This window comes from Luteolibacter yonseiensis (genome assembly GCF_016595465.1).
Classification (GTDB): Bacteria; Verrucomicrobiota; Verrucomicrobiia; order Verrucomicrobiales; family Akkermansiaceae; genus Luteolibacter; species Luteolibacter yonseiensis.
This window is the reverse complement of sequence record NZ_JAENIK010000011.1, coordinates 978,722-1,094,064: the sequence shown is the minus strand read 5'-3', so window position 1 is coordinate 1,094,064 and position 115,343 is coordinate 978,722. Positions and strand designations below refer to the sequence as shown.

The 115,343-nt window shown below is 59.6% G+C and carries 91 protein-coding genes and 2 tRNA genes (2 of these 93 running past the window's edge); 50 read left to right on the top strand and 43 right to left on the bottom strand.

What is annotated here, in order from left to right; all coding sequences use genetic code 11:
* Window positions 1-1,593, bottom strand: partial view of a beta strand repeat-containing protein gene (locus JIN84_RS14365; RefSeq protein WP_200351732.1) — the beginning only. Its footprint begins 2,688 nt before the window's first position; 1,593 of the gene's 4,281 nt are visible here — the first part of the coding sequence; the start codon lies at window positions 1,591-1,593; its stop codon lies off the left edge, out of view.
* Window positions 1,594-1,801: 208 nt separating this feature from the next.
* Between JIN84_RS14365 and JIN84_RS14360 the strand changes: the two genes are divergently transcribed.
* Window positions 1,802-2,299, top strand: a complete 498-nt coding sequence (locus tag JIN84_RS14360) for a hypothetical protein (RefSeq protein WP_200351731.1) — start codon at window positions 1,802-1,804, stop codon at window positions 2,297-2,299.
* Between the two features lie 12 nt (window positions 2,300-2,311).
* On the opposite strand, the gene JIN84_RS14355 is transcribed toward JIN84_RS14360, so the two are convergent.
* The gene (locus JIN84_RS14355; RefSeq protein WP_200351730.1) at window positions 2,312-4,504 is read right to left on the bottom strand and encodes a bifunctional rhamnulose-1-phosphate aldolase/short-chain dehydrogenase; all 2,193 of its coding nucleotides are present in this window, start codon (window positions 4,502-4,504) and stop codon (window positions 2,312-2,314) included.
* Window positions 4,505-4,616: 112 nt separating this feature from the next.
* On the opposite strand from JIN84_RS14355, the gene JIN84_RS14350 reads away from it, so the two are divergent.
* Window positions 4,617-5,378, top strand: a complete 762-nt coding sequence (locus JIN84_RS14350; protein ID WP_200351729.1) for a DeoR/GlpR family DNA-binding transcription regulator — start codon at window positions 4,617-4,619, stop codon at window positions 5,376-5,378.
* Between the two features lie 5 nt (window positions 5,379-5,383).
* Here JIN84_RS14350 and JIN84_RS14345 read toward each other — a convergent pair whose 3' ends face one another.
* Window positions 5,384-6,586, bottom strand: a complete 1,203-nt coding sequence (locus tag JIN84_RS14345) for a S41 family peptidase (RefSeq protein ID WP_200351728.1) — start codon at window positions 6,584-6,586, stop codon at window positions 5,384-5,386.
* 366 nt (window positions 6,587-6,952) lie between these two features.
* Between JIN84_RS14345 and JIN84_RS14340 the strand changes: the two genes are divergently transcribed.
* Together JIN84_RS14340 and JIN84_RS14335 are read left to right on the top strand one after the other, a co-directional pair.
* Window positions 6,953-7,729: an MBL fold metallo-hydrolase gene (locus tag JIN84_RS14340; protein ID WP_234043525.1), complete on the top strand. Its 777-nt coding sequence runs from the start codon at window positions 6,953-6,955 to the stop codon at window positions 7,727-7,729.
* A gap of 77 nt (window positions 7,730-7,806) precedes the next feature.
* Entirely contained in the window at window positions 7,807-8,586 is a 780-nt protein-coding gene (locus JIN84_RS14335) for a class I SAM-dependent methyltransferase (RefSeq protein WP_200351726.1), read from the top strand.
* Here JIN84_RS14335 and JIN84_RS14330 read toward each other — a convergent pair.
* Both JIN84_RS14330 and JIN84_RS14325 read right to left on the bottom strand, forming a co-directional pair.
* Window positions 8,558-9,316 (bottom strand): hypothetical protein, encoded by a 759-nt coding sequence (locus tag JIN84_RS14330; RefSeq protein ID WP_200351725.1) that lies wholly within the window; start codon window positions 9,314-9,316, stop codon window positions 8,558-8,560. The genes JIN84_RS14335 and JIN84_RS14330 overlap by 29 nt on opposite strands.
* A 14-nt stretch (window positions 9,317-9,330) precedes the next feature.
* Window positions 9,331-9,711, bottom strand: a complete 381-nt coding sequence (locus JIN84_RS14325; RefSeq protein WP_200351724.1) for a HesB/IscA family protein — start codon at window positions 9,709-9,711, stop codon at window positions 9,331-9,333.
* Window positions 9,712-9,983: 272 nt separating this feature from the next.
* Here JIN84_RS14325 and rpoD point away from each other — a divergent pair, with 272 nt between their 5' ends.
* The 12 genes from rpoD to recF all read left to right on the top strand — a co-directional run bounded on the left by rpoD (window position 9,984) and on the right by recF (window position 28,240).
* Complete coding sequence (gene rpoD, locus JIN84_RS23435; RefSeq protein WP_200351723.1) at window positions 9,984-11,957, top strand: RNA polymerase sigma factor RpoD; 1,974 nt, start codon at window positions 9,984-9,986, stop codon at window positions 11,955-11,957.
* Window positions 11,958-12,083: 126 nt separating this feature from the next.
* Window positions 12,084-12,848, top strand: coding sequence for an Hsp33 family molecular chaperone HslO (locus JIN84_RS14315; RefSeq protein ID WP_200351722.1), 765 nt, complete (start codon window positions 12,084-12,086; stop codon window positions 12,846-12,848).
* A 41-nt stretch (window positions 12,849-12,889) separates the two neighbouring features.
* Window positions 12,890-13,465, top strand: coding sequence for a Uma2 family endonuclease (locus tag JIN84_RS14310; protein WP_200351721.1), 576 nt, complete (start codon window positions 12,890-12,892; stop codon window positions 13,463-13,465).
* A gap of 5 nt (window positions 13,466-13,470) precedes the next feature.
* Entirely contained in the window at window positions 13,471-14,403 is a 933-nt protein-coding gene (locus JIN84_RS14305) for a glucosyl-3-phosphoglycerate synthase (RefSeq protein ID WP_200351720.1), read from the top strand.
* A complete protein-coding gene (locus tag JIN84_RS14300) occupies window positions 14,400-15,212 on the top strand; it encodes an ion transporter (protein ID WP_200351719.1) in 813 nt (270 codons plus the stop codon). Before JIN84_RS14305 ends, JIN84_RS14300 begins: the two co-directional genes overlap by 4 nt.
* Before the next feature lie 348 nt (window positions 15,213-15,560).
* Entirely contained in the window at window positions 15,561-17,696 is a 2,136-nt protein-coding gene (bglX, locus tag JIN84_RS14295; RefSeq protein WP_200351718.1) for a beta-glucosidase BglX, read from the top strand.
* A 94-nt stretch (window positions 17,697-17,790) separates the two neighbouring features.
* Window positions 17,791-18,543 (top strand): ABC transporter permease, encoded by a 753-nt coding sequence (locus JIN84_RS14290; protein WP_200351717.1) that lies wholly within the window; start codon window positions 17,791-17,793, stop codon window positions 18,541-18,543.
* 21 nt (window positions 18,544-18,564) lie between these two features.
* Entirely contained in the window at window positions 18,565-20,148 is a 1,584-nt protein-coding gene (locus JIN84_RS14285; protein ID WP_200351716.1) for a DUF7088 domain-containing protein, read from the top strand.
* Window positions 20,149-20,157: 9 nt separating this feature from the next.
* On the top strand, window positions 20,158-22,062 hold the full coding sequence (locus JIN84_RS14280) for a DUF4340 domain-containing protein (protein ID WP_200351715.1): 1,905 nt from the start codon (window positions 20,158-20,160) through the stop codon (window positions 22,060-22,062).
* Window positions 22,063-22,218: 156 nt separating this feature from the next.
* Entirely contained in the window at window positions 22,219-25,806 is a 3,588-nt protein-coding gene (locus tag JIN84_RS14275) for a PKD domain-containing protein (protein WP_200351714.1), read from the top strand.
* 38 nt (window positions 25,807-25,844) lie between these two features.
* Window positions 25,845-27,101, top strand: a complete 1,257-nt coding sequence (locus JIN84_RS14270; RefSeq protein ID WP_200351713.1) for a peptidylprolyl isomerase — start codon at window positions 25,845-25,847, stop codon at window positions 27,099-27,101.
* A gap of 71 nt (window positions 27,102-27,172) precedes the next feature.
* The gene (recF, locus tag JIN84_RS14265) at window positions 27,173-28,240 is read left to right on the top strand and encodes a DNA replication/repair protein RecF (RefSeq protein WP_200351712.1); all 1,068 of its coding nucleotides are present in this window, start codon (window positions 27,173-27,175) and stop codon (window positions 28,238-28,240) included.
* Between the two features lie 18 nt (window positions 28,241-28,258).
* Here recF and JIN84_RS14260 read toward each other — a convergent pair whose 3' ends face one another.
* From JIN84_RS14260 to JIN84_RS14245, 4 genes are all read right to left on the bottom strand, one after another.
* The gene (locus JIN84_RS14260; RefSeq protein WP_200351711.1) at window positions 28,259-28,759 is read right to left on the bottom strand and encodes a GNAT family N-acetyltransferase; all 501 of its coding nucleotides are present in this window, start codon (window positions 28,757-28,759) and stop codon (window positions 28,259-28,261) included.
* A gap of 168 nt (window positions 28,760-28,927) precedes the next feature.
* Window positions 28,928-28,998, bottom strand: a tRNA-Gln gene (locus JIN84_RS14255).
* 191 nt (window positions 28,999-29,189) lie between these two features.
* Window positions 29,190-29,993, bottom strand: a complete 804-nt coding sequence (locus JIN84_RS14250) for an SDR family NAD(P)-dependent oxidoreductase (RefSeq protein ID WP_200351710.1) — start codon at window positions 29,991-29,993, stop codon at window positions 29,190-29,192.
* Between the two features lie 27 nt (window positions 29,994-30,020).
* Entirely contained in the window at window positions 30,021-30,452 is a 432-nt protein-coding gene (locus JIN84_RS14245; RefSeq protein ID WP_200351709.1) for a DUF6941 family protein, read from the bottom strand.
* 709 nt (window positions 30,453-31,161) lie between these two features.
* On the opposite strand from JIN84_RS14245, the gene JIN84_RS14240 reads away from it, so the two are divergent.
* The 4 genes from JIN84_RS14240 (at window position 31,162) to JIN84_RS14225 (ending at window position 36,476) form a co-directional block, all read left to right on the top strand.
* On the top strand, window positions 31,162-33,390 hold the full coding sequence (locus tag JIN84_RS14240; RefSeq protein WP_200351708.1) for an NADP-dependent isocitrate dehydrogenase: 2,229 nt from the start codon (window positions 31,162-31,164) through the stop codon (window positions 33,388-33,390).
* A 290-nt stretch (window positions 33,391-33,680) separates the two neighbouring features.
* Window positions 33,681-34,295, top strand: a complete 615-nt coding sequence (locus JIN84_RS14235) for a DUF4082 domain-containing protein (RefSeq protein ID WP_200351707.1) — start codon at window positions 33,681-33,683, stop codon at window positions 34,293-34,295.
* Window positions 34,296-34,647: 352 nt separating this feature from the next.
* The gene (locus tag JIN84_RS14230; RefSeq protein WP_200351706.1) at window positions 34,648-35,559 is read left to right on the top strand and encodes a PfkB family carbohydrate kinase; all 912 of its coding nucleotides are present in this window, start codon (window positions 34,648-34,650) and stop codon (window positions 35,557-35,559) included.
* The gene (locus tag JIN84_RS14225) at window positions 35,556-36,476 is read left to right on the top strand and encodes a pseudouridine-5'-phosphate glycosidase (RefSeq protein ID WP_200351705.1); all 921 of its coding nucleotides are present in this window, start codon (window positions 35,556-35,558) and stop codon (window positions 36,474-36,476) included. Before JIN84_RS14230 ends, JIN84_RS14225 begins: the two co-directional genes overlap by 4 nt.
* A 15-nt stretch (window positions 36,477-36,491) precedes the next feature.
* On the opposite strand, the gene JIN84_RS14220 is transcribed toward JIN84_RS14225, so the two are convergent.
* Window positions 36,492-37,106 (bottom strand): rhomboid family intramembrane serine protease, encoded by a 615-nt coding sequence (locus tag JIN84_RS14220; RefSeq protein ID WP_234043471.1) that lies wholly within the window; start codon window positions 37,104-37,106, stop codon window positions 36,492-36,494.
* Between the two features lie 215 nt (window positions 37,107-37,321).
* Here JIN84_RS14220 and JIN84_RS14215 point away from each other — a divergent pair, with 215 nt between their 5' ends.
* Window positions 37,322-38,098 (top strand): MBL fold metallo-hydrolase, encoded by a 777-nt coding sequence (locus JIN84_RS14215; protein ID WP_200351703.1) that lies wholly within the window; start codon window positions 37,322-37,324, stop codon window positions 38,096-38,098.
* A gap of 53 nt (window positions 38,099-38,151) precedes the next feature.
* Here the strand turns inward: JIN84_RS14215 and JIN84_RS14210 are convergent, their stop codons facing one another.
* Entirely contained in the window at window positions 38,152-39,210 is a 1,059-nt protein-coding gene (locus JIN84_RS14210) for an alpha/beta hydrolase family protein (protein ID WP_200351702.1), read from the bottom strand.
* Complete coding sequence (locus JIN84_RS14205; protein WP_200351701.1) at window positions 39,207-40,610, bottom strand: nitrilase-related carbon-nitrogen hydrolase; 1,404 nt, start codon at window positions 40,608-40,610, stop codon at window positions 39,207-39,209. The genes JIN84_RS14210 and JIN84_RS14205 overlap by 4 nt, the downstream gene beginning before the upstream one ends.
* A 127-nt stretch (window positions 40,611-40,737) precedes the next feature.
* Here JIN84_RS14205 and JIN84_RS14200 point away from each other — a divergent pair, with 127 nt between their 5' ends.
* The 6 genes from JIN84_RS14200 to JIN84_RS14175 all read left to right on the top strand — a co-directional run bounded on the left by JIN84_RS14200 (window position 40,738) and on the right by JIN84_RS14175 (window position 48,190).
* Window positions 40,738-41,166, top strand: coding sequence for a DUF4826 family protein (locus tag JIN84_RS14200; protein ID WP_200351700.1), 429 nt, complete (start codon window positions 40,738-40,740; stop codon window positions 41,164-41,166).
* A 109-nt stretch (window positions 41,167-41,275) separates the two neighbouring features.
* Complete coding sequence (locus JIN84_RS14195; protein ID WP_200351699.1) at window positions 41,276-41,605, top strand: HU family DNA-binding protein; 330 nt, start codon at window positions 41,276-41,278, stop codon at window positions 41,603-41,605.
* A gap of 150 nt (window positions 41,606-41,755) precedes the next feature.
* Window positions 41,756-42,898 carry a glycoside hydrolase family 76 protein gene (locus JIN84_RS14190; protein WP_200351698.1) on the top strand — a complete coding sequence of 381 codons (1,143 nt, stop codon included), beginning with the start codon at window positions 41,756-41,758 and terminating at the stop codon, window positions 42,896-42,898.
* 68 nt (window positions 42,899-42,966) lie between these two features.
* Window positions 42,967-45,339, top strand: coding sequence for an NPCBM/NEW2 domain-containing protein (locus JIN84_RS14185; RefSeq protein ID WP_200351697.1), 2,373 nt, complete (start codon window positions 42,967-42,969; stop codon window positions 45,337-45,339).
* Window positions 45,340-45,392: 53 nt separating this feature from the next.
* Window positions 45,393-47,579: a tetratricopeptide repeat protein gene (locus JIN84_RS14180; RefSeq protein ID WP_234043470.1), complete on the top strand. Its 2,187-nt coding sequence runs from the start codon at window positions 45,393-45,395 to the stop codon at window positions 47,577-47,579.
* Window positions 47,576-48,190 (top strand): hypothetical protein, encoded by a 615-nt coding sequence (locus JIN84_RS14175; RefSeq protein ID WP_200351695.1) that lies wholly within the window; start codon window positions 47,576-47,578, stop codon window positions 48,188-48,190. Before JIN84_RS14180 ends, JIN84_RS14175 begins: the two co-directional genes overlap by 4 nt.
* A gap of 101 nt (window positions 48,191-48,291) precedes the next feature.
* Here JIN84_RS14175 and JIN84_RS14170 read toward each other — a convergent pair whose 3' ends face one another.
* Entirely contained in the window at window positions 48,292-48,969 is a 678-nt protein-coding gene (locus JIN84_RS14170) for a hypothetical protein (RefSeq protein ID WP_200351694.1), read from the bottom strand.
* 232 nt (window positions 48,970-49,201) lie between these two features.
* Between JIN84_RS14170 and ychF the strand changes: the two genes are divergently transcribed.
* From ychF to JIN84_RS14145, 5 genes are all read left to right on the top strand, one after another.
* Window positions 49,202-50,317, top strand: a complete 1,116-nt coding sequence (ychF, locus tag JIN84_RS14165) for a redox-regulated ATPase YchF (protein WP_200351693.1) — start codon at window positions 49,202-49,204, stop codon at window positions 50,315-50,317.
* A gap of 247 nt (window positions 50,318-50,564) precedes the next feature.
* Window positions 50,565-51,593, top strand: a complete 1,029-nt coding sequence (locus JIN84_RS14160) for a hypothetical protein (protein WP_200351692.1) — start codon at window positions 50,565-50,567, stop codon at window positions 51,591-51,593.
* Window positions 51,565-52,869: a hypothetical protein gene (locus tag JIN84_RS14155; RefSeq protein ID WP_200351691.1), complete on the top strand. Its 1,305-nt coding sequence runs from the start codon at window positions 51,565-51,567 to the stop codon at window positions 52,867-52,869. Before JIN84_RS14160 ends, JIN84_RS14155 begins: the two co-directional genes overlap by 29 nt.
* Before the next feature lie 139 nt (window positions 52,870-53,008).
* Window positions 53,009-54,220, top strand: a complete 1,212-nt coding sequence (locus JIN84_RS14150) for a hypothetical protein (protein ID WP_200351690.1) — start codon at window positions 53,009-53,011, stop codon at window positions 54,218-54,220.
* Window positions 54,210-55,487: a hypothetical protein gene (locus JIN84_RS14145; RefSeq protein ID WP_200351689.1), complete on the top strand. Its 1,278-nt coding sequence runs from the start codon at window positions 54,210-54,212 to the stop codon at window positions 55,485-55,487. The genes JIN84_RS14150 and JIN84_RS14145 overlap by 11 nt, the downstream gene beginning before the upstream one ends.
* Window positions 55,488-55,612: 125 nt before the next feature.
* On the opposite strand, the gene JIN84_RS14140 is transcribed toward JIN84_RS14145, so the two are convergent.
* On the bottom strand, window positions 55,613-56,779 hold the full coding sequence (locus tag JIN84_RS14140) for a pyridoxal phosphate-dependent aminotransferase (RefSeq protein WP_200351688.1): 1,167 nt from the start codon (window positions 56,777-56,779) through the stop codon (window positions 55,613-55,615).
* 183 nt (window positions 56,780-56,962) lie between these two features.
* Between JIN84_RS14140 and JIN84_RS14135 the strand changes: the two genes are divergently transcribed.
* The gene (locus JIN84_RS14135) at window positions 56,963-57,592 is read left to right on the top strand and encodes a DUF47 domain-containing protein (protein ID WP_200351687.1); all 630 of its coding nucleotides are present in this window, start codon (window positions 56,963-56,965) and stop codon (window positions 57,590-57,592) included.
* 13 nt (window positions 57,593-57,605) lie between these two features.
* A complete protein-coding gene (locus JIN84_RS14130; protein WP_200351686.1) occupies window positions 57,606-59,084 on the top strand; it encodes an inorganic phosphate transporter in 1,479 nt (492 codons plus the stop codon).
* Window positions 59,085-59,127: 43 nt separating this feature from the next.
* On the opposite strand, the gene JIN84_RS14125 is transcribed toward JIN84_RS14130, so the two are convergent.
* The 5 genes from JIN84_RS14125 to JIN84_RS14105 form a co-directional block, all read right to left on the bottom strand.
* Window positions 59,128-59,637, bottom strand: coding sequence for a GNAT family N-acetyltransferase (locus tag JIN84_RS14125; RefSeq protein ID WP_200351685.1), 510 nt, complete (start codon window positions 59,635-59,637; stop codon window positions 59,128-59,130).
* A 25-nt stretch (window positions 59,638-59,662) separates the two neighbouring features.
* Window positions 59,663-60,121 carry a VOC family protein gene (locus tag JIN84_RS14120; RefSeq protein WP_200351684.1) on the bottom strand — a complete coding sequence of 153 codons (459 nt, stop codon included), beginning with the start codon at window positions 60,119-60,121 and terminating at the stop codon, window positions 59,663-59,665.
* 87 nt (window positions 60,122-60,208) lie between these two features.
* Window positions 60,209-60,661, bottom strand: a complete 453-nt coding sequence (locus JIN84_RS14115) for a PIN domain-containing protein (RefSeq protein ID WP_200351683.1) — start codon at window positions 60,659-60,661, stop codon at window positions 60,209-60,211.
* Window positions 60,658-60,915, bottom strand: coding sequence for a type II toxin-antitoxin system Phd/YefM family antitoxin (locus JIN84_RS14110; protein ID WP_200351682.1), 258 nt, complete (start codon window positions 60,913-60,915; stop codon window positions 60,658-60,660). The genes JIN84_RS14115 and JIN84_RS14110 overlap by 4 nt, the downstream gene beginning before the upstream one ends.
* Window positions 60,916-61,038: 123 nt before the next feature.
* Window positions 61,039-61,488, bottom strand: coding sequence for a CBS domain-containing protein (locus tag JIN84_RS14105; RefSeq protein ID WP_200351681.1), 450 nt, complete (start codon window positions 61,486-61,488; stop codon window positions 61,039-61,041).
* A 174-nt stretch (window positions 61,489-61,662) separates the two neighbouring features.
* On the opposite strand from JIN84_RS14105, the gene JIN84_RS14100 reads away from it, so the two are divergent.
* The 11 genes from JIN84_RS14100 (at window position 61,663) to JIN84_RS14050 (ending at window position 74,405) form a co-directional block, all read left to right on the top strand.
* The gene (locus JIN84_RS14100) at window positions 61,663-62,475 is read left to right on the top strand and encodes a thymidylate synthase (protein WP_200351680.1); all 813 of its coding nucleotides are present in this window, start codon (window positions 61,663-61,665) and stop codon (window positions 62,473-62,475) included.
* A 5-nt stretch (window positions 62,476-62,480) separates the two neighbouring features.
* A complete protein-coding gene (locus tag JIN84_RS14095) occupies window positions 62,481-62,843 on the top strand; it encodes a hypothetical protein (RefSeq protein WP_200351679.1) in 363 nt (120 codons plus the stop codon).
* Entirely contained in the window at window positions 62,840-63,355 is a 516-nt protein-coding gene (locus tag JIN84_RS14090; RefSeq protein WP_200351678.1) for a dihydrofolate reductase, read from the top strand. The genes JIN84_RS14095 and JIN84_RS14090 overlap by 4 nt, the downstream gene beginning before the upstream one ends.
* A 97-nt stretch (window positions 63,356-63,452) precedes the next feature.
* Window positions 63,453-64,721 (top strand): transcription termination factor NusA, encoded by a 1,269-nt coding sequence (gene nusA, locus JIN84_RS14085; RefSeq protein WP_200351677.1) that lies wholly within the window; start codon window positions 63,453-63,455, stop codon window positions 64,719-64,721.
* Window positions 64,722-64,780: 59 nt separating this feature from the next.
* Window positions 64,781-66,928 carry a translation initiation factor IF-2 gene (gene infB / locus JIN84_RS14080; protein ID WP_200351676.1) on the top strand — a complete coding sequence of 716 codons (2,148 nt, stop codon included), beginning with the start codon at window positions 64,781-64,783 and terminating at the stop codon, window positions 66,926-66,928.
* A 115-nt stretch (window positions 66,929-67,043) separates the two neighbouring features.
* A complete protein-coding gene (gene rbfA / locus JIN84_RS14075) occupies window positions 67,044-67,409 on the top strand; it encodes a 30S ribosome-binding factor RbfA (RefSeq protein WP_200351675.1) in 366 nt (121 codons plus the stop codon).
* A gap of 39 nt (window positions 67,410-67,448) precedes the next feature.
* Window positions 67,449-68,117: a YitT family protein gene (locus tag JIN84_RS14070; protein ID WP_200351674.1), complete on the top strand. Its 669-nt coding sequence runs from the start codon at window positions 67,449-67,451 to the stop codon at window positions 68,115-68,117.
* Between the two features lie 98 nt (window positions 68,118-68,215).
* Window positions 68,216-68,743, top strand: a complete 528-nt coding sequence (locus JIN84_RS14065) for a sigma-70 family RNA polymerase sigma factor (RefSeq protein WP_200351673.1) — start codon at window positions 68,216-68,218, stop codon at window positions 68,741-68,743.
* Window positions 68,740-70,053: a discoidin domain-containing protein gene (locus JIN84_RS14060; RefSeq protein ID WP_200351672.1), complete on the top strand. Its 1,314-nt coding sequence runs from the start codon at window positions 68,740-68,742 to the stop codon at window positions 70,051-70,053. The genes JIN84_RS14065 and JIN84_RS14060 overlap by 4 nt, the downstream gene beginning before the upstream one ends.
* Window positions 70,050-72,905, top strand: coding sequence for a PSD1 and planctomycete cytochrome C domain-containing protein (locus tag JIN84_RS14055; protein WP_200351671.1), 2,856 nt, complete (start codon window positions 70,050-70,052; stop codon window positions 72,903-72,905). The genes JIN84_RS14060 and JIN84_RS14055 overlap by 4 nt, the downstream gene beginning before the upstream one ends.
* A 21-nt stretch (window positions 72,906-72,926) precedes the next feature.
* Entirely contained in the window at window positions 72,927-74,405 is a 1,479-nt protein-coding gene (locus tag JIN84_RS14050) for a DUF1501 domain-containing protein (protein WP_200351670.1), read from the top strand.
* Between the two features lie 50 nt (window positions 74,406-74,455).
* Here the strand turns inward: JIN84_RS14050 and JIN84_RS14045 are convergent, their stop codons facing one another.
* The 5 genes from JIN84_RS14045 to JIN84_RS14025 all read right to left on the bottom strand — a co-directional run bounded on the left by JIN84_RS14045 (window position 74,456) and on the right by JIN84_RS14025 (window position 79,890).
* Window positions 74,456-75,355 carry a hypothetical protein gene (locus JIN84_RS14045; RefSeq protein WP_200351669.1) on the bottom strand — a complete coding sequence of 300 codons (900 nt, stop codon included), beginning with the start codon at window positions 75,353-75,355 and terminating at the stop codon, window positions 74,456-74,458.
* Window positions 75,356-75,374: 19 nt separating this feature from the next.
* Entirely contained in the window at window positions 75,375-77,453 is a 2,079-nt protein-coding gene (locus JIN84_RS14040) for a hypothetical protein (RefSeq protein WP_200351668.1), read from the bottom strand.
* 111 nt (window positions 77,454-77,564) lie between these two features.
* Window positions 77,565-78,305 (bottom strand): MgtC/SapB family protein, encoded by a 741-nt coding sequence (locus JIN84_RS14035; RefSeq protein ID WP_200351667.1) that lies wholly within the window; start codon window positions 78,303-78,305, stop codon window positions 77,565-77,567.
* Between the two features lie 2 nt (window positions 78,306-78,307).
* Window positions 78,308-78,643 (bottom strand): SLBB domain-containing protein, encoded by a 336-nt coding sequence (locus tag JIN84_RS14030; RefSeq protein WP_234043469.1) that lies wholly within the window; start codon window positions 78,641-78,643, stop codon window positions 78,308-78,310.
* Between the two features lie 119 nt (window positions 78,644-78,762).
* Window positions 78,763-79,890, bottom strand: coding sequence for an FtsW/RodA/SpoVE family cell cycle protein (locus JIN84_RS14025; protein ID WP_234043468.1), 1,128 nt, complete (start codon window positions 79,888-79,890; stop codon window positions 78,763-78,765).
* Between JIN84_RS14025 and JIN84_RS14020 the strand changes: the two genes are divergently transcribed.
* Window positions 79,889-80,029 (top strand): hypothetical protein, encoded by a 141-nt coding sequence (locus JIN84_RS14020; protein WP_200352045.1) that lies wholly within the window; start codon window positions 79,889-79,891, stop codon window positions 80,027-80,029. The genes JIN84_RS14025 and JIN84_RS14020 overlap by 2 nt on opposite strands.
* Before the next feature lie 57 nt (window positions 80,030-80,086).
* On the opposite strand, the gene JIN84_RS14015 is transcribed toward JIN84_RS14020, so the two are convergent.
* Entirely contained in the window at window positions 80,087-80,626 is a 540-nt protein-coding gene (locus JIN84_RS14015; RefSeq protein WP_200351664.1) for an ankyrin repeat domain-containing protein, read from the bottom strand.
* Window positions 80,627-80,645: 19 nt separating this feature from the next.
* Complete coding sequence (locus JIN84_RS14010; protein ID WP_200351663.1) at window positions 80,646-82,121, bottom strand: catalase; 1,476 nt, start codon at window positions 82,119-82,121, stop codon at window positions 80,646-80,648.
* 118 nt (window positions 82,122-82,239) lie between these two features.
* Here JIN84_RS14010 and JIN84_RS14005 point away from each other — a divergent pair, with 118 nt between their 5' ends.
* Both JIN84_RS14005 and JIN84_RS14000 read left to right on the top strand, forming a co-directional pair.
* The gene (locus tag JIN84_RS14005; protein ID WP_200351662.1) at window positions 82,240-83,145 is read left to right on the top strand and encodes a LysR family transcriptional regulator; all 906 of its coding nucleotides are present in this window, start codon (window positions 82,240-82,242) and stop codon (window positions 83,143-83,145) included.
* Between the two features lie 54 nt (window positions 83,146-83,199).
* Window positions 83,200-84,357, top strand: a complete 1,158-nt coding sequence (locus JIN84_RS14000; protein WP_200351661.1) for a PQQ-dependent sugar dehydrogenase — start codon at window positions 83,200-83,202, stop codon at window positions 84,355-84,357.
* 1 nt (window position 84,358) lies between these two features.
* Here JIN84_RS14000 and recG read toward each other — a convergent pair whose 3' ends face one another.
* The 14 genes from recG to hisG form a co-directional block, all read right to left on the bottom strand.
* Complete coding sequence (recG, locus tag JIN84_RS13995; RefSeq protein WP_200351660.1) at window positions 84,359-86,410, bottom strand: ATP-dependent DNA helicase RecG; 2,052 nt, start codon at window positions 86,408-86,410, stop codon at window positions 84,359-84,361.
* A 13-nt stretch (window positions 86,411-86,423) separates the two neighbouring features.
* Window positions 86,424-86,735 (bottom strand): gamma-butyrobetaine hydroxylase-like domain-containing protein, encoded by a 312-nt coding sequence (locus JIN84_RS13990; RefSeq protein WP_200351659.1) that lies wholly within the window; start codon window positions 86,733-86,735, stop codon window positions 86,424-86,426.
* A gap of 15 nt (window positions 86,736-86,750) precedes the next feature.
* Window positions 86,751-87,458, bottom strand: coding sequence for a YggS family pyridoxal phosphate-dependent enzyme (locus JIN84_RS13985; protein ID WP_200351658.1), 708 nt, complete (start codon window positions 87,456-87,458; stop codon window positions 86,751-86,753).
* Window positions 87,458-89,716 carry a carboxy terminal-processing peptidase gene (locus JIN84_RS13980; RefSeq protein ID WP_200351657.1) on the bottom strand — a complete coding sequence of 753 codons (2,259 nt, stop codon included), beginning with the start codon at window positions 89,714-89,716 and terminating at the stop codon, window positions 87,458-87,460. The genes JIN84_RS13985 and JIN84_RS13980 overlap by 1 nt, the downstream gene beginning before the upstream one ends.
* A gap of 87 nt (window positions 89,717-89,803) precedes the next feature.
* The gene (locus JIN84_RS13975; protein ID WP_200351656.1) at window positions 89,804-90,586 is read right to left on the bottom strand and encodes a PDZ domain-containing protein; all 783 of its coding nucleotides are present in this window, start codon (window positions 90,584-90,586) and stop codon (window positions 89,804-89,806) included.
* A 49-nt stretch (window positions 90,587-90,635) separates the two neighbouring features.
* Window positions 90,636-91,169, bottom strand: a complete 534-nt coding sequence (locus JIN84_RS13970; RefSeq protein ID WP_200351655.1) for a polysaccharide biosynthesis/export family protein — start codon at window positions 91,167-91,169, stop codon at window positions 90,636-90,638.
* Between the two features lie 52 nt (window positions 91,170-91,221).
* A complete protein-coding gene (locus tag JIN84_RS13965) occupies window positions 91,222-93,384 on the bottom strand; it encodes a GumC family protein (protein WP_200351654.1) in 2,163 nt (720 codons plus the stop codon).
* 129 nt (window positions 93,385-93,513) lie between these two features.
* On the bottom strand, window positions 93,514-94,740 hold the full coding sequence (locus JIN84_RS13960) for a porin family protein (protein ID WP_200351653.1): 1,227 nt from the start codon (window positions 94,738-94,740) through the stop codon (window positions 93,514-93,516).
* 52 nt (window positions 94,741-94,792) lie between these two features.
* Complete coding sequence (locus JIN84_RS13955) at window positions 94,793-95,377, bottom strand: hypothetical protein (protein ID WP_200351652.1); 585 nt, start codon at window positions 95,375-95,377, stop codon at window positions 94,793-94,795.
* Between the two features lie 28 nt (window positions 95,378-95,405).
* A tRNA-Gly gene (locus JIN84_RS13950) sits at window positions 95,406-95,479 on the bottom strand.
* Between the two features lie 274 nt (window positions 95,480-95,753).
* Window positions 95,754-96,524, bottom strand: coding sequence for a Nif3-like dinuclear metal center hexameric protein (locus JIN84_RS13945; RefSeq protein ID WP_234043467.1), 771 nt, complete (start codon window positions 96,522-96,524; stop codon window positions 95,754-95,756).
* On the bottom strand, window positions 96,517-97,314 hold the full coding sequence (locus JIN84_RS13940) for an RluA family pseudouridine synthase (RefSeq protein WP_200351651.1): 798 nt from the start codon (window positions 97,312-97,314) through the stop codon (window positions 96,517-96,519). The genes JIN84_RS13945 and JIN84_RS13940 overlap by 8 nt, the downstream gene beginning before the upstream one ends.
* Before the next feature lie 73 nt (window positions 97,315-97,387).
* Window positions 97,388-97,492, bottom strand: a complete 105-nt coding sequence (locus JIN84_RS13935; RefSeq protein WP_200267957.1) for an AURKAIP1/COX24 domain-containing protein — start codon at window positions 97,490-97,492, stop codon at window positions 97,388-97,390.
* Window positions 97,493-97,523: 31 nt separating this feature from the next.
* The gene (gene hisG / locus JIN84_RS13930; RefSeq protein ID WP_200351650.1) at window positions 97,524-98,408 is read right to left on the bottom strand and encodes an ATP phosphoribosyltransferase; all 885 of its coding nucleotides are present in this window, start codon (window positions 98,406-98,408) and stop codon (window positions 97,524-97,526) included.
* 154 nt (window positions 98,409-98,562) lie between these two features.
* Here hisG and JIN84_RS13925 point away from each other — a divergent pair, with 154 nt between their 5' ends.
* Window positions 98,563-99,408 carry a glycoside hydrolase family 16 protein gene (locus JIN84_RS13925; RefSeq protein ID WP_200351649.1) on the top strand — a complete coding sequence of 282 codons (846 nt, stop codon included), beginning with the start codon at window positions 98,563-98,565 and terminating at the stop codon, window positions 99,406-99,408.
* A 403-nt stretch (window positions 99,409-99,811) separates the two neighbouring features.
* The gene (locus tag JIN84_RS13920) at window positions 99,812-101,140 is read left to right on the top strand and encodes a basic secretory protein-like protein (protein ID WP_200351648.1); all 1,329 of its coding nucleotides are present in this window, start codon (window positions 99,812-99,814) and stop codon (window positions 101,138-101,140) included.
* A 250-nt stretch (window positions 101,141-101,390) separates the two neighbouring features.
* Here JIN84_RS13920 and JIN84_RS13915 read toward each other — a convergent pair whose 3' ends face one another.
* From JIN84_RS13915 to JIN84_RS13905, 3 genes are all read right to left on the bottom strand, one after another.
* Entirely contained in the window at window positions 101,391-106,574 is a 5,184-nt protein-coding gene (locus JIN84_RS13915) for a beta strand repeat-containing protein (RefSeq protein ID WP_200351647.1), read from the bottom strand.
* Window positions 106,575-107,013: 439 nt separating this feature from the next.
* Window positions 107,014-111,447, bottom strand: coding sequence for a beta strand repeat-containing protein (locus tag JIN84_RS13910; RefSeq protein ID WP_200351646.1), 4,434 nt, complete (start codon window positions 111,445-111,447; stop codon window positions 107,014-107,016).
* A 262-nt stretch (window positions 111,448-111,709) separates the two neighbouring features.
* Window positions 111,710-115,343: the 3' portion of a beta strand repeat-containing protein gene (locus JIN84_RS13905; protein WP_200351645.1), read on the bottom strand. Its footprint extends 1,478 nt past the window's final position; the window shows 3,634 of its 5,112 coding nt (coding positions 1,479-5,112); the start codon falls outside the window, past its right edge; it ends in the stop codon at window positions 111,710-111,712.

Genomic DNA, 115,343 nt, shown 5'->3' with positions numbered 1-115,343 from the left:
GGACTCCAGCGCAAGCGAACCCACGGTGAGGGTTCCGATCGCCGCATTGCCACCGTCGCCCGGAGCGAGATGCATGTTGTTTCCGACGGAGACGGCTCCCGAGATGCTTCCGTTGCCGGAAAGCGTTGTTCCCGCGCTCCCGCCCACGGGGGTGTTGCCGAGGCTGCCCGTAATGTTGAGCGTGCCGCTGCTGACAAGAGTCGTATCGGTATAAGAACTGACGCCCGCGAGATTCAGGACTCCGGCTCCGGTTTTTGTGAGGCCCAATGCCCCGGCAGCGCCATCCTGCAACTGCCCCGCGAAAGTGTTCGAACCCGAAATGTTGGCCGTCAGCGTGGAAATCCCTTCCCCACCATGGCCCACCGCTCCGGAACCGGTCAACGATGTCAGGGCGAGCCCCTGGGACGACGCCAGCAACCTAGCGCCGCCGGCGACATTCACGCTGCCCAGTGTTCCCAGCGATGTCGGGGCCCCGGCCTGCAAGGTGCCGGAATCCACCGACCAGGTTCCGGCGTAATTGCTGGCGAAGGCCTGGACAACCGTCCCCGGACCCGCGACGTGCACGACCGAATCCCCGGCCCCTCCGGTGAGTTCATTGTCACCATTGCCGATCGTGAAAACATCTCCGGATGCGGCGGTGGAAAGCGTAACGCTGGCCGCGGCGGTGGCGGCCACCCGGATACGGCCGTTCGTCGCGGAGGTTCCCGCACCACGGATCGCCCCGCCATTCAGGTTCAGAGAGACGCCGTTGTCGATGGTCACGCCGTTGCGGATCTCCAACACGCCGCCATTGATGGTCGCCGCCTGGGCGTTCGCGGTGGCGTTTGTCCCGAGTGCGGCATTACCGGCCGCGGCCAGCACACCATCGCTGACGATGACGCCGCCTCCGGGGGCGAAGGCATTGGTTCCGGAGAAAACCCAGGTGCCGGGATCGGCTTTCGTGAGGGTGCTGGTGATGCCTGCCGTCTGGGTGAGAACGATGTTTCCGCTGACCGTATTCTCACCCGTGTTGCTTCCCCTCAGCGTGGCAAGAGTGCCACGTCCGGAGTTCGGAGCATTCAGGATGCCTCCAGCCAGTGTCAGGGTGGCACCGCTGGTGGTCGAATTGTTTTGAATGGTGAATCCGCCGTTCGTGCTCGACGGAAGGTGGAGCGCGACCGGGGCGTTGATGGTCTGCCCGTGGATGACGGACGCGGTCACGTCGAGAATGGTGAGGTTGTTCCCGAAAGTCAGTGTGGGAGACCCGCTCGCCGCGCCGATGTGGTGGGATTCGACGCCCGCGGTATCGAACAGGATACGGCCGATCATGCGGTTCGTCTCCGTGATGATCGGATTGCCCGCGCTGCCCGCGAGGGTTGTCGCATTGATCGCGGAATTGAAGGTCGCCACATCCGTGGTGTTGGTGCTGTTGGCGGTATAGATGATCCCCGGGGCACCGGTGTTCGACACCCAGTTGGTGACGGTCGCCCAATTCGCATCGGTTTCCCCATCCCAGGTCTGGCTGGCGGCGGAAGCGTGGTTGGAGGTGACGATCGAAAAGACCGCGGTAATGACGGTGGCGGAGAAGAGGAGACGGGGATTGCGGGGCTTCATTGGGGTTTTTGGAAATAGGGAAATGACGACCGACGGAACACACGGGTATTCCCTCGTTTACGATTCCAATCTCGCCGCCATGCCGCGGGGCGTCCACTAACCCAAGGGGAGTAGAATCGAAACACGTTCGTTGCCAGACATCCGCACGCCTGTCATAAAAAGCAAAAACATGAATTCCATATCTCACGTTTCCCGCTTCCGCATATCCATGCTTTTCTTCATCACCGGCCTGGTCATCAGCGGCGTTACCGCTTTCCCGCTGCTGATGGAATTGAGATTCCTGTCAGACCTTCTCGGCGTGGGTTCCGCCACCTCGTCCGATGGACACACCGGCCTTGCTTTCTGGATCCTGACCGTGCGTCTTGGATTGGAAGCCACCTATTCGGATTATCCGTGGATCGGCTATGGAACGGATTGGCTGGCGTTCGGCCATCTCGTCATCGCCGGATTTTTCATCGGCCCGATGATTGATCCGCGCACCAGCCGTTCCGCGATCCTTACCGGCATCACGGCATGCGTGGCGGTCATCCCGCTGGCCATGATCTGCGGGCCCCATCCGCGGGATCCCGTTCTACTGGCGGCTCATCGATTGTTCGTTCGGCATCATCGGAATCATCCCGCTGCTTTACTGTCTCAGACAGCTCAAGTTGATGGAAGCAGGGAAATGAAAGGGCCGCGGCAGGAATATCCCGCCGCGGCCTGTTGATTGATCCGACGATCAGCGCAGGAACGCTTCGTGCAGGCCGCCGTCCACGGTGACGATCTGGCCCGTCGTCTTGCTGAGGCGCTGCGTCACCAGCAGGAAATATGCCTCCGCTTGGTCGGCGGGAGTGATCGGCGCCTTGGTGAGCGTGCGGTCCGCATAGAACTGGGCGAGCTTGGACACGAGGGATTCGGTCGCCTCGTCATCCGTGTAAGGGATGGCGTATTTGGCGAGCGATCCGATGACGCGGTCCCTGGGGAACATCGCGGACCCCTGGACGACCGTGGCGGGCGCCACGCCGTTCACGCGGACAAGCGGAGCGAGTTCGATGGCGAGCTCGCGGACGAGGTGGTTCGCAGCGGCCTTGGATGTGTCATAGGCGAGCGATCCCTTTTTCGCGACGGCGGCGTTGGCGGAGGTCGTGAGGACGAGGTTGCCCTTGAGTCCTTGTTCCTTCCAGGTCTTGAACGCCTCATCGGCGACGAAATAGCTGCCCGTGACATTGATTCCGAAAGTGAGCGCCCACTTGTCGTCCGGGATGTGGCCCGAGGTATCGCTCGGCACGAAAATACCGGCGGTGACGCAGATGCTGTCGAAGCCCCCGTAGGCGATGGCCACATCGTCCAGCATGCGGCGGATGGACGCGCGGTCGGTGATGTTCGCTGCGAGACCGATGGCCGGACCACAATCGGAAAGTCCGGTGCCCGCGACGCCGATGCCCACACCATACTTGTCGGTGATTTCCCTGGCTGTGCCTTTCGCGGCGTCTTCATTGAGATCCACGCACACGATGTGCGCGCCCTCCTTCACCAAACGGTGCGCGGTTTCCTTCCCGATTCCGGAACCCGCGCCGACGACGATGACCACCTGGCGGGCCAGCTCCTTTTCCGCAGGCATGCGCTTGAGCTTCGCTTCCTCCAGCAACCAGTATTCGATGTCGAAAGCCTCCTGCTGAGGCAGGGAGATATAGGTATCGATGGCTTCCGCACCACGCATCACCTCGACCGCGCAGTTATAGAATTCCGCCGTGACGCGGGACTCGGACTTGTCCTTGCCCCAGGCGATCATGCCGATGCCGGGGATGAGCACGACCGTGGGATTCGCATCGCGCATCGCGGGCGAATTGTCATGTTTGCAGAGGGAATAATACTCCGCGTAATCCTCACGATAGGCCTCCAAACCGGCGGCCAGTTTGTTCTTCAGGGTGGCGGCGTCTTCGGTCTGTGGGTTCCAGTCCACATAGAGCGGCTTGATCTTGGTGCGGAGGAAATGATCCGGGCAGCTCGTGCCAAGTCCGGCGAGGCGGACGGCGTCGTTGGAGTTCACGAAGCGCAGGATCTTCTCGTCGTCCTGCACGGTGCCGATGAAACGCTTCTGCTGGGAAACCTGGCCACGCAGCCATGGCAGGATGGCGACGAGGGTCTCGCGGCGTTGCTCCGGTGTCAGCGTTTGATATTTCGCACCACCGAACGCGGTGGCATCCCCGCCCTTCGCATCGTACTTCGCCTCGATGAACGCGGCCGCTTTTTCGATACAGTCGAGCGTGTATCCATAACAGGCCTTTTCATCGTCATCCCATGAGATGAAACCGTGCTGGCCCATCATGATGGATCTGACGTCCGGATTGTTCGCCACGATTTCCTGCATCGCGAGACCCAGTTCGAATCCGGGGCGCATCCAGGGCACATAGCCCATCTCGCCGCCGAAGATCTCCTTCGTGAGCGCTTCGCAGTTCTGCGAGGCGGCGATGGCGATGATCGCGTTCGGGTGCATGTGATCGACGAACTTCGCCGGAATGAAACTGTGCAGCGGCGTGTCGATGGAGGACGCGCGCGGGTTCAGGTTGAAGGTGGCGTGGGTGTACATGCCGACCATTTCGTCCTCGGCGGGAGACTTGAGCCCCTTGTCCTCGCGGGCGCCGTAAAGGTTCTGGAGATCGAGCAGCTTCTGCTGGTAGAGGGACGAGAAGTTTTCACGGGTGCTGGTGCGGAGGTCTCCGCCGGAGCCTTTCACCCACAGCACTTCAACCGGCTGCCCGGTGAGAGGATCGGTTTCCGTCGCCTTGGAAGAGGTGTTTCCACCACCGGTGTTGGTGATGCGCTGGTCGCTTCCCAGAAGGTTCGAGCGGTAGGCGAGGCGGTCGACCGCATTGAGGGGGGCGGCTTTCGCATCGTCCCAAAGGTAGTTCACGTATTTGTAGGATTTCATGTGATTCAGGTTTGAGCCGCTTGGCGTGAGGCGGCTTTGTTTTTATGGGAATTCATTGACAAGTCAAACCATTTCCCAATCATTCCCAAGCAAACAAAGAAATAACCGAATCATGCTTGCCATTGATCGCCAACGCCGAATCCTCGAACTCCTCCAAGCCAGCGGCTCCCTGCGCACCATTGAGACCGCGGCGGAATTGGGCGTGACGGACGAGACCGTTCGGAAAGACTTCGAGTTGCTCGAGAAACGCGGCGAACTGATGCGCACTCACGGCGGAGCCAGCCGTCCGGAAAAGAACCAGGGCGAGCTGCCGTTCACCGAACGTCAGGCCGTCCGCCGTGAGGAGAAGCGCATCATCGCGCGCCTCGCCGCAAGCCGCATCCAGGCGAATGAAACCATCTTTCTGGATGCGAGCTCCACCGTTCTGACACTCACCGAGTTCCTGCCCGATCTGCCACTCACGATCCTGACCAACGCGCTCAATGTTTTCACCGCGCTGTCGGACAGGCCGAACATCGACCTCATCTGCACCGGCGGCCTGTTCGATCCCAAGTCCCGCTCGTTCATCGGCCTGACAGCGGAAAAATCCCTGCAACGTTACAACATCCACCGCATGTTCTTCTCCGGGAACGGCATCCATCCCGAGCGTGGCATCAGCGAGAGCAACGCCCGGCAGGCGGCTTTCAAGGAACGGGTCGTGGAGAATGCGGAGGATGTCGTATTCCTGGCAGACCACTCCAAACTGGGGAAAAAGTCGGCGTTTTTCTTCGCGGACGTGGCGCACTTGGACTGCCTTGTCACCGACCCCGCCGCCGATCCCGATTTCATCCGCCAGCTCCGGGAATCCGGAGTGGAGGTCATGCAGGGCGATTGATTTTTTTACTTCAAGGCCGCTTCCATCACCGGATCCTTCCATTCCTCGATGACCTTCCGCTCGTCGGGCGCGAGCGAGTTGATCTGGCAGCGTTTCACGAAATTCGTCCGGCTGGTATCGTCGATCTTCACCACCACATCCGGCGTGATACCCTTGTGATGAGGAGTATTCCCCGACGGAGTATGATAGGTCGCGATGGTGAGGCGCAGCGCGGTGCCGCCCCCCATGGGGATGATGTTCTGCACCGACCCCTTGCCGTAACTCAGCTCTCCTACGATTCTCGCACGCTTCAGGTCCTGGAGCGCGCCTGCCGTGAGCTCGGAAGCCGAGGCGGACATCCGGTCGATGAGCACCGTCACGGGGTATTCACGCTTGCGGCGCTGCCTGTCCGGAGTCCGCATCGGCTCCGATTCCCCTTCCCGCCCCCGGGTGGTGACGACAGCGGTGTCCGGCGGCAGAAAAAGGCCGAGGATTTTCACGGTTTCGTCCAGGCTGCCTCCGCCGTTCTCCCGGAGGTCGAAGATGAGGGATTTCATGCCGTTGTCTTCCAGCTCATCAAGCGCCGCTTCCATCTCGCGGGCGCAACCGCCGCCGAAGGTGGCGAGCCGGACGTAACCGACGCCCGCCTCCTTGTTCCACATCTTCGTCTCCGCGACGGATCGCTGGTCCACCACGCGATGCACCAGTTTCACTTCAAGAGGCTGGGGCGCGGCGGGGGATTTCACAAGCAGCCTGCTGGTTTCCCCACCATGGCCATGGAGCTGGCCCAGAAGATCAGACAAATCCACCCCCTGCGTTTTCCGCCCGTTGATTTCCAAAAGTCCCGATCCCGGAAGCACTCCCGCCCCCGCCGCCGCACCCAGTGGAGCAACGGAGGAGATGTAAGGCCCGTCGTCACGCAGGCCCAGCGTGATTCCGAGTGATGGCAATTCGGGATTCAGGTCTTTGTCCGTCTCCATCTGCCGCGCCATTTCCGGATGGATGAACGAAGAATGCGGATCGAGACTGCCGAGCATCCCTTCCAAGGCGTGGTTGACGAGTCGTTCGTAGGCGAGCTTGTCCACGTCCGGGTGGCGTTTGCGAACCGCCTCCAGAACCTCCACAAAGCGCTCGATGGCAGGATAGGCGGCTTCGTCGGCATCAGGCGGGACGGAAGATCCCGCGAAGGCGAGCGAACTGATTCCGCAGAGCAGGCAGACGAATTTCATGCGGCAGCGGTAACATTTGCGTGAGGCGGAGACAGAGAAAAATCGCCCGCCAAGAGAGTGATAATCAGTTTGTGAAGCAGATTCTTTTTTTTGTTTTCGGTTGCGGTGGAGCGCATGGGGAGTAATCTCTTCCCGACTGCTGTGTGCGCCTATTTTGGTAGCTCGCCCGGACCGATATGATTGAAACGGGGTCATCTCCCGTTGGACAACGTCATGCCTTTCAGGAAGACGGAAACCCAATGGACGACCCCACTTATTGAGTTTACGGAACGTGGCTCATAGCGCCAACGACGGCACAGCGGTTTTCTTTTTTCCAAGGTCGATTTCCTTGCGCGCTGCGCCCGAGGACCACATCTTCCGCGCGTGATGCGATTTGCGGTGCTGGGAAGCGGGAGCGGAGGAAATGCGGCGGTCGTCGAGTGCGGCGGCCTGCGCCTGATGATCGACGCCGGATTGAGCGCCAAGCAGTTGTCGGCCCGGCTGCAAAGCGTCGGGATTGATCCGAAATCCCTGGATGGAATCCTGCTCACTCACGAACACGGCGATCACGTCCGTGGCCTGAAGGTCTTTCTCAAGCAAAACCCGATCCCTGTTTACACCACCCCGGCCACCGCAAGGGTTGTGCGGGAAACTGGAATCGACGGCGGAACGTGGAAATTTTTCGAAGCAGGCCAGGCCTTCACGCTGGGTGGCATCTCGGTGGAAACCTTCGCGATCCAGCACGACGCGGTGGACCCGGTGGGGTTCGTCCTTGGGGATCAATCGCGCCGCCTGGGGTTCCTGTCCGATGCGGGATTCGTCACCCGCAGCATGACCGAACGCTTGCGCGGACTGGCGGGGCTGTTTGTCGAGGCGAACTATGACGAAGGGCTGCTGGAGGCCGACACCAAGCGTCCGTGGTCCATCAAACAACGCATCAGTTCCCGCCACGGACACTTGTCCAACACCCAGGTGACCGAACTCATCCGGGAGATCTCCCACCCCGCTCTCGGGCGCGTGGTGCTCGGGCATCTCAGTTCGGATTGCAACACGCCGGACATCATCCTCAACCGGTTGCGCGCCTGCCTTGGAGAACTGGGACACGGTCATGTGGGCCTGCATTGCGCGGGCCAGCATGAACCGTCGGATTGGTTTGATTTCTGATGGTGGAAATCGCCTGACGGAGGCTGACAGGAATGGCATTGCCCATTCCGTTGAATAGTGGAACCTGATTCACCCCGATGAAAGCCCTGCCCCTCACGCTGATCGTTCTTTCTCTCCTCGCAGTCTGTGGCTGGGTGATGAGGCAACCCGCGGCGGTTTCGGAAAAATCCGGCACCCTGCCGACATCTCCTGTTCCTACCCCGCCCATTCCCGCACCTGATTATCGGTCCGGCCTCGCCACACCGGACGGGATCGGGAAATTCTTCCATGGCCGGGAAATCGCGAAGGTCATGGGTCACCCGGCCATCGGTTGGCTGGAGAGGGAGAACCGCGAGGATGAGGAGGCTCCCACAAAAGCCATCGCCGCCCTCGACCTGGCACCGGACGCCGTCATCGCGGACATTGGTGCCGGCTCCGGTTACTACTCGTTCCGGATTTCCCCCAAAGTCCCGCAAGGGAAGGTGATGGCGGTGGACATCCAGCAGGAGATGCTGGATTTCCTTGGAAAACGATCGGCGGAGCTACGGATCACCAACGTAGTCCCGCATCTGGGAACGGTGGATGACCTGAAGCTTCCGGCGGATTCGCTGGATGCGGCGTTGATGGTGGATGCCTACCACGAGTTTTCACACCCTGCGGAAATGCTCGCATCGCTCCTGAAATCCATGAAACCGGGCGGCAGGCTGTTCCTGCTGGAGTTCCGTGGGGAAGATCCCCGCGTGCCGATCAAGGAACTTCACAAGATGACCGAAGCCCAGGCACGCCTGGAGTTGGAGTCCGCAGGCTTCCGTTTCGTGTCGAACAGGCGTCACCTGCCGTGGCAGCACTTCATGGTTTTTGAACGGCCCCGTCCTTGAAGACCGGAAAACCGGCTCCCGGGCGGAGTTTTTCAGGCGGCTCGATCTGGAACGCATTCCCGTCGGGAGTCTGGTAAGCCACGTAGCCGATGGGGATCACCGTCAGTAACAACGCGGGTTCGTCATCGCGGATGATCTTGGAAATGTGGACGACCGCCGCGCAATTCGGGCTCTTTTTCACACTCAGAAGCTCGCCCGGCTTGAACGATGAAGCGGCATCCGCCTGCGGAGTCGGGAAAATATACTCGATGAACACCGGATACGGATTCGGCTTCGTAAAATCGTCCGGTTTCACCATGGCCTGGGCGCGGACGGCGATTCCGGGATTGAAGAAATCCGACGGCCCCATCTTTCTCACCGCCTCGATCTGATAGTCCCCTTCCACGTAGGTCAGGAGCAGCGGACGGTCGAAATTAGTGAGATAGTTCCGCATCAGGAGCGAGTTCGCCTTGAGACGCACATCCTCCGTGTAGCCGAAATAGCGCTGGTAGAGTTCCTTCGGGGAGAGGCCGCTGCCGTTCGGCACCTCGGTGATCGGATATTTCTTGAGGACGGGAAGCCGCCCTAATTTCCCCAGAATCTGATAGTTCCGGGGGATCTCGGGATTTTGGAAGACATGCAGGCAGACGAACCAACTGACGATGGCGAAGCAGAGTGCGAGGGCGTTTGCCAACAGCCACCAGAAATAAGCGGGCCGGCTCGGAGGCGGTTCTTCTACGTTGCGGGGCACGGAAAGATCGGAGTTCAGGGTGTGCCGCAAGCTTCACCGTCCGCCACGGCGTTCTGACCGGGTTCGTCACCAGCCGCCTCGAATGACGTGCCGCAGCCGCAGGATCGGGCGGCGCGGGGGTTGTGGATCTTGAACCCCGCATCGGTCAGATCGTCCGAAAAATCGATTTCACACCCCCGCAGATGGTCGAAACTGTCCGCGGCGACGATCACACGGGCGGCGCCGTCCTCGACGATTTCATCGCCCGGTTCGGGATCCTCCACCTTCATCTCATATTGCCAACCGGCGCAACCGCCGCGCCGCACCGCGAGACGCAGGCCGGCTTGTGGGGACTTCGCCCGGCTCGCGAGCAGGTTGCCGAGTTCTTCGACGGCTTTGGGAGTGAGTGTGATCATGTGCGCGGACGGACGTTAATTGCATTCCCGGAGATTTGAAACTGGAAATCTGAAACAGATGACCCAGTATCGTTCATTAATGAATGGTGACGTGAACGCACCCGCCCGGACGAGCGGGCCGCGCCTATCCGATTTTCCTACCAGATCAATTCAAAAGAAAGGTCTTGACGGGAAATCTCTTCGCCTCTTCATTCCGCCCGCCCGTGATTTTTCGCAGAGCCCCTAGAATAGGTGGGGTGTAGCCTAATTTTTGATTCAATCTCATTCCATCCATGTCTTCATCCAAACCTTCTCCGAAGAAAACCGCCGCAAAACCCCAGGTAAATGTTCCGAAGGCCGCTGCTCCCAAGGAGATCGCTAAAGACGCGAAAGCGAAAAAGCCGGTGGTGGTGGTGCCCGCTCCCAAGGCGGCCGCGGCCAAGCCGGCGGCGAAACCCGCTCCCGTCGTGAAGGCAGCGCCGAAGCCGGTGGTCAAGGCTCCGGCCAAGCCGATGGTGGCCGCCAAACCCAAGGTCGCCGAAAAGGCGGCTCCGGCACCAGCCGCCAAGCCAAAAAAGGATGCCAAGGAGAAGGAAAAGGAAGTCGTCGTCACCAAGGCCGAGCCCAAGGCGGCCAAGAGCGCCGAGGCCAAGCGCCGCATCGACACGCCTGAAATCCAGGAAAAGATCCGCGAGCTCATCAAGCTCGCCAAGGAACAGGACTACCTGACCTACGACGACATCAACGAGATTCTTCCCAACGACCTTGTCGATCCCGATGACGTCGAGGCCATCATGGAGCGTCTGCGCAACATGGAGTTCGACATCATCGACGCCTCCGAGGTGGACCGCTATAAGGACAAGAAGCGCGATGAGGGCGATGGCGACGAGGAGGACGTCAAGGCGGACCAGAAGCTCGATATCCTCGACGACCCGGTGCGGATGTACCTCAAGCAGATGGGCCAGGTCCCCCTGCTCACCCGTGAGCAGGAAGTTGAAATTTCCAAGCGCATCGAGGACGCGGAGATCGAGGTCGCGCGTCATCTCCACCAGTTCGGATTCGTCACGGATTCCTATCTGGAACTCGCCGACAAGCTGAACAAGGGACGGGAGCGCTTCGACCGCGTCATCCTCGACAAGAAGATCGAGAGCCGCGAGCGTTACATGAAGGGCCTGCCTAAACTCTGTGACCAGCTCAAGGCGCTGCACAACGAGAACGACGAGCTCTTCCGCCAGCTCTCCGTCAAGAACCCGCGCAGCAAGAAAAAGCTGGAGGAGGAGTTCCAGAAGAACATCCAGACCCTCAACCGCGTCTTCACCCGCTTCTATTACAAGCAGAAGGTCGTCGAGGACTTCTGCGAGCAGGTGGATGAGTACCAGCAGAAATTCTGGAAATACGGCCGCAAGCTCCAGGCGGATCCCGAGGACAAGGAATTCGTCACCAAGATGCGCGAGATCCAGCAACGCTCGTGGCACACCTCGGAGACCTACGAGGATGCGAACAAGCAGCTCCGCCACTGGCTCAAGGAAGCTCTCAAGGCGAAGACCGAGATGGTCGAGGCCAACCTCCGTCTCGTCATCTCCATCGCGAAAAAGTACACGAACCGCGGACTCTCCTTCCTCGACCTCATCCAGGAAGGCAACATGGGTCTCATGAAGGCGGTGGAAAAATTCGAATACCGCCGCGGCTACAAGTTCTCCACCTACGCCACCTGGTGGATCCGCCAGGCGATCACCCGCTCCATCGCCGACCAGGCGCGGACGATCCGGATTCCGGTCCACATGATCGAGACCATCAACAAGCTGATGCGCGTGCAGAAGCAGTTGGTCCAGGAATACGGTCGCGAACCATCACCGGAAGAAATCGCCGAGGAAATCCACCTCCCCGTCGAACGGGTCCGCGCCGTGTTGAAAATGGCCCAGCAGCCGATTTCCCTGCAGGCTCCTGTCGGAGATTCGGACGATACCTCCTTCGGTGACTTCATCGAGGACAAGGCCGCCGACAACCCGATGGAGGAAGCCGGTTTCTCGATGCTGAAGGACAAGATCAAGGACGTGCTCGACACGCTCACCGAACGCGAGCGCGAGGTTCTCGAGCAACGCTTCGGCCTTAAGGACGGATACAGCCGCACCTTGGAAGAAGTGGGCCGCCAGTTCCAGGTCACCCGCGAACGGATCCGCCAGATCGAGGCGAAGGCACTGCGGAAAATGCGCCACCCCACCCGGATCCGCAAACTGGAAGGCTTCATCGAACTCCCCGGAGCCTGATTTTCAAAAGAGTGCGGGCAAGGATTTGTCCGCACTCTTCGTTTCAAGGAGTGGCGTTCTCCGAACCGCCGTTCCCATGTTTCACCATGCACAAGGCGGCTCGGAGGCCGCCGCTCCCCGCCATCTATGGAAATCCAGGAAGAATTCACCACCATCGAGTCGATCTTCGTCCGGCACCGCAACGCATTGCTCGTCCGCGGGCAGTTCACATCCATCTACACCGACTACTACCTGCATCTCATGCAGCACAGCATCCGCCCTCCAGCCGAGCCGGACCAGATGCTGAAGGACATGCTCGCGCTGCTCACGCTGCACCTCGTCGCCCGGCCATGGGCGGAAACGATCGCCTGGACGGCGAACCTGCGCGCGCCACGGATCAATCTCTTCGTCACGGGAAGCTCGATCGAGGAGTCCGTCACCGGCCGGGTCTTCACCGAGGACGTGCGTGAGCCGGACCGGAATTTCTTCTATTCCCAGACCACCACCGTGGAATCCAACGAACCCCGGCTCTCCACCATGGAGGTGATCGGAAAGGACCCGGTCGGATGGATTTCCCAATACTACGAACAGTCCGAGCAACGCCCCGCCCGCGCGTTCCGGCTGGACGATGAAAACTTCGCGCTCATCGCCGCACAGCCGGATTGCGATCTCGAATGGCTGGAAGCCCTCGACGAAGCCGCCGTGGCGAAACTGCTGGAAACGGAGGAGACCTCCGTGCTGGAGACGCGCCGCTTCCGTTTCCACTGCGGTTGCACATTGGACAGGATCCTGCCCATTCTCGGTGGTTGGAAAGACCGCTTGGACGACCTCTTCGGTGATGCGGAAACCATCAACATCCAGTGCCCCCGCTGCGCCGGAAGATATGAAGTCACACGGGACATGCTCGTTTGACCCCGGTTGCCAATCTCCAAGCCCTCTGCTAGCATCCGGCCATGACTGCTGTGAAAAAGCCACGCTTCGTCACCATCGAGGAATATCTCGCGGGTGAGGAAACCAGCGACGTGAAGCACGAATACCTCGGCGGCACGGTGCATGCGATGGCCGGAGCGACGAACCAGCACAACAGCATCGCCGTCAATTCCCTCGGAATTCTGTATGGTCAACTCCGCGGAAAATCCTGCCGCCCCTTCAACAGCGACACCAAGATCCGCATCGAATTTTTTGATCATACCTGTTTCTACTACCCGGATGCGATGGTGGTGTGTCTTCAAAATCCGGATACCGACCATTTCCAAGATCGTCCGGTCGTCATTATCGAGGTTCTGAGCGAATCCACCCGTCGCACGGATCTCAAGGAGAAACGCGACGCTTATCTCACGATTCCGTCTTTGAAAGTCCTGCTCTTCGTCGAAACGGATTCCCCATCGGTCCTCGTTTACCGCCGCAGGTCCGGCGGAGGATTCGCCACCGAGGAATTCGAAGGACCGGACGCCATCATCCCCCTGCCAGAGATCGAAGCCGGGCTCCCGCTCGCGGAGCTGTATGACCGGGTGGAGTTCGCCGACTGAGATTCATGCAGAACTTCCACCACTCGCAGTTCGGTGATTTTCCCCAACTGGCAGGAATCAAGCATTCCTCCGGCCAACGCATCTCCGTCTGCATCCCGACGCTTGATGAGGCCGACACGATCGGGGAAATCGTTTCGACCGTTCGGAAAGTCCTGCAGGAACAACATCCGCTGGTGGATGAGATCCTCGTCATCGATTCCGGTTCCCGGGATGTCACCCGGGAAATCGCAGCCGCCGCAGGGGCAACGGTCCATCTCGCGGCGGACATCCTGCCGGAACTGGAGTGCCATACCGGCAAGGGTGAAAACCTCTGGAAAGCGCTCCACGTCTCCACCGGCGATATCATCTGTTATGTCGATGGCGACATTTCGAACTTCCACCCCGGCTTCGTCACAGGCCTCGTCGGGCCGCTTCTCACGCACCCGGAAATCGAATATGTGAAAGCCTACTACGAACGTCCCCTCGCCTATGGTGACGAATCGCACTCGACCGGAGGCGGCCGGGTTTCCGAAATCCTCATCCGCCCTCTCATCTCGCTGTTTTTCCCGGAGCTCGGCGGCATCCTCCAACCGCTCTCCGGCGAATACGCTGCCAGGCGCGCGACGCTGGAGTCCCTGGCATTTCCTGTCGGCTACGGGGTGGAGATCGCCCACCTCATCGACCTCGCGAGGGACGGAAAACTTTCCAACATCGCGCAGACGGACCTCGTCAAACGCATCCACCGCAACCGCGATGACGAGGAGCTCGGCGGAATGGCGTTCGCCCTCCTTCGTGTGATTCTCCGGCGCCTGGAACGGGACGGAAAAATCTCACTCGCCACTCCCCTGCCGGCCCTCTATCAGTCATGGGCAGTTGATGGTGACGGCATCCGCCGGTCTTCCCGAACCATTCCCGAGCCAGAACGCCCCGCGATGAATTCACTGCTGGAAACCGCATGAAAACCGCCACCCATGAAGAGATCAAGGAGAATGCCACGATCTTCCAGATCTTCATGGTCGTCCTCTCGGTGTATGTGCTCTGCACCCTTTTCGTGGAATCCATGTTCACCATCTCCGTGGAGATGGACGGGCTTCTCGACCAGATCGACTCGATCATCTGCCTGATTTTCCTCGGTGATTTCTTCCACCGGTTCTACCGCGCCCCTTCAAAAACCAGATTTCTCCGCTGGGGTTGGATCGATTTCATCTCCAGCATTCCCACCTTCCACCTCTTCCGTGGCGGCAACGCTTTCCGTATCATCAGGATCGTCCGCATCCTCAGGACCTTCAGATCAGGGAAAATCCTGCTCAACTACCTGCTGAAAAACCGCTCACGCAACACCTTCGTCACCGTTGCCGCGTTTTCCTGCATGCTGGCGATGGCGGGCTCCATGTGCATTCTCAAGCTTGAGGAAGGAAATCCGAATTCGAACATCAAGTCGCCGTCGGACGCACTCTGGTGGTCCATCGTCACGATCACCACGGTGGGTTATGGCGACCGGTATCCCGTCAGTGATGAAGGCAGGATTGTCGCGGCGGTCCTCATGATCGCCGGAGTGGGGCTTTTCGGAACATTCACGGGTTTCATCGCGAGCATGTTCGTGGAGCCGGACATCAAGCGGGAGGAGGATGAAGTCCAGGGCCTGACCCGACAGATCCAGGCCCTCCGGGAGGAAATCCGGGCCATCGACCGGAAGATCACCCGCCAGAACCGGCGCATGAACCAGCAGGGCGGGAAACAGCAGGCTGACAACAAGCCGCTCAAATGATCGCTCAAGGACCAGCGGCTGTTTTTCACGATCAGGCGGCAAGGATCGCGAAACAAAAACCGGCGCAGATCCGAGCGGAGGGAACTCAAGATCTACGCCGGTATTCCGGACTCGGGGGATGTCTGCTTGAGGGGGTAAGTTGTCGTGGTCCGCTTCCTTCGGGGGAGGTTGCTCGCAGCGACAGGAAAACAAATAGGACATGATTCACCAATCCGTCAGTCCCTGATCGCGTACACGTGATCAAGGGGGGATAAAACCCGGCAGACACCATAACCGGCACGGATCGCCTTCCACCCGCGGGATAGATAAGCCTTGAACCGACCTGTCTCCTGATCCCTCATTGTAAACATGAGCAAAGAAACCTTCCTCCGTGAACTTCTTGAGAGGATGAGCATCAGGGAAAAAGCCGGGCAGCTCAATCTGCTGACCGGCACCATGGATGCGACAGGAATGAAACACTCGGACGATCTGGCGGAGAAAATCCGCTCCGGCGATTGCGGTGCGGTGCTGAATGTCTACACGCCGGAAGCCACACGCGCGTTGCAACAACTCGCATTGTCCGGTCCGCGGCGCATCCCGCTGCTCTTCGGGTATGATGTCATCCACGGGCACCGCACGATTTTTCCCATTCCCCTCGCCATGGCGTGCTCCTGGAATATGGAACTGCTGGAACGCTGTGCCCGCGCGGCCGCAACCGAGGCCGCCGCGGATGGCCTGCACTGGGTCTTCTCCCCGATGGTGGACATTTCCCATGACCCGCGCTGGGGCAGGGTCGCAGAGGGAGCAGGCGAAGATCCCTGGCTGGGGGCGAAAATCGCAGCAGCGATGGTCCGCGGCTACCAGGGAGACGATCTGGGGCATCCCACCTCGGTTGTGGCATGCGTCAAACACTTCGCCCTCTATGGCGCACCGATGGGCGGACGGGATTACCACACCGTGGACATGAGCCGTCGTGCGATGGAGGATACCTATTTCCCGCCCTACCGCGCCGCGGTGGATGCCGGAGCACGCACGGTGATGACGTCTTTCAACGACATCGACGGCATCCCGGCGAGCGGCAACCGCTGGTTGTTGAAGGAACTGCTGCGCGACCGGTGGAAATTCCAAGGCTGGATCGTCACCGACTACACGGCGGTGACGGAAATGAAAAACCACGGCACCGCGGCCTCGGACGGGGATGCCGCCAGGCAATCGCTTGATGCCGGCGTGGACATGGACATGGTTTCCGAAGCATTCCTCAACCACCTCCCCGAACTGGTGGAATCCGGAGCGGTTTCAGAATCCCAGCTCGACGCGGCGGTGATGCGGGTGCTGGAAACCAAGTGGGACCTCGGACTCTTTTCGGATGCCTACGCACGCTGTGGCGGGGAAATCCAAATCCACCATCCGGCTCCCGAGCACCGCCGGCTGGCCCGGGAGGCGGCCCGCGAATCCATCGTGCTCCTCAAAAACGACCGCGGCGTCCTGCCTCTCGCAAAACACGGCACCCTCGCCATCATCGGGCCCTTGGCGGACAGCAGCCGCGACATGCTGGGCAGTTGGATCGCCGCCGGCAACGAAACCGATGCCGTATCTGTTTACCAAGGCATCCGGCAGGCGTTGGGTGGCCACGAGAAAGTCATTCATGCCAAAGGTTGTGAAATGGAAACCGAGGATGACGGGCTTCTGGCCGAAGCGGTCCGCGCCGCCAGCCACGCGGATCATGTGATCCTGGTGGTCGGGGAAAGCTGGCAGATGTCGGGTGAGGCCGCGAGCCGGAGCAACATCCGCCTCGCGAAATGCCAGCGCCGCCTCGCGAAACGGATTCTCAAGACCGGCAAACCCTGTGTGCTGGTGACCATGAGCGGACGTCCGCTGGAACTTTCGTCCGAAGACGCGAAATTCCATACCATCCTTCATGCCTGGCAGCTTGGCACGGAAGGCGGCAACGCCTTGGCGGACATTATTTTCGGCGACGCGGCTCCCGTGGGGAAACTCACCATGGGCTTCCCCCGCAGCGTCGGCCAACTGCCGATGACCTACCGGGAAAAACCAACGGGCCGCCCCTTCGATGCGGAGATCCAGTATTCCTCCAAGTACCTGGATGTGGGAAATGACGCGCTTTACCCCTTCGGACACGGCCTCACCTACGGAGAAATGGAAATCCGAGATCTTTCCCTCAGTTCCCCCGTGATGAAAACGGGGGAAACGCTTACAATCTCGGTGGAGGTAGGCAATTCCCAAGGGCATCCCGTCACCGAGACATTCCAGCTTTACCTGCGGGACCTGGTGGCCTCGGTCACCCGCCCGCTGAAAGAGCTGCGGGGCTACCAGCGCGTCACCTTGGCACCGGGTGAAACACGCACGATCTCATTCCCCATCCGCGATACGGAACTGGCATTCCTGGGACGGGACCTGAAACCGGTCGTCGAACCCGGAGAATTCGAGGTGATGGTGGGCACCTGTTCCACAAAGGTTTCGCGCGCGAGGTTCAATCTGATCTGACAGAGGGCTCCCGCCCCCCCTCATTCGTTCCACACTCACCGGGCTTTTACCTTTGCCATGCGCCGGGAATGCCTTAGGAAGAGCTCCCCACCGCATGAGATTGTTCCGAATTCTGACGTTTAAAGAACTGAAAGGGTATTTCCTCACTCCTTTCGGGTGGGTGATCCTGGCCTTTGTGACCATCATGCAGGGAGTTTCCCTCTCCACGGCGATGAAGGGGTTCCGTGACACTCCGGTGCGGGACAGCCTCGTTTACGTGACCTTCCACACGCCCCTGTTCTGGTTCTATTTCCTTTTCATTTTCCCGCTGATCACGATGCGCCTGTTCTCCGAGGAGGAACGGTCCGGCACGCTGGAAACACTGCTCACCGCACCGGTCCGCACCTGGCAGGTGGTGTTTTCTAAATATACGGCGGCAATGATCTTCTACACCACCCTGTGGATTCCGGGACTCATCCAGTTCAAGATGTTCCAGTGGGCGACGGACCTGCCGCCCGCGTTTTCCCCGGGTGCGCTGGGCGGGGCCTTCACCGTGGTGATGCTGATGGGCGCGGCGTTCACGGCCATCGGCTGCCTGGCTTCCGCGCTCACCTCAAGCCAGATCATCGCCGGCATTTTCACCATCGGCCTGCTGGTGATCCATTATTTCCTCGGTTATGTGACCAGGATCTGGGGTGAGTCCTTCGCGGGAGCGCCGTTTTTCCACTACATTTCCTCACAGCATCACCTGCATTATTTCACCAGCGGATTCTTCGACTCGCGGCCGGTGGTCTATTTCCTGAGCCTCGCGCTGTTCGCCCTCTTCCTGACCTACCAGGTCGTGGACTACCGCCGCTGGCGCAACTGATTTCCTTCCAGCCACGTCCTCATGTCTCAAGACACTTCCGAGCCAAAAGCCAAACCCGCGCGCCCGCTGAACCGCTGGGGCCAGGGCACGCTTTCCATTCTGCAGATCGTGTTTCTCGCGGTCGCGCTCATCGCGCTGAACTACCTCGCCGCCCATCATTTCGTGCGCTCAGACCTGAGCCGTGAGGCGGCTTACACGCTTTCCCCCACGACAAAACTGTATCTGGAGAAAGAAATCAGTCCCCGGGCCAAGCCAATGAAATGGATCATGGCCTACCGCCGCTCGGCGGAGTTCTACGAGCGGGTCCGCGTCCTGGCGGAAGAATACGCCCGCCTGTCCGATGGGAAGATCGAACTGGAGATCGTCGATCCCCTGCGCAGTTCCGACCGGACCCAGGAGCTGATGGCGACCTACGGATTCCCGCTGACCAAGGACCTCATCATCATCGACGCACGCACGGATGATAGCGCCGTTTCCACCGAGGAGGAGACCGAAACCCCGGCTCTGGACGCCAATTCGACCGAGAAAAAGACCGTCCGCATCCTCAATCCCCACGTGAAGGTCGTCATCGCCGAGGACATGACCATCTACGCGAAGGACAACAATGGCCAGCGGCGCTCCGTCGGCTTCCAAGGCGAGGATGTCATGACCGCACGCCTGGTGGAATCCGTGGAGGGACGTGCCCGGAAGATGTATTTCGTCGCGGACAAGAGCCGGATCGAAGCGGAGGGTGAAAAATCGCCTCTCAAATTCCTCCAAGACCTGCTGCAGCTCCAGAACGTGGAACTGCGCGGCCTCAACATCGCGAATGTGGACGAAATCCCGGCGGACGCCGAAGGACTGGCGCTCATCGCGCCGAAATATGACCTGACGGACAAGGAACTCGCGGTGCTGGACAAATACTGGAACCGCCCGCGGGCGGCCGTGCTGATGCTGCTGAAGCCCGGCGACACCCCGCCGAAGCTACGGACATTCCTGCGGGGTTACGGAGTCACCCCGCGTCGGGACAGGGTCATTTCCATGCAGGACAAATCCATCAACAGCGTGGCGCGGGGCGTGTTCACCTATGGGGTGGATTTCACGAAGGATTTCGCCCTCCAGGGTGTCATCTTCGAGGGGGCGACGTCGTCCTTGGAAGTCCGGGAAGGCGCGGATGACCTGATGAACCGCCAGATCAATCCCGTGGGCCTGATCCAGGCGACGGACGGATTCTGGGGGGAGACGAAATTCGGTGAGAAGAACACCACCTTCGACGAAAACGAGGACACCAAAGCCTCATCGATGTTCTACGCCGCCAGTATCACCCGGGGTGCCGCGAACAATGACAAGTTCGCCGCCGAGACCTCCCGCATGATCGTGGTTTCCAATACCGATTTCCTGGACCCCGACCGCCAGCACGAGGAAAATGTGGATTTCCTCGCCTCCTCGGTGAACTGGCTGATGGACCGGCAGTCGCTCTTCGGCATCGGCCCCCGCTCGCTCGGAACCTACAAGCTGCCGCTGCTTGAGGCGCAGGTGTCGTTCATCAACCGCGTGAACCTGTTTTTCCTGCCCGCGCTGCTCGCGATCATCGGGGCCTTCGTCTGGTCCTCGCGCCGCGCCTAACCGACAGCCATGCGTTCCTTCGGATTCACCCTCATTCTCGCACTGTTAGCCCTGCTGGTCTGCGGCGTGGCCGGTTGGCAGTGGAAGGAAGGAAATTTCAACTCCGTCTTCGGGGCTCCTCCGACCCTTCCCGGTTATCGGATTTATGCCAGTTACAACGCTCCGGAAAAGCGGTTCGTGCCCGACTTCACGGCACCCGACGTGAAACACATCCAGGTCTCACGGGACGGAGTGACCGGAACCTTCGAGTTCACTGACAAAGGCTGGCAGTGCACCCTGCCGTGGAAGGACCGCATGGATCCGAGGGCCGCCGTGGACATCATCAACTTCACTCTCAGCATGCGCGTGGAGGATTTCGCGAAGCGCGACGAGCTCGACGCCCAGAAGGCCGGGCTCAAGGACGGTGCCGTGAACATCCGTCTCGAAGGGGCGGACCACAAACTCCTGGCCCTCTACAAGCTCGGACGTCCCACCCCTTGGCTCGCCACCTTTCCGGACTTGGAAAAGAACGTCCCCACCGTTTTCATCCAACGGCGGGACTCGGATCACAAGGGCTACATCTACTCCTGCACCGGTGACATCGGCGACTGGTTCAAGGACGGGTTGAAAAACCTGCGGGACCACCAGCCGTTTTATTTCAATCCGCTCGGACTCCGGCAGATCCGCACGAGGGAGTTCACCCTGGCCTGCGACGCACCCGGCAAGGCCTGGCGCATCATCCAGCCGCAGAACCTCGTCACCGATCCCAAGGCCATGAAGGCCCTGCTCGAAGGGCTTTACCAGATGCGCGCCACCCGGATCTCGGACAGGGCCTCCGTCACGCTACCCTCCAACGGCACACAGGCGAAGACAGGCCTCATCGCCATCACCCCGTTCGGCTCGGACGTGGAAACCGTGCTGGAAATCTATCCGCCGGAATCTCCCGAAGCCCGCGAGGTGAAAGCCACCGTCAGCGACCGCCCGGACACCATTTTCGACCTCCCGCTCAAGCCGGAAGAAAAGGTCGTTTCCCTGGCGGACCTGCCCCTCACCATCAACGGGCTGCGTGACTCCGCCCTGATGAACCTCAACATCAAGGCGCTCAGCGGACTGGTCATCCAACCCGCGAACGGACCGGAAATCCTCATCACCCGCACCCCGCCCCAGCCTTGGACGGCCACCATCAATGGCGCATCCCAGGAGGCCAACCAGGAGCGGCTCTTCGGGCTCATGCAGTCGCTCAGCGAAGGGCGCGCCATCGCCTTCAAGACGGACGCCGCCACCGACTTCGCGCCGTGGGGCCTCGACAAGCCGCTGTTGAAAATACGCCTCGTCGCGGTGGACAACCACTCTTTCGAGCTCGCCTTCGGCACCGATGGCAAGGGGAACTACTACGCAAACCGTATCGGCACGCCGACCGTCATGCAGGTGGATGGCGGACTGGTGTCCTCTTTCCCGGTGAGGGATTACGAATGGCGCCACGGAAGATTGTGGTCCATCGACCGGCTGAACCTTCTCGCAATCGTCCGGCAATCAGGGACCACTCCTCCGCTGAAACTGCTCTATGATTTCAACACCGAGGAGTGGACCGCCAACAGCAATGGCGAGGACCTGACCCCGCGCCTCGTCGCCACCCGCACCAACTTCCTGCTGGGCGTGCTTGAAGGACTCAAGGTGAACCGCTGGCTGTCACCCGAAGACGAATCCGCGAACAGGGCCCTGCGCTCGCCCTCCCTCGTTTTCAAAATCCTTGAGAACACCACGGACGACATGGGTGACGTCAATGGCCGCATCACGCACGATCTGATCCTCGCCCCCGGCAGCACCAGCCCGAACCCCGCCTTTTACTACGGCCGCGTCGCCACGCACGAAAATCCGTTTCTTCTGGACCGCGACACCTATCTCAAGCTGGCGACGGAGCTGCTTGAGAAATAGGGAAATCTGGCAGTCTATTTCCTCAACGAGAGGATGGGATGGAAAACAGCTCCGGACCGCCCCCTACTGCATCAGAAGATCCCCGTTCACAGAGGACTTGTTTTTTCGCCCCACTTCGACTACCTGTAGGGCTTTCAAGTTCGTTTCCCCAAACCCATGAACTTTCGGAAACACATATCCCTGCTGTTGGGGCTCGCATTGCTAGCCATTGTTACCCTGCTCTGGCTCGGTCGAACCGGAGAGAAACCCTCCCTCCCGCTTGTGGCCCATCCCCAAGGGAAAAACGTCGTCTCTGTCACTGAGGAGGTTTTTTCCGATTTCTCCCGTTGGTTGGAAGATCAAGCACGGGCCGACACCGCCGGACAAATGTCACATGAGGCAACAGGACTTCAACTCGCCCGCGCGCGTCGTGTCGCTATGGAAACTCTCATCCGGACGGACCCTCGCCGGGCGCTTGAGCAGGCCGTCACGCTGGATGTATGGAAAAAGCTCCCGCCCGAAATCCAGGCGGAGGTCGAGGAGCCTTTCAGTACGATTGCCAACTACCGCGTATTTCCCGTATGCGTCACCGGTTCGCCCGATCCAGCGGGGACCAAAGAGATAGCTAATTTTCCGGATGCCACACGCTGGACGGAGATAGAGGGAGGACCCACGCTGGAGAGTCATGTGTTCGGTCGCAGGAGCGGGCTGGATACAAAGGAAAAATCACCCGTCCAAGGCATCCGCATAGGCAGTCTGGCCGCGCTGCGTGAGGGAATATTCCACCAACCGGCTCCTGATGAACTTTCGGTGATGGAAAAACTTTATCCGTTGGCAAACCCATTTCCAGAGCGGGACTTCGCCACAGGTCAGGACCTCGGGCCACAACCCGTGACGGTCGTTGCGGGCGGGAAAATTTTCAAATTCGCCGATATGGCGAGCTTCCAGGAATTCAATAAGGCACTCGAAGCCATGGATGAAAAACCAGGCCCCCATACCGGAGCCGGTACCATTTTCCTACCGAAAGCCTCCGACGGAGCCGGAGGTTTCAATCTTGTCGAAGCCATCGCCCTCAACAACCAGTTGGCCAGCGCGTGGACGGAGACCAAGAAAAAGGTGTTCATGATCCGCTGTGATTTTTCCGACAAAACGAACGCCTCCTTTCCAGTGGTGAACGCCGGCACTTACGGCGCGTTGTTGAATACCACGGTATCCGACAACATCAGGAACTACTCCTACGGCAAAACCTGGATCGAAGCGACAGTCTCCGCAACCATCACCCGCCTGCCACAGCCATCCAGCTACTATGACGACGACATCGGCGGCGGGACCACCCGGAACTCGGATCTCCTTTCGAATGCGAAAGCCGCGTATCAGGCGGCCAATCCGGCGTTCGTTCCCTCAAGCTATGACATCATCGGAGTCTGGTTCGTCAATATAGCAATGAAGAGCGGAGGCTTGGAATATGCGGGCCTGGCGGGCGGGGCCGATCTCTGGATCCAGGGAACATCCTCGGCGGATGTGCATGTCCATGAATTCGGCCATAACTATGGCTTGGGCCATTCCAGCTTCTGGACTCCTCCCGTCGCAAGCACCAATCCGGTCGATCCTGCCGGAACCTCCGAAGAATATGGCGACGTGTTCGACGTGATGGGAGACGGCCCCTTGCCCGAAGGGGCCTTCCACTCACAGGCGAAACAGCGGCTCAACTGGCTGGCCACCGGCGAATGGACCGACGCCACCGCCAGCGGAAGCGCCACCCACCGGCTCTACCAGATCGACGACCGTGACACCACGGGCGTCCGCGGCCTGCGGGTGACCAAGGCCACAGGAGAGTATTACTGGCTCAGCTACCGCCGCCTCTTCGCCAACAACTGGCTCAGGGCGGGAGCGAACGTCGTCTGGCAACGCCCGAGCCAGACCCGCTCATGGCTCATCGATACCACTCCCACATCGCTTGCCGGAACGGCGGATCGCACGGATGGATCGATCGCGATAGGTCGCACGTTTTCAAACGGCAACACCCACATCACCCCGCTCGCCCGTGGAGGGGATTCTCCACAGGAATATCTTGATGTCCGTGTGAACATCGGACCGTTTCCCGGCAATGTGGCTCCGACCGTCAGCCTCCGCGGACCTTCCACCCTCGCAGCGAGACAGACCAGCCTCTTCATTGCGGAAGCCGCGGATGGAAATGGCGACGAGCTCGCCTATTCATGGGATTTCGGCCAGGGCTTCACCTTCGACAACCACCCCATCGCCCCCTACGCGTGGAACAGCGGCGGCACCTATACCGTGAAGGTCACCGTTTCCGACATGAAGGGGAATACCGCGCAGGCGACGAAAACCGTCACGGTTGCGGATCCGATCACCACGTGGACCGCGCGGGCCAACAGCTCGACCGGCGACTTCAACGCGCTGGCGGCAAGCACCGACAAGGTGATTGCCGTGGGCGAGGATTATTCAAGCGGCAAAGGACCGGTCGCGACCTCCATCGACGGAGTGACCTGGAACTCCCATCAACTGGGCAACAACCAACACATGTCCGCCATGACATGGGACGGAGCCAAGTTCCTGTTGGCCGGACAAGAGTACAATTTCGACATTTCAGACTGGGTGGGCTGCATTCTCACCTCTCCCACTGGAAACTCCGGTTCATGGACACGCCGCCTCTTTACGGGCCCTCCTCTCTCAGGTATCGCCTACGGGGGAGGAGTCTATGTGGTGATCTCTGATGATGGAACCGTCCGGCGGTCGACAGACGGCATCACCTGGTCGGCGGCCAGTTCCGTCACCACTTCCTACATATCGGGTCTTTCCTATGGTGGAGGGAAATTTGTGGCTGTCGGGCGCGGAGTTTTCAGCACAAGCGGAAATGGCGTGGCCCTCACCTCCCCGGATGGGATCACCTGGACCGACACCTCCGGCGGTGCCGGCCTGCTCTCATGGCAGGATCTCCGCCATGTCCATTGGGCCGGAGATCGGTTTTTCGCCAGCGGCTTTTATTCCAAGCTGCGCCACTCCACCGATCTGGGGACCACTTTCACCAGCACCCGAACTCCACTGGGAGAGGATGCCGCGGGAGTGGCCTACGGCAATGGCGTGTGGTTCGCAGCTGCAACGGATTGGGAAAATTCCGGTGTCGATATCGATCTCGTTTCTTCCGACGGAGCCAATTGGACCAATCTCACCACCCCGGCCCTTGATGACCGGAATGCGGCCATCTTCTTCAACAACACCTTCATCACGGCCGGAAGAAATCACAGCATCCGCCAGAGCGGCATCATCGCCCCAAATGCGAACGGATACTACGCCTGGCGCGAAACCCAGTTTCCCGACCATGGTCCCCTCTCCACTCCGGATGGAGACAGCGACGCCGACTCCATCAGCAACCTGATGGAATACGCACTCGGGCGCTCGCCACTCGCAAGCTCGGGCGGCAACGGCGCGAGCGCCCTGCCGCAGGGTATCGTCGCCGGAGAACCGCTGCTCAACGACCGCATTTCCCTTCTCATTGACATGCCCCAACCTGCGGCACCGGATCTTACCTACATCATCGAAGGTTCGTCCACATTGGTGGGCAGTTGGACACCCATCGCCACGAAAGTAGGCACCGGGATCTGGACATGGAATGCGGGCGGAACCTCGCGCATCGTCACCGGATCCCCGGTGGGTGGCCGGGCCATCGTTAAAATCGGCGACGCTGTCCCTCTCGCCAACCAACCCGCACGCTTCCTCAGAATGCGGACACAGGTAAACCAATAGGCTTGCCGCTGGCGTGGATTTCTGTGGAGTTTCCGGAAATGAAATTCGCAGCGGTTTTTCTTCCCCTTTTGTCAGCCGGTCCGCTCCACGCCGAACTGCTTGCCACCTTCCAGACGACCAGAGGAAATGTCACCGTGGTGCTCCAGTATGACAAGGCTCCGCAGGCTGTGGCGAACTTCATTACGCTGGCACAGGGGACGCGCGCGTTGGTCAATCCCGCCGATGGAGCCATCCATTACAAACGATACTACACCGGAGAAAAGTTTTTCAGGGTCATCAACGAATCCGGTTTCAAAATCGCCCAGACAGGCTCCGGCACCGGCACAAACAGCGGCGGCCCGGCTTTCACCTTCCGCGATGAATTCCATGCGGGTCTCACGCACGTTCCCTACGTGCTTTCCATGGCGAACAGCGGCCCGAACTCGAACAGCAGCCAGATTTTCTTCACCGGAAATAGTTCGATTCCCAGTCTGAACAATGTCCACACCATCTTCGGACTTATTCCCGACTCCGCCAGCCGCACCACCATGGACGCCATCCTCGCCGGCGGAAATGACGCCACCACCATCACGGGTGTCACCATCTCCCGGACCGATCCGGCGGCGACCGCGTTTGATGAACACGCCCAGAACATCCCCACTGTCATCTGCCCCCGTGTCCGGCTGAACGTGATCCCCGGCGTTTCCAACACCTGCGTCTTCGACACTCCTCTCACCGCCGGGGATGTTTTCCAAGCCTTCGGCTCCACCACTCTCGCATCCGGCGGCTGGATTTCCATCGGCAGCGCCACAAGACGTATCCGCCTTGCCCCTGGTCCGACGATGCCTTCCGTGGCGGCAAGTCCCATCGACAATGCTCTTGAAGCAAAAGCATTTTACAACCTTGCCGTTACGAGACACCCAGGTTCCGTCGCCCCCGACAGTCTCGCGAACCGCACCATAACCGTTCCCTTCGGGACTGGTTCGTTCACCTACACATTCAACACGACCGGCAGGGCGGGCACCATCACTTACACCACTGCCAATGGCATTCCGTCAGGTGGGCCATTCATCACTTTCAATCCCTTCACAGGGCTTCAGCAGGCTCCTTCCTTCGATCCGAACAACGTCAGCGTCGCCATATACACAGAAAGTATCGATCCCGGTCTTCAGTGGCTCAGACTCGGATGCGACGCCGCCACAAGCCAGTTGATCAGCGGTCATCATAACTTTCAATACTACAACGACAGCTATCCCGATCCAGCTGAGCATGGTTGGGAACCACTGGCCGCAGGCGCGTTTACCATAAGCAGATAGGCATCATCGTTGATAACCCCGCATTCCGGATTCCCTAAGAATCGATCTCCAGTCACTCTCTTTTCCATCCCTTGCTCAGCACCCTCCGCCTTCTCGATTTCCGCTGTTTCCCCACGTTGGACCTCCAGGTTCCTCCGGGAGGAGCCGTCCTGACAGGGGACAACGCACAGGGGAAGACATCCATCCTCGAAGCCATCTGCCTGCTCGTCCGGCTGCATTCGCCGCGCACCCACCGCATGGCCACGCTCGCCCGTTTCGGCAGCGGCGGATTCGGCATCGCGGGCGATCCATGGCAGAGCGAACGCCAGGTCCGGCACTCGCGCGAAGGGCTTTTTCTCAAGGCGGACGACGAGGCACGCGCCAGCCAGTCCAGCTATCTGGAAGACGGCGGCCTCATCGTCTGGATGGGGAATGAGGACCTCGACCTTGTCCGCGGCCCCGGTGAGGGGCGCCGCCGCTACCTGGATTTCATCGGCTCCCAGCTCAGCACCGACTACCGCCGGTCCGCATCCCGCTATCGCCAGGCACTGCGGGCGAAGAACCTGTTGCTCAAACAAGCCCGCCCGCGCGATGCCGAATTGCTCGCTTACGAAGAAATCCTCGTCGAGCACGGCACGGTCGTGATGCGGCTCCGCGCCCAGCTCGTCGCGGACCTCTCCCCGCTCGCCGCGACCGCCCAGCGGGACATCAGCGGAAAAGACGAACCCCTCACCCTCCACTACCTCCCCGCCAGCGGGCCCGATCTCCGCGAATCCATGCTGCAGGCCCGCGAACGCGAGACACGCCTGCGCCAGGCCGTGGTGGGTCCGCACCGCGACGAGCTCGACCTGCGCGTCCACGGCATGCCCGCGTCCCAGTTCGCCAGCGAGGGCCAGCAACGCACGCTCGCCCTCTCCCTCAAGCTCGCCCAGGGCCAGCTCCTCACCCTGCGCCGGGGAGCCCCGCCCATCTACCTTTTGGACGATATTTTCGGCGAGCTCGATCCCTCCCGCCGGAACGCCCTCATGCACCACCTCCCCGCAAACGCCCAGAAGTGGATCACCACCACGCATCTCGACTGGTTGGAGGAAACGCCCGAACTGCGCGAGCTCGTGCGCTACCGGTTGGACTCGGGACACGTTAAGGACATCCCCATCTGATGTCGGACCACCCACCGATCAGCCTTCGCAAGACTCCGCACCAAGGCGCTTGAACATCACGTAGGCGTCCACCAATCCCTTTTCCGGCTCGTTGAAAGCGGATGGAAGGGTTCCGACAATGTCGAACCCGAGCTTTTTCCAAAGCCGGACGGCACCTTCGTTCGTGGAAACGACCAGATTGAACTGCATGCCGAGGAAACCACGCTCCACCGCCTGCAGTTGGGAATGCCCGCACATCCGGGAAGCCACCCCTTTGCCACGGGCTCTGCCCGACACCACATAGCCACAGTTGCAAATGTGGCTTCCCTGACCGGGCTGATTCGGCTTGATGTAGTAGCTTCCAAGTATCTCCCCCTCATCGACGAAAACAAAAGTGGCCTCGGGTGCGTCGATCCAGATCCTGCGGGCCTCATCCTCTCCAATATCGCGGGGAAAGACGTAGGTCCTGCCCGCGCGGAATACCGGCTCCAGAATCTCCCATATGCCGGCCCAGTCAGCGGGTTCATAAGTCCTGATCATTGGTAAAGAATCCATCGTGTCTGCTGTTGCCCACCCTTGAAGAAAAGACATTCAAGCTGTCGGGCGCCCGGCATCGTTCCGCCATTCGCGTCATCGATTGAAACTCGGGAAGGGGATCGTTTCCATGCGAAGAAATCACCCGGCAATTGGAAATCAACCACCTGAAAGTAGCCTCACTAGGGCTCGAACCTAGAATAACGGAATCAAAATCCGGGGTGTTACCATTACACTATGAGGCTTTTGCGACCGGCCTTGCGGCCTGCGGCGGGCGCAACCTAAACCGCCGCTTCCGGGTTTGGCAATAGGGAAAATCACACAATTTCACAAGATTTCGATCATCTTCCCGGTCAGGTGGAAATTCACCACGGGACGGACCCGGATTCCATCAAGGCACAACATCCCCGGGATGAACGCGCGCTTCGCCCGCTCTTCACCTCCTCGGCCGGAAACCCATGGCGAAACGGATCACCACCATCGGCATGGCGGAAATGAGCAGTGCTGCGGCGGCGATTTTGATCCCCGGATAGACGCGGGCCACATTGCGATCCAGTCCGGCAAGGGCTTCGGCGACGACCTGTTCCTTCGGCACGTAGGCGGATTTGCTCGAGGGCATGCCCGGACCGTCGGGCGAGCGGCGGGACACTTTGCCAAACTCGGTCCTCACCGGCCCCGGGCAGACGGCGAGCACGCGGATGTGGTGCTCGCGGAGTTCTATGCGCAGGGCTTCGGAAAAACTGGAGACATAGGCCTTCGTCGCGGCATAGACCGCGAAGTCCGGGATGGGCAGCGTGCTGGCGAGCGAGCTGACGTTGATGATGGCTCCGCCGCCGCGCCGGATCATTTCCGGAACGAGCGCATGGCTGAGGTGGGTGAGCGCCTCGATGTTCACATACAGCATGGACCGCAACCGTTCCCAGGTGGCGGTGGCAAACTCGCCGTAGTCGCCGAGGCCGGCATTGTTCACCAACAGGTCAGGCAGGAACCCGCTCGCGGTCAGATCTTTCACCAGCGTCTCACGCTCGGCGGAAATGTTCAGGTCCACGGCATGAACGGCGACGGCCACGTGAGGGAACTGCGATCTCACGCGGTCCGCGAGCTGCAGAAGAAGCGGCTCGCGACGCGCCACGAGAACGAGCTTTCGGACTCGTGGCGCGATTTGGAATGCGAACTCCTCACCCAGGCCGGCGGATGCGCCGGTGATGAGGGCACAGGAAAAGGAAGCGGTTTCTGGCATGGCGTGGCTATACACCATGCCGGAAGATTACGCCAACTGAGTTTCGCCGTTGGGGCCTTGGGAGACCTGGACAATGCGCAGTGGCAGACGGACGAGGACCTCACCGTCGCAACCGATGTCGATGGAGTAGATGCCGGCTTCCTCGAAGCGGAGGCCTTGCAGGTTCATGACGATGTTGCGGGTCAGGAAAGGAACGTTCTTCGGAAGCTGGACTTCGAACTCGGGCTCGATCGGCATGTTGTTCGGGTCGAGAGATTCGCCGTCCTCGTTGATGATGTTGATGGAGAGCTTGTGACGGCCGGCATCTTCCGGGGTGAAGCAGAAGCGCATGGCGAGCGCGCAGGCAGGGTGCACCACGGGGGTGGCACGCGCCGCGAGTGTGTCGAAGGTTCCGGAAATGACGAGCTTGCCGTTGTAGTCGGCAGCGAAGTCACAAAGAGTGGCGATTTGGATGTCCATGATTGGATGGTTTACGGTGGATTTATTGAAATGAACTCCGCGCACGAATTGGCGCGACAGAGGGGGCACTTGTCTGACCGGATCGCGCCCCAGCGTAAAGCGGAAATATCCGCCGCTTCGAGGTTCCGGGCAAATTGTCACGCCCCGATTCCAAGGGCTTCCGGCCCCCACCCCACAGTGCGGGTCATCCCCGGCGCGGCCGAATCCACCGCGCTGCCGGATTGAGGTAGGTTTTACTCTCATTTTCAAGGGACGAATCGGAGATTTCCCCAAGTTATTCACAATCGAATTCACAACCCATTTTCGAAAGTCCGGCGTTGCTCTGTTGCCACGAAATGCCCCGAATCCAGCGACTTCCCTCGATGTGAATAACTTGGTGGCAACTGCGGATAAGGTCGCAATAAGTCTGATAATCGCTGACTGTCAGATGATTAAAAAATTATTCACATCGAATATTGCTGTCAGGCTTGCGAATAACTTTCCAATTTGCCTGCAAAGAGTTCTGGAACATTCGTTTTATAAGATCGCTGGAAACCGCCGCTCGCTCCTGTAATCCGGGCCTTTTCCGAACATTTTCCCAAGTTATTCACATCGCTGTCCACATGCCTGCGAACAACCCGGGAAAATGCCGCCAAGCTTGGCGAAGCGATTGCTTTTGACCGCCAGAACTCCATGCACTAATCCACTGCGCACGATTTCTCCAAAAGCCATGTCCGCGACTCCCACCATCATCTACACCAAGACCGACGAAGCTCCCGCCCTCGCCACCTATTCCTTCCTGCCGATCGTCCAAGCGTTCACGAAGCACTCGGGCATCACGGTGGAGACGCGCGACATTTCTTTGGCGGGGCGCATCATTTCGCAATTTCCGGACTTCCTCACCGACGACCAGAAGATCGCCGACCACCTTTCCGAACTCGGCGCGCTGACCCTCACCCCCGAGGCGAACATCATCAAACTGCCGAACATCTCCGCCTCCGTCCCCCAGCTCAAGGCCGCCGTCGCCGAGCTCCAGGCGAAGGGATACAAGCTTCCGGACTTCCCTGAAAGCCCGGCCACCGATGCGGAGAAGGACATCAAGGCCCGCTATGCGAAGGTCATGGGCAGCGCGGTGAACCCCGTGCTGCGCGAGGGAAATTCCGACCGCCGCGCCCCGAAAGCCGTGAAGGATTACGCGAAAGCCCACCCCCACTCGATGGGCAGGTGGACCGCCGACTCGAAGACCACCGTCGGCAGCATGAACGGCAAGGGCGATTTCTTCTCGAACGAAAAATCCGTCACCGTGCCGGCGGCCACCGATGTGAAAATCGAATTCTTCGGAGCGGACGGCAACAGCAAGGTCCTCAAGGAGTCCACCCCTCTCAAGGCCGGTGAGATCCTGGACGCCACCTTCATGAGCAAGGCCGCTCTCGTCGCTTTCCTTGGCGAACAGATCGCCCTCGCGAAAAAAGAGGACGTCCTGCTCTCGCTCCACATGAAGGCGACGATGATGAAGGTTTCCGATCCCATCATCTTCGGCCACGCCGTGGAGGTTTTCTTCAAGGATCTCATCGCCAAGCACGCCGGCACGCTCAAGGAACTCGGCGTCGATTTCCGCAACGGCTTCGGCGATCTCGTCGCGAAAATCGCCAAGCTGCCCGCTGACAAGAAAGCGGAGATCGAGGCGGACATCCAGGCCGGCTACGAAGCGGGTCCGGCCCTTTCCATGGTGAACTCCGACAAGGGCATCACCAACCTCCACGTCCCGTCCGACGTCATCGTGGACGCTTCCATGCCAGCCATGATCCGTGCGGGCGGGAAGGTCTGGGACCCGGCGGGCAAGACCGGCGACACCCTCGCCGTCATCCCGGATTCCAGCTACGCGGGCATCTACCAGGCCGTCATCGATTTCTGCAAAAAGAACGGCGCGCTCGACCCGAAAACCATGGGCAGCGTCCCGAACGTCGGCCTCATGGCACAGGCGGCGGAAGAATACGGCTCCCACAACAAGACCTTTGAAATCCCGGCGAAAGGCACCGTCAAGGTGACCGACTCCGCCGGAAACGTCCTCCTCTCCCATGAAGTCGAAGAGGGCGACATCTGGCGCGCCTGCCAGACCAAGGACGCCCCGATCCAGGATTGGGTGAAGCTCGCCGTCAAACGCGCCAAGGCCTCCGGCGACCCCGCCGTTTTCTGGCTGGACAAGAACCGCGCCCACGACGCCCAGATCATCGCCAAGGTCGAAACCTACCTCAAGGACCACGACACCACCGGCCTCGATCTCCACATCCTGCCGCCTGCCGAAGCCTGCACCTTCTCGCTCGAGCGCATCGTCCAAGGCAAGGACACCATCTCCGTAACCGGCAACGTCCTGCGCGACTACAACACCGACCTGTTCCCGATCCTCGAAGTCGGCACCTCCGCGAAAATGCTTTCCATCGTCCCCCTCATGAACGGCGGCGGACTCTTCGAAACCGGTGCGGGCGGTTCGGCGCCGAAGCACGTGGAGCAGTTCACCGAGGAAAACTACCTGCGCTGGGATTCCCTCGGCGAGTTCTTCGCGCTCGCTCCGTCGTTCGAGCAGATCAGCGAGATCTTCAGCCTGCCGAAGGCCAAGGTCCTCGCCGACACGCTGGACGCGGCAACCGGCAAGTTCCTGGAATTCGACCGCAGTCCGGGCCGCAAGCTCGGCACCATCGACAACCGCGGCTCGCATTTCTACCTCGCCCTCTACTGGGCGCAGGCGCTCGCCGCACAAGACAACGATGCCGAACTGAAAGCCATCTTCACCCCCGTCTCGGAAGCCCTCTTCACCCACGAGGCCCGCATCGTCGAGGAACTCCTCGCCGTGCAGGGCAAGCCTGTGGACATCGGCGGCTACTTCCAGCCGGATGATGAAAAAGCCAACGCCGCGCTCCGCCCGAGCGAGACGTTCAACCACATCCTCGCGGCGATCTGAATTTGATAGGAAATGAACCATTCCAGTTCATTCACCTCACAAGCCCGCCGGACGCATGTTCGGCGGGTTTTTCGTCGTATTGAAGTTCGGAATATCTAACAAATACTTGCCACCGTGAAGAAGCGGGAGAACCATTATAACCTCCAAGTCCAGAGCTAGTCAGAAGGAGGGGATGGACATCTTCGGTTTTTCGGACGGCGCATGGCCGCTTGGAATCCGCACAAGCCGGATATGTTAGAAATATCCTTGACCCCGAACCTCACCGGCGCTTTTAAACGATGTCCATGCTAATGAAAAAATCCATCCTCATCACCACGCTTGCCTCTCTTGTGATCGCGTCCAGCGCGTCCGCGGCAGTAACGGCCTTTTCCCTTCCAACCCCGGTCTCAACCTACTCCAACGCGGGGAACGCCCAATACGTTCTGGGATACACCTTCACTGTGGGATCGAATCCTCTGACCGTCACTGATCTGGGCTTCTTTGACGCCGGTGGCAACGGATTGGGAACCGCCCATCCTGTGACGATCTGGAACAGCGGGGGAACTGTCGTGGGAACCGCGACGGTTTCCAGCGGAACGACCGGAACGCTGGAAGGCGGCTATCGATATACCACCGTTCCGGAGCCGATCACACTCAGTGCCAACACCACCTATACGATCGGAGCCACCATGTATACCAACATGGATGTTTCTCCGGCCAACCAATCCATCGCAGCGGCCACTGCCGCGGCGGGCATCACGCTGGGAAGCGCGCGAAGCAACATGACAGGTGTTTTTCCAACGGGTGATCCAAACGGATTGGGGCACTATCTAACAGCCAACTTCAAGTTCAATGCGGTCCCGGAACCGGGTGTCGCATTGCTCGCGGGTATCGCGGCCATTCCTTTTCTGCGGCGCCGCCGCTGATAAGGCGGTTCGAAGCTCCCGATATCCCGCGCGGCCGGCCCCAAGGCTGGAGCAATTCCATTTCTCCAGCTTTTGAGGTGGGGCGCGGGGATGTGTTGGCTGGGTTCAGATTTTGACTCAAGGAGGGACCCCTTGGGGATGATTTCGCGCGACTTGCGGCAAATCGCCTCGCGACCGGGTCTTGGCAGGTAGTTCGTCACGCTGGCGTTCGACATCTCCGGCATTGGTCTTTTCCGGGCCAGCCCGGAAGAAGCCGCTTCACGCGATGCCATCTTCCGGAGTTCCAGCCCCCGCCACATTTCCCACCAAAAAACTTGGCCAGCGGCGTGCTCAACCGCTTGTATTCCGCCCGATGACTCTTCCGAATCCATCCAGCCCTCCCGACATCATCTGCATCGGAGCCGTCCTCTGGGACATCATCGGGCGCGCACCCGTCGCCATGCGCCATGGTTCGGATGTCGGCGGACGCATCACGCGGCTTCCCGGGGGGGTGGCGATGAATGTGGCGATGACCATGCGCCGCTTCGGCCTCGCGCCCACCCTGCTCACCGCCATCGGCCGGGATGCGGTGGGTGACGAACTGATCGCCGCCTGCGGTGGAATGGAAATCGACACACGCTACGTGTATCGCGACTCCGGGCTGCCGACCGACCGCTACATGGCGATCGAGGACGTGAACGGTGTCATCGCGGCGATCGCCGACGCCCATTCTCTGGAAGCCTCCGGTGGGGACATTCTCACGCCTCTTGCCGATGGCCGCCTCGGCAGCGCGGAGAATCCCTGGTCCGGCCTGATCGCGCTGGATGGAAATCTAACGGAAGAGCTGCTCGCGGACATCGCCGTCTCCCCGCTCTTCGCCGCCGCCAACCTCTGCATCGCTCCGGCCAGTCCGGGGAAAGCAGAGCGACTCCGCTCGTTGATCCCCCATCCGCGTGCGACGCTCTATGTCAATCTGGAGGAAGCGGGCCTGCTCTGCCACGAGAAGTTCCCGGATTCCGAAACCGCGGCGCATGGCATGCTGGCACTCGGTGCCCGGCGTGCGATCATCACCGACGGCCCCCGTGGTTGCTCGGACGCGCTTGCTGGAGAAGGTGTCATCACGGATCATCCTCCCCAGGTGAAAGCGGGGCGCTGCACAGGTGCGGGCGACACATTCCTTGCCTCGCACATCGTCTCGGAACGCGCGGGCAGATCCCGTGCGGAAGCGCTTTCCGCCGCACTTGAAGCCGCGGCCATTTATGTCTCGGGGGAAGTCGGACTATGAAGCTGCCCCTCCAGTTTTCGGAAGAGGTCCGAGCCGCCTGTGACGCGGGGACGCCGGTCGTCGCGCTTGAATCCACCATCATCACCCACGGCATGCCCTATCCCCAGAACGTGGAAACGGCGCGTCTGGTGGAAGCGGAGGTCCGCTCGGCAGGCGCGGTTCCCGCCATCATCGCGGTCATGGACGGCAACATCCGCATCGGTCTTTCCCCGGAAGAACTCGAATCCCTGGGCCAGGCGAAAGGCGTCATGAAACTCTCGCGGGCGGATCTCGCCATCGCACTTGCCTCCAAGCGCACGGGAGCCACCACCGTCGCCGCAACCATGATCTGCGCCCGGCTCGCGGGCATCGATGTTTTCGCCACCGGCGGCATCGGTGGCGTGCATCAGGGCGCGGAACAGGATTTCGACATATCGGCCGATCTCCGCGAACTCTCGGAAACCGCCGTCTCCGTCGTGTCCGCGGGAGCGAAAGCCATTCTCGATCTCCCGAAAACCCTGGAGGTGCTCGAAACCCTCGGCGTCCCCGTCATCGCTGTCGGGCAAAATGATTTTCCCGCCTTCTGGTCGAGATCTTCCGGCTTGGCCGCGCCCCTGCGGCTTGATGACCCGGCGGAAATCGCGGCCTCCCACCTCATGCGCGCCCGCCTCGGCCTGCCCGGTGGCCAGCTTGTGGCCAATCCCATCCCGCCCGGCGACGAGATCACGCGCGATATCATGATGCCCGTGGTCGCAAGCGCTCTGGCGGAGGCGAAGTCCCGGGGAATCGCCGCCAAAGCGGTGACACCCTTTCTCCTCCAGCGAATCTACGAACTCACCGAAGGACGTTCGCTCACGGCCAACATCGCGCTCGTGCTCAACAACGCCCGCCTTGCCTCCGCCATCGCCACGGAGATCGTCCGGCAGAGGAACGCGTGAAAATCCCGGCGAAACTCAGCGTGCCGCCCACGCGCTCTTCGGCTTGGGAATGACCGTCGAGGCAAGCAGCAGGCCCATCGTGAAGCCACCCACGTGCGCCCCGTAGGCGATCCTTTCCCCATCCCCGGACATCAGGTTGAGATAATCCAAACAAACCCCGACCACGGCCAGCAACGCCAGTTGCCCGGGTGTGACCGGCCTCGACATGGGCCATATGTGCGGAGAGGGAAGTTTCCACCGCACCGCCAGGCCGAGATAGGCTCCCTCGAAGCCCATCAGCGCGCCCGACGCTCCCAGCATCGGCGCGAGATCGTCACGATGCATCCCCACATGCGTGGCCGCGGCGGCGATGGAAGTGCCCACAAACAGCACCAGCATCCAGCGCCACCCGAGCAATTCGACGAGCAACGCCCCGAAGATCCAGAAGAAAGTCATGTTGGACGTGATGTGCTCGATGTCTCCATGAAGAAACGCATAACTCAGCATGGTCCCGAATGTTTTCCAGTCCGCGACGGATGACCTCCCTTCCAGCAGATGATTCCAGCTTTCCATCACATCCGCCGGCACCGACATGAGATTCATGTACCACAGCGGCCCGAAAGCCTCCTGCGCGAAAAAAATCAGGAACATCAGGCCGATCAATATCAACAAAGGCCCCTGCTCGCGGAATAGCCTCTTCAGGCCGACGGATTGAAAACTCACAGGCCTTATGAAGCCTAGTCGGCCGGGAGTGGCAACCGGAAAGGAATCATCCGGCATCCCCCACGGTTTCCGATGATCATTGCAAGTCCGGACGACAAATCCATTTCCCAACCGATCCTTCTGCATTACCTTGCCCGCATCACATGTTGGAAGACGATTTCACCTACGTCATTCGCAAGGCCTTCAAGGGACTTGAACTCGCACCGGCCGAGGCGGCGGCGCGGGCGGGACTTGCGGAAAAGGACGTGCTCGCGTTTTCCCGAGGCGATTTTTCCGCGGACATCGCCCGGAAGCTGGCCCCGGCCTTGGGCCTCGATCCGGAGGCGCTTGCGAACCACGCTCATTATCATCCGCAACCCATTACCCTTCCGGAAATCCAACGGCTCGATCTCCCCTTCGACGGCGAACGGGTGAACGCCTGGCTGGTGAGATCCGGCGGAACGGCCCTGCTTTTCGATACCGGCAACGACCGCGACTCCTGCTTGACCGCGCTCGGCGGCATCCGTCCTGATCAAATTTTCATCACTCACGGCCATCGCGACCACATCGGAGGAAATGCTTCGTTTGAAGGTATTCCGATACATGGTCCGGAAATCCCCCGCACCACCCCCGTCGCCGCCGGAGACAGCCACACATGCGGCTCCCTCGTCATCCGCGCGGTGGATCTGTCCGGCCACCACACACCCCAGGTCGGATACCTCATCGAGGGACTTGAGCTACCGGTCCTTGTCACGGGTGACGCGCTTTTCGCAGGATCCATGGGAGGTTGTCCGACACGTGAACGATATCAACACGCCCTCGCACGGTTGGACGATGTCCTCGCACCACTGCCTGACACCACCGTGCTGCTGCCCGGTCATGGTCCGGCCACCACACTCGGGGAAGAGCGGCGGAGCAATCCGTTCTTGTCAGCCCGATAGACGGCCAACCTCCGGGCTTTGTCATCATCATCGATACCGACGAGGGAGCGAAATCAGCGCAACCTCTTCACCAACCAATCGCAGACGAAAGCCAGAGCCTCGGCATCGATCCGGACCGGAGACGGCAACTTCGCATAATTTCCCGGAAAGCCGTCCTCATCCTTCACCAGAAGATGATTGAGTCCGGGAACCACACAGGCGGTCACATCCATGTTGCCCCCCTCCAGAAATGCCGCCGCTTGCAACGGAACCTGTGCCGGCAACGCCTGCTGGTCGCGGGATCCGGTCAGGACAAGCGCGGGCGCTTTCACACGACGCATGGCTGCGGAGGGATCAAGCGTGAGAAAAAAACTGAGCCACGGATCTCCGGTCATCATCGCGTCGATTTTCGCGGGAATGGCGGCCAGCAGCTCGTCCCGCATGGCCGGTGTCAACGATGGGTCGTGCCTATATTGATTCCCGATCTGAAAGTGCAAAGCGCTGCGGGGAGGTTCCGCCACTCCGGCCAGCAGCACGAGCGCGGCCAGCCCCGATTCCTTCTGCGCCACCAGCGGCGCGATCACCGCACCTTCGCTATATCCCAGGACCGCCAGTTTGTCCGGATTGATTTCCGGGCGGCTCCGCAACCATGCCAGGCCAGCCCGGACGTCCTCCGCGAAGTCCCCGCTAGTACTGCCCCTGAAGGTGCCGCCGGACGAACCCGTCCCCCTGTCGTCCATACGCAACACGGCGATTCCCCTGCGGCCCAGTTCATCGGCGATCTGCCGGAAAGGACGGTAGTCGCCGATTCCCAGAAATCCATCCCTCTCCTGCGGCCCGGATCCGGTGATGGTGATCACCGCTGCGACAGGATGGTCCCTCCCGGCATTTTTCGGCAGGGTCAGGGTTCCCGCCAGTTGATGGCCTGCCGGTGTGGGGACGGACACCTCGCAAGCGGTGTAGGGTGCGTCCGACGGAGCTTCATATCCTGCGGATATTCCCGACCCGGCGCCAGCGGCAGTCCGTTCCGCATCCGCCAGGCAACAGTTTGCGATCAACACGATGTTCAGCAGGGTGGCTTTTCTGAACAGATGGAAAATCGAAAGGAAACACGTGACGAAAGCGGATTTCATGGATCGGTGTTTGGGGGAACGGCTGAATCACGGTCTTTGCCAATGCGCGTTTTCTTGAAAAGCAGTGCAAGCCAGCAAACAGCCGCCGCTCCCAGCACGCACCAAGGGGTCAGCCAACCGACACGGGTGTAGATCGTGAGTGCGGTTTCCCGCTTCATCATGCCGTGGACAGGACCCTGCTTGAGAGCGTCCAGCCTTGCGTGGAGATGACCGTTCGGATCGATGATTTGTGAAACACCCGAGGTCGCCACGACGAAAAGCCAGCGTCCGTTCTCACAGGCACGGATGCGGAAAAGCTCCGCATGCTGGTCGTGCTGGCGGGCAGTCCATTTCTCCGCATCCATGGTCGGCGCGACGATCAGCTCCGCTCCGGCGGCGGTCATGCCCCGGACGACTCCTTCGTAGTCGCAGTCGAAACAGATGGGCGTGCCGATTTTGCCGTGGGCGGTCGGGACCGGCAACGTGGTCTTGCCCGGTGCGCCATCATTGAAAAAATGCACGGGATGGACTTTCGTATGCTCGCCGAGGACGCCTGAAGGATCAACGGTCAGGGCGATGTTCCGCCAGTCCTTGTCCGACGCGAGGCCGACCTTGCTGCCGAAAACAAGTGTCAGCCCACGTTCATGGCAAAGCTTCCGCACCAATTCCCAATCGCGCTTGTCCGAACGGATGTCATAGGGAACGGCATACTCCGGCCACACCACCAGATCCACGCCGGCCGGCATCTCCCGCGTCCCCTTGAGATAGTCGGTCAGGGAAACGCCCTCCAGTTGCAAGCCACCCACACTGACCGCGCGCGCGTCGTCATCCGCAGGTTCCGGCACACGGGGATTCAGGAAAACGCAGGCAGCCAGCACCGACAGCGCCACCGTTCCCCCCATCCATTTCCTCGCTACGAGAAAAGCCGTAGCCAGCACGACAACCAGACCCACACCGTAAACACCGATCCATGGCAGCAACGAATTCGGCCCCACCGCAAGTCCGGCCGTCATCCAGGGAAACTTGAGAGGAAACAGCTCCGCTCGTATGAACTCCAGCGCCGACCAGTTCAACGCGGTGAAGGCGGCCCATTTCCATCCGGTGATTCCCCGGATCGCGGCACGGCTCTGGAACTCCGCGAACAGCACGCTGAATCCCGCGAGCACCGCCCACAACATCACCGCCATGGTGCCGAATATTTCCATCAGCCATGTCAGCCCGGACGCATAAACCGCCATCCCGTGCAGGAAACCGATGGTCCGCGCCCGCGTCCCTTTCTCACCATCGAGAGCGATCAACAATCCAACCAGGCCGGGCAGCACCAGCCATCTCCAGCCGATCGCCGGAAACGCCGAGGCGAACACCGCTCCGGAAATCACGGACAACGTGCAGCGGGCGGGAAACGAAGAAAGGTGTTTCATGGAAGAGTTCGGAAAATGGCCATCAACAGACCAATCAATCATTGGTGAAACAAAACCTCCGGGCAATGTCATTTTCTCCGGAAAAACACCTTTCCGCCCGAAGAACCGCCGCCTATTTTCCCGCACGATGAAGGCACCCGAAAAGACGGAAGAGGAAAAATGGATCGCGGAAGAGCGCCGGAAAGTCATCGATTACCTCGATTTTCAAGGCTGCCGGCATGGAGGCGTGGAAAATTGGCCGACCTTCCACGTGGAACCGGACGTCGCGCTCTGGGCTGTCCAGTCCGTGAAGCACAGCGGGCGCGTCGGTTGGTGGGCCATCAGCGGGGATGTCCCGACGGACTACATGTCCAGCACCCTCGGCGAGGAACCACGCGAGGCATTGCTGCATTTCAGCGCGGAATGGGCGGATGTGGCCGACCACATGCGGCGGGGCGAAGAGCACCCCACACTCAATATGGGAACCCCGGAGGAGTGGCCGGAACTCGCCGAAATGCTCCAACACCGGGCCGACGCGCTGGCCCGTTACGCCGCTGAAGAGGGGTGGGACGACTGAGGGTTGCAAACAACGGAAAGCGCCTGTCTCCGGACCCGTCTCCGGACCTGTCGTCGGACCCGTCATCAGTATTCTTGACATTCTCCCGCCGTTAAGCGAATTCCGGTGCATGGCAACCAAGCTTAAACTCACTAAGGAAAAGTATTCCAAAACCCAGATCCTCGACGAAATCGCCGCCAGCACCGAACTCAGCCGCAAGCAAGTGGCCGCTGTTCTGGATGGCCTCAGCACCATCATCGAGTCCCACGTCACCAAGAACGCTGTCGGCGAGTTCGTCCTTCCGGGCCTTCTCAAGATCAGCACCGTCCGCAAGCCGGCGACCAAGGCTCGCAAGGGCATCAATCCTTTCACCAAGGAAGAAGTCACTTTCAAGGCCAAGCCAGCGAGCACCGTCGTCAAGGTCCGTCCTTTGAAGAAGCTCAAGGACATGGCGGGCTGACCGCCTGATCCGGTCACGGAATGCCCCGCATTTCCAACGATCTAACAACCGGCCTTTCCGCATCGCGGGAAGGCCGTTTTTTGTGACGCATGATCGGAAATCCCGTGAAATATAAGGTGAAAACACACGTAGTTGCAGGTCACACACCCCATGAGCATACAACATGTCAAAGGCCTGACGACGGCACTTCTGTTAGGAATCCTGATGCTTGGCCCGCTGGAAGCCGCCCCACCGTATGCCAGTTGGGGAGAAGAGAATCTCACAACCATCAAGAAGGATCTCTGGCTTTCCGAATCCGGACTCTATGCGGAGATGGCCCCGGATGAGAACGGCGCGCCCTCGCACCCATCCTTCATGTGGGGAGTGGGCGTGCAGCTTACCGCGCTGGCCGCGGCCTCCGCTGTCGAGCCCGGGAAATACCTTCCTGAAACCAAGGCGTATGCGGATGCCATCCAGGTGTATTGGCTCAAGCACAACGGCGTCGAGGGCTTCGACGTGCAGCCCGGCCCGAAGGAATCCGACCGCTATTACGATGACAACGCCTGGCTGGTGCTGGCGCTGGCGGAGGTTTTCGAAGTCAGCAAGGAACAAAAATATTTGGACCGGGCGATCGCGACATTCGATTTCGTCATGACCGGCGAGGACGACAAGCTCGGAGGAGGACTCTACTGGCGGGAAAACATCCTGCGCTCCAAGCACACCTGTACGAACGGCCCGGCCATTGTTTCGGCGTTGCGGCTGCACCAGCTCACGAAGGACGGGAAATATCTGGAAATCGCCAGGCGCCTGTATGCATGGACAAACTCCCGCCTTCAGGACACGGACGGCCTTTACTTCGACAACATCAATCTGGAAGGGCGCGTCGGCCGCAGGAAATTCACCTACAACACCGCGCTGATGATCCGTGCGAACTGCCTCTTCCACAAGATCACCGGAGAAGCGCGTTATCTGGAGGAAGCCAGGCGGGTCTCCCTGGCGGCGGAAAAATTCTGGGTGCGGGAGAACGGAGCGGTCGCCGACAGCGGTCGTTTCGCCCACATGCTGGTGGAGTCCTACCTGGAGCTTTATCAGGAAAGCGGGGACAGGCACTGGGCGGAGGTCGTGGAAAAATCCCTGACCTATGTGCACGACAATCTCAAGGAACCCAACGGACGTTACCCCGTGACATGGGAACGCAAAATGAGCCCCCGCCGGGAGGAGAGCATGCTTCTCAACCAGGCCAGCCCCGCGCGGGCTTACTGGGTGGCGGCGGAGATCCTCACCGGCAAGGCTGCGGACGACCGGAAAAAATAAGTTTGTCATCCCCCATCATCCAAGTCCGTTGACCATCCCGCGCGTTCCATCAATCTCACCGCCAACCAATGAATCCGTTCAACCCATCCCGACTCACGCTGTCCCTGCTCGCCCTGTGCCCGCTGGCGTCCCTGTCCGCCAAGGAAATCTGGTTGGACGAATACGACACCAGCGGCTTCAGCACGGGCTTCGGAGACGCGAAGAAGAACAAGTCGATTTCCAACAAACCGCTGTCCATCGCGGGCACGACCTATCCGCGCGGAATGGGAGTCCATGCGCCGAGTGATGCGTTCGTGAACCTGCGCGGCCAGAAATCCGTCCGGTTCCAGGCAACCGTCGGCGCGGATGACGGGCCGGAGCAATCCGGATCGGTCGTCTTCCAAGTCATCGGCGACGGAAAAAAGCTCTATGACAGCGGGACTCTCCGCAAGGGCGATGCGGCGAAAAAAGTGGATGTGGATCTGGCAGGGGTGAAGCTGGTGGAACTCCGGGTGACCGATGCGGGCGACGGAAAAAACAGCGATCACGCGAATTGGGCGGACGCACGCTTCATCTACTCCGACGAGGCCCCCGCCATGGGACCGCGCTGGACGGTGAGCCTTCCACACTACGAAGGCGATGTTGCGAAACTCGCCGCCGCCAGACCACAACGTGTGATTTCCAGCCCTGACAAGAAGGTCAAGGCGGGCATCTCCGTGGCGGACGGAAGGCTGGTCATCCAGGTGCTGCGGAACGGCAGGCCGGTATTGGCCCCGTCCCCGCTGGGAGTTACGGTGGACGCAGTAGATCTCGGGAAGGATGTCGAGATCGGCGGCGCGCAACCCTACAAGACGGACGAGACCTACGCGTGGTTCGGCAACACGACCTCGATGCATGATCTCTGCAACGGGGAAAAGGTGTCCATCCGCAGCGGTGGCGAAACCTGGACGCTGGATTGGCGGGCCTACGGCGACGGCATCGCCTGGCGTTACATCATCCCCGGCGGTGGAAAAAGAAAGGTGACGGGCGAGGCGACCTCGTTCGTGATTCCGGAGGGAGCGAGCTACTGGAGCAATCACAACACCGGAAACTACGAAGCGAATTTCCTCCACTTCACCGTGAAGGACGACTCCCCCACCCGCCAGATCACCATGCCGGTGACGGTCGAGCTGAAGGATGGCGGCTATGCCAGCATCACCGAGGCGAACATGTTCGGCTACAGCGGCATGACCCTGGGCCCGCGGGGACGGACGCTGAACGGCATCTTCGAGGATGATGCGGAAGGCTGGACCATGGAGGGCGAGATCGCCACGCCATGGCGTATCGTCATCGCCGCGGAGGATCTCAACGGGCTGGTGAACCAGAGCATTGTTTACAACGTCTCGCCGCCGCCTGATGCGAAGCGGTTTCCCCAAGGCATGAAAACGGACTGGCTCAAGCCCGGCCGCTCCTACTGGACATGGGGCTTCGGGCAGTGGGACACCGCGAAATGGGAACTCATCAAGGGATTCGTGGACGACGCCGCCTCGCTGAACTGCGACTACTACGTCATCGATGATCCATGGCGCGAGCCGAAGATGGGCTGGCACCGCAATGGAAGGGACGAGTGGGCGAGCCTCAGGGAGGTGTGCGATTACGCGGCCACCAAGAAGGTGAAGATCATGGTCTGGGAGCATTGGGAGCGGCTCAAATCGCTCGAAAAGCGCGAGGAGTTTTTCAAGAACGTCGCCGCCGCCGGGGCCGTCGGCGTGAAGATCGACTTCATGGACAGCGAGAGCCAGGACCGGCTCGCGTTCTTCAAATCCTGCCTGGAAATCGGCGCGAAGGAAAAGATCCTGATCAATTTCCACGGTGCGAACAAGCCCGCCGGCGAGGAACGGACGTGGCCTCACTGGATGACCCGCGAGGCGGTCTTCGGGATGGAGCAGGGGGGAAATGTCGCCCGCTCCCACCTCGCGGCGCTGCCGTTCACCCGCCTTGTCACCGGTCCCGCCGATTTCACCCCCACCGTCTTCCGGGACGGACCGATGGGTAAAACGACGGCCGGATCGCAAATGGCCGCCGCCGTCGCCTACAATTCCCCGCTCAATCACTGGGCGGACAGCGCGAAATCCTACCTCGCGCAACCCGCCGAAGTCGTTGATTTCATCCGCACGAAGCCCGTCGTCTGGGACGAACTGCGGGTGCTGCCCGGCAGCAGGATCGGCGAGATCGCCGCACTCGCCCGCAGATCCGGCGATTCATGGTGGATCGCCGTCATCAATGGTACCGACCAGGTCAAAACGTATGATTTCGTTCTGGATTTCCTTCCTTCTGGAAATTTCCACGCGGTTTCCTTCAGCGATGTGGAGGGAGAAAAGACCCGGCTGGAAATCGGCGGTCGTGAGGTAAAATCCGGCGACAAGGCCACCGCCCGCATGTCGCCGGGAGGCGGTTTCGTCATGATCCTGAAGAAGAATTAAGCTCTGGAATCCCGCTTGCCCCGCCCGAATCCCGTGCCTACGGTGGCTGCCCGATGTTCGACCGGATCACGAAAAACCTCTGCGCGCCCATGGCGGGGCTGACCACCTCCGTGCTTTTGATAGCCACGGCCTCCGCACAGGCGCAGACACCGCCTCCGGTGTCGCCCGCGCAGTTCGATCCCTCCGATGTCTATTTCCAGGCCTATCTGGCGAAACGCGACGCCGAGCGGTTGGAAGAGAGCGGGGATTTCGTCGGCGCATCGGAAAAGCTCAGGGCGGCGAACAAGCTGATGGAGGGTGTCCGCACCTATTATCCGGCGTGGAAGCCCGAGATGGTCGGTGGCAGCATCTCGAAAAATTCCGACACCCTCGCCCGCTTGTTCACGCGGGCTGAGGAACAGAAGAAAAACCAGCGCAAGGTCACCGCCGAACTTGAAGGCGGTGAAAAAACCTCCGGCACATTGATCGATCCCGCGGAAGGGGTCATGCCGCTCAAACCGGGCGTCCTCGATGTCAACCCGATGGACGCCAAACGCCTCAGGGAAGCGGAGGCCGAGGTGGAACGTCTGAAAAATCTCACGAAGCCCGCTCCCACGACAGGTGGGGAAACGTCCCGCGACCTCTCCCGCGTGAACGACATGGCCCGCCAGCGCGACTTCGCCCAAGCGCAGCTCCGCGCGGCGGAAAACAGCCTGCAGTCGCTCCGCGCCCGGCTCGCCGCCAGTCCGGTGGAAAGCGAGATGAAGGCGATCGAACAACGCATCGCAGGCCTGGAGCAGGAACGCGACGCCATGGGCATGGCCCTCACCCAGAGCCGGGCCCGGCACACCGAGGCGCTCGCGGAGATCGCGACGCTCCAGGCGGATCGCGGAGTGATGCAGCAGAAATACTCCAATCTGGACCGCGATCTGAAGGTTCAGGAAAAAGTCTCGAACGAGGTCGTCGCCGGCCAGCGGACGCAGCTCATGGCGATGGAGAAGGAACTCGCCCAGAAAAACCTCGAGCTCGGCAAGGCGCACGAACGCATCAACAACCTCGTCAAGGAGCTCGAGGAAAGCAGGGAATCCTTCGCCCAGATCCGCACCGAGCGCGACTCTCTTCTGGAAGAGCGCGAGCAAATGAACGTCCTGCTCAATTTCAACAGAGACGGTCAGATCAATCACCTCATCCAGCAGAACCTCGGCCTCTCAAAGAGCCTGAACGAAGCGAAGGAAACCGTCGAGCGGCTGAATCTGGACAACAACAGCACCAAGGATGAGGTGATCGCGGCAAAGCAAAACCTCGCCATCGCCAAGTCGCAGATCAACCGGCTCCAGCAGGAGAAACGGGACCAGGACCAGCGTCTCGAGGACTTGGAAAAACGGCTGCGCGGCGAGGAACGCTCGCTCGCCGGAGGCAACGCCTCGTCAAATCCGGAAGAAGTCCGGATGCTGCGTGAAATCATCCGCAAGCAGCTCGCCGTGCAGGAGCGCCGCCGCCAGGCCAGCGATCTCATGGTCCAGGCCGCCAAGGACATGGGCGGAGAAAGCGAGGAGATGGACCAGGCCATCAAATTGTTGGACGGACAGGACGTCCAGCTCACTCCCGACGAGCAGCAGCTTCTCGCCGACAGACAGGTGGATGGAGTGTTCATTTCCCCTTTCGCCCAGGACCGCGACACCGTCGGCCGCAACACCGACGCGCTGAACCGCGACATTTCCGTTCTCGAGCGGACCGCCGAGAAATCCTACTCCGCAGGCCGTCTGCTGCCAACCCGCGAATTGTTTGAAATGATCATGGAGCAGCACCCCGGCCACATCCCCACGCTTTGCAAGCTGGGTGTCGTGGACCTGAAGCTGAATGATCCCACCGCCGCCGTGGACAAGTTCCGCCGCGCGGTGGAGCTGGAGGCTAACAACCCGTATGCCCACCGGATGCTGGGTTACTCGCTTTTCCTGCTCGGGGATCTCGCCGCCGCCGAACAGGAATTCAAGACCGCCATCCAGATCCTGCCGGATGACGCGAAAAGCTATTTCCTCCTCGCCAAGACCACCCTCAACCTGGGCCGTGCGGGAGAGGCCGAAGCCAATTTCAAGGCCTCCATCGCCGCTGATCCGATGCCGAACGAGGGCTACATCGCGCTCGCGGTGCTTTGCGCGCGTGACAAACGCCTCGATCAGGCCAAGGAATACTACCAGCAGGCGCTCGAACGCGGAGCGGTGCCTGACCCCAAACTCGAAGAACGCCTCGTCACCCAGTGAAAAACCTACCTCTCTCCCTCATCCTGCCGGCCGTCCTGCTCGTCTCCTGCGCCTCGGATTCGGACAAGAAAAAATCCGCGGCCGCCGCCCCGGCATCACAAGGTGCGACCGAACGCAGCGTCGCCGACTGGGTGTCGGAAAAATCCAAGGACAATGGGTTTAAAAAGAATGAGAAAGGCTCTTGGGTGCCCAAGAGCGACAAACGGAGTTCTTATGATCAAATGGGCCAGGACCCCAATTTCGCCAACAAGACGTATAAGAAAGAGGCATACAAACCCGGCGACTTTTCCAAGAAGTCCTTTTGGGGCAACAAGGAGTTCGACCGCAAGGCCTACGCCGGCAACACCGATGGCGGCAAATTCCAAAAAGCCTCCAAGCTGGGCGAAAAGGGAGCCCGGGAATCCTCCACGAACGCCAAACTTCCGGACAACTACGATACGAACGGCTACGCCACCAACTCCGCACGCGAGGCTGGAAACGCTCCCATCACCAAGGGCACGAACGACCAGATCGAAAACAAGCGGAATGACTTCGAACGTCCGGACATCATCGACTACCGCGAACAACGCCAGATGAGCAAAGCCCAGACAACGACAATCATGGGTCGCTGAGTTGGTCCTCCATTTCACGAGCATCCCGCCACGCTCCCGGCGGTTTTTGGCAGGCACAGGCATCATTGCCCGTTGACGGACGCCCCGACTTCCCTGCCCTTTCAGGCAACCGTCGCTTCCTTGCCAACCGCTTCAAGCGAATCCAGCAGCAGCTTCTTCAGCGTTTCCCACCGCCAGGGACGACCTTCGAGGAAAAACGTCTGCGCCACGGACAGGCGGATCTGCGCGTATTGTTCCGCCGGATACACCGCTGCCAGCGATGCTCCCAGCGCCCCCGGAACCACGTCACGGACATGGCGCACATCCAGGTCCTTCGCCGCCAGCCGCGTCCTCCAGGCCGCGGCGAATTTCTCCGCCAGCACGGCCCCCGGCGGCGTTTCCAACATCACCAGCCCATCCGTGGCTGGATCCGTGTGGATCATCACATGCACCAGCGACTCATGCCGCCTGAGATCCTCGGCGATGCGGTCTTTCATCTGCGTGCGATAGGGCCGTTCATGGCGGTCCACCAGTTTCGCCCGCGTGGTTTCCGGAAGTTTCAGGGAAAACCGGCTCCATCTTTCATCGCCGTCCTTGCCGAAATCGATGAGCAGCCGGGTGACATCGCCATGCAGCAGCGGCGTGCGGAATCTCATGGAAAATCCCTGGGCCAGATTCAGCGACCCGGGTTCCCAGCCTTCCGTCGATGTGACGATATCCTCGGAGCCCCGGAAAATCTCCCGATAGGCCTCGGGCACCGCACAGGTCGCATGGTCACAACTGATCAGAAAAGCCGTCATTGATTCAAAGTTTTCGCAAGGGGAGATGAGACTCACCGGGATTCGCGTCGAGCACAATCACCATCGTCAGGGAGATGCGAATGTGTGACGGATCATCGGCGGAAAAATTCACCCCAATACCCGATCTTTCTCTTCCTGAAAGCCGGGTCCCGGGACTGGCGGCCCGTTCACCCGCACTTCCCGCACTTTTTCCTCGTCCTCCCACCCGGAATTCCCCCACCCTCCCGCCGCAATGCTCAAGGCCGGAATCGTAGGACTACCCAATGTCGGTAAATCGACACTCTTCAATGCTGTGACCCGCACCCGCAAGGCGGAGGCGGCGAACTATCCATTCTGCACCATCGACCCGAATGTCGGCATCGTCAGCGTGCCGGATCCCCGGCTTGCGGTGCTCTCGAAGATTTCCGGTTCCCAGAAACTGGTGCCGACCGCCATCGAGTTCGTCGACATCGCCGGACTGGTGAAGGGCGCTTCGGAAGGCGCGGGCCTTGGCAACCAGTTCCTCGCGAACATCCGCGAGACCGACGCCATCGTGCAGGTCGTGCGTTGTTTCGAGAACGACGACATCATCCACGAGCTCGGCACCGTCGATCCCATCCGCGACATCGACATCATCAACTCGGAGCTGATCCTCGCCGACATGGCCTCGCTGGAAAAGCGCCGTCACTCCCGCGAGAAAAAAGCCAAGGGCGGCGACAAGGAAGCGAAGAAGGAGGTCGAGCTCATCGACGTCATCATGCCGCACCTCGATCAGGGGAAACCCGCGCTGACCATCGATTTCACCGACGATGACAAGGCCATCGTGAAAGAATTTTTCCTGCTTTCTTCGAAGAAAACCATCTACGCCTGCAACGTCGCGGAAGACGAACTTGCCGGAGCCATCGCCGACCCGGATTCCCACGCCCAGGTCGCCCGCGTCCGCAAGTATGCCGCCGAGCACACCGGTTCGGAAGCCGTCGTCATCTCCGCCCGCATCGAGGAAGAACTCAGCGAGATGCCGGTGGAGGAAGCGAATGAATTCCTCGCCGACATGGGCGTGACGGATTCCGGCGTCTCCGCGCTGATCCGTGGTGTCTACCACCTGCTCGGCCTCCGCACCTACCTTACCACGGGCGTGCAAGAAACCCGCGCGTGGACCATCATCGCCGGTGACAAGGCCCCCGCCGCCGCGGGAGTGATCCACACCGACTTCGAGCGTGGCTTCATCGCTGCGGAAATCGTCCACTATGACGATCTCGTGGGCGCCGGCAGCATGTCCGCCGCCAAGGTCGCCGGAAAGGTCCGCATCGAAGGCAAACAGTACGTCATGAAAGATGGCGACGTCGTTGAATTCCGGTTCAACGTGTAAATGGATTTCTCATAACCTCTTGCCACGTCCCGCATCCTCCGCTAGCGAATGGCGGATGCAGTTTCCCTCATTCCGTTGGCTGGCACCTCTGCTGGTCTCAGCCTGCGGTGTGGCTGGATATCAGCTCGGAAGAGCGGGTATTTCGGAAAGAATCAGCGGGAATGGTGAAAAAAACGTACCTCGGACAGAGCAAAAACTCTCACGTGATTTGCGACGGGAAGAAACTCCTCTTGGAGATTTCAAACGGATGCTGCTGGACCGCAAAAACGAGGCAGACGTTTGGAAAGCCGTTTCACGTCTGCCTGCCGCGTCAATCCCTGATGCATTGATCGCGCTACGGGAAGCCCGGGTGGTGACTCCCAGCGGCACGGATGCGGCGAGGCGGCTGGAAGAGATCGAGTCCGCTCTTTACTACCACTGGGCGGAGTCTGATCCGGTGGCCGCGCTGGCGAATGTCTCGGCAATGCCGGGTCCACCGGATCAACAAGCGATGCAATCAAGAAAAGCACTCTTGGAAAGCGTGCTGAGCGCGTGGATGCGGACAGATCCCAACGCCGCCTACCGCGCGGTGAAAGATCACGAGGATTTCGGCTACGTCGGGCGCAACATGCTCGTCCAAATGTGGACGGCGGACAATGTGTTTGAAAATCTGAAACAGTTTCCTGACAAGAATAGGGATTTGTTCGGCCACTATTGTTATTATGCCGCAGAAGTCGGAAATGAGGAAAAGAGGGACGACATACTCAAGATTCTCAAGGAACAACCGGACATCAAGGATCGTGATTGGGGGTATTTCCTGCTATTCCGACAATGGGCCTACGCGGATTTCCCCGCAGCGATGGCGGAGGCGAAAAAACATAACAACCCGGGATTGGAAAAACATGTCTTAGAGGATGGTCTCAACCATCAACCCGCCGCAACGATGCGTTGGGCGGCAAGCCAGAACATCCCACCGGGTGGACTGCTGTGGGAAGCGGGTTATCGGAATTGGCTGATGTTTGAACCTGCCGAAGCTGGGAAATGGTTGGATGAACAAGCGCCGATATGGACCAGAGATGGTCACATCGCCGCGGTGGCGGGATTTCGGGCGGCACAACTCGTCACCACCGACAGGCCACCCGGAGGAACTGATCGGGAGGAGTCCGGACGGAAACTGATCTCACTGATGGCGGAGTGGAAAAACAAAGACCCTGAAGCAGCCGCGAAATGGCTGGATACAGCTCCGGATGAGGCCCGCAAACTTCTCAATGGGAAAGGAACCGGGTCTCATGAATAAGTCATTGATTGGAATCCCGATCGGCTGCGTCTCGGCAGCAGTCATGGGCTATCTGCTCGCCCGGCAGTCGTCCGGCGTGGCAGGTAGCGATGCTGAAATTTCTTCCCAGCCGAAAAACCCTTCCGAGATGCAGGCAGCCGCTCACGGGACGCGGACTCCTGAGTCGTTGGTGAAAATCCGTAGTGCCGCACAGCTGGCGGCCTTGAAAGAAGACTTACGCCAGCGGCTTAAGAATAGTCCGACACCAGACCACGATTGGGGGCTGCGCGAGCGAGTGGCGGCGGTTCTGACGACGATGAGTCCGCAAGAGCTGGAGGGGTTCGCGAAAGAAACGCTGCCGGTCAATATGAACACCACCATCCGTTCATGGCCCATGATGTATGGTCTGATTTCAAAGGAGACCCTGCGGCAGTGGTGCCTCAAAGATCCGGCAGGAGCGTGTCAGTCCTTGGCAACCATTCATCTGGGAGCGATGGCCGGAGTATTCAGGCAATGGCAGCAACGTGATCCTGAAGCCGCCCAGGCATGGCTGGAGCGGGCCAATTTCCCACAAAAAGATGATGAAATAAAAGCGATGTTGAAGCGGAATTTCCTTACCCAGCAAGTGATGGATCATTTCTCCGCAGCCCGTGAATCCTTGGGACAGATGACTCCCGAGGCTCAAAAGCAAACACTTGAAGAATGGAGCAAACTGGTCGCTCACGACCCGGCCAAACGAGACGAATTACTCTCCCTGCTGGCAAACCGTGGAGATGGCGAACTGACGGAAAAATGTTACCAGAAGTTGATCGGAGAAATGGCTGACAAGTCACCCAACGAGGCTGCGAATTTCATCGAATCGACGACTCTGGACGAGGAGCTGAAAAACAAGCTCAACGATCAAGTCCTCGGTGACTGGGCAATGAAGGACCCGGTGCGGGCTTTCGCCAAATGGGCGGAACTGGAGCGCGGGGACGCCCCGCCTGCTTTGTTCCCCGCCCTTTTCCAGTGGAGCATAAACTCGCCCGGTGCGGAGCAAGCCCTCGAGTGGGCGAAAAAACTCCCTCCCGGCGCGGTAAGCGACCAATTCAAACTCCAGCTGATCCAAGGATGGGGTGGAGGCCGATTCCATCAGGCGGCGGAACTGAGCGCCTCGCTGGAAGATCCCAGACAACGCATCCGTCAGATGAAACTGGTGAGACGTAATTGGCAGACAGGCTGGCCGGATGGGGAAAAAGCATGGTTCCAAAAACTACCGCAGGCGGATAAGGAAGCGCTGGAGAAACCGCTTGAATGATTCATGCCATTCCCCCGGTCGATTCCACGCATGTGGTTCATCCATCCATGGCGTCTTCCGTGCGCTCGGAAGTCATTTTATTTAAAGCAACCGGCATCACTTGTTGCCATGGATTCTCCGCCCATCTAACAAATGGAGAATGAAATTCCTCCCGCGTCACCTCTTCCCCGTCCTGCTCGTCACGACCTGTGGCATGGCCGGATACGCGGTGGGACACCTGGGAATCTCCGCGGAAGAAAACCCGCTTGCCGAAGGCGGATCTTCCGACAGCCGTCGGGCTCATACACGGGAACGCCGATCTGGAGAAAACCCTGCTGAAAACTTCAGGCGATTGATCCTGGATCGGAAAAATGAGGAAAACCTCTGGAAAGTCGTATCCCGGCTTCCCGCAGCGGAGATTCCCGAAGCATTGCGGATTCTCCGTGAAGCGCGTGCCATCACCGCGAGCCGGACAATGGAGGAGAATCGGTTGGATGAAATCGAGTCCGCTCTTTACTACCGCTGGGCGGAGTCGGATCCGGCGGCCGCGCAGGCGGATGTCGCGGCGATGCCGGGGGCACCGGATGAACAAGCGGGTGCGAAGCGGAACAAGCTGATGAAAAGCGTGCTGAACGCGTGGATGAAGACGGATCCGGATGCGGCCTATCGGTCGGTGAAGGATCAATACTATTTCAGTCACATGGGTCGGGACATGCTCGTGAAGACGTGGACGGCGCAGAATGTGTTTGAAAATCTAAAGCGGTTTCCGGACAAGGAGAAGGATCTGTTCGCCTCCTATTGTGCGGAAGCGGCAAAGAGAGAAGATTCGCGGAACGCGATGCTCAAGGCGCTGAAGGAGCGACCGGATATCCCGGACCGCGACCGGGGCTACGGTTTGCTTTTCCGCGAATGGACCCGCACGGACCTCCCCGCTGCCATGGCGGAGGCGAAAAATGTGGATCTCCCTGGATTTGAAAAAATCGTCCTGGAAAACGGAATCCAGATGCAACCCGCCGCGGCCTTGCGTTGGGCGGCCGGCAAAAACATCCCTCCAGACGGACGGACGTGGTGGGAGGGTTATAGTAGTTGGATTTCTTCAGATACGGCGGACGCGGAGCAGTGGTTGGAGAAACAAGCGCCCGTATGGGAGGAAGCGGGCCACTTCGAAGCCGTCGCGATGCTCAGGATCCAGCAACTCTCAAAGCAGGATAAGATCGATCTCAAAACCGAACAACCGATCTGGACCGCCTTGGTTTCGAAATGGAAAAGCCAGGACTTGGAAGCTGCCGAAAAATGGCTGAATGGTGCGTGGGCTGAAGGTCAAAGCATCCCTCGAATCCTCTCAGCGAAAGGAGACCAAGGTGACCAATAAAGCGCTCATCGGGATCCCCTTCGGTTGCGTCGCGGCGGCGGTCACGGGCTACCTGCTCGCCTCCCGCCCGTCCGCCGTTGCAGGAAATGGTACTGGAATTCCGTCGCCTGAAACCCGGTCGGAAGCGTTACATGACAGGGCCTCAAGCGGAAAAACTTCCAATTCATCGGTGAAAAACCGCAGTGCCGCGCAGCGGGCTGCCTTGAAGGAGAATCTGCGCATGCTGTTTGAACACAGCACGGATGCCGCGCATGACTGGCCCATGCGCGAACAGGCTGCGGCGATCCTGGCGACAATGAGTCCGCAGGAGTTGGAGCAGTTTTCAAAGGAATGGCGGTTTGCCGGCTCCGTGACGAACATGAGATCATTCAGGGAGATCGAAGACCCGCTTTATCACGAAATACTGGAGCACTGGGGGCGGAAGGATCCTCAAGCGGCTTGCCTGTCCCTGGCGGAAACCAACATCGGAGCACTGGGCGAGGTCTTCGCCCAATGGCAGCAGCGGGATCCGGCGGCGGCCCGGGCTTGGCTGGAGCAGGCTCATTTCCCGAAAGAAAGCGATGAGATGAGAGCCATCATTCAGCGGAATTTCCTCAAACAACAAGTCACTGACGATTTCGCCGCCGCCCGGGAAGCATTGGCCACATTGAAGCCGGATGACCAAAAGCAAATGCTCGAAGAATGGAGCAGGCTGCTTGCCCATGATCCGGACAAACGCGCGGAACTGCTTTCCCACCTCGCCAGCCGTGGCGATGCCGAACTGACCGCGAAGTGCTACAAGAAATTGATCGAAGAGATGGCGGATAAGTCACCCAACGAAGCGGCCGTTTTCATCGAATTCACCAACCTGCCTGAAGAACAGAAAAACAAGCTCAACGATCAGGTCATAGGGAATTGGGCGTTGAAAGACCCGGAGCAAGCCTTCGCAAAATGGGCGGCACTCGGTCGTGAAGACGTCCCCGCGAAAATATTGGAAGCCATTTCCCAATGGGGAAGCCAACCACCGGACAGACCCCGGACGGTCGAATGGATCAAAACCCTTCCCACCGGCCCGGCGCGGGATAAATTTTCCGCACGAGTCATCGGTAGAAACAGCGATCAAGAAGACGCCGAACTGAGCGCTTCTCTCTCCGATCCCAAGCAACGGATCGAAATGCTGAAGACAATGAAACGCAGGTGGGAAGCCAGCGCACCGAATGACGCGAAAGCGTGGTTCGAGAAGCTGCCGCAGGCTGATAAGGACGCGCTGGGAAAAGCGGCGGAGTAGGTTTTCCGGCATAGGTCGTATAGCTCCTATGAATCCCACAAAAAATCCGCCACCGGCCGAAGCCGATGACGGATTTGAGAAGACTCATGCTTATGAAAGAACAGGCGGAAATGCCTGTCTCACGATCAATGCTCGCGGCAGAACTGCTCGAAGCGGGTGAGGCCCTCGTTGAGGATGTCCAGCGTGGTGCAGTAGCTGAGGCGGATGCCCTCGTCGAAGCCGAAGGCGATGCCGGGGATGGCGGCGACCTTGTAGCGGGAGAGGAGTTTGTCACAGAGGTTCATCGACTTCAGGCCGGTTTTGCCGGTGTAGACGAAGAAGTAGAACGCGCCTTGTGGCTCGACCACGCGGATGTTCGGGATGGCCTTGAGACGGGCATACATGAACTGGCGCTTCACGTCGTATTCGCCACGGAGATCCTCGATGAACGACTGGTCGCCCTCCAGCGCGGCGACGGCGCCGTACTGGGAGAACGAGTTGGCGTTCGAGGTGGTGTGGTTCTGGATCTTTTCGATGGCGTCCGCCAACGCTTTCGGAGCGGCGGTGTAGCCGAGACGCCAGCCGGTCATCGAGTAGGCCTTGGAAAAGCCGTTCACCGTGATGGTGAGGTCGTAGAGTTCCTGGCTGAGCGAGGCGATGGAGACGTGCTTGGCTTCGCCGTAAACCAGCTTTTCGTAAATCTCGTCCGAAAGGATGACGATGTCCTCGCCGAGGGCGATTTCACCGAGGGCGAGCAGCTCCTCCTTGGTGTAGATCGCACCGGTCGGGTTGCTCGGGGTGTTGATGATGACCATCTTGGTCGCCGGGGTCATGGCTTCCTCGAATTGCTCGGGGGTCATTTTCCAACCGTTGGATTCCTTGGTCTCGACGATGACGGGCACGCCACCCGCGAGAGTCACCATCTCCGGATAGGAAACCCAGAATGGCGAGGGGATGATGACTTCGTCACCTTCCTCGATCACGGCGAGGATGGCGTTGTAACAGGCCATTTTCGCACCACCGGTGACACAGATCTGGTTGGGCGCGTAGTCCAGGTTGTTGTCCTCCTTGAACTTCTTCGAAAGCGCGGCGCGGAGTTCCGGGATGCCGCCGGCCGGGGTGTACTTGGTCTTTCCGGACTGGAGCGCCTCGATGGCGGCGTCCTTGATGAACTGCGGGGTGTCCACTTCCGGCTCACCACCGGCGAGCGCATAAACTTCTTCGCCCTTGGCGATCATCGCTTTAGCCTGTGCGGTGACGGCAAGCGTGAGGGATGGGGAAACTTTGGCAATACGGGATGAGATGCTTTCCATAGGAGCGGCGGTTAAGGGGTTGGCCCGCCATCCCGGGCGGAGCAACAGAATTTTGCGCAGCCCCAGGAGTGGGCGGGGGTCTTTTGTGGGGCTTGGCCGTTAGGGTGGCAAGCGAAATGGTTCTGCTTGACGAACGCAAAAACTCAGCTTGTCGGCACGTGACGAAATCGTCACATTCTTCCCGTGATCTCACTCGCAAAGCTATTTGGAAAATCGGACCGGTTCTTTGAACTCCTTGCCAGCAGTGCAAAATCGGCGCACCAGAGCATCGAAGCGCTCGCCCGCCTCCTGCAGGAATCGAACGGGGACATCTCCCTCGCTGACCTCGCGGTGGCACGCCGCAACGAGAAAAAAACGGCGGAAATCATCAGCGAGGAACTCGTGAAGGTCTTCGTCACCGCGCTGGACCGCGAGGACATCGAGGCCCTGTCGAAGGCCCTCTACCGCATTCCTAAAACGGTGGAGAAATTCGGCGAACGCTACGAAATCATGCACCACCTGGTGAAGGCGAAGGATTTCGCTCCACAGATGGCAATCGCCCAGGAAGCCGCGCTCGTGGTCGTCCGCATGGTGGACATGCTCTCGAAAAGCCCGCGCCTGGAGGACATCAAGGCGGAAAACGACAAGATGCAGGAGCTGGAAGGCCGTGCCGACCAACTTGTCGTCGGCTACCTGAAGGAAATCTACTCCGGCTCCATGGACCCGATCGAGGCCATGGCGAAGCGGGACCTCTACGACCTGCTGGAAAAAGTCATCGACCGCTGCCGCGACGCCGGCAACGTGGTCTCCCAGATCGTCCTGAAGAACTCCTGAGCCTCCCACTAGCATGACGCTTGGCATCATTTTCCTGGTGATCTTCATCGCCCTCGCCTTCGAGTACATCAATGGCTTCCATGATACGGCGAACTCCATCGCCACCGTCGTCGGCACCAAGGTGATGACCCCCCGGCAGGCGATCCTCATGGCCGCCGCCACCAACCTCATCGGTGCGCTTGCCGGTCACGCCGTCGCGAAAACGGTGTCATCCGGGCTGGTGGATTCCCAATTCATTTCCCCGCTGGTCATCGTCTGCGCGCTCCTCGGAGGGATCGTGTGGAACCTGATCACCTGGTGGTTCGGGCTCCCGTCCAGCTCCACCCACGCCCTCGTCGGTGGAATTTGCGGCGCGGCGGTCGCCAGCGCGCACGACAACTGGCACGCGATCATCTGGTCGGTGAAAAAAGTCAAGGATGGCAAGGAAGTCATGGAGGGCGTGCTGCACAAGGTGGTGATCCCGATGATCACCTCGCCCGTCATCGGCTTTGTCGGCGGCTTCATCATCATGGGCATCCTTTATTTCCTGTTACAAAAGGCGCGGCCGCGGTTCGTGAACCGTTTCTTCGGCAAGGCCCAGATCTTCAGCGCTGGGTACATGGGATTCGCCCACGGTCTCGCCGACGCCCAGAAAACGATGGGTGTCATCACTCTCGCCCTCGTCACCGCCACCGCCACCGGCACCTTCCAGAACGCTCCGGACTGGATGAACTTCCTCCGCATGGACAAATCGATGGCCTCCGAGGAAAGCATCAAGACCATCCAGAATCCCAAATCCACCCCCGAGCAACTGCGCGCCGCCGCCAGCACCCTCGAAACGGAAAGCACCCATCTCAAGCCCGGCGAATTCCGCGAGGCGTTCCAAACCCTCTCGGCCAAGACCTTCGCCGCCATTGGAGACGCGGAAGCCGCCCAACGCCTCGCCTCTCACGCAAAAGCCACCCACAACCAGCTAGTCTCCCACGAGGATGCCCGGTTCCTGCCGAAACTCCCGATCCTCGGGAAAATGGTCGCAGCGAAAATCACCGACTGGAACGGCAGCCTGACCAAGGAAATGGCCGCCGCCGAATCCGCCGGAAAAGTCCCTCTCGTCGTGGCCGCCGGAAAAGTCCGCGATCTCTCGCCCGACGTGCCGGCATGGATCAAGATCGTCTGCTCCATCACCATGGCCGCCGGAACGATGGCGGGCGGCTGGCGCATCATCAAGACGCTCGGTCACAAGATGGTGAAACTCCAGCCCGTCCACGGCTTCGCCGCCGAGACCACCGCCGCCACCCTGCTCGCCGTGACCGGCAGTTTCGGAATGACCGTTTCCACCACCCACAGCATCACCACCTCCATCATGGGCGTCGGTTGTGCGAAACGTCTCAACTCGCTCAACTTCACCCTCATCGAGCGCATCCTCTGGGCCTGGATCCTCACCCTTCCCGCCGCGGGCGGTGTCGCCTATCTCCTGGTGAAGCTCTTCCGCATCTGCGGTTGGATTCCCTGAAGAGGAAATCCGCCGCATGAGAGGGTGCGATCATGCGACGCCATCATGCGAGCTCCCAAACATAACGCTCCTCCTCGAGGGTGACACCTCCAAGTTCGAACGGTTTTTTGGAGCCCGCCTCAGGCACAAATCCGGCCGAACGGTAGAATCGAATCGCACGTTCGTTGCCGGCAATCACCCACAAGCTGATTCTTCCCGCGCCACACTCCACCAAGATGTCACGGGAAGCCAGCCACAGCCGGTATCCGACACCTTGTGACCAGCGGGCGGGTTCCACATAAAACGCCCAGATTTCATGCTGCGATGAAGCAGCCCTGTCGTCACGGCACGGTCCCATCGCCAGAAAACCCACCACCTGACCGTCAATCTCGGCCACCAGGAGCTTCGGCATCTCCTGGAGGATCGACTTCGCCCAAATTTCCTGCCGTTCGTAAACCGACAAGCCGGCAAGATACTCCAGGGGAAGGATGCCCCGGTAAGCTTCCTGCCAAGAGATGACCTGCACCCGCGCGATCGGCCCGGCGTCGGAAGCGGTTGCCGGACGGACGATCATAGGACAGGGAAACCACTCCGTGGGATCAGGCTCCGAAATTTTTCATTCCTTCCGCCATTTCCTCCGGCGTGGGCGAGGACACTTTTTGAGCGACGGACCAGCGGTAGCCGAAGGGATCGGCGAGACTGGCGAGACGGTCTCCCCAGAATTGATCGGTCGGCGGGCTGACGACGGTCGCTCCGGCGGCGACGGCTTGCTCGAATGCGGCGTCACAATCCGGAACGTAGATCATGAACGAGCCACCTTTGGAAATTTCCGGAGCCACGGCACCATAGTCCGGGTATTCGTCCGAGATCATCATGATGGAATTCCCAATCCGGAATTCCGCATGGGCGACCCCACCGGTTTTCTCATCCGGCAGCCGGAAATGTTCCACCGCCCCGAAGGCGGCGGCGTAGAATTTCAGGGACGCGTCCGCGTTTTTCGAGGTAAGGGAAGGCGTAACGGAGTGGTAACCTTCCGGGATATGGGCGAAATCTGACATTCGGACATGCTATAGGAATCCCTCCGCCCGCCAAGGTGGAAAATGTGACAGCTGGATCAGACTTGGCGGATCCATCCCCTCCAATGGTCAAACAGGAACCAACATTCCTTCAGCCTCCGCAAGGCGCTTCTGATTCGCGTCGAAGGTGAAAAACGTTGCCACACCGAAATGCAGGGCCGTGGCCACATGCAGAATGTCCGCGAAGCGGTGGCCGTGGGCTTCAGTGTGTCTGCCGCTGAGTTCTTCGGCAATGCGATGCACATCCGCCCAGTCCGGGGAAATCATTTCCAGCACACCGTGCGCGAGGTCGGATTGCAGGTCGCGAAGCATCGCGCTGCCTTCGTTTTTTGAAAATCCCTTGCTGCGATCCTTTGAAAAAAGCCGCATTTGGAAGCGGATTGACTGGCGGAATTCGAGAAGGAGGAGGGAGGAAACCGGGAGTGGAACGACGAGATCCGCTCTAAGTTCTATCGCTCGCTGGGATGTGTGTTGCAGGCGATAAAGCGAACAAACAAACGATGTGTCCGGATAAACATTCATCCTTCCTCACCTTCCAATTCAGCTTCACGCATGGCAGCTACTTCTTCAGCGGAGAAGACCCGATCACCCCAAATTTTTTTAAGTCGGGCGGCGAAATCAGGTTTCGCCAGGTCATGAGCTCCGGATCGAGAGGTTGCGGAAAGGAAACCGATGGGTTTGCCACGCTTTTCGATACGGATTTCCTCCCCTTCCCCGAGCCATGCTTCGACCTTGGAAAAGTTGTTACGAATGTCCCGCACGGTGACTGTTCTCATGTGGACAAAATATGTCCACAAAGGTAATATGTCAATTACGCTGGATTCGAAAAGGCGGCAAGCAACCTATTTCGAAATAGGATCCGAGCCCGGCATTGCGTTGGCAATCAACCCATTGCTTCGTTATCCGGGATAGTCCCCCGCGATGTACCCCTGGAGCTGTTGGATGGTGTGCCGCTGGGACTGCATGACCCAACTCACCAGATCTCCAATGGAAACCAATCCGACCAGACGCCCCTCATCCACGACGGGCAGGTGGCGGATGCGCTTGCCCGTCATGAGCTGCATGCATTTGTCGATGCCATCCCTGCTGGCCACGGTGATGGCCGGACTGGAAACGATTTCTCCGACGGTGGTATCTCGGGAAGTGCGGCCCCGCAGCACGACTTTCCGGCTGTAGTCCCGCTCGGAAAGGACCCCGATGATCCGCTCCCCCTCCACCACGACAAGCGCGCCGATGTTTTTCTCCCCCATGAGCCGGACGGCGTCATAGACCGAGTTTTGGGGTGACGTGGTGAATACCTCTCCACTTTTATTGTGGAGAATGTCATAAACAGTTCCGTTGATTTCCATGGGTTTGTTCCTTTTTGAAGTTCTATGACATTGAAGAGGATGAACCATGACGTCAAGCATCCAGAAATCCGTCGGCTCCGGTCGTTTTCAACCGTTGCCCCCCAACCGCAAGCTCACCGCCCCTGAAACAAGATTCTGTTGGACGAACTCCCGGAGAGAGGGCTTGATCCCAGCATGAAAGCCTACCTTGACCTCATGCGCGACGTGCTGGAGCACGGCGAGGATCGCTCGGACCGCACGGGAACGGGAACAAGATCGGTATTCGGACGGCAGGCACGCTACGACCTGCGGAAGGGCTTCCCTTGCGTGACGACGAAGAAACTCCACCTGCGCTCGATCATCCATGAGCTGCTGTGGTTTCTCCGCGGGGAGACAAACACACGCTATTTAAAAGAGAACGGTGTGACGATCTGGGACGAGTGGGAGGATGCCGAGGGCGAGCTCGGCCCGGTTTACGGCAAGCAATGGCGGGCATGGCCCACCCCGGAAGGACGGACGATCGACCAGATCCGCCTGCTGGTGGACGGCCTGCTTGGAAATCCACATTCCCGCCGCCACATCGTATCCGCCTGGAACGTGGGGCAGATCCACCAGATGGCGCTGCCCCCCTGCCACCTTCTGTTCCAATTCTACGTCCATGAGGCGCCGGAGGGCGGCAGGCCGGGCCTGTCGTGCCAGCTTTACCAACGCAGCGCGGATCTGTTTCTCGGCGTGCCGTTCAACATCGCGTCCTATGCCCTGCTGACACAGATGATCGCCCATGTCTGCGACTACGAGGCGCGGGACTTCGTCCACACCTTCGGGGACCTCCATCTTTACTCGAATCATCTGGAACAGACGGAACTCCAGCTCTCCCGCGAACCGCGCGCTCTGCCAACCCTTTGGCTGAACCCCAACGTGAAGGACATCGACGGATTCACGATTGATGACATCCGTTTGGAAAATTACGATCCCCATCCACACATCAAGGCTCCGGTGGCGGTTTGATTCCGATGTTCGATTACGAAAAACGCGGCGAGGCATTGATCTCGCGGACCGGGTTCATGCGGCGCATCGCGCGCTCGTTCATGGTGATCATCCTGCTCGTGGGGGCTTCGCTGGGCGCAGGCATGGCCGGATACCGGGTTTTCGAACATCTCCCGTGGACGGACTGCTTCCTGAACGCCTCGATGCTGCTCGGCGGCATGGGTCCTGTGGATGAGATGAAAACCGAGGCAGGAAAACTCTTTTCAGGCTTCTACGCCTTATATTCCGGTCTGGCCTTCCTGGTTCTGGCCGGATTGCTCTTCGCTCCGGTAGCGCACCGGATACTCCATCGCTTCCATTATGATGATGAGGAGGAGAAACGATCATGAGTATCCAACTGACAGCGGTGGTGGCGATGACCGGGGAACGGGTGATCGGCCGGGCGGGAACCCTGCCCTGGCACCTGCCGGAAGATCTGGCGTTTTTCAAGAGGACGACCTCCGGCCACCCCATCGTCATGGGCCGGAAAACCTACGAATCCATCGGGCGTCCGCTGCCTAAGCGGCGCAACATCGTGATGACCCGGGACCAAAACTGGTCGGCGATGGGTGTGGAAGTCATCCATTCTCCGGCGGACCTGGCGGAGTTGCCCGGTCTCGACGGCCGCGTGTTCGTCATCGGCGGATCAGAAATCTACTCCGCGTTCCTCCCGGAACTGGACGACCTGCTGGTAAGCCACATTTTTGAAAATCATGCGGGCGACACCCGTCTCGCCGAGTTTGAAACCAGCTTTCCCGTATCCGAATTGGTGGAAACCCATCCCGCCTTCGAGGTGCGTCGGCATTCCCGTGGTTCTGCCACGGCGGAGATTCGGCTTGCAAGTGAAATCCCTCCGCTCTAAAAACTGCCCGCACAGCTTCTGACGAAAGAAAGGAGTGGGTCTCGCACCCACTCTTTTGCGTCTCCAGACATCAGCAGCGACCGCAGACACAGCCGCCATGACCAACGATATCGTCGCCCTCATCGATTATTACGAAAAAGAAAAAGGAATCGACCGTGACAAGGTCGTTGCCGCGCTCGAGTTCGCCTTCATTTCGGCTTACCGTAAGATGGTTCCGGGAGCGGATGCCATTGAAACACTGCGTGCTTCGGTCGATACGAAGAAGGGCGAGACCAAGATTTATGCGATCCTCACGGTGGTTGAGAACGAATCGTATTCGGACAAGTTCAACGAGGTCCCGATGACCACGGCGCTGAAAAAGAACCCTGCCGCCCAAGCCGGTGACATCCAGGAATTCAACGTCACTCCCAAGGATTTCGGCCGCATCGCCGTGCAGACCGCCAAGCAGACGATGATGCAGCGCCTCCGCCAGGCGGAGAAGGAAATGATTTACGAAGAGTTCAAGGACCGGGCCGGCGATGTCGTCTCCGGAACCGTCCGCCGCTTCGAGCGCAACGACGTGATGATCGACCTCGGCAAATTCGAAGGCATCATGCCGAACCGCGAGCGCGTGCAGGGCGAGGACTACAACATCGGCGACCGCATCCGCGCCTACGTGCTTGCCGTTGAAAATGAAGGCCGTGGACCGGAAATCATTCTTTCCCGCAGCCATCCGAACTTTGTCCGCCGCCTGTTCGAGGCCGAAGTGAATGAAATTTCCGACCGAACCGTGGAAATCCGAGGCATCGCCCGCGAAGCCGGATTCCGCACCAAGGTGGCCGTTTGGAGCAGCGATCCGAAGGTCGATCCCGTCGGCGCCTGTGTGGGCATGCGAGGCGCCCGGGTGAAAAACATCGTCCGTGAGCTGAACAACGAGAAGGTGGACATCATCCGCTGGAGCGAGGATCCGAAGGAATTCGTCCGCGAGGCCCTCAAGCCCGCCGAGCTCCGCTCCATTTCCGTGGATGAAGCCAACCGCACGGTCCACGTCACGGTGGACGAGATCGATCTGAGCAAGGCCATCGGCCGCAAGGGCCAGAACGCCCGCCTTTCCTCACGCCTCATGGGCTGGGATGTGCAGGTCCGCAAGGACGAGTCCAAGGAAGAGCAGTTCAAGGAGAAGATCGGCGGAGCGGCCCATACCCTCGCCGACCAACTCGGCATCACCGACGAGCTCGCCGGAAAACTCACCCTCGCAGGCGGCTTCAACCCCGAGATGGTGGTTGACATGCCCGCCGACTATATCGCCGCGGCGCTCGGCATCACCGAAGAGGCGGCCGAGGCCATTCTCGTCCGTGCTCAAGGCATCGTCGCCTCCAAAGCCTGAATTCCACCTTCCTTCTTATTTCCATTCCCTCCTCCTCACCAACTCTGCCGACAAGCCGGATGCCCGAAAATAGCGATAGCTCTCCAAAAAAAGCCAAGGTCCTCGACCTGCTTGATACGACGAAAAAACCTTCGCGGCGCGAACGCCAGCGCAAGGAGGCGGAGGTCGTGCCGCCAGCTCCGAGCGCTCTTGAGGCGAAAAAGGCCGCCGCGCTGGATCTCTTCGCGGAAGACAAGAAATCGAAGGTCCGCAAGACATCCCGCACGGGAAAAGCGGTCATCGGCACCATCTCCAAACTGCTGGACAAGGAGGACGAGAGTGCGAAAGCCGCCGAAGTCGCCGCCACCCCGGCCCCTGCCGCCGCGGTAGCACCGGCCCCCGCTGAGAGCCCGGCTCCCGCACAAGCGCAGGAGGCCCCTCTTGATCCGAAGCTCATCGTCATCAAGCCCCCGATCCTGGTTCCCGATCTGGCCGCCCGTCTCGGGCTGAAGCCGTTCAACATCATGGCGGACCTGATCAAGATCGGCGTGTTCCCGGCTCCGAACCAACCGTTGGAACCGGACATCGCCGCGAAGATTTGTGAGATCCATGGATTCACCTTCGAGCGCGAGAAGCGTGACAAGGACAAGGGTTTCCACAAGGAAGTCGAAGTCATCAAGGAGCCGGAGGCACCGAAACAGGAGCCGGAAGATCTTCTCAAGACCCGTCCGCCCATCGTCACCATCATGGGTCACGTCGACCACGGAAAAACTTCGATCCTCGACTATTTCCGCAAGTCCAAGGTCGTCTCCGGAGAAGCCGGCGGCATCACCCAGCACATCGGCGCGTATCAGGTCATCCACAACGACCAGGAAATCACCTTCCTCGACACCCCCGGCCACGCCATTTTCTCCGACATGCGCGCCCGCGGCGCGGACATCACGGACATCGTCATCATCGTGGTCGCCGCCAATGACGGCATCATGCCACAGACGCTGGAAGCCATCAAACACGCCAAGAAGGCGAAGAAGACCATCATCGTCGCCATCAACAAGTGCGACCTGCCGTCGTCGAACGTGGATCGCGTGAAATCCCAGCTCGCCGAAAACGGCCTGCAAACCACCGACTTCGGTGGCGATACGGAATTCGCGGAGGTTTCCGCCCTCACCGGCAAGAACATGGAGGACCTGCTCGAACTCATCGCCCTCCAGGCCGAGGTTCTCGAGCTCAAGGCGAACCCGAAGGCCACCGCCCGCGCGGCGGTCATCGAAGCCCGCGTCGTTCCGGGCCGCGGCACGACCGCGACAGTCATCGTCGAGTCCGGCACCTTGAAAGTCGGCACTCCGTTCATCTGCGGACCTTACGCCGGAAAAGTCCGTTCGCTCATCAACGACCGCGGCGCGGCCATCAAGTCCGCCCACCCCGGCATGCCGGTGGAGGTCATCGGCTTCGAGGAACTTCCGAACGTCGGCGACCATCTCACCGAGATGAAGAGCGAGCGCGAGGCGAAATCCCTCGCCTCCGAGCGTCAGGAAGCCCAGCGGCTCGTCCGCCTCAAGCCACAGCACCGCAACCGGATGGAAGATCTCTATTCCATGGTGCGCGACGGCGGCGGCAAGGCCCAGCTCAAGCTCATCCTCAAGTGCGACGTGCAAGGCTCCGTCGAGGCCATCAGGAAAGCGGTGCTCGCCATCACTTCCGAGAAGGTCGAGTGCACCTTCATCACCGCGGCGGCGGGCCCGATCACCGAGTCCGACATTTCCTACGCGGCTTCGACCGATGCCATCGTGCTCGGCTTCAACGTGAAGGTGGAGGCCAAGGCCGTGAAGTCCGCCAAGTCGGCTTCGGTGGAGGTCAAGCTCTACTCCATCGTTTACGAACTCATCGACCAGGTCCGTGAGGCGATGCTCGGTCTGCTCGAACCGCTCACCCGCGAGACCGTCATCGGCCACGCGGAGGTCCGCCAGATCTTCAAGCTCAACCGCGGCCGGGTCGCCGGATCCTTCGTCATGGACGGACGCATCCACCGCAAGGCCCACGCCCGCGTCATCCGTGGAGGCATCCCCGTTTTCGACGGCCGCATGTCCACGCTCCGCCGCTTCAAGGACGAGGTCGAGGAAGTCCGCACCAACTTCGAGTGCGGCATCCGCCTCGGTGAATTCAACGAATACGAGGAAGGCGACGTCATCGAGTGCTACAAGCTCGAAAAATACGCGCAGACGCTCTGAAGTAGTTTGAGAGTTTGATGTCGAGGGTTGAGAGTTTGGAAAGGGTGTCCGCGCCACTTCCAGATCTCCCCCTCTTCACGGCTCCCGACTCCCAACCCCAAACTCTCAACTTGCCATGTCCCGCCGCCTCGACCGAGTCAACGAACTCCTCCGCCGTGAAATCGGCCAGATCATCCAGAAGGATTATGAATGGCACAACCGTCTCGTGACCGTCAGCGATGTCGAAGTCACCCAGGACCTCAAGGAAGGAAAAGTCTGGATCGGCGTGCTCGGCGGCGAGGCGAACTCCGTGCTTGAGAAATTGAACAAGGAGCACGGCAGCATCCAGTCCAAGGTCATGAAGCGCGTGGTCCTCAAGTCCACGCCCGTCCTGCGCTTCCATCACGACGCCTCGGCGGTCCGCGGCGTGGAGATCGTGAATCTGCTCGAAGAGGTGGACAAGCTTCCGAAAGCTCCCGAGGAAGACGAGGAAAAGCATTGATTTTTCGAAATCGGCACACACGACGCTTTGGGACATGCGATGTTGCAAAGCCTGATCAGACTGCTGAACCGCCAGACGCTTGAAAGCGGAAACCCGCCGGACGGGTTGTCTCCCGGCATCCGTCATTCTCTTCTGGAAGACGTCTATGCCTTCGCCATCGGATGCTCGTTGGTGGTTTTCGGACTTCTGTTGTTGAAGTCCACCGGACTGGTTACCGGCGGTGTGGCGGGAATGGCACTGCTGCTGTCCTACATCACCAACTGGTCGGTAGGAACCCTGTTCATGCTCATCAACCTGCCTTTTTTCATCTTCGCCTGGCTGGGGATGGGACTTCGTTTCACCATCAAGACCATCGTCGCCAGCGTGGGAATCATGGTCATTTCCGGGTATATGCCGATGGTGGTCGAACTGAGGGCCTCGCATCCGCTCTATGGTTCCGTCTTCGGAGGTTCCCTGATGGGGCTGGGAATTCTCGCACTCGCCCGTCATGGAGCCGGAGCCGGCGGCACCGGCGTGCTCTGTCTCTACCTCCAGCGCAAGAACGGCATCAACGCCGGCAAGACACAGATGGTGATCGACGCCATGGTGATCTCTTCCTCATTGTTCTACCTGAACCCCGGAAAGATCCTCTACTCCATCCTCAGCGCCGCCGCCATGAGTGCCGTGATGGTGAGCTATCACAAGCCGCAGCGCTATCTCGGGCATTGACCGGATCTCCATCCGGAAGATCCCGTCCTCCTTCCATTCAAAAAAGGTGGATTATCATGTAAGATACCCCGGATTCTTGGTAATACTGACAGACACCCATGTCAGAAAGCCCGAGAAATCCCGAGGAACGCATGGTCGGCTGGATCGCCGGCCATCAGGCGGCCTTGCATCGCTACATCCTCTCACTGCTGCCGGACCGCAGCCTGGCGGACGACGTGCTGCAGGAGACCAATCTGGTGCTGTGGCGGAAGGCGGCGGATTATGATCCCTCGCAGCCGTTCCTCGCGTGGGCTTTCGGCATCGCACGATTTCAGGTGATGGCGGCCCGGCGGGATGTGGGGCGGGACCGTCATGTCTTCAACGACCAACTCGTGGACATTCTGGCCGACGAGCACTCCATCGACCAGCCGGCCAAACCACTGCATGAGGTGCTGGAAAACTGTTTGGGACGGCTGCCGGACCACCAGCGTGAATTGATTCTGGCCCGTTATGAACCGGGCGCGTCCGTGCGGGATCTGGCGAAGGCACGTTCGCAGACTCCCGGCGCGCTTTCGGTTCTGTTGCTGCGCATCCGCAAACTGCTCGAGGACTGCATCGCACGGAATCTCGACCAACCCGCCTCATGAAACCGGACCGACTTGATCACCTGATACAAGCCTTGTTCGACGGGCTTCTGGATGATGATGGCCGCGAGGAACTCAACGCCCTTTTGCTTGGCTCGAAAGATGCCCGCGACCGTTACCGGCGTGCGAATGATTTCCACGCGACCCTGCTGCGCCGCTCCTCGGCGGTTGAACACCTGGGAGAGGGAGAGACCATCGTCATGCCGGTTCGCGGGAAATGGAGACGCAGGATCGCCACCGTTGCGGCGGTGGCCGTGATCGGAGCAGGTTGTGCCTTCTTCATCCAAAAACCCGAAAGCCCCCGCGCACGTCTGGTCACCACCGTGGACAGCACCTGGGGTGGAGACATCAGGCTCGCCGCCAATCAAAAACTCCCTGTCTCGACACCTCTGGAACTGATCCGGGGCGTTGCGGAGCTTTCCTATCCCAGCGGAGCCCAGGTCACGCTCGAAGGTCCATGCCGCTTCCAACTCGACAAGGCGGAGGCCATCACCGTTCTGCACGGACGTGCCTCGGTACATGCGCCTCCGGGCGCGCAAGGATTCCGGGTGGACACGCCCGGTGGAAGATTTGTCGACCTCGGCACCCGCTTCGGCCTTGCGGTCGGCAGCGATGGTTCCCAACCGGTGATACTGACCGAGGTTTACGAGGGAGAAATCGAGGTCCAGGCGGTAGCCGGAAAACCTCGTCTCTCCCAAGGTGACGCGCGCGCCCTGCTTCAGGATGCGGACGGCTCGCGGCTTTTGTCTCCGTCACTGGATACGGATCCGGTGACTGTCCCGAAGATCATTTCAAAACCCATGGCGACCGTGGAGACGGGGGTGAATCTGGCGCTTGGCAAGCCGGTCACCAGCCCCGGACACTGCATCCGTCCGCATGGCTCGGTTTTTCCTCCGGGCAATCTCACCGACGGTCGCACGAACGACTCCGGCGTGCCCGGAGATTGGTCGTTCTGGCTCGCACCGAATGGTGAGAACGGAGAGTTCACCGTGGACCTGGAAACCAGCCGGAGGATCGGCCGCATCTCCCTGCAAAACACCGCGAACCGCCGGATCGACGACCGTGGCACCGAAAACTTCCAGGTCCATGTCTCAACCGACGGCATCCATTTCACCCCGGTGATCGAAGGAAAATTACCACGCATCGACACCCGTGCCGATGGTGCGTTCCCGTTTCACGATTTCACCTTCGGCGCGGTGGAAGCCCGCTATGTGAAGATCGTCGTGACCTCCCATTACCGCCATCCCGACCGTCCGGCTTCTGACAAGAACCAAGGCGGCGGGCTGAATGAAATCCGAGTTTTCTCAAGATGATCCCCCGCTGCCTTATCCCGCTGCTCGCTCTCGCCACGGTGCATGCCGAGGTCGATTTCGCGCGCGATGTGCAACCGATTTTCAACGCCCATTGTGTCTCGTGCCACGGCGGGGTGAAAGAAGCGGGAGAAGTCTCCTTCATCTATCGGGACAAGGTGCTGGGCAAAGGCGAGTCCGGAGCGCCGGTGGTCGTGCCAGGAAATCCGGATGCTTCGGAGATGATCAAACGCATCATTTCAAAAGACCCGGACGAGGTCATGCCCAAGCCCGAGCACGGCCCTCCCTTGCCCGCGGCGGAGATCGAAATCCTGCGGCAGTGGGTGAAGGAAGGAGCGAAGTGGAGCGAGCACTGGTCGTTCGTGAAACCCCAGCGCCATCCCGCTCCCTCCGTCTCAGATACCGAGTGGTGCAGAAATTCCATCGATCCGTTCATCATGGCGCGTCTCGATAGCGAGAAACTCAAACCCTCGACGGAGGCAGACCGTGCGTCTCTGCTGCGGCGTGCTTCACTTGATCTCATCGGACTTCCTCCGTCGCCTGAGGAGGTGAAAACATTCGAAGCCGACCCGTCACCGGACGCTTATGAAAAACAGGTGGACCGCCTGCTCGCCTCGCCTGCCTTCGGCGAGCGTTGGGCCTCCGTCTGGATGGATCTGGCGCGCTACGCGGATTCCGAGGGCCTCGGCCTCGACCGCCGCCGTGAGGTGTGGAAATTCCGCGACTGGCTCATCGAGGCATATAACAATGACATGCCGTTCGACCAATTCACCACCGAACAACTCGCCGGCGATCTCCTGCCGAATCCGACCTTGGACCAACAGATCGCCACCACCTTCCAACGGCTCACCCAGTCCAACGAAGAGGGAGGCACCGATGACGAGGAATTCCGTGTCGCCGCCGTGCTGGACCGCACGAACACGACCTGGGAGGTCTGGCAGGGACAAACCTTCGGCTGCGTGCAATGCCACAGCCATCCCTACGATCCCATCCAACACGAGGAATATTACAAGTTCGCCGAATTCTTCAACCAGACCCGCGACAGCGACCTTTCCGAAGACCTGCCCGCGATCAAGGTGCCCTTGGACCGCGCCAGGCATTCCGAAGCCGGGCAACTCGCGCACACCATCTCGCAAGCGGAATCCGATCTGCATGACATCCATGGCAGACTGGCAGCCTCCACCCGATGGAAACCCGTTGACGATCTCGAAGCGTCGGGCAAGGGCACCAAGCTCAATATGATCCGACAGGACGGTTATGCCGAGTTCCGCACGGAAGGAAATGTGGCCAGCAACTCAACCCACCTCCTCACATTCCCCTCCGATCACTCCGCCATCACCGCGCTGCGCATCGAGCTACTTCCCCTCGATGAAGCCCAAGCCCGTCTCACACCGGAGTGGGGCTCGTTCCTCAAGAAAATCGAGATCAGCATCCTTCCGGAAAACGGTCCGGCCCGCCCTGTGCCACTCGCCCGTTTGATCGGCGATGAGGAACATCCGTTGTTCGATCCCGAGGCATCGCTGCATGGCAAGCAAGGCTGGGGTCCATACAGCAAGATCGACCGACCGCGCTGGTGTGTCGTCATCCCACAGGAGCCGATCACCGCCGGGACGAATGAAAGAATCCAGGTGTCGCTGGCAAATGGCGGCACGATTATTTCCAGTTTCCCGATGGTGTCGAAGAGGGGTCGCCTGGCCACCACCGGCGACCAGACATGGAGCGAACTCCTGACCCGCGATGATGTCTCGCGCCTCCGCGACACCATCGCCGGATCAAACAAGACGCTGGCCGCCATCCCCTCCACCAGCGTGCCGGTCATGCGCGAACTGGAGCCCGCCGCGCGCCGCCAAACACATGTTTTCGTCCGGGGAAACTGGTTGGATAAAGGTGAGGCAGTCACGAAAGCGGATGTCCCGGCCGTATTCCCGCGGCTTCCCGAAGGAGCGCCCGCGAACCGCCTCGGACTCGCCAGGTGGATCACCTCGACAGACAACCCGCTCACCGCACGCGTCGCGGTGAACCGTTTCTGGCTGGAACTGTTCGGCACCGGCATCGTGGAAACAGCGGAAGACTTCGGTTCCTCCGGTGTGAAACCCTCGCACCCTGCATTGCTGGACGATCTCGCCGTCCGGTTCCAGACCGACTACCGCTGGAGTGTGAAGCGGCTGTTGCGGGAAATCGTGACCAGCGCCACCTACCGCCAGAGTTCGGTGATCCGACCCGGCATGGCGGAGCGCGACCAATCGAACCGGTTGCTTGCCCGTGGTCCTCGCCAACGGCTCACCGCCGAGATGGCACGCGACAACGCGCTGGTGGTTTCCGGCCTGCTGGTTTCACAGAATTACGGTTCCCCCGCCTTCCCGCCGCTTCCTCCGGGAGTATGGAAACCGTTCGTAAACGACACCTGGGACACTCCGGCGGAGGGAGATCCCGGACGCTACCGCCGCTCGGTGTATACCTACTGGAAACGCAGTATCCCCTATCCTACCTTTTCCACGTTCGACGCCCCGAGCCGCGAACTCTGCAACAAGCGCCGCATCGTCTCCAACACGCCGTTGCAGGCCTTGACGATGCTGAACGACCCTGCCTTCGACGAATGCTCGCGGGCGCTCGCCAGACACATGCGTGATCTCCCCGCTACGGGCATCCGGGAAAAAATCGCTGCCGGTTATCGCCGGAGCACCTCTCTGGAAGCGACGCCAGGTCGTCTCGATCAACTGGAGAAACTATATGAAACCTTGGTCGGGCGATTCAAAACCACCCCCGATCCCAAGGCCGGAAACAATCCGGAATCCGCAGCCTACAACGTCGTGGCTTCCGTGTTGATGAACATTGATGAAGCGCTCGTACGTTAAACAATCCGTCATTGCCCCGTCATGAATCCATTCGACCGCATCAGGCACGAACAGCTCCACCAGATCACCCGTCGTCATTTCCTGCGAGACTGCACGACCGGACTGGGAGGGATGTGGCTGGCGACGCAGGGACTCGCAGCCGCGGCAGGCAAACCAACCGTCCTCAGGAACGCGGATGATCCTCTCGCATCGCTGGCGCCCGCCCTCGCTCCGAAAGCCAAGCGGGTGATTTTCCTGCACATGGTCGGTGCGCCGAGCCAGCTCGACCTCTTCGACTACAAACCCGAGCTCAAGCGGCTCGACGGCCGGGAATGTCCGCGGGAATTCCTGGAAGGCAAGCGTTTCGCCTTCATCCAGGGCGTGCCGAAGATGCTCGGCCCGCAGTTTGAATTCAACCGGCACGGCCAGTGCGGCGCATGGGTCTCGGACCGCCTGCCCCACCTCGCGAAACACGTCGACCGGCTGTGTTTCATCAAGACGATGCAGACGGACCAGTTCAACCACGGCCCTGCCGAGCTGCTGGTTCACACGGGAAACCAGAACCTCGGTTATCCTTCCATCGGCTCATGGGTCACCTGGGGACTCGGCACGGACAACCGGAACCTTCCCGGTTTCATGGTGCTGGTTTCAGGCGGCCGGATCCCGCGTGTCGGAGCGTCCATCTGGGGTTCCGGTTTCCTGCCATCCGTCTATCAAGGGGTACAGTGCCGTTCCAGCGGAGATCCCGTCCTGAACGCGGCGAATCCTCCCGGCATCTCCCGCGACGTGCGCCGCATCGCGCTGGATGCGTTGGACAATCTCGACCGCCAGTCACATTCGCAGTTCGGCGATCCCGAGACGCTCACACGGATTTCGCAATATGAGATGGCCTTCCGCATGCAGGTCTCGGTTCCTGAAGTCATGGACATTTCCAAAGAACCCGCCGCCATCCATGAAATGTATGGCACCCGGCCGGGCAAGGAATCCTTCGCCAACAACTGCCTGCTCGCCCGCCGACTCGCCGAAGCGGGAACACGCTATATCCAGCTTTTCGACTGGGGTTGGGACTCCCATGGTTCCAATGCCTCCGAGTCGATCAACGACGGCTTCGTGAAAAAGTGCCGCGACATCGACCAACCGATTTCCGCACTTCTCACCGACCTGCATCAGCGCGGACTGCTTGAAGACACGCTCGTCGTCTGGAGCGGCGAGTTCGGCCGCACGCCGATGCAGGAAAACCGGGGCGGCACGACGAACGCCTTCGTCGGACGCGACCACAACCCCGGCGCATTCACCCTGTGGATGGCCGGCGGTGGAGTGAAACCCGGTTTCACCTATGGCGAGACGGATCCCGTCGGCTACGGTGTGGCAAGTGATCCCGTCCATATCCGGGATTTCCACGCGACGATGCTTCATCTCCTCGGCTTCGATCACAGGAAGCTCTCGTTCCCCTTCCAAGGGCTCGATCAAAAGCTCACCGGAGTCAAACCGGCGAAGGTGGTGAATGGAGTCATCGCGTGACGGTGCTCCGGTGGCCGGGCCGGGTTTCGAGCTCCGGCTAGTCCCACCCATCACGTCTTCCTGCTCTTCAGCATTTCCAGATAATTCACCGCCGCCTGGCCAAGCTCCGACTTCGGATCGATGTCCCTCATCTTTTCCAACAGCGGCTTGAGCGCGGATTTCTTCTCCGGCCAGCGCTGGTAGAGGGCGAAGCGGGCGGCTTGGAGTTCCTGCTTCTGCCTCGGCGAAAGGCGCGGATTCGCATCCCATCTGGTGAGTTCCTGATCGGCGGCGGTGAAGTCCTTTTTCTCCGCCTTGTCGATCGCAAGGTCCACGAGTTTCTCCGAGGAGAAAGTATATTTCCCGATGTAGCCGGATTTGTCATCGGGATCCGCCTTCTTCATTTCTTCAAGGACAGGCTTGTAGGCATCTTTCGGACCGAGACCCAGGTTCATGCAATCCAGTCCCTGGCCCAGGCGGCCGGCCTTCATCACGCCGGAGGAGCCGTTCGCGGATTTCCAGAACTCGTCACGCCCGCGGCGGACGGCCAGCAGCTTTTTCGTGGCATTGAGCAGACCACCCGCCGCCTCGATCTCCGACGTGCCGGAAAAAGAGCCGACCAAGCGCCCCTCGTCGTCGTAGAGCGCGACGGCGGGAACACTGCGGACCTTCGGGTCCCCCGCTTCGTTTCGTTTGGCGGCGGTCTTCTCCGACTCCGTGGGATTCTCCTTGCGGTCGATGTCCACCAGAAGGACACCGGCCCCCATGTTGGAGAGGAAACGCGGGTCATTCCAAATTTTCGCCGCCGCCTCGCCGGGACGATTCCAATCGGATCCGTGGACGAAAACCATAATGTCCGCCTTGGAGGATTTCGCTTTTTCCAGCGCGGCGGTGAAGTCGGCCACCCGTTGGCCGAACGCGGAGGACAGGCAGGCAGCCACACACAGGCTGCGGAGTAAAAGTCGGCTCATGTTTCAAGAAAGTTGGGATTCACTGCAACTTGCGTCCATAGACACGGATTCCGGCGAGGTGGAAAAATTCATCTCTGTCATCGTCACGCTCCGCCTTCACGTAGAGCACGCGGCTGGCTTTTCCTGTCAGGGGGATGCGCCATGGACCTTCCGACTCGGTGGTTCGGAACACCTCCCGCCACTTGGTTCCGTCCTCCGAAATGGAGACTTTCAAAGGCATCTGCCGTCCGGCGTTTTGTCCGTAATCCGTGCCGGTGATAACGATGCCGCTGACATCGCCAAGTTTGCCAAGACGCACGACGACGTTCGGACGGACCTGCCTGTCGGTGTGGAACGAGCCGCCGGTTTCCTCCAAGACGCCCCAATGGTTCACGGGCGAATCATACTGGCAGGTGGACGACGGCTGAAGCAGGCCTCCGGATGAGAGCAGCATCCCTGAAAAGGGTTCGACCTTCGCGGAGCTGGTCTTGCGGTAGGCGGCACCAGCTTTTCCAAGGGCTTGGAAGGCGTCGATATTGCCTGCTTTTTCAGCGGCGATCACCGCCGGAGCAAGCGCGGCCTTGATCCCCTGCTCATTGCCGCCGCTGGTGGCCGAGGCGAAGACACGCCCGAGCACCGCGAAGAACTCCCCCGCAGAATCCCCTTCCCCGAACCGTTTCTGCCCCCACGCGATGGTCGGCGCGAACCATGTTTTCGAAACAGATTGAAGGGCGAGGACCTTTTCAAAAAATACCAAGCCTTGCGCGTCATCCGCTCCAAGCGCCTTTGACTGGGCATCCAGCGCTTTGTCGAACGCCCACATTCCCGGTCCCTCTTGTTTGCAGATGAGTTCGTGGTATTTCAGGAAAAACGCTTCGCGACGCTCCACAGGCAGCGCCTTCATCGCGGGCTCCTGGATGCGGGCGAGCACGTCCCATGCCGCTTCCGGATACTCCGCGAGCGCGGTGCAGATGGATTTCGCGATGACCTCCCATGCTTCGGCCGTCGGCTTGCGCGACTCCTTGAGGAAATCCACCGACTCGGTCCACGCGGCGTAGTTCTGCGGCTGGACCTCGAGCGCCGCCGCGTAGGCTTGTTCGGCGAGGTCCGGATTCTTCTCCTTCACGGCACGCGCCTGCCAGACATGCGCCATGCTTTTCGGGTAATGTTCCCGGTCCCCGATGACCTTTTCCTGCAGGATGAGTTGTGTCCAGGTCTTCCCCCACAGGCTCATGTGCAGGCCGCGTTCCCAGCTGAGCGTGTAAGCGGGCTCCCAATCGCCGCGAGCCACCCGCACGGCATAGGCGCAGTGACCCGGCTCCCCCATGGTGGTGGCGGGCAAACCGTTCGCCCGGGCGGCGTTCGCGCCATAATGTGACAGCGAACCACAAACACCGCCGACATCGCGCACCCGCTCGGCATGGATCACATGCGTGAATGGCGCATAGTAATTCTGCCCGTGGATCGAGTCGCCGAACAGGTTGTTCAGCTTGTACGGTGCCTGCCAGCAGGCGTCGAGGTAGTCCTTCGCGGGAAGCTTCACATTGTCGCGCAGCCAGACAAACGAGTCGTCACCCCAAGCCTCGCCATTGTCAGACCAGCCGCCGTTCTGTCCACCGGAGACGACGAGGCACTTTTCCCAGGTTTCGAAGGTATCGAACTGCGGGTGCAGTTGTCCGGCCAGGCGGGAGTCACGGTAGAAATTGTAGCGGTTGATCGCCTTGTCCTCCGGCCATTTCTCTTTCGCGAACATCAGAGCGACGGCTGCGGCCGTAGTCTGCTCGTGGCGATCCAGGACACCCTGCGGATCCGCTTTCCAGATGGCGGCGAGAATGCGCAGCGTTTTCTCCGGATTCTCCAGCGGCCCGGCCAACATCAGATCCCCCATCCTCTCCTTCGACTCCAGCAGATCCCGGATGAAGCTCCGGGTTTCCAGAGAAGAAGACATCTTGTCGATCGCCGGGCCCGCCACGCGCCGCAGTTCCGCCACAGCAAGCTTGTGGCGTCCTTCGGCAGACTCGGCCTCTTGGGAATTCCGGCCAGCAGGTGATACCGCACCATGCAGGGCTGGTACGGCCGTTATGATCAATGCGGCGGGTAAGAAAGAGCGGAACATCATAGTATCACGTGCTAATTAACTCCCATACATTCCAAAATCCGTTCACTTATCAAACAAATAATCCGATCTTGCCAAACCCGGCCCTTTCCCACCTGACCGCGCCCGGTGAGTTCAACTCTTGATGGAAACCTTCAACACTCCCGGAACCTCGCTGACCAATCCGATGATTGTCCGGGTGAAATCCACCGCGGCCGCCCGCTTGTAGCGGAGATGCACCACCACCTCGGACCGGTCGTTTTCCAAGTCCTGCTCAAGGTCTGTTCCCTTTACCTGCACGGACAAGGGAGCCAGCGAGTCCACCAGCCGGTCGAGCGAGCAAACCGAAGACGTGTAGGTCACGGTGAGATCCGAATACCAGTCGATCGGGATCTTCGATTCCACGTATGGAATCGCCGAAAGGATCATCAGGGAACTCACCGTGGCCAGCAATCCGATGCCGATCGCCCCGGCTCCGAACGCGATGCCGATGATGGTGACGAACCAGATGGTCGCCGCGGTCGTGACGCCCCGGACCATGTGGTTGCTCTGGCGGATGATCACTCCCGCTCCCAGAAAGCCCATGCCAGCCAGGACACCGGCGGCGAGACGCGCGGGGTCGGGATGCCAGCTCCCCATGTTCGGCTGTTTGGCGAAACTCTCTTCATAAAAAGCATCCGAAAGAATCATCGCGACACAGGAAGCCAGCGTCACCATCAGGGTGGTCCGCAGGCCCGCCGCACGTCCGTGCTTTTCCCTTTCAATGCCCAGCAACGTGCCGGCTCCCGCCGCCAGTGCGACCCGCAGCAGGATTTCAAGTGTGATCCCTTCGAAAAAATAACCGGGAAAATCGATGGCGACCGGGGTTTCTGACATGCTTAACGACCGAAGAGGTTTCTTTGCGGCACCTCTATGGTATCATTTTTCAGCGTCAGCGCTGACTTTTGTTCATCTTTTGTGAGGTCGAAGTTCACGACCTTGCCATCGCGGATCACTTTCACCCGCCTCATTGAACCAAATTCGCTCGGCCCGCCGGCCGTCTGGATGGCACCATAGATGGTGAGGTCCTTCGTGTGGGGGACGGGACCGGGACGGCGGACATAGCCGCCCACGGTGATGACCGCCGGGGTCTTGCCCTGCGGGACCGGCTGCTGCTTTTCCGCAGCGTCAAGTGGCAGCATCGCGAACAGTGAAATGGCAATGAAGTTCCTCATGGTGGCACGATGCTTGCAGACCACTTTGTCACGTAAAGTCCATTTTGATATGACTCGGACATTTCTTGCAGATTTGCCTGCCTCCATCCCGCCGGGTTTGGATCCCGGACGACAGCCCCTCAGGCATCCGCCGGCTTGACGGAGATTTCCGGCCTGGAATTCCGGTGGATCCACACACTCTGGACCAGGCCCAGCAGGAACATGCAGATCACGACGAAAGTTCCCGAATAACTGATGAGCGGCAGCGGGATGCCCGTTACGGGCATGATGAGCACGCACATGCCGATACTCTCGAAAATGTGGGCGAAAAACAACGCGACGACCAGGCAGGCGATCAGGCGCCCGGACACGTCCCGGCTGTAAAATGCGATGAAGAGCCCTTGGATCAGCAGCATCGCGAACGCGGTGAGCAGGAGCAGACTGCCGCGGAAACCCATTTCCTCACCGATCACCCCGAAAATGTAGTCGTTGTGGAACGTCGTCTTCGAGCCGAAGCCCTTGGCGATGAGGGAGCCGCTTTCAATGTCCGACTTATACCCCGTCCCCTTCCAGCCCGCCTTGCCGACGGCCATGGAAATATAATACGGAGCGTAGGCGGTGCCGCGGATGTCCACATCACGGTTGTTCATCATGCGCAGCCAGGTATCGATCCGCTCCGGTCCCCGTTCGGATACGAGAGGCAGCGCCACGAAATAAAGCAACGGCAGCACCCCCGCCCCGATGAACGCCATGCAGGTGAGATAACGGAACGGTATGCCGCCGATGATGAGCGCGACAACGCACACCGGAATCCACACCAGCGCCGATCCCATGTCTCCCATCTTCATCACCATCAGGAAAGGCACCGCCGCCGAGACTCCGATGATGCCGATCTTGATGAACGGAGCACCGAACCAACGGTGCAGTTTCGGAAGATCCTGCAAAAGCCAGGCGATGAGCAGGATACCTGCTGTGATGCCCAACTGGGCGGGCTGGAAGGTCAGGGATCCGATTTGCAGCTGATAGACCTTTTCGTCGCTGTTCGGCATCATCAGCACCGCCCCCATGAGACCCAGGCTCACGAGGTAAAACGGGATGCCGAGCCACCGGATCCACCGGTAATCGACAAACGCCGCCGCGAAATAGGCGATGCTTCCGATGAGGATGAACGTCTTCTGCTTTGAGGCATAGTAGGCCCCCACGCTGCCGAACTGTTCCAGCGCTCCCTTCGAGACACCGCCCAGGTGCCTCGCCGCGCTTTCGATCATGAAAACTCCGAAAACCAGGAGTCCGTACATCACCAGCACGAACACCCAGTTCATTCCTAAAATTTTCCTCAAAAACGGCGTCATGACAGGCTCGGACGCGACCATACCCCGCGCGCCTGCCAAGGCAAGACGGGTGTGAAAAATCGTCATCCCCCGCTCTCGGACCTTTTCCCGTCAACGGAGAGGCGACCGGGGTTTACGGCACGGTCGACGGTCTCCAATGGCTTCCGAACATCGGAACCACCCGCCTGCGGATCACGCCCGTGATTTTTCCCAGCCACCGCACCGACCACGGAACCTTCCGCGTGGGCTGGAGCGAGCTGAGAAATTCCACGATGTCAGGATTTCCGAACATGGCGGCGAACTGGATGGGAAAGCGTCCGCCGCCCTGGTCCGCATTCGGATCCGCCCCATACTGGACCAGCAGCCTGGCGATTTCCAATCCTCCTTTGAAGGCGACTCCGGCGAGGGCGGTCTGGTTCCGTGCGTTCCGCTGGTCCGGGGCCGCCCCCGACTCCAGCAGAAGCCGCACCAGCGGGAGATGCCCATGATAAGCGGCGAGCATGAGCAGGCTGTTACCCTTCTCATCCGCCAGATTCACAGGCATGCCAGCGTCAAGCATGGGCACGAGCATCGCCACGTCCCCCGTGCGGGCGGAGTCGAGCGCGAGTTGCTGGAGTTCGGCGTAGCGCGCCTCTTCCTCAGCGGTGATTTCGGGATCATTGGTGATGCTCATGACGATGTTCCGCAGTGGGTTATCCTTCTTCCTGGGTAGAGATGTTGTTCGCTCCGGAAATCGAAGCCAGCGCCGCCCGCACGCCCGCACCGTAAGCGGGGTCCGCCTTGTCGAAATGGACCAGTTGGCGGTCGATGATTTCCTGCGGCACCCCGAGCATCGCCTCGGAGATGTTGCTGAAGAGCGCCTGCTGCTGGGCCGGACTCATGAGGCGGAACAAATTCCCCGGCTGGGTGGTATCGTCATTGCCGTCACGGTGGTTCCAGCGGTCCGCATCACCGGAGATCTTGAGGGGCGGTTCCGCGAAACGGTCGTTCTGGACCGGACCGCCCATCGAGTTCGGTTCATAGTAGGCGTTGCTGGCGGAAGGCGCGTGGAAATTCATCGGTCCGTCCATGTGGTAGGTGTTCACCGGACTCTTCGGACGGTTCACCGGCAGGGATTCATACCAGGTGCCCACGCGATAGCGGTGGGCATCCGCGTAGGAGAAGATCCGGGCCTGCAGCATCTTATCCGGTGAGAAGCCGATCCCCGGAACGATGTTGGACGGAGAGAAGGCGGATTGTTCGATTTCCTGGAAATAATTTTCAGGATTGCGGTTCAGCTCAAGCACCCCCACGTCGATGAGCGGGTAATCCGCATGAGGCCAGACCTTGGTGAGATCAAAGGGGTTGAACGCGCAGTTCTCCGCCTGCTCCTCGGCCATCACCTGGATCTTGAAATCCCACTTCGGAAAGTCGCCGTTTTCGATGGATTCGTAGAGATCCTTCTGTGATGACTCGCGATCCTTCGCAATGAGCTGCTCTCCCTCGCGGTTCGTCATCGTCTGGATGCCCTGGCGTGTCTTGAAGTGGAACTTCACCCAGAACCGTTCGTTGTTCGCGTTGATGAAAGAGTAGGTATGCGAGCCGTAGCCGTTCGTGTGACGGTAGCTTTTCGGCAGGCCGCGGTCGGACATGAGGATGGTGACCTGATGAAGCGACTCCGGCGAGAGCGACCAGAAGTCCCACATCGCCGTCGCACTCCGCATGTTCGTGCGCGGGTGCCGCTTCTGGGTGTGGATGAAGTCCGGGAACTTCAACGGGTCACGGACAAAGAAGACCGGCGTGTTGTTTCCAACCAGATCCCAGTTGCCTTCATCAGTGTAGAACTTGAGCGCCCATCCACGGACGTCGCGCTCGGCATCCGCCGCGCCCCGCTCGCCGGCCACGGTGGAGAAGCGCAGCAACGCGTCGGTCTTTTTCCCGATCTGCGAAAACACGGCGGCCTTGGAATAACGCGTGATGTCGTGGGTGATGGTAAGCGTGCCGAACGCTCCCGACCCCTTCGCATGTACGACCCGCTCCGGAATGCGCTCGCGGTTCTGGTGGGCGAGCTTCTCGATGAGCTGGTAGTCTTGCAACAACAGCGGCCCGCGCGGACCGGCGCTCAGGGAATTCTGGTTGTCTGAGATCGGGTTGCCACCGGTGGTGGTCATTTGTTTCGGGTCGGACATGGTGGTGGTTCGGTTGAGGGTTTTTCAGATGCGCTTCGTTGATACCAATATTTCTGCCATTGGAAAAGACCTCACTTTCAATGCTTGCCATTGGAAAAACCTATGGCAAAAATCCACCATGGATCTGCGCCAACTCGAATATTTCACCGCCATCGTGAAGGAAGGCTCCCTGACGGAAGCGGCGAAGCGGTGCCGCGTCGCGCAACCGTCGCTCAGCCAGCAACTCCGTGCGCTGGAGGAGGAGCTTGGAGAAACCCTGGTGCTCCGCAAGCCGCGCGGAGTCGAAGTCACCTCGGCGGGACGTATCCTGCTGGAGCATGCGGAGCGTGTGCTCGAAGAAGCGCGGTTGCTCCGCGAACGATTCACCAAACGGCGTGAAACACACGAAGGCAGCCTGATCTTCGGAATGATCCCGACGATCGCCCCGTATCTTCTGCCACGGCTGCTGGGTCCGTTTCGCGAGGCGTTCCCGATGATCGACGTCCAGGTGCGGGAGGCGCGGACGAGCGGACTCATCCAGCAGGTGGTGGATGGAAGCATCGAGTTCGCGATCCTCAGCGACGTGACTGCCCAGGACCGGAAAAAATGGTCGTTGCACGTGCTGGAGCTTTTCCGCGAACCACTGATGCTGGCGGTGCCGAGTTCTCACCCGCTCGCGGACTCTCGTCAGGCTCCCAAGCCGGAGAATCTGCTGCCGGAAACGCTGATCCACCTGCGCGACGGACATTGCCTCACCGACCGCACGCTCCAGGTGTGCCGCTTGCAGAAGCTCGATCCGAAACTGGAATGCGACCAGTTGGAAACCGCCCTCGCCATGGTCGCCGCCGGCATGGGCACAGCAGTGGTGCCCGAGCTGGCCGTGCGCTCGCGGCCCGTGCCGGGTCTGGTGTTTTCCAGATTTCACGATCCCGCGCCGGAGCGCACGATCAGCCTGATGAAACGCCGGGCTGTTCCGCTTTCCAAAGCAGCCGAGGAATTGATCGATCTGGTCAAAAACCTGCCGCAGGACAGCCGTGCTTTTTGAAAGATCCGGGGCTTTACCGCTTGTATGGGTTCGTAATCCAATTAGCTTTCCGCCATGCTCCGAAAATCCTCCATCGCCGCCTCATTTCTCGCCTCATTCGCCATCTCCCATGCCGAAATCGGCGTGGAACCCGTGGCCAAGGGCTTCGAACGTCCGGTATGGGCGGGAGTGCCAAAAGGCGTGAAGGGCAAACTCTGGGTGATGGAGCAAGGCGGCAAGGTCTGGATCGTGGATGAGAAGACCGGTGAACGCGGCAGCGAGCCATTCCTCGATGTGAGTCAGGATGTCACCCGCAAGGGAAATGAAGAAGGGCTTCTCGGCCTGGCCTTCGCGGCGGATTTCGAAAAAACCGGCCGCTTCTACGTGAATTACACGGACAAGGAGAAGCAGACACGCATCGTCCGGTTCGTCTCGAAGGACAAGAAAACGACCGATGCCTCCACCGGCGAGGTGATCTTGAAATATCCCTCCGAGTTCGAGAACCACAACGGCGGCTGGCTCGACTTCGGTCCCGACGGCATGCTTTACATCGGCAACGGCGACGGTGGAGCGGGGGATGACCCGAACAAGCGTGGCCAGGCCCTCGATTCCTTGCTGGGAAAAATCCTCCGTATCGATGTCTCGCCCGAAACCGGCTACAAGGTTCCCTCCGACAATCCCTTCGTATCCGACAAGGAGGTGAAACCCGAGATCTGGGCCTATGGGGTGAGAAACCCATGGCGCTGCTCGTTCGACCGCGAGACCGGAGACTTCTGGATCGGCGATGTCGGCCAGAACCGCTGGGAGGAAATCAACTACATGCCGAAGGGCAAGGGCGCGGGTGCGAACTACGGCTGGCGTCTGCGCGAGGCCGACAAGGAGAACCCGAAGAAAGACGTGGGCGGTCCGCTTCCGGAAGGGGCGATCGATCCGGTCTACTCGTATGACCACGGAATGAAAGACAACGAAGGCCTGTCGGTGACCGGTGGCTATGTTTACCGCGGCCCTGTCAAGGAACTGCAGGGGCGCTATGTTTTCGGCGACTATCAGAACCCCCGCATCTGGTCCTTCGAGTTGAAGAACGGCAAGGCCACCGGCTTCAAGGATCACACCAAGGCACTTCAACCCGAAGGCGGCCGCATCAACCTGATTTCCTCATTCGCCGAGGACAACGACGGGAATCTCTACATCGTGGATCATCGCGGACCCGTTTACAAGATCGTGGAGCGCTGAATCATGCGGTGCTCGGCAGACGGGCGGCGGCATCGGAATCCTGGATGAGAGATTTCAGGTTCCGGTGGATGCCCTCAAGATGGGGATCCTCCTCCAGCGTCTTGTCCGCCAGCGCGCGGGCCTCGCGCAACAACGCGGTGTCCGCGAGGAAGTCGGTGAATTTCAGATCCGCCAGTCCGCTCTGCACGGTGCCCAGCACATCTCCGGGACCACGCAGGCGGAGGTCCGCCTCGGCGATCTCGAATCCATCCGATGTCTTCTCAAGCACCTTCAGCTTTTCCAGTGACTCGGGGTTTTTCCCGTCGGTCAGGAGGACGCAATAGCCCTTGTGCCCGCCGCGCCCGATGCGCCCCCGCAACTGGTGGAGCTGGGCGAGGCCGAACCTCTCGGCGTGATGAAGGATCATCACACTGGCATTCGGGACGTCCACGCCGACCTCAATGACGGTGGTGGAAACGAGTGCCGCAGCCTCCCCTTCCCTGAAACGCCGCATGACGGCTTCCTTTTCCTCCGGACGGAGCTTCCCGTGGATCAGGCCGACCTCATGAGGGCTCAGTCGTTTTTTCCATTTCTCGAACGCTTCGGTGGCGGACTCGGCTTTCAGCGTCTCGCTTTCCTCCACCAACGGATAGACAAGATAGGCCTGGCGCCCCAGGGCGAGCTGGTCCTTGACGAATTTGGTGACATCCGTCTGCTTCGGCGCGATCCGGACCGCCGTGGTGATCCTGCTGCGGCCCGGCGGCTTCTCGTCAAGGATCGAGACATCCAGATCTCCATAGATCGTCATGGTGAGGGTTCTCGGAATCGGCGTGGCGGTCATGACGAGCACATCCGGAACGACGCCCTGCCGGATGAGTGAAGCCCGTTGGGCGACGCCGAACTTGTGCTGTTCGTCGATGACGATCAGCCCGAGATCCCGGAAAGAGACGGCATCGTAAAGCAGGGCGTGCGTGCCGATGATGATCTGCGGATCGCCGGACATTTCGAGATGGTTTCCTTCGTCCCGGTTCGCCGTCCGCAGGGCCACACGGATGCCGAGCGGCTCCAGCCAGTTGCGGAACGTGAGATAATGTTGTTCCGCCAGAATCTGCGTCGGAGCCATGAGCGCCGCCTGGCAGCCGGATTCGATGGCAAGCAGCATGGCTGCCATCGCGACGAACGTTTTTCCGGAGCCGACGTCGCCCTGGAGCAAGCGGTTCATCGGACGGGAGCTCCGCATGTCCGCGAGGATTTCCTTGATGGATCGTTTTTGCGCCCCTGTCAGGTCGAAAGGCAGGCTGGCATGAAAACTCTTGAGGTAGCGGGTGGTCTTTCCCAGCACCCGACCGGATTGCTCGCCATACCGCGAGCGGCGCCAGACCACATTGAGCTGGAGCGCGAAGAATTCCTCCAATGCGAAGCGGCGGCGGGCCTCGTGCGCCCGCTCGATGAATTCCGGGAAATGAACGTCCTTGAATGTCTGCAACCGCGGCTGCCCCTCAACGTCATCCGCCACTCCTCGGAGCGTTCCGGCATCGATCTGGTGGAGCAGCGAATGGATGATTTCCCGCAACCTCCGCTGGGCGATCCCCGCGATGTTCCGGTAGATCGGAACAATGCGCTCGATATGGATGGACTCGGCGTCGTCCTCGCGGAGGATTTCAAACTCGGGGTGGTCGATGATGAGACGTCCATTGGCCTCCTTCACCTTTCCGAAGACGCTCACCTCGTGACCCGTGGCGACCAATTTCTGGATGAACGGCATGTTGAACCACCGGCAGGTGATTTTCCCGGAGCCGAAGACTCCGCCGGCCCCGTCCATGACGAGCGCTTCATAGAATTTCCTGTGAGATCCGAAATGCTTCAGCGAGGCGTCGACGACCATGCCGCGCAGGCAGACGGAGGCGGCCGTGGGCTGGGTGGGGAAGGCATCGAAACGCCTCCGGTCCTCGTAGCGTTTCGGAAGATGATCCAACAGATCGACAGCGGTGGTGAATCCGGCCGCAGCCAGCGCGGTCACTTCCTTCGAGGGAAGAAGTGATGCGGAGGCAAGATCGGTATCGGCGGAGATCACGACGAGGTGGCTGTCAGAGCGGTGGAAGCTCGGCGAGCTTCTGGAGATAATTGTAGCTGTAGATGCCGGTGGAGTGTCCGTCACCCCAGAAAAGTTGGAGGGCGTAGCCGCCCACCGCTTCGAATTTCAGGAGGTCGAACGCACGCGGACCATGCTCCACGTGAGGACGCACGACGCGACCGAGCGCATCCGGCTCGCCTTGGCAACCGGCACAGGGACAGGCGCGGCGCAACATGGGAAGGGACAGATAGGCTTCAAATCCATCTGCGAATGAAAGGGCGAGTTCGCTGCCGATGACGGTGGCGTTTTCCAGTCTCAAGGTCATGGGACAGCCTAGTCCCTATCCGAGTTCGCCGTCCACCCGATAGGCGCGTTTGCCGAAAATCGCGGACCCCACGCGCACGTGGGTCGCTCCTTCTTCGATCGCAACCTCATAATCACCACTCATACCCATGCTGAGCGCGGGGAGTTCGACGGAGAATTCCGCTTCGAGGGAATCGCGCAATTCCCGCAATGCCACGAACCATGGCCGGGCGGATCCGGCATCCGGACCAGCGGGAGGAATGCACATGAGGCCGATGATTTCGAGACGCTTTAACTTCAGCAGGCTATCCATCTCCGCACGCAGCATATCAGGCTCGAAGCCTCCTTTGGTTTGCTCCCCGGCGACGTTCACCTGTAGGAAAACCTGGGGAAACAGTCCCAGCTCGCCTGCGATCTCATCCGCATACGCCGCGAGCCGCAGCGAGTCGATGGCATGGATGACCTCGAAATTCTGCAACAGTTTCCTGACCTTGTTCCTTTGGACGCGACCGATGAAGTGCCAATGCAGCGAACCCGGCAATGCGGCGATCTTCGGCTCCGCCTCTTGAAGTTTGCTTTCTCCGAAGACATCCTGACCCGCTTCGACAGCATCCCTCACGGCATCCGCCGGGAATGTCTTCGAAACCGCGATGAGTTGGACGGAATCCCGGTTTCTCCCCGCCCTCAAGCAAGCAGCTGAAACATGTCCCAGAACTTCGTTCAGGTTTTCACACACTTCCGACATCAACGGACTTCGGCAGCGTTTTTCAGAATTCCCGCGAGGCGGGCGTTTTCGGTGAGGTCGACCAGGTCTTTGAGGACCGAAAGGGATTCGCGTTTCAGAGGATCCAGACCCGTCGGCCACTTTGGAGTTTCATCGAGCTCCGCGGTCGCATCCTTGGCCCGGCGCATGTAATCCTTGCTTTCATCGGCCGGATTGTAAGGGACCAACGCCTCATCCTTTTCCAGATCCTCCAGGGTGAGCTTGAAGAAAGCCAACGACTTCTTATCGTCCTCAGCCATTTTGGCAAAACGCGTGCGCCGCTCCGCATTTCTTTCCTTTTGCATCGCGTCTGATTCCGCGATCTCCTTTTCCCGCGTCGCCTTGTTGAGCGAAACCTGGTTCTTCTTCAAACGATCCTTGGCCTTCATCACGTCCTGGATGATGTATGAAAAATCCTTGCACGCGTTCAGGCGCTCCTGGCTCAGTTCCTTCAGGCGGGGAAGGAACAACGCTTGCGAATCCAGCGGCTTGAAGTCCCCCGCCGGACGGATCCGGTCGTGGGGCAGCGGGTGATCGAGGAATTTTTCACCAAGGTCGAGAGCGTCGGTGAGGCTGGGGATGACAACGTTCGCCGCGACACCGTCCATCTGAGTGGAAGATCCCGAGGGGCGATAGAACTTCTGAATGGTCACCTTCAGATGACCCGCACGGTTTCTGGCGGCGAAGAGCGGAAGCATCCGCCCGATATCCATGGGTTGCTGTACCGTTCCTTTTCCGAAAGTCGATGAGTCTCCTACCACGACGGCACGGTTGAAATCCTGCAAAGCTCCGGCAAGAATCTCGCTGGCGGATGCGCTGCTCTTGTCTGTCATGACGACCATCGGTCCGGTGTAGATGGGCTTGCCGCTGTCGGAATCCTTCACCTGAACCTGGCCCAGGGTGTTCTTCACCTGAACCACCGGGCCGCTCTCGATGAAGAAACCGGTCATCCGGCGGACTTCTTCCAAGGAGCCACCGCCATTGTTGCGGAGGTCCAGAATGAGTCCGTCGATTTTTTCGTCGTTCAACCGTTTCAGGATTTTCTCAACATCCACGGAGCACCGCACCTTGCCTTCGTCGAAATCGGCGTAAAACGATGGCAGGGTGATGATACCGAGGCGGCGGGTGATCTCCTTGTCGGATTTCATTTCGATCACCTCGCCACTCGCCTGCTCGTCCTTGATCTCCACCTTCCCACGCGGGATGACGACGATTTTTGTCTCACCCGGCGCACCTCCGGCAGGTTCCACCTTCAGGCCAACCGATGTTCCTTCCTTGCCACGGATGAAGTTGACCACCTTGTCGATCTTCATGAACATGATGTCGACCATGTCTTCGGGTTTTCCGGTGTTGAGCGCATCGACACCCACCACCCGGTCATTGAGATTGAGTTTGCCTTCGCGGTCCGCAGGGCCACCCAGCATGATTCCCATGATCTTGGTCGCTCCATCCTCATCAGCCTGGAGCAGCGCACCAATACCGATGAGTTCGTTCTTCATGCCCGATTTGAACTTCTCCATGTCGGGCGGCCGCATGTAATCCGTGTGGGGATCATAGGAACGGGCGACCGAATTGAGAAAATAGCTGGCGATATCCTCCTCGTTCACGTCTTTCACGCTGTTCAGGAAACGTTTGTAGCGGAGCGAGACCTTCTCTTGGGGACTGCGGTCCGCGATACCGGGGTCCGGTTTGTTCTGCTCCTTCGCCAGCCTGCTGATCACCTCGCGGCGCAGGGTCTCGCCGAGCACCGCTTCCTTGATCTGGAGCGCCCACAGCCTTTCCGCGTCCTTGGTATTTTTAGGCCATGCCACATCCTTGCGACTCACCATGACCGATTCATCTTTGGTGAAATCGAACTGTTCCTCCTTGAGCAATTTCCCGGTCAGGGCCACGCGTTCCTCCACACGCTTTTCAAACAGCCGGTAGATTTCGGTCGCTGCCGACATGCTTTTGCCATTCAGGAGCATCGTATGGAACTGATCTCCGTATTTCTCGTTGAAGACATCGACGTCTTCTTGAGTGAAGTACAGGCGTTGGAAATCCAGATCCTTCAGGTAGTCGTCCAGAAAGCGATGGCTCAGCTCCTCGTTGAATGGCAGACGGGCGAAGTGGCTGTTCTGCAGCATGATCGCCATCTGCCTCCCCACCTCGTTGAAATCAGCCTGCTGCGCGCAAGCAGTGCAGGAGATCGCCACCAGTGCGACTGCTGACGCGGCTTTCCGAAACCAAGAAGTAGTCATGTATTTCAAACGGTGGGGTGATTGGGATATTTCAAAAAGGTGTCACGACTTTGCCAAATGTCGATTTCTAAAAAGTCGGCAGAGGGTTCAATCATCGATTCTTCTCTCGTTCATCCATTGCTTGAAGTGCGCCTCTCTCGCCGCCTGCTCAAGACCTTCCGCATCCGTTTTCCGGGAGTCGAAAAAGGGGTTGTCAGCCACCACCGGCCGACGGACGAGAGTCGCCTCGAGATCCAGCAATTTCTGATCCCTCAGCACCTTCAATCTGACTTTCGTATCCGGTTTCAATCCGGCGATTTTACGGGAAAACTCCTCGTGCGCGGTCGCATCACGCCAAGTCTCGCCATCCAGGGAAACGATCAGATCAGCTGGCCGCAGTCCCGCCCGTTGCCCCGGAAAATCCGGTTGAACCTGGGTCACCTGTATCATGCCACACGGCTCCGCCTCACCCGGCAGGTTGCCAACGAAGGCCTTCAATCCGATTCCGATGTAGCCTCTGCCCTCCTTCGAATACTGATCCGCCACCACGACACGCAGCACTGACAAGCAGCGCTCCCGAACTTCGGGATCCTTCTGCACGTGAGACGCCTTCAAAAGAATATCCGCTCCATCGCCGGGCTGGCTCCGGGTCCACGCCAACAACTCCTCCTCGGCGTCTTCCCTTTCTCGAAACCGCTGGGATCCCAGCTTTCCGACAATGCTTTCAGGAACCTCCCGACCATGGACGAAACCCGTTGCCGCCAGCATGCCCGCCATCACGAGGCAAACCAATCCTGACAGAGGCAGGGTCGTCCCCAAAGACTGATGACCTGCCGGAATTCCAAGGAGGAAGGACAGGCTGCCCGAAGGACGTTGTTCCAGACGTTTCATCGAAGGCGGCATTCACCTATCCAACGCAGCGGTCTGAAACAATGATGAATCAACCGTTCAAGATGGTTTTCATCGGCACCTCGATCGTGTCATTCCTCTGCAGCGGGATCTGCATGAACTGGGGTTTCGTGACATCGTAGGATTTTTGATTACCTCCACGGATGACCTTCACCCGACGCATGCTGCCGAACTCGGTCGCTCCGCCAGCCGCTTGGATGGCACCCCAGAGGGTGAGCTCCTTGGCGAAAGGAACAGGCCCGGGCCTTCTGACCTGGCCACCCACGATCACACTTTCCTGCGCGACATTCGCACCGATCGCGTTCGAGATGACCTGGATGGTCGGATTGGTGTAATATCCGCTGCTCTTGTAGAGGCCCTGAAGCTTGGATTGCAGTTGGTCGGTCCTCAGTCCCGCGGCCTGGACAGGTCCGATATACGGCATGTTGATCATGCCGGATTCGGAAACGGGATAAGTATTGGTGATCGTCGCACGATCTTTGTCGGGAACTCCGGAAATCGTGATTTGAATCGATTTTCCAGCTTCGATCTGGCCGAAGGCGATGATGGACGTGGCAGCCAACATCAATATCCCCAATAGGATTTTCTTAATATTCATAACGAAGGTCCGTTGAGTTTCAATAAAGTTCCGAATCGTTTCCGCGAGGCTCGGCCTGCGGCTTGGAGGGAGCCGACGCAGCCCCGACCGGAGGTCCGATCTGTGACTCCGCAGGCGCGTAGTAGGTGTAGTAGCTGGTGTAGTATTGATACTGGCTGTCGCTGCGGACATCCACGTTGTTCAAGACAACCCCGATCACATGCCCGCCGACATTCTCGACCGCCTGCTTCACGCGAAGAAGCATGTTCCGAGGAAGCTTGCGGTGCTGGACAACGATCATCGTGAGGTCCACCTCGCTGGCCAGAACCGATGCGTCACTGACACCCAGAATTGGCGGACTGTCGACAAGCACCAGATCGAAGCGCTGTTTCACGTCCTGAATCAACTCGGACATCCTACGCGAGTTCAAGATACCCGCGGCATCCGCAGGAAGGATGCCCGACGGCATGAAGTAGAGGTTGTCGACTGGAGTCTGGAGGATCACGTCCTCCAACATCAGCTCCGTGGTGAGGTAGTTCGTGAGACCGACCGAATTGTTGATGTCAAAGAAGGTGTGCAAACGCGGCCTCCGAAGGTCGGCATCGATCATCAATGTGGTATAACCGCCCTGGGCGCAAATATAGGCAAGGTTGACCAAGGTCGTTGATTTACCCTCACCGGCACCACCCGAAACCACCGTAATGGCATTGTCTTCAGGATTCTTCCGGTTGAACTCGATGTTGGTCCTGAGAATCCGGTATGCCTCGGCATCGGGGCTCATTCCGCTCTGCTTGTGGAGCACACCCACGTCCTTCGGAATGACCGCAAGAACCGGAACCTGGAGATAACGCTCGACGTCCTCAAGACTCTTCACGGAGGTATCGAGATATTCGAGGAAGAAGGCGATGCCAACGCCGAAGATCAAGCCGACCACGGCACCAAGAACAAGATTCATGGTCACGTTCGGGCTCACCGGGCTTTGGGAAACCTGGGGATCTTCGTGAATGACGATCGATTCCTGGGTCATCTTGAGTGTCGTCTCCACACCGATCTTCTTGAGTTTCATGCTTTCAAGAAGTGTTTGCGAAGACTCCAGCTCGCGTTTGGCGTCGACATAATCCTGACCCGCGAGCCCACGGTTGATGGCTTCCGCACGGGTGGACTCCTTCATCGACTCGACACTCTTCAAGCTATTGGAGGCCATGTTCAGCTTGGTTCTTAGCGTTTCACGCAAGGTGACCACGCCTTCATCCAATTGCCGCTTCATGGACGCGATCTGGTCTTTGGCAGCCAGGATATCTGGGTGCCTGTCACCCAATCCGGTAAGTTTGAGGGTCTCCAGCCCACGCTGTGCCTCCATATATTGGGGGTAGATCGTTCTGATAATATTGTCAGGCAGGTCCAATCCTGCCGCAGTGACCATAAGTTGATCGCTATCGATCTTCAGGAGACTGTCGATTTGGGATTTAAGCTGCATCTCTTCCTTCTGCAGCTGGTTGAATGTTTCCAACGCGCTGCGGGCGGCCGAATCCTCGTCCACCCCACCTTGACCATAGTAGGAATCCTGGCCCCGGTAGATGATCCCCTTGGTTTTGGAGATGGTGGCAAGAAGTTTACGATTATCTTCCACTACATCCTCTTGATCCTGAACGGCTTTGGTGAGCTCATGCAAACCTTTTTCCGCGTCACGGCTTTCGATCTCAAACCGATATTCCTTATATGCCTTGGCAACTTCTTCCGCCACGTCCTTCGCGTCATCCTTGTCGGTATGGCGGACCCTGATGGAAATCAGGTCGGTTCCCCGGGTGTTTTCAGTATGAACGATCCCCTTGAGGATCTGGACGGCGACTGATTTATCAACACCCCATTTATTTGCAAGTTCCAGTTTTTCAACGACTTTGTAAAGAGATTTGCTACTCTTGATCTTTTCGAATTCCGTTCCGAAAAACTGGGGCGACATTCGATTGCCGGTGGTTTGGAATTCCAGATTGCCTCCGAACGGAGTCATGCCCATGCCCTGAGCCTTCAATTCCATCACCGCCTCGCTTTCATACTTCTTCGGCATCACGTAGGTGATGACGGCAGCGGTCATGAACACCAGCAGGAGGGTGAGCAGAATGATCCCGTAGCGATTCTTGATCACTTGCCAGTAGTCCACCGCGTGGAGAGCGGCTTCGTTTTGTTGTGGAGACGAGGGATTCATTTATCGTAATTCTTTCACAGTTTCAAAAGCGGTCCAGTCGAAATAAAAACTCCCGCAATGAAGGACATTGCGGGAGTTCGAGTTCAAGCAACTAATATTTTCAATAAGGCTCTTCCCACCAATCTCGGATCAGAACTCGGCGCTGACGCCAACACTGACGCGATTGCGATTGTAGGTGTTGTTATCGAAGTCGGAATCAGATTTGGTGTAGTTATAGGAAGCCGTTCCGGTAAGGTAGTCGGTGAGCTTCACGGACAGGCCGATGTAGGCATTCAGGGTATCTTCATCACGGTCGGCAACTGGAGTTCCCGCAACCGCATTGAGCACGCGGCCGTCTTCAAAGGTGGCAGGGATATAATCAACTCCACTAAAGATGGTGAATGTCGGAGACACCACGTAGCTGCTGGAAATACCCAGACGCCATGTGCTGCGGCTGTCATATTCCACCGAATCAGGAATGGACGAGTCGAAACGAACGGTGTCGTAGGATTCGATACCATATCGGGTGAAGGCTTTCACTGTGAATTGCTGCGTCACGCGGGAGTTCAAAGCGAGCTCCAGATATGGACTGGTGTTGGAATCACCATCATCCACGTCGCGGAATTGAGCACCAGCCCGAAGAATACCGATCGTATTGGGGCTGAAGCGCTGTTCAACGCCGCCGAGCAGGTATTGGTCGGTCGAATCGGAAGATTGTCCGTCGCCATAGGTCTGGCCATACCGATAGTCCGCAGTAAGAACCGTTTGAGGTCCAAGCTGATAACGAAGCTGGTTGTAAGCCTCCCAGCCCACGCGGTCATTGTTGCGACCATCGTAGTCAGCACCCGTGAGCCTGAGTCCGGTGTAGGTACCAAAACGCTCGGTCCAGCGATAACCGACTGAGTTGTCGGTAGACCAGTAGAAATATTCACCCTGCTGACGTCCCGAGGCGTAGCCATAAGAATAGTCAGGCTCCAATTCATAAGCGGCGAAGTTCCTGCTGGCGAAACGAAGGCGCTCATTAAAATTGTGCGTGAAGTTTGCGCCCACACGCGACTGGCTGTATACATCCTCGGAATCACCACCATAATCCGGACTATCAAAGTAGTAGATCAAGCCGAGACGGGCATAAACATCCCATGTCGTTTGCGGGGTGATGCTGACGAGGGAAAGCCCGACGAATGGTGTGATGCCTGTGGAATCTTCCTTGTCGCCAACGCCAGGGTTGACATTGTCGTCATAGGTGACGCTGGCACCAACGACCCACTTCAGCGGGCTGGCTTCCTTTGTCTCATCTCCAACATAATAAAGACCCTGCGCCGATGCAGACACTACAGAAAAGAGACCGAACAGACCTAAAGAAAATTTGCTTTTCATGTGATTTTTTTGCTTACGCTAAAATAAAATTCTCCGAATGAATCAAAAAAGATCAGTTCGCATCGGGATCGGTAACGCCATCCGGATTATCAGGAGGAGCGATGATGATCGGAGGAATCATAGGAACGAGAGGAATACCACCCGGACCCACAGCCGCACCAGGAGGCGGTCCGATCGGGCCTTGACCTGGGAAGTCCAGCGGATTGAATGCCGTCGACGTCGCATCCGGCGCAGCCTCAGCATCCTTGGAGCTTTTCGCACTAGTGCCGGATTCGCCAGAGTTTGGATCCAACTTGGCGACCACCGCCTGGACCGCCGCAAGCGCATCCGGAGCAACGGCAACCGCGCATTGGGAAACCAAACGCATTTGATCAGGAGCCGCCACGGAAGCAGCCTCCACGATCGCAGCAACCATTTCAGAGTTTGCCTTGGACTCCTCGATCGCAACTTTCACAATCTCGCAGGCGCAGCCTGGAGATGCGGCAACTTGCGCGGAAACAATTTCAAGCACTTTGGATTGCTCGGCCACAACCGACTTTTTCACAGATGCGGAAAGAGCGATGCAATCCACGTCGGCATGCGCCGGAATCACCGCGAGCGCAGTGCTGAACATTGCGAAGAAAATGGTTTTTTTCATATGGGGACTGATTTGACTTGAGAGTAAATGGAGCGGGCAGCGGGAATCGAACCCGCATGTCTAACTTGGAAGGATAGCGCTTTACCACTAAGCTATGCCCGCGCTTTCGAGAGCAATAAGAGCGGTTCCCGGCCCTTCAAGCAAGTCTTTTTTGCCACTGGTTGGAAAATATTTGAGCTTTACTTAGAATTAGATAATTAACTTAAAATAAAACACTTAAATTATACGACTAACAGTTTCATCTGGGAAATTTGGCCACTTTCGCATTATGCACGAAGCCCTTTGCGAAGAAAAAATCCTCTTTTGTAGTGCAATCCCCTACAACCAGCCGGGTGATTTTGCGATTATCGCCACGAAATCGATGCAACTTACTCATTTAAAGACCGGTAGGATGATCGATAAATTCCCACGGTATTCCACTTTTTTCGGCGATCCGTGCCGCCAATGCTTTCACTCCGAACGTCTCTGTCGCGTAGTGCCCTCCGTAGAACACGTTGATTCCTAGCTCCTCAGCGAGAGAATAGCTCCAGTGCGGACCTTCTCCAGTAATGAACGTGTCCACTCCGGTGGACGCGACTTTCACCACCTCGCTGCCTGCCCCACCGGTAATGACCCCGATATGTGAGACGGTTTTAGGCCCGCCGGGACAAAGATGAACCGGACCATTCAATACGGATTTCAGCACCCCTTCGAGCTCATTCCGTTCCCCCATCCAAGATCCACGCAGGCCCAAAGAGAGTCCTTTTTGATCGAAAAACGGATGGACATCCATGATTCCGAGCGCTTTGCACAGAAGAATGTTATTTCCCAACTGAGGGTGCACATCGAGCGGAAGATGCGATGAATAAATCGCCAGTCCGGCATCCATCGCAATCCTGAGCTTTTGGTAAAAAGGACCCGTCACCGGCTGCACTCCCTGCCAGAACATTCCATGATGCACGAGCAACAGACCAGGTCCGCCCTCGGCTGCCTTTCTGATGACAGGCAACGACGCATCCACCGCTGCGACGACACGGCAGATCCGACCTTCGTTCGCAAGCTGCAGTCCGTTCAGCGCGCCGGGATAATCGCTGATGGTGGCGGTTTTCAGCTCCGAATCCAGATACTTCACCACTTCGTCCAATGAGATCATGCCGCAGTTAATCATGCCGGCTCCAGATGACAACCCCGGGGGTCACGCTGATCTCCCTTCCTTCACAAAACTCGTCCATATCCGTGGGCAGACCGGATTCCCACCCGACGGGTTTCCCCTCCCACGGAATTCCCAACATGGTCGCATGGAGGGCGTGGCGTGGCAGGATCAGCCTTGTTTGCAAATCCGCCGTCCAACCATCCGCCATCCATTCCAGGTACTCCGAGCCGTCTCCTGAATAAATCTTGTCCCCGAGGATGGGAAATCCGGCATGCGCGAGATGAACGCGGATCTGGTGCATTCGTCCTGTTTCAGGAAAGCACCGGATCAGCGAAAACCTGGCGCCGCCTCTCTGGAAACGCCGTTCCACACGGAATCGTGTGCGGCATTCCTTTCCCGTGGAATGCACCGTCTGGCGCACCCAAATGGGCGAAGGACCGAGTTCGCCCGCCCGAAGCATGGGTTCCGCACATTCCCACTCCTCCTCTTCCGGCCACCCGTGAACGATTGCGAGATATTCCTTGTGCGCCTGACGCCGTTCGAAGATCCACCCGAGTTCACGGGCCGCCCGGGTATGTTTGGCCACCAGGACAATCCCGCTCGTTTCCCGGTCCAAGCGTGTGATGATGCCGAGGCAGGCGCCATTCTCAATTTCAAACGCCAAAAGCTGCTCCAACCCACCAAGCAACGTCGGCTCCGGCTTGTCATTCGCCGGATGAACAATCAGCGGTGCCGGCTTGTCCACGACGATCCAGTCATCGCTCTCGTCGATCACGCGGAAATTCACAACCACCTGCAGGCTCATGAGCTTGAAATAGAAAAGCCAGAGACCCGCAAACGAGTCCCTGGCAATTGTAAAAACAGATCAACCCTAGAGACTAGGACTTGTAGCGGAGACGCTTCTTGTGGCGGTTCTGCTTCATGCGCTTCTTGCGCTTGTGCTTGTTGATCTTGGTCTTACGGCGTTTCTTGATGGAGCCCATGGCGGTTGCGGGGTTAGGTTACGATGAAATATTAGGGGACGATTTTGTTGAGCGGATACTCGATGATCCCCTCTGCCCCCAGACGCTTCAGTTCGGGGATGATGTCCCTGACGACGATTTCGTCAATCACAGTCTCAACGGCAAGCCAACCTTCTTCAGAAAGTTGGGAAATCGTAGGACGGCGGAGTGACGGGAGTTTTTCCAAAAGCTCGGGCAAACGAGCGGCTGGGAAATTCATTTTCAGCCCGACTTTCCCACGGGCACAGAGCGCGGCCTTCAAAAGAAGGGCGATGCGATCCATCTTTTCCTTTTTCCAAGGATCAGCCGCAGCGGCGGGATTCGCATAGAAATGGGGAAACGAGGTCAGGAGGGTATCAACGATGCGCAGGCGGTTCGCCTTGATCGAGGAGCCGGTTTCGGTGACATCCACGATGGCATCCACCAGGTCCGGCACCTTCACCTCGGTGGCACCCCAGGAAAACTCGACGTTCGCGGTGATTCCGCGCTCTTTCAAGTAGCGTTGGGTAATGCCCACACCTTCGGTGGCGATGCGCTTTCCTTCCAGATCCTCGGGCTTGCGGATCGGTGAATCCTCGGGCACGACGAGCACCCATTTGGTCGGACGAGTGGTCGCGCGGGAGTAGGGAAGCTCGCCGAGATCGATCAGCTCCACATCGTTTTCGTACGCCCAGTCGTAACCCGTGATTCCGCAATCGATGAAACCCTGGCCGAGGTAGCGGCCGATTTCCTGCGCGCGGATCAGGTAAAGATCCAGTTCCGGATCGTTGGAGCTCGGGCGGAGTCCACGCGAGGAAACATAGATCTCATAGCCAGCCTTGGCGAGCAGCTCGATGGTCGGTTGCTCAAGACTGCCTTTTGGGATCGCGACTTTCAGAGTTCGTGATGGGTCCGGCATGAAGGGGCGGCGGTTTTACCTCCGAAATCCGGGGAATCAAGCCAAGTTTTGATTATTTTCTCCCATCTTGCCGCCATCCCGGTTCATTACGAAAGAAACACCGCCACCCGCGCCGTTTCTGGCGGGTCAAAACCGCCGATCCCGCATGCCCTCCATGTCTCGTTTCCTCCCAGCCATCGTTGCGGCTCTCACCATCCATACCGTCTCGGCGGAAGAGCCGGTCACACCTCCGCGTGATCCGGCCTATGAGCTGGTGTGGTCAGACGAGTTCACCAGGGACGGTCCGCCGGATGAGGCGAAATGGCGGTCGGAAATCGGATTCGCCCGGAATCAGGAGCTTCAATGGTATCAGGCGGAGAACTCCCGCTGCCACGGTGGATTCCTCGTGATCGAGGCACGACAGGAAAAGGTGGGAAATCCGGATTACTCGGAGGGCTCGCGCGATTGGAGAAAAGGGCGCAAGGAAGCCGCCTACACCTCGGGCTCCCTCATCACTGTCGGCGGGAACCAATGGCATTTCGGCAGGTCGGAGGTGCGGGCGCGCTTCAAGGCGCTACCCGGGCTGTGGCCCGCCATCTGGACGACGGGACTCGGACGATGGCCACACGCCGGGGAAATCGACATCATGGAGTTTTATCAGGACAAGATCCTGGCGAACTTCGTCTGGGCGGGAAAAGGCGGGCGAGACCATTGGAACACGACGTCCCACCCCATCGAAAAATTTGGAAAGGACACCTGGGATGATCGGTTCCACCTCTGGGTGACCGAATGGGATGAGGAAAAGATCACGATCTATCTGGATGGCCGGCTCCTCAACACGCTGCCCATGAAAACCGCCATCAACGCGGATGGTCCGGCGATCAATCCGTTTCTCTCCCCCCAGCGGTTCCGCTTGAATCTGGCGGTCGGCGCGAACGGAGGCGACCCGTCGAAAACATCGTTTCCCCAGCGTTATGAGATCGATTACGTCCGCATCTATCAGAGAAAAACCGACCGATGATGCGATGAACAATCACCTCCCGCACTCCCTCTGCCAGGATGCCGGCAGCGGTCGAGTCTCCGGACTTTCCTTTCACCCTCCCGCCGGTCGCTCCGGCGGCGGTTGGCGATTGTCACAAGGTAATGACGGGGCGTGGAGACAAATCATTGACGATCGGCGGTCCCGGGCTGAAACCTCCCTCACCGACATGTTCTCCTATGCTTTTGTCCATGGTCCGGAAAATGGCTGGCTTTCCGCCGGAACCTGCGGACCGATCATGGTCATTCCCTCCGGCGCCAAGGAAAACACCCGCCAGCCGCACCAAAGCAACCGCGCCCCACGCGCTATTTTCACGGCCGGTCTCCTTCTCCCGGCGCGGCCCGGACACTTCGCGCGGGCCTGATCCTCTCACCATATTGATCCCATGAAGTTAAAAACCCGCGCCGCCCTCGGCATACTCCTCACCACCACCTTCGTCCACGCCGCGCCGAAGGTGGACTTCGCCCGCAGTCAGAAAGACGCGGGCTTCAAGCTCAACAACATCCCCCCGCCCTCCCGCAACGACGCCGCAACCGGTGCCAAATTCACCATCATCGATGGCGAGGGCTCGAAGGTCGAGCTGCTCAACGATGGCCGCGTCCCGGCGGAAGCGGACGAAGGCTCCATGAATTTCTCCTTCAAGGACGGCAATGATGGCGGGCGGATCCAGATCGATCTGGGCAAGGCGATTTCCGTCAAAGCCATCAACTCCTATTCGTGGCATTCCGGCGAGCGCTCGTCGCAGTCCTACAAGATCTACGCGGCGAAGGGTGATGAGAAGGATTTCGATCCCCTGCCGAAACGCGGCCCTGATCCCCGCACCACCGGTTGGAAGCCCATCGCCAAGGTTTCCACAGGCCGCGGCAGCCAAGGAGGACAACATGCCGCCAGCGTCACCGATCCGCGTACCCTGAGTCTCGGTGAATTCCGTTACCTTCTGCTCGACTTCGACGCGGTGAACCCGGATGGGAAACAAAACACCTATCTCAGCGAAATCGATGTCATCGATGCCAAGGGACCGGCGCCGGAACCCTTCGTTCCGAAAATACTCACCACCTACCAGACCCCGGACAAGAAATACACCTTCATCGTGGATTCCACCATCGCTCCCGACCTCGGGAAGTGGGCGAACAAGGAACTCATCCCGGTCGTCTTCGAATGGTACCCGAAAATGGTCGCCATGCTTCCAAGCGACCGCTATACGGCTCCGGAGACCGTCACATTGGAGTTCCGGGACGATCTTGGCGGCACTCCCGCCTACGCGATCGGCAGCAAGATCTGCATGAGCGTCCCCTTCTTCAACGGCCAGCTTGAGGGAGAAGCCAAGGGATGCGTCATCCACGAACTCGTGCACGTCATCCAGAACTACTGGCGGGCATCCACCACCAATCCCAACCCATCCCCTACCCCGGGCTGGGTTACGGAGGGAATTCCGGACTACATCCGCTGGTTCCTCTTCGAGCCGAAACTCAAAGGTGCCGAGATCACCACGGGGAATTTCGAGGGAGCCAAATATGACAGCAGCTACCGTGTCTCGGCCAATTTCCTGAATTGGGTGGTCGAGACCCACGACAAGGATTTCATCCGCAAGCTGAACGCGGCGGCCCGGGAGGGAAAATACTCGGAGAAGGTCTGGAAGGAATCCACCGGCAAGACGGCTGAGGAACTTGGCAAGGACTGGAAAGACGCGAACGCCAAACGGCTGAAACTCTGAGTTTCCTGCGATTCCAACCCAGCCTTCGGCGACGATGTCGTTCCGCAAGGTCGGGTTTTCCCATGTTTTCCGACCCAGCACGGAGGAAACGTAATCTGGCAACACAGCCGGATGCTTTCTCCGGTTTCGCTCCGGTGGAAGCAATCGCCGGGTGATTCCCGCAACGCTCCGGAACATCTCCACAAAAAAACAGGCCCGGACGCACGTCCGGGCCTGTTTGGTTGTTGGAACTAATTCAGCCGGGCGGGATTCACTCCACCTTGACCCGGAGGAAGCCCTTGTTCGGCAGGGTATCCGAGCCGTTCAGACTGAACGTGCGGTATTCGTAACCCGAAGGAGGAGCGATAGGGCCCGCTGGAGCGACGACGTTCACGCCAGTGACACCGACCGCGAATCCTGTCAGATCCGTGCTGCCTTGGATGGTATAGGTCACCCCATCCTTCGTTGCGGAAGGAGAGGTGGCGGTCGAGAACGTCGGGGTTCCGCTGCGGACGGCGATCGTCATCAGCAACTCCTTGTTCACTCCCACGTCCACGCTGCCGTCAGCCTCGATGTGATAGACCTTCGGTCCATCGCTTCCACTGTTCGGCAGGCCGCCGAGGGCGAACTCGAGGATGTTCGAGCTGCCGTCACCATCCGGGTCGGCCGCCGCACCAATGACGGAGGCGTTGGTCTGACCTGGGAAGTAGGTGGCGATCCACGCCTCGAACGGCGAGGAGCTGCGCTTGATGGCGATCTGGTTTCCTTGATAGGCGTAATCGATCGAATAACCCGACGGAAGCACCGGCGTGCTGCTGAACGTACCTGTGAGGCTGCCGTAGCTGGCCAGGATGTAGACCGCCGCAGTTGGCGTTCCGTTCAGAATGAGCGTTGCCGAACCGATGTTCAGGTTGCCCGTGACGGCGAGTTTGTCCTGATCAGCGGCGAGATCGGTCGTGAACGTGGACGTCGCGGCGAAGGTTACCGATCCAGCGGTGAGCGTGCCCGCGGTGGCACCCGGATTCAGGTTCGCACCTGCCAGGATGGAGACAGCTCCGGGGATTGTTCCCGTTCCGCCCAAGGAGCCTCCGCTCACGACCGTGTTGCCGTCATAGGTGTTCACTTCGTTCAGCAGGAGAGCACCGTTTCCGGTCTTGGTCAGGATTCCGGTGCTGCCGTCATCGCTGAGAATCTGGTTGAAGACCAGGTTCTGTCCGTTCGAATCGATGGTGATGCCGCCTGTCTTGATGACCGCGCTGTCCAGCTTCTGCAGGAACACCGCATTCACACCCGCAGCCTGTGCGCGGAGGGTGCCGCCGTCGAAGTTGACGGCGCTGGTTCCGCCGACCCCTTCCTGGATGCTCCGTGCCACAAGGGTGCCGCCGGTGCTGAGGTTGATCGTGCCGTTTCCGACAGTGGAGTTCGACACGAAGATGCCCGGGCCGCCCGCGGCGTTGACGGTGCCATTCACGGAAATGTTCATCACCCCGGTGGTTTCCTCACCAATGATGAAGTTTCTTCCCGTCGTGAGCTGGTTGAAGGTGCCTCCGGTGACATTCAGGGTTCCGTTGGCTCCGGGTTCCGCATAGCGGCCGACTCCAACCCATCCCCTGGCGTTCACCACACCCGCGCTCTGGGTCCAGGTGCCGGTGCCGCGCGCGCCGATGAAGACCTCTCCGCCGTCGTTACCGATGTTCACGGTGCCGCCCGTCTGGGTGACGAGGCCGGTGGAGGTGGTGCCGTTCGCCACATAGGCGTTTCCGGTGCCGTTGTAGGTTCCGCTGGAGATGGTGACAGTGGCGGACGAACCGGTAGCCTTTCCGAAGAAGGTGGTGCCCACGTTGACGGTTCCCGAATCTTGGAGAGTTAAGCTTCCCACCGAGTTCGCAAGGTCGGTGATGTTGAAGTCTCCCGTCGGGGTGTTCAACGTGCCCTGCCCCTTAACCGTCAGATGGCCGGTTCCATTGACACCCACGGAGGTGTAGTTTGCGGTCCGGTTGAGCACTGCGGTTCCTTCGATGCTCACGGTTCCGGTGGAGCCGGTGTTGAACCCGACCCGCAGCGGACTGGCGGTATTGTAGACCGAGCTACCCTTCAGAACCAGCGTTCCGTTCGAGCCGCCGTTCTTGCCGACAAACAACTCGCCCGTGGTGGCGGTGGAGGTGCCGTCGAAGGTCAGGGTCGCGGTGGATCCGCCGCTTTCCGAGAGGTTCAGCGTTCCCGTGGTGAACGAAGAGTTCGTGAACGTCGCGTTCGCCGTGGCGAGGTGGTTGGCGATCCCGCCGTCATAGCCCAAGGTGCTGCTTCCGCTGGTCACCGTGGATCCGGTAACGGTCAGGGAGCTCACCAGGCCGGTCGTTCCGTTGCCCACTCCAACCGTAAGCCACGTGTTGTTGGTGAGGGTGGTGTTCGCCAGCGTCAGGTTCGCAGCCGTGTCGCTGGTGTTGCCCACCCAGATCTCGCCGGTGACGCTGTTGGTCTGGGTGCCTCCGCCGCTGAGCACGACGCTGCCGTTGTTCACGATGTACGAAGCACCGTTGGTGCTGTTCGCAAGCACGTTCGCACCCGGGTTGGTAAGGGTCAAGGTTCCGGGACCGTTCTTGACGAATTTGCCCAATTCCGTCTTCGCCTCACCGGATAGGGTCAGGTTGTTCGTGATCGTCAGACCACTCGCGACCGTATCCGTGGCTGCCGAAATCTGGTAGCCGCGATTGATCGTCGTGTTCGCGCCGGTGTAGTTCAAAATTCCTCCGGCGAACACGAGATTGCCCGGGCTCGCGGACGCGGCTCCGAGCGAACTCGGATCTCCCCCGTTGGCCAGGGTTGTGACGCTCGTCACGCCCCCGCCCAGCGTGGTCTTGCCGGTGTAGTCATTCAATGTGGAAATCGTCAGCGAGGCTGTTCCAAGCTTCGTCAGGCTGGCGGCACCGCTGATTTTCCCGGCGGGAGCCGTCGGGGACAGGGAGTAGTCCAGGGCGAAGTTGTTGAAGGTGACTTGAGAAGGCAGAACCGCCGTCCCCAAGGTGATGGCCGTGATGGGAGGGTCTCCCGACGGAAGATCATTGAACAAGACCGGATTGCCGTTGATGAATTTGGAAGGAGCACCCGACACCTCATCAATCCAGTTCTCGGTCGTGTTCACATCCCAGACACCGTTGATCGTGCCATCCCATCGTGGAACGGCGACACTGATGATGTTGAGATAGTAGGTCTTGTTAAAGTCATCGTGTATCAATTCGGCCTGCACTCCGGGTGGCAAGGTACCCAGCACGAAGTTTCCTCCGGTCTTGATGTTATAAGTCACGAGCGGGAACTCTCCGGTTTGGGGCAGGGAGTTCGTGAGGTTCAGCGCCACCGTGCCATTGATCGCCAGGGTGTTGGTCACGTTCAACGGTGGCAAGTCCGTGGGATTTCCGGACATTCCGCCGTAGTTGATGTCCACCGAACTAGAACCCGCTCCGAAGGTCAGGTTCGCCGTATTCAATTGGCTGCCGAAGAACACGGGCGTCACGCCGAGCACGGCACCGGAGGATACCGAAATATCGCCGCCACCGACGCTGTTGGTATTGATGTCGAGCTTCCCTCCCGTGATCGATGTCAGACCCGTGTAGGTGTTTCCGCCCGTAAGTGTGAGCGTCCCGGCTCCGGATTTGACAAGTCCTCCCGTGCCTGTGAACACTTGTGCTGAGGCAATTGCGAAACCGTTGCTGTTGATTTTCAGATTTCCAGCGGCGAGCACCGCGTTCTCCAGTCCGGAAATGAAGGTCGGCTGTATTCCGCGGGCGATGATCTCGGTGCCGTCGAAGCTTACATTCTCGGTCCCGCCACCGCCGGCAATCTGGTTCACTTGCAGTTTGCCGCCCTTCAGGCTCACATTCCCGGTGGAACCGCCATTCTTTGCAATCTGGAAGTAGCCCGCCTTGAACTCTCCTGTCAGACTAAGGTTGAAATTTCCGGTGTTATTCTCCGGCACATAGGTAGGGCCCGCCTGCACGTCGATGGTGCCTGCGGACAGGTTCAGAGTGCCCGTTCCGCTGGCCCCGATGTCGAACCCGTCATTGGGCCCCCCATTCTTCACCCAGGTTCCACCGGTCATGTTGACTTCGCCGGTTCCGCCATCACGCCCAATCGCAACCCAGGCGTTGTTTGTGATGCTTCCGCCGCTGACGTTGAAGACTCCGTTGCCGCTGCCGCCTTGGCCGACCCAGATGTCGTTGTTCACCGTAATGGTTCCCGCAGACTTGCCGAAGGTGGCGGTGCCGTTGTCGCCGATGATGAGGTGGCCGTCACCCGTTTTGGCCAAGGTGCCGCCCGTCATGTTCACCGAGCCGGTGCTCCCGCCGCGGCCCACGGCCATCCAGCTTCCGACCTGAAGCGTTCCGGCGTTGAGCTCCAAGGCACCGACGCTGCCGGCACCCTGTCCGACCCAGAATTCCCCGGTCGAGTTCACCAACGCGTTCGCACCGTTGATGGTCATCTGGCCTTTGCCGGAACCGATGAAGCCCGCGTTGTTGTCGCCATTGTTACCGTCCATACCGCCGATGGACAAACGCCGCGCCGCGTTCAGCGTGCCGCCGGTGATTGAAAATGAGGAAGTGGTGGCATTCGGGAGGTTCAAGCATCCAACGACGAAAAACGTGTTGTCGCCACCGGCGGTGTTGTTGTAGGTGCCACCGCTCATCGTGATGCTGCCGGCCGAGTTGCCGAGGCCCACGTAAGTCCGACTGTTGTTGTTGGAGACCGAGCCACCCGAGATCTTCAGACTGCCGACGCCACCCGCTCCATTCTCGTCCTTACCGATGAACGTCCAGCCACCCGAGGTGACCGTGCCGGCGTCCACATTCACCACGCCGACAGCTCCTGTCCCCGAACCGATCGCGAGGTCGCTACCGATCGCGAGGGTTCCGGTGGTGTTCACATTGAAAGTGCCGTTCCCGTTGGTAGGGGTTTCACCGTTCGCTCCGCCCACATACAACCGCGAGCCGTTGCAGGTGAAACTGCCGGAACCCGTGCCGAACCCGGTGAAGGCTCCGCCGGAAGCCGAGGTGTTCGCAAGGTTGTAAACACCGGTACCTCCCTGGCGGCCGATGAACGCCCAGTTTCCGCCGCCGGTCGAAGCGCTGCCCGCCGAGTGATCCACCCGACCGTTCGTTCCCTCGCCCTGTCCGACCCGGAAGTCCCGTGGAATGGGGACGGTGGCGGTGATTTTCGCCACCGGAGACGCCACATTCACCACTGCGTCATCAAAGGGGTCTCCGGAGGTCTCGCCATTCGGATTGGCGGGCACGCGGTTGAGGCTCCAGTTGGAGGCCGTGTTCCAGTCGGTGCTGGTGTTGCCGGTCCAGAAATTGTCCACCGCGAAGGCGGACGAGGAGAAGCAGATGGTGACGGCGGTCACCAACGAAGCTCCGAGCAGGTGGGACCGGAGTTTCGGCGTGAGGAATTTTGGTTTCATAACGGGTTTGGAATAATGGGTATATTATCTGCTGGGTTGTATGGTAGATCCATCAACGCCATTGGGTTCGACTTCTACGCGGATGTCACCTGCGGCCGAAAAATCGGAGAGAAACGCTCGCGCGGATCTCCCTGAAGGATTTCCCCCATGGGAAGTCTCCTTCCCGGCATGCGCCGCGATGGTTTGTTGGCATAAGACAAGGGTTGAGGCCGATCCCAAGGGATCGTTGGGTTATGGATTTATATGGCTTTTCAGACTATCACACTCTCCGCCCTTTCATAGGGCGCGGGGAGCGAAAAATCTGAAGCGCTTTAAGTAATTGCGGCCCATCCTCCACGCAACCCCCCTCAATCGGGGGGAGTCCTCCGTGTACGCAAATTTCCAAACCCGGACAAGTTGTCCGGATTTGGAAAGTTTCCCGCTGATTTTCAACGAGCGGTCACTCTACCTTGACCCGGAGGAAGCCCTTGTTCGGCAGGCTGTCCGAGCCATTGAGACTGAAAGTTCTGTATTCGTATCCGAGGGGCGGAATCAGATTGCCCGCCGGAGCGACGACATTTACGGGAGTAACCCCGATTCCAAATCCCGCCAGATCGGTGCTTCCTTGGATCGTGTAAGTGACGCCATCCTTCGTCGCGGTCGGAGAAGTCGAGGAGGAAAACGCCGGGGTCGCGCTGCGGACGGCGATCGTCATCAACAGTTCCTTGTTGGTTCCGACATCCACACTGCCGTCCGCCTCGATGTGGTAGACCTGTGGTCTCTGGCTGCCGCTGTTGGGTACTCCTCCCAGGGCGAACTCGAGGATGTTCGAGCTTCCATCGCGGTCCGGATCGTCACCGGGATCGCGATCCGCCAAGGGAATGGAAGGATAACCGGCAATCCAACTGTCGTAGGCCGATGCGGTCGATCCGCTAACCAGGAGTTTTCCTGTGCCGGTGATCACACCGGGATGAGTGCCGGAGTCGTATGTTCCCGCCGCAAGAGGGGTCCCACCGATGGTCAGCCCCGCCACCTGGTCAACCAATCCGTGCGTGAGGTTCAGCACCGCTCCCGCAGCGATGTTGACAGTGCCGCTGTTGGACAGGTAGGCCTTGGTAAGCGTAAGGGTTCCCGCGCTGACCGTGGTGTTTCCGGCATAGGTGTTCGTTCCCGACAGGGTCAACACACCGGTGCCTTGCTTGGTCAGGCTGCCTTCGCCAACCAGCACCTGGGCAATGGTGATGCCTTGGTTGTTGCTGTCGATGAAGGCCCCTCCGGCGTCCACGGATACCAGGTCGTGATCAGCCATGAAGTTGGAGTTCGCTCCGGTCTGGGCACGCAGGACACCTCCGTTGAAACGGAACTCGGTGTAATTCAAGTTATTGAAGTCGCGTTGCACCACCCGTTTGGCGATGATGGTTCCACCGTTCAGGAAGGCCTTCGAGACACTCGTCCCCGCTCCTTCCGCACTGAGATAGAGACCGCCTCCGTTGATGTTCAGGGTGCCTCCCGTTATCGTCAGGTTCCCGGTGCCGTTTTCCCCGACGATGAATCCCGTGTCGTTCGTCTGGTTGACCGTGCCACCGCTGATGTTGAAATTTCCTATCGCTCCCGCCCTCCGCCCGATGGTGACCCAAGTGGCGGAGGTGAAGGTTCCCCCGGTAATGTTCACCGTTCCGGTGGTTCCCGAATTTTTCCCGACGAAAACCGTCCCGGTCGCGGAGACGTTGCCGTTGTCCTGGATGTTCAGGACTCCGGTGGAAGTGCCGACGTCGCTCACGTTGAAGTCGGCGTTCACCGTGGAGAGGCTGCCGTTGTTCTTGACCGTGATGGTTCCGAGTCCGTCATTTCCGACGGAGAACCACCCGCCGCTATGCGTCAGGCTGGCGGTGTCCTGGATGGTGATGTTCGCCTCGCCGGTGGTGTTCAACGCCATCTGGATGTTCGATTTCGCGGTATAAACCGAGTTTCCGGCCAGTACCATGTTGGTCTTCGAGTTCTGGCGTTCCCCGATCAAGGTGGTCCCGTTGGTGGTCCAGTTGGTGTTGTTCAGCGTCAGGGTTTGATCGCTGTCGTTGGTGGGAAGACCATTGTCGAATCCGGCACTCAGGCTGCCCGCCACGACCACCGAATTCGTGGCCGTGACCGTGCTCACCGTTCCTGTATCCCCGTTGCCACGGCCGACCGCGATGACTCCGGTCACCGTCAGGTTGCTGTTCTGGACGGACAGATGCCCGGGAACATTCGGAACAGAGCCGACGAAGAGATCCCCTCCGATGGAAGCCGTCTGGCCCGGTCCCGCCAAGGCCAGCGTCCCCGCGAGGATCTCGTTTGTTTGGCCGGGCTCTCCAAGTGATACGGTGGGATTCGTCAGCGTGAGGGTGCCATCTCCCCGCTTGTCGAAACTGCCGCCGGTGGTGGTCGCCACCGCGCCGGAAAGCGTCAGATTGACACCGGTGGGAACGGAAATGCCGCCCTCCGGCCCGGCATTCGTGAAGCCGCGGTCGCTTGCCGCGGTTGTTCCGGTGTAGCTCAGGATGCCGCCGTTGATCACCAGATTCCCTGCGGCTGCGGAAGCCTTGCCCAGCGGACTGGCGACTCCTCCATTGGTAATCGAATTCACCGAAGTAGTGCCGCCTCCCAGCGTGGTCACTCCGGTATATTCATTCACCGTGCCGATCTCCAAAGTGCCGGCCGCCATCTTGGTCAAACTTGCGGAACCGCTGATTTTTCCGGAGCCGGTCAAGGTGTAGGGCTTCGTATCATTGTTGAACTTCACGTCGCTCGGGGTGACGGTGGTGCTCAGGATCACGGAAGTGGAGCCTGCGGCGCTGTCGTCGAAGATGGCGGGTCCCTGGTCCGTGTATTTGATCGGGTCGGACGTGGTCAGCTCCTTCCAGTTTTGAGTGGCGGTCTCCCAGTTGGCGCTGAGATTGCCATTCCACACAGGGAAGGTGATTTCCGAGATGGTGAGCGACACCGTGCCGGTTCCATTGTCGTTGAGCGTGGCGCGCACGCCCAGCGGCAGGCTGCCGAGGGCAAAAGTCCCCGCACCGGTTTTCGCGCTGTAGGTGATCAGGGGAAAGGTTCCGGTCGATGGCACGGTGTCGGAAATGTTGACGGTGACCGTTCCGTTCAATCGGAGCGTGTTTGAGACATGAAGCGGCGCATCCGTCGGGTTGGAGGCGGAATCACTGAGCTTGAAGTCGATCGAGGAGCCCCCTGTGGTGCCAAAGGTGACATTCGGAGCGTTCAAGGTTCCGGTGTCGAAATATTGAATGACGCCCATGCCCGCTCCATTCGCCACCGTGAAACTTCCATTCCCCCCATGGTCCGTGGACACGAACAATTTTCCCTCGTTGATGGTGTGGTTGCCGGTGTAGGAATTGGAACTCGTCAGGGAGAGGGATCCCGCGCCCGATTTGGTGACTCCCCCCACCCCATCGAACGTCTGCGCCGAGGTCACATTGAATCCCGCGGTGTCCACCACCAGTCCGCCGGTTTCGAAAGTGGCCACGGTCAGCAGGTTGATGAAGTCCTCGCTGTTGTCGGTGGCGATGATCTTTCCGCCCTTGAAATGGACGTTGCTCGTGCCCACACCGCCGTAAATGCCTTTGGTCTTCACGGTGCCGCCGTTCAGATTCAGCGTGCCTGTGGTCTCCGGTTGGGAGCCGAGGACGATCCGCGGGCTGCGGAATTCGGCGGTATCGGAAATGGTCAAGGTGCCGGTTGCGGCGTTCCGGTTGCCGATCCAGGTGATCCCGCGGTCCGGTGTGGTGTGGGGGTTCACGATGACCAGTCCTCCGGTCATGACCATAGTCCCGGTGCCCGTATCGCCCACGATGAAATTGGTTTCTCCGTTCTTGATCCATGTTCCACCGGACATGGTCACGGTGCCCGTGGCTCCGGTTCCGGCATTCGTGTCGTCCTTGCGCCCGATGCTCGTCCAGTTGTTCGTGGTGAGCGTCCCACTGGTGAAATTCATCACGCCGCTGGCACCGGTGTTGTTTCCGATCCAGAACTCACCGTTCACCGTGAGCGCCGTGCCGGCGAGATTGAGGATGCCGGAGGAGTGGGGAATGGTCGTTCCGCTGTTCTGCCCCACGCGGAACGTGCCCGCCGTCGTGAAGGTTCCGCCGTTGAGATTCGCGGTTCCTGTTCCGCCGTCGTCCGTCAGGCCGCCCCCGACCGTAACCGCGCTGCCCGCGCCGGATTTCGTCACCGTGCCGCCGGACATGCTGAAGGTTCCTGTCGAACCGGCTCCGTTGCCGATCTCGAGGGCGTTCACTACGGACAGGGTTCCCGAGTCCATTTTCACGGTACCCGTGCTTCCGGGGTTGCCGACCACCAACTGATTGCCGACCGAAAGCGTGCCGGTGGTATGGATGTTCAGGTTTCCTATCCCTCCCGCTCCGGAGTAACCTCCCAAAATGATATTGTTGACGACACCAAGGGTTCCCGAGCCCTGTCCGAAGCCCGTCAGAGTGCCTCCGGTCCCCGCAGTATTCGCGAGGTTGTAGGTTCCGCTGGCCCCGGTGAGCCGCCCCATGTTGATGTCACCAGGAGCAGCCACATTGGCTGTTCCCGCAACATGGTCGACACGCGCGGCCGTATTCACGCCAATGGCGATGGTGGTAGGGGTCGGTGTGATGTTCGCGCTGATCGTGGCGACATTGGCTGGAATGGAATTGATCGTGACCGATGCGCCCGAACCGGCGCCACCCGACCAGTTTGCGAAAGTGTTCCAATCGGTGCTGACGCTTCCATTCCACGCTGCGGCGAGAACCGTATTGGTGCTGAGGATGGCGGCAAAACCAGCCACTCCGAAGGCACGGGCGTGATAAAAGATGGTGGATGAGAAAGCGGTGCGGGAACGAAAAATCGGGGTTTTCATGGGTTTGAATAGGAAAATATGAATTCGCTGAAAAAGGGAACCTATCCCATTTGCCGGGTCGCGAATGATGCCCGGCATCCGGGTTTTATCTGAAAAAATGGCCGTGCTCCGGTCCGTCCCTGGAAGGAAACGGTCTGTCACGGGCATTCGGGTTTGAACATACTCCCGAAAAACAAATCTTCATCGGGATTCACACGTTTCGAGAGGAATATCAAACCCCCGGTCGCACAAGCGACCGGGGGCTGATGTTACTGAGGCTGGCTCAGTTGGAGACCTTCACGCGAAGGAAGCCTTTCGCCGGCAAGCCATCCGAACCTTCCAGACTGAAGGTGCGGTATTCGTAGCCGAGAGGCGGCGTCGCATTCGGGGCCGGTGGGGCGATGGTGGTCACCACCGAAACGGTGCCATTGAATCCGGCCAGATCAGGACTTCCCTGGATGAGGTAGGTCACTCCATCGTGGGTTACGGTGGGCTGGCCACCAGACGCCGGAGCGAACGCCAGAGCTCCGCTGCGGACAGCGATGGTCAGGAGCAGTTCCTTGTTGGTTCCGACATCGCTGCTGTCAGCCTCGATATGGAAGATCTTGGCGTTGTTACTGCCGCTGATGGGGGATCCACCGAGGGCATATTCAATTCCATTCGTTTGTCCGTCACCATCCTTGTCGAAACCAGGAGCCCCGTCGGTAAGCGGGTTCAATCCATAACCGGCGGCCCAGAGGCTGTATGGAGTGGCCGTTTGGATGAGGGCGATCTTCTTTTGATTCTGGTAGTTATATTCCAGGGTGAAGCCTGCGGGCAGGTCCTGGACGTTGGCGAACTGACCGGTCAACGAACCATAGGAAGCGATGATGTAGACCCCTGCGGTCGGCGCGGACAGCACGTTGACATCCAGCGTCGCCGCCGAAATATCAAGATCTCCCACCGCCAACTGCCCGGAGGTGGCTCCCGCGATCTCCGCGACGAAAGTGCCGCTGATGGTCGATCCGATGGGCAAAACGTCATTCACCGTGAAGGTCCCGACGCCAGCAACACCCGGAGCGACCGAGCCGCCCGCCGAAACCACCAGTTCCCCGTCAATCGATCCCGAGCCACCAAGGGTGCCGGCGGAAACCGTGGTAGTACCGATGTAGCTGCTGCTGCCATTGAGCAGAAGGGTTCCCGTTCCTTGTTTGGTCAGGAAACCATTGGCATCATTGATTCCTTGTGCGATGGCGATCGTCTGGCCGTTGGTGTCGATGAAGGCACCTCCGGGTTTGACGTCCAGCGTCTTGATCCCGCTCAGGAAGTTGAGGTCAGCGCCAACCGCGGCTTTCAGCACACCACCGTTGAAGTGGAAGACGCTGCTGCCGGCATTCGGAGCGGTATCGTCTCCACCGCTGTCACTGATTTTTTTGGTGGTGAGCGTTCCACCGTCGAGGTTGACCGTGGCGTTGCCCGGCACTTCGTCGGTGAGGATCAAGCCGGCGTTGCCCGCAAGGGTGAAGCTGGCGCTGTCATCAATGGTGAGCGTGCCGGTGCCCGCGCGGCCGATGACCGCGGAGTAGCCCGCCCCGTTTTGGTTGAACACGGCGTTGCCGGTCAGCGTGAGAGTGCCGGTCCGATTATCGTTTCTTCCGACGTGGAGGGTCCTCTCGATGGACATCTGGGCGTTGTCCTGCAAGGTCACGGTCGCAGGCGCGTCACCGCTCTCGTTCACTGAGAAATCATCCGTGTTGCTGAACTTGCCGCTGTCCTTGACGGTCATGCTGCCACCGCCGTTGAAGCCGACGGAGACATACGAATTCACCTTGAACTCGCCGGAACCCTCGATCACCAGGCTGCCTTGGGAACCACCGCCCGGTCCCACCTGCAGGCGGCCGTTGGAGGTGTAGACGGCGTTGCCCTTCACGGTCACATTTCCGTGGGAGTTGCCGTTGCCGCCGATATTGGTTTCAGCCGCGGTCATCGTGGTCTGATCTCCCATCACCAGTGCTCCGGTGGTGCCGTTCTTGCCGACAAAGACGTTGCCGCTGGATGTCACCTTGCCTTTGTTTTCCAGAGTGAGCGTGCCGTTGGCGCTGCCCACATCGCCGACATTGAAGTCGCCGTTGGAAGTGACGATGCCATCGTTCTGCACGGTCATCGTGCCGACGGCGTCGTTACCGATGGAAAGCCAGCCACCGGTCTTGGTGAGGCTGCCGCTGTCCTTGATGACAACATTGCCGACCGAGTTGGCTCCGAGGGCGATCTGCAGCGCGTCGGTGGACACCAATGACGAAGTGTTGCCGATCGTCACGGTCGTGTTCGAATCCGCGGCCAACGCGATGGCGGTCCGTCCGTTGACGGTCAGCGTCGCTCCGTTGAGCAGCGAAAGACTGGAGGTGCCCGCCGCCGAACCAAAGGCCGCCCAGCCGTTGACCGTGTTGGTCTGGCCGGCGACTTCCAGCGCCAGACCGCCCTCCGCCACACGGAAGGCGTGGGCGATGTTGTCACCACCGTTTCCAGTGGCCAGGACGTTGGTAGGGCTGGTGAGCGTGAGTTTTCCGGGACCGGACTTGGTCAGTTTGCCAAGGGTTCCGGAGATCGGACCGCTCAAGGTCACATCCGAGGCCAGGGTCAGGCCGCTCATCACGGTGTTGTCCACCGCCTGGAGGGAGATGCCCCGGTCGATGGTGACCGCCGTACCTGTATAATCCAGGGTTCCACCGGCAAGAGCCAGTTTCTCCGGAGCCGCCGTCGCCGCACCGAGCGGGCTGGCGACGCCGCCGTTGGTCAGCGTGGCCACCGATGTGGTTCCTCCTTCGAGACGGGTGACACCGGTGTAGTCGTTGGTCGTGCCGACGGTGACCGATCCGGTGCCGGCCTTGGTCAGGCCCGTGGCACCGGTGATTTTTCCGGCGCCGCCAAGGCTGTAAACCTTGGTGCTGTTGTTGAATGTCACGGAGCTCGGAGCCACCGTGATGCCCAGGGCCACTGCGGTGGGTCCGGTGGCGGTATCGTTGAACAGGACCGGATTCGGATCAGCATAGGGGACATCGCTATTGGTGATCTGGTTGACCCAGTTATTCGTAGAAAGGTTCCACGCACCATCATTGGTCCCAGGGGTGGTCACGAACAGGATATTGACGCCAGTGCCGGGGACGGTGGCGGGAGCACTCAGGGTGAGGGTGTTGTTGGGCACATCGATGGTGCTCACCGTGGTTCCATAGGTAATGCCGGGGCCCCGGACCTGTTGACCAGCCGTGATGCCTGAGACATCCGTCAACGTGACGAGCGTCTCGCTGACATTACCCACCTTCGTCACTCCGGTGGCATCGCTTCCATCCCAGGTGGGCAGCGAGGCGCTGCTCACGAAGAGGGATACAACTCCAGCGCTCTCGACGAGAGTGGCCACAACACCATTCGGCAATGTGCCGAGGACGAAGCCGCCCGTGCCGGCTTTCGCTCCGGCGTAATTAATCAGCGGGAACGTACCGGTGGCCGGCAGTTGGTCGGCGATGTTGATCGTCACCGTACGGTTCAGCGTCAGCGTGCCGGTGACATTCAATGCCGGCACTCCCGGATTTCCGACCGTGTTGCCAAGGTCGATGTCCAGAGAGGTCGGCAATGCGGAAACCGCCGCCGATGAACCGAAGGTGACATTGACCGGAGAGAGGCTCTTCGTCGCATCGAGCTGGTTGACGCCCAGGGCCGCATCATTCGCAACCGTGATGTTGCCGGTGCCGGTGGAGGCGGAATTCAAGGCCAGCTTGCCCGCATTGATGGTGTTCGCACCGGCATAGGTGTGCACGCCGTTCAGCGTGAGGGTGCCGAGGCCGGATTTCACAATTCCGCCCGTTCCGCTCAGGATCTGGGAAGAGGCGAGGAGATTGAATCCGTTGCTGTTCAGAAGGAAGCCGCCACCATCAATGATGGTG

Bases quoted from the DNA above. Each gene is read 5' to 3' on its own strand.
- JIN84_RS13945 (WP_234043467.1), bottom strand. From the start codon at position 96,524: ATGATTAACTGCGGCATGATCTCATTGGACGAAGTGGTGAAGTATCTG.
- JIN84_RS14345 (WP_200351728.1), bottom strand. From the start codon at position 6,586: ATGAAATTCGTCTGCCTGCTCTGCGGAATCAGTTCGCTCGCCTTCGCG.
- JIN84_RS14240 (WP_200351708.1), top strand. From the start codon at position 31,162: ATGTCCGCGACTCCCACCATCATCTACACCAAGACCGACGAAGCTCCC.
- JIN84_RS14315 (WP_200351722.1), top strand. From the start codon at position 12,084: ATGGAAATCCAGGAAGAATTCACCACCATCGAGTCGATCTTCGTCCGG.
- JIN84_RS13965 (WP_200351654.1), bottom strand. From the start codon at position 93,384: ATGAATCCCTCGTCTCCACAACAAAACGAAGCCGCTCTCCACGCGGTG.
- JIN84_RS13955 (WP_200351652.1), bottom strand. From the start codon at position 95,377: ATGAAAAAAACCATTTTCTTCGCAATGTTCAGCACTGCGCTCGCGGTG.
- JIN84_RS14095 (WP_200351679.1), top strand. From the start codon at position 62,481: ATGTTCGATTACGAAAAACGCGGCGAGGCATTGATCTCGCGGACCGGG.
- JIN84_RS13935 (WP_200267957.1), bottom strand. From the start codon at position 97,492: ATGGGCTCCATCAAGAAACGCCGTAAGACCAAGATCAACAAGCACAAG.
- JIN84_RS14280 (WP_200351715.1), top strand. From the start codon at position 20,158: ATGCGTTCCTTCGGATTCACCCTCATTCTCGCACTGTTAGCCCTGCTG.
- JIN84_RS14285 (WP_200351716.1), top strand. From the start codon at position 18,565: ATGTCTCAAGACACTTCCGAGCCAAAAGCCAAACCCGCGCGCCCGCTG.
- JIN84_RS14215 (WP_200351703.1), top strand. From the start codon at position 37,322: ATGTTGGAAGACGATTTCACCTACGTCATTCGCAAGGCCTTCAAGGGA.
- JIN84_RS14035 (WP_200351667.1), bottom strand. From the start codon at position 78,305: ATGTCAGAAACCCCGGTCGCCATCGATTTTCCCGGTTATTTTTTCGAA.
- JIN84_RS14305 (WP_200351720.1), top strand. From the start codon at position 13,471: ATGCAGAACTTCCACCACTCGCAGTTCGGTGATTTTCCCCAACTGGCA.
- JIN84_RS14260 (WP_200351711.1), bottom strand. From the start codon at position 28,759: ATGATCAGGACTTATGAACCCGCTGACTGGGCCGGCATATGGGAGATT.
- JIN84_RS14040 (WP_200351668.1), bottom strand. From the start codon at position 77,453: ATGATGTTCCGCTCTTTCTTACCCGCCGCATTGATCATAACGGCCGTA.
- rbfA (WP_200351675.1), top strand. From the start codon at position 67,044: ATGTCCCGCCGCCTCGACCGAGTCAACGAACTCCTCCGCCGTGAAATC.
- JIN84_RS14100 (WP_200351680.1), top strand. From the start codon at position 61,663: ATGAAAGCCTACCTTGACCTCATGCGCGACGTGCTGGAGCACGGCGAG.
- JIN84_RS13940 (WP_200351651.1), bottom strand. From the start codon at position 97,314: ATGAGCCTGCAGGTGGTTGTGAATTTCCGCGTGATCGACGAGAGCGAT.
- JIN84_RS14120 (WP_200351684.1), bottom strand. From the start codon at position 60,121: ATGTCAGATTTCGCCCATATCCCGGAAGGTTACCACTCCGTTACGCCT.
- ychF (WP_200351693.1), top strand. From the start codon at position 49,202: ATGCTCAAGGCCGGAATCGTAGGACTACCCAATGTCGGTAAATCGACA.
- JIN84_RS14335 (WP_200351726.1), top strand. From the start codon at position 7,807: ATGAAAGCCCTGCCCCTCACGCTGATCGTTCTTTCTCTCCTCGCAGTC.
- JIN84_RS13960 (WP_200351653.1), bottom strand. From the start codon at position 94,740: ATGAAAAGCAAATTTTCTTTAGGTCTGTTCGGTCTCTTTTCTGTAGTG.
- nusA (WP_200351677.1), top strand. From the start codon at position 63,453: ATGACCAACGATATCGTCGCCCTCATCGATTATTACGAAAAAGAAAAA.
- JIN84_RS14190 (WP_200351698.1), top strand. From the start codon at position 41,756: ATGAGCATACAACATGTCAAAGGCCTGACGACGGCACTTCTGTTAGGA.
- hisG (WP_200351650.1), bottom strand. From the start codon at position 98,408: ATGCCGGACCCATCACGAACTCTGAAAGTCGCGATCCCAAAAGGCAGT.
- JIN84_RS14200 (WP_200351700.1), top strand. From the start codon at position 40,738: ATGAAGGCACCCGAAAAGACGGAAGAGGAAAAATGGATCGCGGAAGAG.
- JIN84_RS14130 (WP_200351686.1), top strand. From the start codon at position 57,606: ATGACGCTTGGCATCATTTTCCTGGTGATCTTCATCGCCCTCGCCTTC.
- JIN84_RS14180 (WP_234043470.1), top strand. From the start codon at position 45,393: ATGTTCGACCGGATCACGAAAAACCTCTGCGCGCCCATGGCGGGGCTG.
- JIN84_RS14275 (WP_200351714.1), top strand. From the start codon at position 22,219: ATGAACTTTCGGAAACACATATCCCTGCTGTTGGGGCTCGCATTGCTA.
- JIN84_RS14115 (WP_200351683.1), bottom strand. From the start codon at position 60,661: ATGAATGTTTATCCGGACACATCGTTTGTTTGTTCGCTTTATCGCCTG.
- JIN84_RS14055 (WP_200351671.1), top strand. From the start codon at position 70,050: ATGATCCCCCGCTGCCTTATCCCGCTGCTCGCTCTCGCCACGGTGCAT.
- rpoD (WP_200351723.1), top strand. From the start codon at position 9,984: ATGTCTTCATCCAAACCTTCTCCGAAGAAAACCGCCGCAAAACCCCAG.
- JIN84_RS14220 (WP_234043471.1), bottom strand. From the start codon at position 37,106: ATGTTCCTGATTTTTTTCGCGCAGGAGGCTTTCGGGCCGCTGTGGTAC.
- JIN84_RS14340 (WP_234043525.1), top strand. From the start codon at position 6,953: ATGCGATTTGCGGTGCTGGGAAGCGGGAGCGGAGGAAATGCGGCGGTC.
- JIN84_RS14050 (WP_200351670.1), top strand. From the start codon at position 72,927: ATGAATCCATTCGACCGCATCAGGCACGAACAGCTCCACCAGATCACC.
- JIN84_RS14360 (WP_200351731.1), top strand. From the start codon at position 1,802: ATGCTTTTCTTCATCACCGGCCTGGTCATCAGCGGCGTTACCGCTTTC.
- JIN84_RS14030 (WP_234043469.1), bottom strand. From the start codon at position 78,643: ATGAGGAACTTCATTGCCATTTCACTGTTCGCGATGCTGCCACTTGAC.
- JIN84_RS14070 (WP_200351674.1), top strand. From the start codon at position 67,449: ATGTTGCAAAGCCTGATCAGACTGCTGAACCGCCAGACGCTTGAAAGC.
- JIN84_RS14005 (WP_200351662.1), top strand. From the start codon at position 82,240: ATGGATCTGCGCCAACTCGAATATTTCACCGCCATCGTGAAGGAAGGC.
- JIN84_RS14210 (WP_200351702.1), bottom strand. From the start codon at position 39,210: ATGAAATCCGCTTTCGTCACGTGTTTCCTTTCGATTTTCCATCTGTTC.
- JIN84_RS13980 (WP_200351657.1), bottom strand. From the start codon at position 89,716: ATGACTACTTCTTGGTTTCGGAAAGCCGCGTCAGCAGTCGCACTGGTG.
- JIN84_RS14000 (WP_200351661.1), top strand. From the start codon at position 83,200: ATGCTCCGAAAATCCTCCATCGCCGCCTCATTTCTCGCCTCATTCGCC.
- JIN84_RS14290 (WP_200351717.1), top strand. From the start codon at position 17,791: ATGAGATTGTTCCGAATTCTGACGTTTAAAGAACTGAAAGGGTATTTC.
- JIN84_RS14045 (WP_200351669.1), bottom strand. From the start codon at position 75,355: ATGAGCCGACTTTTACTCCGCAGCCTGTGTGTGGCTGCCTGCCTGTCC.
- JIN84_RS14350 (WP_200351729.1), top strand. From the start codon at position 4,617: ATGCTTGCCATTGATCGCCAACGCCGAATCCTCGAACTCCTCCAAGCC.
- JIN84_RS13910 (WP_200351646.1), bottom strand. From the start codon at position 111,447: ATGAAAACCCCGATTTTTCGTTCCCGCACCGCTTTCTCATCCACCATC.
- JIN84_RS14160 (WP_200351692.1), top strand. From the start codon at position 50,565: ATGCTGCTGGACCGCAAAAACGAGGCAGACGTTTGGAAAGCCGTTTCA.
- JIN84_RS14185 (WP_200351697.1), top strand. From the start codon at position 42,967: ATGAATCCGTTCAACCCATCCCGACTCACGCTGTCCCTGCTCGCCCTG.
- JIN84_RS14225 (WP_200351705.1), top strand. From the start codon at position 35,556: ATGAAGCTGCCCCTCCAGTTTTCGGAAGAGGTCCGAGCCGCCTGTGAC.
- JIN84_RS13915 (WP_200351647.1), bottom strand. From the start codon at position 106,574: ATGAAACCAAAATTCCTCACGCCGAAACTCCGGTCCCACCTGCTCGGA.
- JIN84_RS14300 (WP_200351719.1), top strand. From the start codon at position 14,400: ATGAAAACCGCCACCCATGAAGAGATCAAGGAGAATGCCACGATCTTC.
- JIN84_RS14065 (WP_200351673.1), top strand. From the start codon at position 68,216: ATGTCAGAAAGCCCGAGAAATCCCGAGGAACGCATGGTCGGCTGGATC.
- JIN84_RS13990 (WP_200351659.1), bottom strand. From the start codon at position 86,735: ATGACCTTGAGACTGGAAAACGCCACCGTCATCGGCAGCGAACTCGCC.
- JIN84_RS14245 (WP_200351709.1), bottom strand. From the start codon at position 30,452: ATGGACATCCAAATCGCCACTCTTTGTGACTTCGCTGCCGACTACAAC.
- JIN84_RS14270 (WP_200351713.1), top strand. From the start codon at position 25,845: ATGAAATTCGCAGCGGTTTTTCTTCCCCTTTTGTCAGCCGGTCCGCTC.
- JIN84_RS13985 (WP_200351658.1), bottom strand. From the start codon at position 87,458: ATGTCGGAAGTGTGTGAAAACCTGAACGAAGTTCTGGGACATGTTTCA.
- JIN84_RS14205 (WP_200351701.1), bottom strand. From the start codon at position 40,610: ATGAAACACCTTTCTTCGTTTCCCGCCCGCTGCACGTTGTCCGTGATT.
- JIN84_RS13920 (WP_200351648.1), top strand. From the start codon at position 99,812: ATGAAGTTAAAAACCCGCGCCGCCCTCGGCATACTCCTCACCACCACC.
- JIN84_RS14355 (WP_200351730.1), bottom strand. From the start codon at position 4,504: ATGAAATCCTACAAATACGTGAACTACCTTTGGGACGATGCGAAAGCC.
- JIN84_RS13925 (WP_200351649.1), top strand. From the start codon at position 98,563: ATGTCTCGTTTCCTCCCAGCCATCGTTGCGGCTCTCACCATCCATACC.
- JIN84_RS14110 (WP_200351682.1), bottom strand. From the start codon at position 60,915: ATGAGAACAGTCACCGTGCGGGACATTCGTAACAACTTTTCCAAGGTC.
- JIN84_RS14010 (WP_200351663.1), bottom strand. From the start codon at position 82,121: ATGTCCGACCCGAAACAAATGACCACCACCGGTGGCAACCCGATCTCA.
- JIN84_RS14235 (WP_200351707.1), top strand. From the start codon at position 33,681: ATGAAAAAATCCATCCTCATCACCACGCTTGCCTCTCTTGTGATCGCG.
- JIN84_RS13975 (WP_200351656.1), bottom strand. From the start codon at position 90,586: ATGAAACGTCTGGAACAACGTCCTTCGGGCAGCCTGTCCTTCCTCCTT.
- JIN84_RS14325 (WP_200351724.1), bottom strand. From the start codon at position 9,711: ATGATCACACTCACTCCCAAAGCCGTCGAAGAACTCGGCAACCTGCTC.
- JIN84_RS14250 (WP_200351710.1), bottom strand. From the start codon at position 29,993: ATGCCAGAAACCGCTTCCTTTTCCTGTGCCCTCATCACCGGCGCATCC.
- JIN84_RS14125 (WP_200351685.1), bottom strand. From the start codon at position 59,637: ATGATCGTCCGTCCGGCAACCGCTTCCGACGCCGGGCCGATCGCGCGG.
- JIN84_RS14105 (WP_200351681.1), bottom strand. From the start codon at position 61,488: ATGGAAATCAACGGAACTGTTTATGACATTCTCCACAATAAAAGTGGA.
- JIN84_RS14020 (WP_200352045.1), top strand. From the start codon at position 79,889: ATGAAAACTCCGAAAACCAGGAGTCCGTACATCACCAGCACGAACACC.
- JIN84_RS14150 (WP_200351690.1), top strand. From the start codon at position 53,009: ATGAAATTCCTCCCGCGTCACCTCTTCCCCGTCCTGCTCGTCACGACC.
- JIN84_RS14195 (WP_200351699.1), top strand. From the start codon at position 41,276: ATGGCAACCAAGCTTAAACTCACTAAGGAAAAGTATTCCAAAACCCAG.
- JIN84_RS14060 (WP_200351672.1), top strand. From the start codon at position 68,740: ATGAAACCGGACCGACTTGATCACCTGATACAAGCCTTGTTCGACGGG.
- bglX (WP_200351718.1), top strand. From the start codon at position 15,561: ATGAGCAAAGAAACCTTCCTCCGTGAACTTCTTGAGAGGATGAGCATC.
- JIN84_RS14025 (WP_234043468.1), bottom strand. From the start codon at position 79,890: ATGATCGAAAGCGCGGCGAGGCACCTGGGCGGTGTCTCGAAGGGAGCG.
- infB (WP_200351676.1), top strand. From the start codon at position 64,781: ATGCCCGAAAATAGCGATAGCTCTCCAAAAAAAGCCAAGGTCCTCGAC.
- JIN84_RS14310 (WP_200351721.1), top strand. From the start codon at position 12,890: ATGACTGCTGTGAAAAAGCCACGCTTCGTCACCATCGAGGAATATCTC.
- JIN84_RS14140 (WP_200351688.1), bottom strand. From the start codon at position 56,779: ATGGAAAGCATCTCATCCCGTATTGCCAAAGTTTCCCCATCCCTCACG.
- JIN84_RS14090 (WP_200351678.1), top strand. From the start codon at position 62,840: ATGAGTATCCAACTGACAGCGGTGGTGGCGATGACCGGGGAACGGGTG.
- JIN84_RS14170 (WP_200351694.1), bottom strand. From the start codon at position 48,969: ATGACGGCTTTTCTGATCAGTTGTGACCATGCGACCTGTGCGGTGCCC.
- JIN84_RS13970 (WP_200351655.1), bottom strand. From the start codon at position 91,169: ATGTTGGCTGCCACGTCCATCATCGCCTTCGGCCAGATCGAAGCTGGA.
- JIN84_RS14155 (WP_200351691.1), top strand. From the start codon at position 51,565: ATGGGAAAGGAACCGGGTCTCATGAATAAGTCATTGATTGGAATCCCG.
- JIN84_RS14015 (WP_200351664.1), bottom strand. From the start codon at position 80,626: ATGAGCATCACCAATGATCCCGAAATCACCGCTGAGGAAGAGGCGCGC.
- JIN84_RS14230 (WP_200351706.1), top strand. From the start codon at position 34,648: ATGACTCTTCCGAATCCATCCAGCCCTCCCGACATCATCTGCATCGGA.